The 112,423-nt window shown below is 72.6% G+C and carries 102 protein-coding genes, 1 tRNA gene and 1 pseudogene (1 of these 104 running past the window's edge); 55 read left to right on the top strand and 49 right to left on the bottom strand.

Annotation, left to right across the window (positions count from 1 at the left end; genetic code table 11):
* From ABZ621_RS09130 to ABZ621_RS09120, 3 genes are all read right to left on the bottom strand, one after another.
* Positions 1-401: the 5' end (the start) of an RNA polymerase sigma factor SigF gene (locus ABZ621_RS09130; protein ID WP_360602288.1), read on the bottom strand. 586 nt of this gene lie to the left of the window's left edge; only the first 401 of its 987 coding nucleotides appear in the window; its start codon is at positions 399-401; its stop codon lies off the left edge, out of view.
* Positions 402-424: 23 nt separating this feature from the next.
* Positions 425-838, bottom strand: a complete 414-nt coding sequence (locus tag ABZ621_RS09125) for an anti-sigma regulatory factor (RefSeq protein WP_030492700.1) — start codon at positions 836-838, stop codon at positions 425-427.
* A gap of 330 nt (positions 839-1,168) precedes the next feature.
* Entirely contained in the window at positions 1,169-1,429 is a 261-nt protein-coding gene (locus tag ABZ621_RS09120) for a UBP-type zinc finger domain-containing protein (protein ID WP_360602243.1), read from the bottom strand.
* Between the two features lie 140 nt (positions 1,430-1,569).
* Between ABZ621_RS09120 and ABZ621_RS09115 the strand changes: the two genes are divergently transcribed.
* A complete protein-coding gene (locus tag ABZ621_RS09115) occupies positions 1,570-3,165 on the top strand; it encodes a Na+/H+ antiporter (protein ID WP_360602241.1) in 1,596 nt (531 codons plus the stop codon).
* Here ABZ621_RS09115 and ABZ621_RS09110 read toward each other — a convergent pair.
* On the bottom strand, positions 3,144-4,058 hold the full coding sequence (locus tag ABZ621_RS09110; RefSeq protein ID WP_360602239.1) for a pyridoxal-phosphate dependent enzyme: 915 nt from the start codon (positions 4,056-4,058) through the stop codon (positions 3,144-3,146). The two genes, ABZ621_RS09115 and ABZ621_RS09110, sit on opposite strands and share 22 nt — an antisense overlap.
* A gap of 146 nt (positions 4,059-4,204) precedes the next feature.
* Complete coding sequence (locus tag ABZ621_RS09105; RefSeq protein ID WP_360602237.1) at positions 4,205-4,795, bottom strand: peptidoglycan recognition family protein; 591 nt, start codon at positions 4,793-4,795, stop codon at positions 4,205-4,207.
* A gap of 250 nt (positions 4,796-5,045) precedes the next feature.
* On the opposite strand from ABZ621_RS09105, the gene ABZ621_RS09100 reads away from it, so the two are divergent.
* The 5 genes from ABZ621_RS09100 to ABZ621_RS09080 all read left to right on the top strand — a co-directional run bounded on the left by ABZ621_RS09100 (position 5,046) and on the right by ABZ621_RS09080 (position 9,161).
* Positions 5,046-6,458: a family 2B encapsulin nanocompartment shell protein gene (locus ABZ621_RS09100; RefSeq protein ID WP_360602235.1), complete on the top strand. Its 1,413-nt coding sequence runs from the start codon at positions 5,046-5,048 to the stop codon at positions 6,456-6,458.
* Positions 6,459-6,627: 169 nt separating this feature from the next.
* On the top strand, positions 6,628-7,677 hold the full coding sequence (locus tag ABZ621_RS09095; RefSeq protein ID WP_360602233.1) for a family 2 encapsulin nanocompartment cargo protein polyprenyl transferase: 1,050 nt from the start codon (positions 6,628-6,630) through the stop codon (positions 7,675-7,677).
* A 143-nt stretch (positions 7,678-7,820) separates the two neighbouring features.
* A complete protein-coding gene (locus ABZ621_RS09090) occupies positions 7,821-8,408 on the top strand; it encodes a dihydrofolate reductase family protein (RefSeq protein ID WP_360602231.1) in 588 nt (195 codons plus the stop codon).
* A gap of 36 nt (positions 8,409-8,444) precedes the next feature.
* On the top strand, positions 8,445-8,699 hold the full coding sequence (locus ABZ621_RS09085; RefSeq protein ID WP_360602229.1) for a hypothetical protein: 255 nt from the start codon (positions 8,445-8,447) through the stop codon (positions 8,697-8,699).
* 42 nt (positions 8,700-8,741) lie between these two features.
* The gene (locus ABZ621_RS09080) at positions 8,742-9,161 is read left to right on the top strand and encodes a DUF6304 family protein (RefSeq protein WP_360602227.1); all 420 of its coding nucleotides are present in this window, start codon (positions 8,742-8,744) and stop codon (positions 9,159-9,161) included.
* Between the two features lie 54 nt (positions 9,162-9,215).
* Here ABZ621_RS09080 and snpA read toward each other — a convergent pair whose 3' ends face one another.
* Entirely contained in the window at positions 9,216-9,866 is a 651-nt protein-coding gene (gene snpA, locus ABZ621_RS09075; RefSeq protein WP_360602225.1) for a snapalysin, read from the bottom strand.
* A gap of 190 nt (positions 9,867-10,056) precedes the next feature.
* Between snpA and ABZ621_RS09070 the strand changes: the two genes are divergently transcribed.
* Positions 10,057-11,010, top strand: a complete 954-nt coding sequence (locus tag ABZ621_RS09070; protein WP_360602223.1) for a LysR family transcriptional regulator — start codon at positions 10,057-10,059, stop codon at positions 11,008-11,010.
* Between the two features lie 21 nt (positions 11,011-11,031).
* Here the strand turns inward: ABZ621_RS09070 and fabV are convergent, their stop codons facing one another.
* Both fabV and sodN read right to left on the bottom strand, forming a co-directional pair.
* A complete protein-coding gene (fabV, locus tag ABZ621_RS09065) occupies positions 11,032-12,240 on the bottom strand; it encodes an enoyl-[acyl-carrier-protein] reductase FabV (RefSeq protein WP_360602286.1) in 1,209 nt (402 codons plus the stop codon).
* A 240-nt stretch (positions 12,241-12,480) separates the two neighbouring features.
* Positions 12,481-12,876 (bottom strand): superoxide dismutase, Ni, encoded by a 396-nt coding sequence (gene sodN / locus ABZ621_RS09060; RefSeq protein ID WP_030207400.1) that lies wholly within the window; start codon positions 12,874-12,876, stop codon positions 12,481-12,483.
* A 169-nt stretch (positions 12,877-13,045) separates the two neighbouring features.
* Between sodN and sodX the strand changes: the two genes are divergently transcribed.
* Positions 13,046-13,471: a nickel-type superoxide dismutase maturation protease gene (gene sodX, locus ABZ621_RS09055; RefSeq protein WP_360602221.1), complete on the top strand. Its 426-nt coding sequence runs from the start codon at positions 13,046-13,048 to the stop codon at positions 13,469-13,471.
* Here sodX and ABZ621_RS09050 read toward each other — a convergent pair.
* A complete protein-coding gene (locus ABZ621_RS09050; RefSeq protein ID WP_360602219.1) occupies positions 13,375-14,004 on the bottom strand; it encodes a CGNR zinc finger domain-containing protein in 630 nt (209 codons plus the stop codon). The genes sodX and ABZ621_RS09050 overlap by 97 nt on opposite strands.
* A gap of 115 nt (positions 14,005-14,119) precedes the next feature.
* On the opposite strand from ABZ621_RS09050, the gene ABZ621_RS09045 reads away from it, so the two are divergent.
* On the top strand, positions 14,120-14,869 hold the full coding sequence (locus tag ABZ621_RS09045) for a class I SAM-dependent methyltransferase (protein ID WP_360602217.1): 750 nt from the start codon (positions 14,120-14,122) through the stop codon (positions 14,867-14,869).
* 96 nt (positions 14,870-14,965) lie between these two features.
* Here the strand turns inward: ABZ621_RS09045 and ABZ621_RS09040 are convergent, their stop codons facing one another.
* Genes ABZ621_RS09040 through ABZ621_RS09030 form a run of 3 tightly spaced genes read right to left on the bottom strand, consistent with a single transcriptional unit; the run spans position 14,966 to position 17,679 of the window.
* The gene (locus tag ABZ621_RS09040) at positions 14,966-15,733 is read right to left on the bottom strand and encodes an amino acid ABC transporter ATP-binding protein (RefSeq protein ID WP_360602215.1); all 768 of its coding nucleotides are present in this window, start codon (positions 15,731-15,733) and stop codon (positions 14,966-14,968) included.
* Entirely contained in the window at positions 15,730-16,680 is a 951-nt protein-coding gene (locus ABZ621_RS09035) for an amino acid ABC transporter permease (protein WP_360602213.1), read from the bottom strand. Before ABZ621_RS09035 ends, ABZ621_RS09040 begins: the two co-directional genes overlap by 4 nt.
* A 39-nt stretch (positions 16,681-16,719) precedes the next feature.
* Positions 16,720-17,679: an ABC transporter substrate-binding protein gene (locus ABZ621_RS09030; RefSeq protein WP_360602211.1), complete on the bottom strand. Its 960-nt coding sequence runs from the start codon at positions 17,677-17,679 to the stop codon at positions 16,720-16,722.
* Positions 17,680-18,227: 548 nt separating this feature from the next.
* Between ABZ621_RS09030 and ABZ621_RS09025 the strand changes: the two genes are divergently transcribed.
* The 3 genes from ABZ621_RS09025 (at position 18,228) to ABZ621_RS09015 (ending at position 22,265) form a co-directional block, all read left to right on the top strand.
* Positions 18,228-19,439 (top strand): NADP-dependent malic enzyme, encoded by a 1,212-nt coding sequence (locus ABZ621_RS09025; RefSeq protein ID WP_360602209.1) that lies wholly within the window; start codon positions 18,228-18,230, stop codon positions 19,437-19,439.
* Between the two features lie 334 nt (positions 19,440-19,773).
* On the top strand, positions 19,774-20,739 hold the full coding sequence (locus tag ABZ621_RS09020; RefSeq protein ID WP_360602207.1) for a zinc-binding dehydrogenase: 966 nt from the start codon (positions 19,774-19,776) through the stop codon (positions 20,737-20,739).
* Positions 20,740-20,780: 41 nt separating this feature from the next.
* Positions 20,781-22,265 (top strand): cellulase family glycosylhydrolase, encoded by a 1,485-nt coding sequence (locus ABZ621_RS09015; protein WP_360602205.1) that lies wholly within the window; start codon positions 20,781-20,783, stop codon positions 22,263-22,265.
* 12 nt (positions 22,266-22,277) lie between these two features.
* On the opposite strand, the gene ABZ621_RS09010 is transcribed toward ABZ621_RS09015, so the two are convergent.
* Entirely contained in the window at positions 22,278-23,189 is a 912-nt protein-coding gene (locus ABZ621_RS09010; RefSeq protein ID WP_360602203.1) for a PadR family transcriptional regulator, read from the bottom strand.
* A 1-nt stretch (position 23,190) separates the two neighbouring features.
* Positions 23,191-24,105 carry a DUF4097 family beta strand repeat-containing protein gene (locus tag ABZ621_RS09005; protein ID WP_360602201.1) on the bottom strand — a complete coding sequence of 305 codons (915 nt, stop codon included), beginning with the start codon at positions 24,103-24,105 and terminating at the stop codon, positions 23,191-23,193.
* A gap of 188 nt (positions 24,106-24,293) precedes the next feature.
* Here ABZ621_RS09005 and ABZ621_RS09000 point away from each other — a divergent pair, with 188 nt between their 5' ends.
* A complete protein-coding gene (locus ABZ621_RS09000; RefSeq protein WP_360602199.1) occupies positions 24,294-25,109 on the top strand; it encodes a hypothetical protein in 816 nt (271 codons plus the stop codon).
* A gap of 63 nt (positions 25,110-25,172) precedes the next feature.
* Here ABZ621_RS09000 and ABZ621_RS08995 read toward each other — a convergent pair whose 3' ends face one another.
* The 6 genes from ABZ621_RS08995 to ABZ621_RS08970 form a co-directional block, all read right to left on the bottom strand.
* The gene (locus ABZ621_RS08995; RefSeq protein WP_037674049.1) at positions 25,173-25,358 is read right to left on the bottom strand and encodes a DUF6104 family protein; all 186 of its coding nucleotides are present in this window, start codon (positions 25,356-25,358) and stop codon (positions 25,173-25,175) included.
* An 89-nt stretch (positions 25,359-25,447) separates the two neighbouring features.
* Entirely contained in the window at positions 25,448-29,257 is a 3,810-nt protein-coding gene (locus ABZ621_RS08990) for a multifunctional oxoglutarate decarboxylase/oxoglutarate dehydrogenase thiamine pyrophosphate-binding subunit/dihydrolipoyllysine-residue succinyltransferase subunit (RefSeq protein WP_360602197.1), read from the bottom strand.
* 268 nt (positions 29,258-29,525) lie between these two features.
* The gene (locus tag ABZ621_RS08985) at positions 29,526-30,620 is read right to left on the bottom strand and encodes an ATP-binding protein (protein WP_360602195.1); all 1,095 of its coding nucleotides are present in this window, start codon (positions 30,618-30,620) and stop codon (positions 29,526-29,528) included.
* A complete protein-coding gene (locus ABZ621_RS08980) occupies positions 30,617-31,351 on the bottom strand; it encodes a response regulator transcription factor (RefSeq protein WP_360602193.1) in 735 nt (244 codons plus the stop codon). Before ABZ621_RS08980 ends, ABZ621_RS08985 begins: the two co-directional genes overlap by 4 nt.
* 60 nt (positions 31,352-31,411) lie before the next feature.
* Positions 31,412-32,095, bottom strand: coding sequence for a spermidine synthase (locus ABZ621_RS08975; protein WP_360602191.1), 684 nt, complete (start codon positions 32,093-32,095; stop codon positions 31,412-31,414).
* Positions 32,096-32,344: 249 nt separating this feature from the next.
* Positions 32,345-33,415: a 5'/3'-nucleotidase SurE gene (locus ABZ621_RS08970; protein ID WP_360602189.1), complete on the bottom strand. Its 1,071-nt coding sequence runs from the start codon at positions 33,413-33,415 to the stop codon at positions 32,345-32,347.
* 544 nt (positions 33,416-33,959) lie between these two features.
* Between ABZ621_RS08970 and ABZ621_RS08965 the strand changes: the two genes are divergently transcribed.
* Entirely contained in the window at positions 33,960-34,601 is a 642-nt protein-coding gene (locus ABZ621_RS08965; RefSeq protein ID WP_360602187.1) for a TetR family transcriptional regulator, read from the top strand.
* 72 nt (positions 34,602-34,673) lie between these two features.
* Here the strand turns inward: ABZ621_RS08965 and ABZ621_RS08960 are convergent, their stop codons facing one another.
* Entirely contained in the window at positions 34,674-35,186 is a 513-nt protein-coding gene (locus ABZ621_RS08960; protein ID WP_360602185.1) for a hypothetical protein, read from the bottom strand.
* A gap of 258 nt (positions 35,187-35,444) precedes the next feature.
* Between ABZ621_RS08960 and lon the strand changes: the two genes are divergently transcribed.
* The gene (lon, locus tag ABZ621_RS08955; RefSeq protein ID WP_360602183.1) at positions 35,445-37,856 is read left to right on the top strand and encodes an endopeptidase La; all 2,412 of its coding nucleotides are present in this window, start codon (positions 35,445-35,447) and stop codon (positions 37,854-37,856) included.
* Positions 37,857-37,981: 125 nt separating this feature from the next.
* Here lon and ABZ621_RS08950 read toward each other — a convergent pair whose 3' ends face one another.
* The 3 genes from ABZ621_RS08950 to ABZ621_RS08940 form a co-directional block, all read right to left on the bottom strand.
* A complete protein-coding gene (locus tag ABZ621_RS08950) occupies positions 37,982-39,139 on the bottom strand; it encodes a glutamate--cysteine ligase (protein WP_360602181.1) in 1,158 nt (385 codons plus the stop codon).
* A 244-nt stretch (positions 39,140-39,383) separates the two neighbouring features.
* Entirely contained in the window at positions 39,384-40,274 is an 891-nt protein-coding gene (locus tag ABZ621_RS08945) for a lytic polysaccharide monooxygenase (RefSeq protein WP_360602179.1), read from the bottom strand.
* Between the two features lie 206 nt (positions 40,275-40,480).
* Entirely contained in the window at positions 40,481-41,314 is an 834-nt protein-coding gene (locus ABZ621_RS08940) for a lysozyme (protein ID WP_360602177.1), read from the bottom strand.
* Positions 41,315-41,764: 450 nt separating this feature from the next.
* Here ABZ621_RS08940 and ABZ621_RS08935 point away from each other — a divergent pair, with 450 nt between their 5' ends.
* On the top strand, positions 41,765-42,175 hold the full coding sequence (locus ABZ621_RS08935; protein WP_360602284.1) for a MarR family transcriptional regulator: 411 nt from the start codon (positions 41,765-41,767) through the stop codon (positions 42,173-42,175).
* A 62-nt stretch (positions 42,176-42,237) separates the two neighbouring features.
* Here ABZ621_RS08935 and ABZ621_RS08930 read toward each other — a convergent pair whose 3' ends face one another.
* Positions 42,238-43,011, bottom strand: a complete 774-nt coding sequence (locus ABZ621_RS08930; RefSeq protein ID WP_360602175.1) for a hypothetical protein — start codon at positions 43,009-43,011, stop codon at positions 42,238-42,240.
* A 396-nt stretch (positions 43,012-43,407) separates the two neighbouring features.
* Between ABZ621_RS08930 and ABZ621_RS08925 the strand changes: the two genes are divergently transcribed.
* From ABZ621_RS08925 to ABZ621_RS08905, 5 genes are read left to right on the top strand one after another with little or no spacing between them, the layout of a single operon-like run.
* Positions 43,408-46,407 carry a nitrate- and nitrite sensing domain-containing protein gene (locus ABZ621_RS08925; RefSeq protein ID WP_360602173.1) on the top strand — a complete coding sequence of 1,000 codons (3,000 nt, stop codon included), beginning with the start codon at positions 43,408-43,410 and terminating at the stop codon, positions 46,405-46,407.
* Positions 46,404-46,925: a roadblock/LC7 domain-containing protein gene (locus ABZ621_RS08920; RefSeq protein WP_360602171.1), complete on the top strand. Its 522-nt coding sequence runs from the start codon at positions 46,404-46,406 to the stop codon at positions 46,923-46,925. Before ABZ621_RS08925 ends, ABZ621_RS08920 begins: the two co-directional genes overlap by 4 nt.
* Positions 46,922-47,338, top strand: coding sequence for a DUF742 domain-containing protein (locus ABZ621_RS08915; RefSeq protein WP_169086847.1), 417 nt, complete (start codon positions 46,922-46,924; stop codon positions 47,336-47,338). Before ABZ621_RS08920 ends, ABZ621_RS08915 begins: the two co-directional genes overlap by 4 nt.
* Positions 47,319-48,101: an ATP/GTP-binding protein gene (locus ABZ621_RS08910; RefSeq protein ID WP_360602168.1), complete on the top strand. Its 783-nt coding sequence runs from the start codon at positions 47,319-47,321 to the stop codon at positions 48,099-48,101. Before ABZ621_RS08915 ends, ABZ621_RS08910 begins: the two co-directional genes overlap by 20 nt.
* Before the next feature lie 55 nt (positions 48,102-48,156).
* Positions 48,157-49,395 (top strand): styrene monooxygenase/indole monooxygenase family protein, encoded by a 1,239-nt coding sequence (locus ABZ621_RS08905; protein ID WP_360602166.1) that lies wholly within the window; start codon positions 48,157-48,159, stop codon positions 49,393-49,395.
* On the opposite strand, the gene ABZ621_RS08900 is transcribed toward ABZ621_RS08905, so the two are convergent.
* From ABZ621_RS08900 to ABZ621_RS08885, 4 genes are all read right to left on the bottom strand, one after another.
* Positions 49,365-50,711: a C40 family peptidase gene (locus ABZ621_RS08900; RefSeq protein WP_360602164.1), complete on the bottom strand. Its 1,347-nt coding sequence runs from the start codon at positions 50,709-50,711 to the stop codon at positions 49,365-49,367. The genes ABZ621_RS08905 and ABZ621_RS08900 overlap by 31 nt on opposite strands.
* Positions 50,712-50,800: 89 nt before the next feature.
* Positions 50,801-51,070 carry a hypothetical protein gene (locus ABZ621_RS08895; RefSeq protein ID WP_360602162.1) on the bottom strand — a complete coding sequence of 90 codons (270 nt, stop codon included), beginning with the start codon at positions 51,068-51,070 and terminating at the stop codon, positions 50,801-50,803.
* Positions 51,071-51,107: 37 nt separating this feature from the next.
* A complete protein-coding gene (locus tag ABZ621_RS08890; RefSeq protein WP_360602160.1) occupies positions 51,108-51,827 on the bottom strand; it encodes a TetR/AcrR family transcriptional regulator in 720 nt (239 codons plus the stop codon).
* A 187-nt stretch (positions 51,828-52,014) separates the two neighbouring features.
* Entirely contained in the window at positions 52,015-52,950 is a 936-nt protein-coding gene (locus tag ABZ621_RS08885; RefSeq protein ID WP_360602159.1) for a diiron oxygenase, read from the bottom strand.
* Positions 52,951-53,119: 169 nt separating this feature from the next.
* Between ABZ621_RS08885 and ABZ621_RS08880 the strand changes: the two genes are divergently transcribed.
* Positions 53,120-54,235: a ferritin-like domain-containing protein gene (locus ABZ621_RS08880; protein ID WP_360602157.1), complete on the top strand. Its 1,116-nt coding sequence runs from the start codon at positions 53,120-53,122 to the stop codon at positions 54,233-54,235.
* Between the two features lie 34 nt (positions 54,236-54,269).
* Here the strand turns inward: ABZ621_RS08880 and ABZ621_RS08875 are convergent, their stop codons facing one another.
* From ABZ621_RS08875 to ligD, 7 genes are all read right to left on the bottom strand, one after another.
* Positions 54,270-55,928: a penicillin-binding transpeptidase domain-containing protein gene (locus tag ABZ621_RS08875; RefSeq protein WP_360602155.1), complete on the bottom strand. Its 1,659-nt coding sequence runs from the start codon at positions 55,926-55,928 to the stop codon at positions 54,270-54,272.
* On the bottom strand, positions 55,925-57,340 hold the full coding sequence (locus ABZ621_RS08870) for an FtsW/RodA/SpoVE family cell cycle protein (protein WP_360602153.1): 1,416 nt from the start codon (positions 57,338-57,340) through the stop codon (positions 55,925-55,927). Before ABZ621_RS08870 ends, ABZ621_RS08875 begins: the two co-directional genes overlap by 4 nt.
* A 66-nt stretch (positions 57,341-57,406) precedes the next feature.
* Positions 57,407-58,696, bottom strand: a complete 1,290-nt coding sequence (locus ABZ621_RS08865; protein ID WP_360602151.1) for a HAMP domain-containing sensor histidine kinase — start codon at positions 58,694-58,696, stop codon at positions 57,407-57,409.
* On the bottom strand, positions 58,693-59,466 hold the full coding sequence (locus tag ABZ621_RS08860) for a hypothetical protein (protein ID WP_360602149.1): 774 nt from the start codon (positions 59,464-59,466) through the stop codon (positions 58,693-58,695). Before ABZ621_RS08860 ends, ABZ621_RS08865 begins: the two co-directional genes overlap by 4 nt.
* 87 nt (positions 59,467-59,553) lie before the next feature.
* Positions 59,554-61,698 (bottom strand): PBS lyase, encoded by a 2,145-nt coding sequence (locus ABZ621_RS08855; protein ID WP_360602147.1) that lies wholly within the window; start codon positions 61,696-61,698, stop codon positions 59,554-59,556.
* 551 nt (positions 61,699-62,249) lie between these two features.
* A complete protein-coding gene (locus ABZ621_RS08850; protein WP_360602145.1) occupies positions 62,250-63,113 on the bottom strand; it encodes a DNA ligase in 864 nt (287 codons plus the stop codon).
* A gap of 86 nt (positions 63,114-63,199) precedes the next feature.
* Positions 63,200-64,084 (bottom strand): non-homologous end-joining DNA ligase, encoded by an 885-nt coding sequence (gene ligD / locus ABZ621_RS08845; RefSeq protein WP_360602143.1) that lies wholly within the window; start codon positions 64,082-64,084, stop codon positions 63,200-63,202.
* Positions 64,085-64,134: 50 nt separating this feature from the next.
* Between ligD and ABZ621_RS08840 the strand changes: the two genes are divergently transcribed.
* Positions 64,135-65,121: a Ku protein gene (locus tag ABZ621_RS08840; RefSeq protein ID WP_360602141.1), complete on the top strand. Its 987-nt coding sequence runs from the start codon at positions 64,135-64,137 to the stop codon at positions 65,119-65,121.
* A 206-nt stretch (positions 65,122-65,327) separates the two neighbouring features.
* Positions 65,328-66,947 carry a M4 family metallopeptidase gene (locus tag ABZ621_RS08835; RefSeq protein ID WP_360602139.1) on the top strand — a complete coding sequence of 540 codons (1,620 nt, stop codon included), beginning with the start codon at positions 65,328-65,330 and terminating at the stop codon, positions 66,945-66,947.
* A gap of 120 nt (positions 66,948-67,067) precedes the next feature.
* Here ABZ621_RS08835 and ABZ621_RS08830 read toward each other — a convergent pair.
* Positions 67,068-67,139: transfer RNA gene (locus ABZ621_RS08830), tRNA-Arg, on the bottom strand.
* Between the two features lie 160 nt (positions 67,140-67,299).
* Here ABZ621_RS08830 and ABZ621_RS08825 point away from each other — a divergent pair.
* From ABZ621_RS08825 to ABZ621_RS08705, 25 genes are all read left to right on the top strand, one after another.
* A complete protein-coding gene (locus ABZ621_RS08825; protein WP_360602137.1) occupies positions 67,300-67,770 on the top strand; it encodes a response regulator in 471 nt (156 codons plus the stop codon).
* 215 nt (positions 67,771-67,985) lie between these two features.
* On the top strand, positions 67,986-68,948 hold the full coding sequence (gene nrtL / locus ABZ621_RS08820; RefSeq protein ID WP_360602135.1) for an ArgS-related anticodon-binding protein NrtL: 963 nt from the start codon (positions 67,986-67,988) through the stop codon (positions 68,946-68,948).
* 15 nt (positions 68,949-68,963) lie between these two features.
* Positions 68,964-70,355: a diaminopimelate decarboxylase gene (gene lysA, locus ABZ621_RS08815; RefSeq protein ID WP_360602133.1), complete on the top strand. Its 1,392-nt coding sequence runs from the start codon at positions 68,964-68,966 to the stop codon at positions 70,353-70,355.
* Between the two features lie 139 nt (positions 70,356-70,494).
* The gene (locus ABZ621_RS08810; RefSeq protein WP_360602282.1) at positions 70,495-71,784 is read left to right on the top strand and encodes a homoserine dehydrogenase; all 1,290 of its coding nucleotides are present in this window, start codon (positions 70,495-70,497) and stop codon (positions 71,782-71,784) included.
* 6 nt (positions 71,785-71,790) lie between these two features.
* Entirely contained in the window at positions 71,791-72,861 is a 1,071-nt protein-coding gene (thrC, locus tag ABZ621_RS08805) for a threonine synthase (protein ID WP_360602131.1), read from the top strand.
* Between the two features lie 280 nt (positions 72,862-73,141).
* A complete protein-coding gene (gene thrB, locus ABZ621_RS08800) occupies positions 73,142-74,059 on the top strand; it encodes a homoserine kinase (protein WP_360602129.1) in 918 nt (305 codons plus the stop codon).
* A 427-nt stretch (positions 74,060-74,486) separates the two neighbouring features.
* Complete coding sequence (rho, locus tag ABZ621_RS08795; protein WP_360602127.1) at positions 74,487-76,517, top strand: transcription termination factor Rho; 2,031 nt, start codon at positions 74,487-74,489, stop codon at positions 76,515-76,517.
* 219 nt (positions 76,518-76,736) lie between these two features.
* A complete protein-coding gene (locus ABZ621_RS08790; RefSeq protein ID WP_360602125.1) occupies positions 76,737-77,834 on the top strand; it encodes an LCP family protein in 1,098 nt (365 codons plus the stop codon).
* Between the two features lie 148 nt (positions 77,835-77,982).
* Positions 77,983-78,207, top strand: coding sequence for a 50S ribosomal protein L31 (rpmE, locus tag ABZ621_RS08785; RefSeq protein ID WP_030761597.1), 225 nt, complete (start codon positions 77,983-77,985; stop codon positions 78,205-78,207).
* A gap of 97 nt (positions 78,208-78,304) precedes the next feature.
* Entirely contained in the window at positions 78,305-79,381 is a 1,077-nt protein-coding gene (prfA, locus tag ABZ621_RS08780; protein ID WP_360602123.1) for a peptide chain release factor 1, read from the top strand.
* Positions 79,382-79,431: 50 nt separating this feature from the next.
* Positions 79,432-80,277, top strand: coding sequence for a peptide chain release factor N(5)-glutamine methyltransferase (prmC, locus tag ABZ621_RS08775; RefSeq protein WP_359523374.1), 846 nt, complete (start codon positions 79,432-79,434; stop codon positions 80,275-80,277).
* Between the two features lie 40 nt (positions 80,278-80,317).
* Entirely contained in the window at positions 80,318-80,965 is a 648-nt protein-coding gene (locus ABZ621_RS08770; protein ID WP_360602121.1) for an L-threonylcarbamoyladenylate synthase, read from the top strand.
* Positions 80,962-81,606, top strand: coding sequence for a protein-tyrosine-phosphatase (locus tag ABZ621_RS08765; protein WP_360602119.1), 645 nt, complete (start codon positions 80,962-80,964; stop codon positions 81,604-81,606). Before ABZ621_RS08770 ends, ABZ621_RS08765 begins: the two co-directional genes overlap by 4 nt.
* Positions 81,607-81,701: 95 nt before the next feature.
* Positions 81,702-82,949: a serine hydroxymethyltransferase gene (gene glyA / locus ABZ621_RS08760; RefSeq protein WP_360602117.1), complete on the top strand. Its 1,248-nt coding sequence runs from the start codon at positions 81,702-81,704 to the stop codon at positions 82,947-82,949.
* A 119-nt stretch (positions 82,950-83,068) separates the two neighbouring features.
* Entirely contained in the window at positions 83,069-84,376 is a 1,308-nt protein-coding gene (locus tag ABZ621_RS08755; protein ID WP_360602115.1) for an MraY family glycosyltransferase, read from the top strand.
* Between the two features lie 295 nt (positions 84,377-84,671).
* Positions 84,672-85,085 carry a hypothetical protein gene (locus tag ABZ621_RS08750; RefSeq protein WP_360602113.1) on the top strand — a complete coding sequence of 138 codons (414 nt, stop codon included), beginning with the start codon at positions 84,672-84,674 and terminating at the stop codon, positions 85,083-85,085.
* A 225-nt stretch (positions 85,086-85,310) separates the two neighbouring features.
* Positions 85,311-86,120, top strand: a complete 810-nt coding sequence (gene atpB, locus ABZ621_RS08745) for a F0F1 ATP synthase subunit A (protein WP_043219694.1) — start codon at positions 85,311-85,313, stop codon at positions 86,118-86,120.
* A gap of 90 nt (positions 86,121-86,210) precedes the next feature.
* Positions 86,211-86,441 (top strand): ATP synthase F0 subunit C, encoded by a 231-nt coding sequence (gene atpE / locus ABZ621_RS08740; RefSeq protein WP_006346597.1) that lies wholly within the window; start codon positions 86,211-86,213, stop codon positions 86,439-86,441.
* Positions 86,442-86,485: 44 nt separating this feature from the next.
* On the top strand, positions 86,486-87,031 hold the full coding sequence (locus tag ABZ621_RS08735; protein WP_360602111.1) for a F0F1 ATP synthase subunit B: 546 nt from the start codon (positions 86,486-86,488) through the stop codon (positions 87,029-87,031).
* Positions 87,028-87,843 (top strand): F0F1 ATP synthase subunit delta, encoded by an 816-nt coding sequence (locus ABZ621_RS08730; RefSeq protein WP_360602109.1) that lies wholly within the window; start codon positions 87,028-87,030, stop codon positions 87,841-87,843. The genes ABZ621_RS08735 and ABZ621_RS08730 overlap by 4 nt, the downstream gene beginning before the upstream one ends.
* Before the next feature lie 137 nt (positions 87,844-87,980).
* Positions 87,981-89,579, top strand: coding sequence for a F0F1 ATP synthase subunit alpha (atpA, locus tag ABZ621_RS08725; protein WP_030762238.1), 1,599 nt, complete (start codon positions 87,981-87,983; stop codon positions 89,577-89,579).
* A 20-nt stretch (positions 89,580-89,599) separates the two neighbouring features.
* Complete coding sequence (locus ABZ621_RS08720) at positions 89,600-90,517, top strand: F0F1 ATP synthase subunit gamma (RefSeq protein ID WP_360602107.1); 918 nt, start codon at positions 89,600-89,602, stop codon at positions 90,515-90,517.
* Positions 90,517-91,959, top strand: coding sequence for a F0F1 ATP synthase subunit beta (gene atpD, locus ABZ621_RS08715; RefSeq protein WP_200427651.1), 1,443 nt, complete (start codon positions 90,517-90,519; stop codon positions 91,957-91,959). Before ABZ621_RS08720 ends, atpD begins: the two co-directional genes overlap by 1 nt.
* A 114-nt stretch (positions 91,960-92,073) precedes the next feature.
* Positions 92,074-92,448 (top strand): F0F1 ATP synthase subunit epsilon, encoded by a 375-nt coding sequence (locus ABZ621_RS08710; protein WP_360602104.1) that lies wholly within the window; start codon positions 92,074-92,076, stop codon positions 92,446-92,448.
* A 146-nt stretch (positions 92,449-92,594) separates the two neighbouring features.
* Positions 92,595-93,041 carry a DUF2550 domain-containing protein gene (locus ABZ621_RS08705; protein WP_169087561.1) on the top strand — a complete coding sequence of 149 codons (447 nt, stop codon included), beginning with the start codon at positions 92,595-92,597 and terminating at the stop codon, positions 93,039-93,041.
* Between the two features lie 131 nt (positions 93,042-93,172).
* On the opposite strand, the gene ABZ621_RS08700 is transcribed toward ABZ621_RS08705, so the two are convergent.
* The 3 genes from ABZ621_RS08700 to ABZ621_RS08690 all read right to left on the bottom strand — a co-directional run bounded on the left by ABZ621_RS08700 (position 93,173) and on the right by ABZ621_RS08690 (position 97,010).
* On the bottom strand, positions 93,173-94,933 hold the full coding sequence (locus tag ABZ621_RS08700; RefSeq protein WP_360602279.1) for a glycoside hydrolase family 18 chitinase: 1,761 nt from the start codon (positions 94,931-94,933) through the stop codon (positions 93,173-93,175).
* Positions 94,934-95,145: 212 nt separating this feature from the next.
* Positions 95,146-95,787 (bottom strand): response regulator transcription factor, encoded by a 642-nt coding sequence (locus ABZ621_RS08695; RefSeq protein ID WP_360602102.1) that lies wholly within the window; start codon positions 95,785-95,787, stop codon positions 95,146-95,148.
* Positions 95,784-97,010, bottom strand: coding sequence for a histidine kinase (locus ABZ621_RS08690; protein WP_360602100.1), 1,227 nt, complete (start codon positions 97,008-97,010; stop codon positions 95,784-95,786). The genes ABZ621_RS08695 and ABZ621_RS08690 overlap by 4 nt, the downstream gene beginning before the upstream one ends.
* Positions 97,011-97,182: 172 nt before the next feature.
* Here ABZ621_RS08690 and ABZ621_RS08685 point away from each other — a divergent pair, with 172 nt between their 5' ends.
* Entirely contained in the window at positions 97,183-97,899 is a 717-nt protein-coding gene (locus tag ABZ621_RS08685) for a hypothetical protein (RefSeq protein WP_360602098.1), read from the top strand.
* Here the strand turns inward: ABZ621_RS08685 and ABZ621_RS08680 are convergent.
* Positions 97,896-98,468, bottom strand: a complete 573-nt coding sequence (locus tag ABZ621_RS08680) for a cob(I)yrinic acid a,c-diamide adenosyltransferase (protein ID WP_360602096.1) — start codon at positions 98,466-98,468, stop codon at positions 97,896-97,898. The genes ABZ621_RS08685 and ABZ621_RS08680 overlap by 4 nt on opposite strands.
* Positions 98,469-98,630: 162 nt before the next feature.
* Between ABZ621_RS08680 and ABZ621_RS08675 the strand changes: the two genes are divergently transcribed.
* The 3 genes from ABZ621_RS08675 (at position 98,631) to ABZ621_RS08665 (ending at position 102,802) form a co-directional block, all read left to right on the top strand.
* On the top strand, positions 98,631-99,479 hold the full coding sequence (locus tag ABZ621_RS08675) for a 3-hydroxyacyl-CoA dehydrogenase family protein (RefSeq protein ID WP_360602277.1): 849 nt from the start codon (positions 98,631-98,633) through the stop codon (positions 99,477-99,479).
* A 127-nt stretch (positions 99,480-99,606) separates the two neighbouring features.
* Positions 99,607-99,930 carry an STAS domain-containing protein gene (locus tag ABZ621_RS08670; RefSeq protein WP_169086744.1) on the top strand — a complete coding sequence of 108 codons (324 nt, stop codon included), beginning with the start codon at positions 99,607-99,609 and terminating at the stop codon, positions 99,928-99,930.
* A 226-nt stretch (positions 99,931-100,156) separates the two neighbouring features.
* The gene (locus ABZ621_RS08665) at positions 100,157-102,802 is read left to right on the top strand and encodes an ATP-binding protein (RefSeq protein ID WP_360602093.1); all 2,646 of its coding nucleotides are present in this window, start codon (positions 100,157-100,159) and stop codon (positions 102,800-102,802) included.
* A gap of 66 nt (positions 102,803-102,868) precedes the next feature.
* Here the strand turns inward: ABZ621_RS08665 and nucS are convergent, their stop codons facing one another.
* Positions 102,869-103,540, bottom strand: a complete 672-nt coding sequence (nucS, locus tag ABZ621_RS08660) for an endonuclease NucS (protein ID WP_360602092.1) — start codon at positions 103,538-103,540, stop codon at positions 102,869-102,871.
* A 227-nt stretch (positions 103,541-103,767) separates the two neighbouring features.
* Here nucS and ABZ621_RS08655 point away from each other — a divergent pair, with 227 nt between their 5' ends.
* Entirely contained in the window at positions 103,768-104,160 is a 393-nt protein-coding gene (locus ABZ621_RS08655; protein ID WP_360602091.1) for an SCO5389 family protein, read from the top strand.
* A gap of 128 nt (positions 104,161-104,288) precedes the next feature.
* Here the strand turns inward: ABZ621_RS08655 and ABZ621_RS08650 are convergent, their stop codons facing one another.
* On the bottom strand, positions 104,289-105,323 hold the full coding sequence (locus ABZ621_RS08650) for an LLM class flavin-dependent oxidoreductase (RefSeq protein ID WP_360602089.1): 1,035 nt from the start codon (positions 105,321-105,323) through the stop codon (positions 104,289-104,291).
* A gap of 197 nt (positions 105,324-105,520) precedes the next feature.
* On the opposite strand from ABZ621_RS08650, the gene ABZ621_RS08645 reads away from it, so the two are divergent.
* A complete protein-coding gene (locus tag ABZ621_RS08645; protein WP_360602087.1) occupies positions 105,521-105,847 on the top strand; it encodes an ATP/GTP-binding protein in 327 nt (108 codons plus the stop codon).
* A gap of 40 nt (positions 105,848-105,887) precedes the next feature.
* On the opposite strand, the gene ABZ621_RS08640 is transcribed toward ABZ621_RS08645, so the two are convergent.
* The 6 genes and pseudogenes from ABZ621_RS08640 to ABZ621_RS08615 form a co-directional block, all read right to left on the bottom strand.
* The gene (locus ABZ621_RS08640) at positions 105,888-106,724 is read right to left on the bottom strand and encodes an ABC transporter permease (protein ID WP_360602085.1); all 837 of its coding nucleotides are present in this window, start codon (positions 106,722-106,724) and stop codon (positions 105,888-105,890) included.
* Complete coding sequence (locus ABZ621_RS08635) at positions 106,721-107,881, bottom strand: ATP-binding cassette domain-containing protein (protein ID WP_360602083.1); 1,161 nt, start codon at positions 107,879-107,881, stop codon at positions 106,721-106,723. Before ABZ621_RS08635 ends, ABZ621_RS08640 begins: the two co-directional genes overlap by 4 nt.
* Positions 107,882-108,105: 224 nt before the next feature.
* Positions 108,106-108,885 carry an ABC transporter permease gene (locus ABZ621_RS08630; protein ID WP_360602081.1) on the bottom strand — a complete coding sequence of 260 codons (780 nt, stop codon included), beginning with the start codon at positions 108,883-108,885 and terminating at the stop codon, positions 108,106-108,108.
* Positions 108,886-108,887: 2 nt separating this feature from the next.
* Positions 108,888-109,913 (bottom strand): ATP-binding cassette domain-containing protein, encoded by a 1,026-nt coding sequence (locus ABZ621_RS08625; protein ID WP_360602079.1) that lies wholly within the window; start codon positions 109,911-109,913, stop codon positions 108,888-108,890.
* A 93-nt stretch (positions 109,914-110,006) separates the two neighbouring features.
* Positions 110,007-110,942 carry a cellulose-binding protein gene (locus ABZ621_RS08620; protein WP_169086726.1) on the bottom strand — a complete coding sequence of 312 codons (936 nt, stop codon included), beginning with the start codon at positions 110,940-110,942 and terminating at the stop codon, positions 110,007-110,009.
* A 114-nt stretch (positions 110,943-111,056) separates the two neighbouring features.
* Positions 111,057-112,423 (bottom strand): annotated as a pseudogene (locus ABZ621_RS08615) (hypothetical protein); the annotation flags it as partial.

Raw genomic sequence — 112,423 nt, 5'->3', positions numbered from 1 at the left:
GTCAGGTCGTCCAGCGGCTCGCCGCGGTTGCGGAAGCGCCGCGCCAGGTGCTCGACCAGCGGCAGGTGCATCCGCACCAGCCGGTTGCGGAGCTCGGCCTTCTCCGGGGAGCCCTCCGGCAGCGACCGCAGCTCCACGAAGAGCGCGCGGGCACCGCTGCGGTCCTGCGGGTGGTGACCCCGCGCCGCACCGTCACCCTCGGTCACGAGCCCTTCCGGGAGCGCCTCCTCCGGGACCGCCTCCGCGGGGGCCGTTCCGTCCGGGGGCGTCCCGTCCGGGGCCTTCTCGTCCGAGGCCGGCGCCGGGGGAGCCCCGTCGTGCTGCTGCTCGTGCTCGCTCATCTGGCCCGCCTGCTGCTCCGTAGCGACCTCATGCGGCCGTGCTGCCTGCTGACCGGGGATGCCGGCCGTCGCGTCCCCGCTCCTCACGCCGGGCCTGGCCCCGCGCCGCGCTGTTTGTACAGGCTGATCGAGACCGTGTTGTCCTCCGCGACCGAGGACTCGACCTTGCCGGCCAGCGCCGACAGCACCGTCCAGGCGAAGGTGTCCCGCTCGGGGGCCCGGCCGTCCGTCGTCGGCGCGGACACGGTCACGTCGAGGGAGTCGTCCACCAGCCGGAAGACGCAGCTCAGGACCGAGCCGGGCACCGCCTGCTGGAGCAGGATCGCGCAGGCCTCGTCCACCGCGATCCGCAAGTCCTCGATCTCGTCGAGGGTGAAGTCCAAGCGCGCCGCGAGGCCGGCCGTGGCCGTACGCAGCACGGACAGATAGGCACCCGCAGCGGGCAGCCGGACTTCCACGAAGTCCTGGGTCCCGGGCTCGCCTGCGATCTGGGACACCCTCACCTCCAAGGTGGCACAAGCTCAATCGGGGTCCGGGGGGAGAGACCCCCGGACCTGCGGTCACGCAGGGGCTGCGCGGTCCGCGGTGACGCTATCGCGATCCATCCTGCCGTGTCGCCGCAAGCCCCGGGGCCCCCGATCCCGGCCCGTCACTCATGGTAGGCCCATGGGCGCGGACCGTGGCCAGGGGTGTGCGGGACCGAAATACAGCGGTGACCGGCGGAGGGGTGACGTACCCAACGGCCCGCCCGTCGAACCGCCCCGCCCCCAAGAGACCGCCCCGGGAGACCGCGCCGGGACACCGTCCCGGCGCCTCCGGCGGCCGACTCAGACCAGCGCCTCGTCCACGAAGCACCAGCGCCAGGCCTCGCCCGGCTCGAAGGTCCGCATCAGCGGGTGCCCCGTCGCGTCGAAGTGCCCGGTCGCGTGCCGCCCCTGCGAGGAGTCGCAGCAGCCCACGTGCCCGCAGGCCAGGCAGAGCCGCAGCTGCACCGGGCTCGTCCCGTCGGCCAGGCACTCGGGGCAGGTCTCGTGGAGCGGGGCCGGCTCGGGGCGCGGCATGTCTGCTACGTGCGGGCACTCGATCATGATGGCCAGGGTACGTGGCGGACGCCCCGGACCGGAGGGCTCGGACCGGTCGCCCCGACCGGGCGGCCCGGACCGGCCGTCCGCGCCGGGCGTACCGGAGGAAACGGACGAACCGCGAGGCGGGACGGTGGAGGGGCGGCATGGACGCACTGCGGCTGGTGGCACTGGTGGCGGCGAGCGCGGCGGTGGCGGGGCTCGCCCGCCGCACCCCCGTGCCGGCCCCGCTCCTCCTCGTGGCGGTCGGCCTGGTCGCCTCGTACGTCCCCGGCGTCCCCGACTACACCCTCGACCCGCACATCGTGCTGCCGCTGATCCTGCCGCCGCTGCTCTACACCGCCGCCGTCGATTCCTCCTACCTGGACCTGCGGGCCAACATCCGGCCGGTCGCGCTGCTCTCCGTCGGGTACGTCCTCTTCGCCACCGTCGCCGTCGGCTGGCTCGCGTACGTCCTCGTCCCCGACCTGCCGCTCACCGCCGCGCTCGTCCTCGGCGCGGTGATCGCCCCGCCGGACGCGGTGGCCGCCACCGCCATCGCCCGCCGGCTCGGCCTGCCCCACCGGATCACCACGATCCTCCAGGGCGAGTCCCTGGTGAACGACGCCACCGCCATCACCGCCTACAAGGTCGCCCTCGCCGCCGCCGTCGGCGCGGGCATCAGCTGGGCCGGCGGCCTCGGCGAGTTCGCCCTCGCCGCGGTCGGCGGCGTCGGCGTCGGCCTGATCCTCATGGTGCCCATCCACTGGCTGCGGACCCGGCTCACCGAACCGCTGCTCCAGAACACCCTCTCCCTCCTCATCCCCTTCATCGCCTACGCGGCGGCCGAGGAGGTGCACGCCTCCGGGGTGCTCGCCGTCGTCGTGGTCGGCCTTTTCCTCGGGCACAAGGCGTGGAAGGTCGACTTCGCCACCCGCCTCCAGGAGGAGGCCGTGTGGAAGATGGTCGCCTTCGTCCTGGAGTCCGCCGTCTTCGCCCTCATCGGCCTCCAGCTGCCCTACGTCGTCCAGGGCCTCGGCCAGTACGGCGTCGGGGAGGCGCTCTGGTACGCCTTCGGGGTCTTCGTCTTCGTCGTCGTGGTCCGCTTCGTCTGGGTCTTCCCGGCCACCTTCCTGCCCCGCCGGCTCTCCGCCAGGGCCCGGGAGCGCGAGCCCGGCGTCGACTGGAAGGCGCCGGTGGTGGTCGGCTGGGCCGGCATGCGCGGGGTGGTCTCCCTCGCCATCGCCTTCTCCATCCCGGTCGTCACCGACGGCGTCGAGTTCCCCGCCCGCAACCTCGTCCTCTTCCTCACCTTCACCACCGTCATCTCCACCCTCGTCGTCCAGGGCCTCACCCTGCCGCCGCTGATCCGGGCCCTGAAGCTCCCGGGCCGCGACCGCTACCAGGAGACGCTGGCCGAGGCGCAGGCCCAGAGCGAGGCCTCCCGGGCCGCCGAGGCCCGCCTCGGCGAACTCCTCGCCGACGAGCGCAACACCCTGCCGGGACCGCTCGCCGACCGCCTCCGCACGGTCCTGGAGCGCCGCCGCAACAGCGTCTGGGAGCGGCTCGGCGCGGTCAACGAGCTCACCGGAGAGACCGCCGACGACACCTACCGCCGCCTCTCGCGCGAGATGATCGAGGCCGAACGGGAGGTCTTCGTCCGGCTCCGCGACGAGCGCCGGATCGACGACGAGATGATGCGCACCCTGCTGCGCCGCCTCGACCTGGAGGAGGCCGCCGCCTACCGCGAGGAGCTCGGCTGATCCCCGGGCCCGGTCGTCCCCGTGACCACCGCCGCGATCCTGCTCCCGGGCGGAAAGGCGTCCTCCTCGGCGAGGGACACCAGTGCGAGGAGCATTTTGGCGACATACAGCCGCTCGATGGCGAGTCCATGCCGCGCCTCGAAGTCCTGTGCGAACGCGTCGAGTTCCGGGGGCGTCCGGCCGTAGCCGCCGCAGTGGAAGCGCTCGTCCAGCCACCAGTCGCCGCGCGGGCCGCCGAAGGCCGCCTCCTGGAGGCTCCGCACCTCGCCGCCGAGGAATCCGCCCTTCAGCACCGGCACGCCCAGCGTCCGGCCGCCGAACCCGGCCGCCAGGCCCGCCAGGGTGCCGCCCGTGCCGCAGGCCACCGCCGCCACGTCCGCGTGCCCGGCCAGCTCCCGGCCGAGCGCCACGCACCCCTCCACCGCGAGCGCGTTGCTGCCGCCCTCGGGGACCACGTACGCCCCCTCGGGGGCCCGTTCCAGAAGCCCGGCGAGCACCTCCGGCTCGTGCTTCGCCCGGTACGTGGCGCGGTCCACGAACTCCAGGCGCATCCCGTCCGCCGCGCACCGCGCCAGCGAGGGGTTCAGCGGACGCCCGGCCAGCTCGTCGCCGCGGACGACCCCGATCGTGGGGAAGCCGAGGAGGCGGCCGGCGGCCGCGGTGGCCCGCAGGTGGTTGGAGTACGCGCCCCCGAAGGTCAGCACCGGCCGTCCGCCCGCCGCCCGCAGGTTGAGCGCGAGCTTGCGCCACTTGTTGCCGGGCAGGTCGGGGTGGATGAGGTCGTCCCGCTTCAGCAGCAGCGTCAGCCCGCGCCGGGTGAACCGCTCGTCCGCCACCGGCTCCAGGGGCGAGGGGAGCCGGGGCCGCAGGGCGGAGAGGTCGCACGTGTCCACCCGGCCATTCTCCCGGGCCACGCGCGCGTGGGGGAGCCGGGAGGCCCTCTCCGCCCGTACGCGCGCGTGGCCCGGGAGCAGTGTCGGCGCGGCGGCCCGGCGCCGCGGGTCGCCCGGCCGTTCAGCGCCGCGGGTCGCGCGGCGGCTCAGCGCAGCAGGTCGGCGACGCGCTCGCGCATGGACGCCATCGTGAAGCCGCGCGGGTCCACCTTCCCCGGCTGCCACTCGCGGTGGCCGATCACCGAGCGGTGGGTCCAGCCGTGCGCCCGGCAGAGCGCGGCCGACGCCTTGGCGATCGCGTCCAGCTGCACCTTGGGCCAGGGGTCCTCGCCGTCGCCGAGGTTCTCGCACTCGAAGCCGTAGAAGTGGCGGTTGCCGTCGGTGGTGGCCTCGTCGTCCGTCGGCAGGGCGTGCTCGGCGATCACGGCCCGCAGCACCTCGTCGTCGCCGAGCCCGGCGTGGTTGGCGCGCCCGTGGCCGACCAGGTGGACGGTGCCGTCCTTGGCGATGACGCCGTGGCACAGCGGGCCCGGCAGCCCCGCGTACCCGTCCCGGCAGATGCGGACGGTGTTCGCGGTGCCCCGGGTGACGGTGTGGTGGATCATCACCCCGTGCACCGGCCCCCAGGGGCCCTTGTGGTTCCTGTTGTGGGTGGACCAGTCGCCGACCTCGACGACCGAGAGGCCCTCGCCGCGCAGTGCGGAGAGGACCCTGCTCGCGGACAGCGGAACGGCCATGGCGTGCTCCTTCCAGAGGGAGGACCGAACTTCCGGAGTACCGGACTCCGCTCCTCCGCTGCCATGCGTTCGATCCGTGTGCGAGCCGAACCGGACAACCCGGCCGAGTTCCGCGCCCCGCCGGGCGGCGGGAAAACGGGTGACATGCCCCGAAGATCACCGAACAGTCCCACCCGATTGTGTAATGGCGGCGACACGCTCCGTGCTGAAAGGCTTCCTTTCGCAAACCAGACGTACGAGAGGGAGTTCCATGTCCGTTGGTTCGGTTGGCGACGAGGTCCTCGCGGAGCAGACCCCGCAGCAGAGTCTCGGCACCGCCGCCGCGCGGAACCTCGCCTCGACCACCAAGTCGGCCCCGCAGATGCAGGAGATCTCCTCCCGCTGGCTGCTGCGGACGCTGCCCTGGGTCGAGACGAAGGGCGGTGCCTACCGGGTCAACCGGCGGCTCAGCTACTCGGTGGGCGACGGCCGTGTCACCTTCGTCCAGACCGGCGACCGGGTCGCGGTGATCCCCGCCGAGCTCGGCGAGCTGCCGGCCCTCCGCGGGTACGAGGACCAGGCGGCCCTCGCGGAGCTCGCCGCCCGCTGCGTCCAGCGCGACGTCGCCGCCGGCGAGGTCCTCGCCGTCGCCGGCTCCCCGGCCGACCGCGTCTACCTCCTCGCGCACGGCCGCGTCGAGCAGCTCGGCGAAGGCCCGTACGGCGACGAGGCGGTGCTCGGCGTCCTCGCCGACGGCTCCTACTTCGGCGACGCCGCCCTCCTCGACGAGGCGGCCACCTGGGACTGGACCGCGCGCGCCGCCACCGCCTGCACGGTCCTGGAGCTCACCCGCGCCGACCTGACCGCGCTCGCCGCCCGCGCCGGCTCCCTCGCCTCGCACCTCGCGGGCGTCGCGGGCCGCCCGGAGCAGGCCGTCAACGGCTACGGGGAGGCCGCCATCGACCTCTCCGCCGGCCACGTCGGCGAGGCCGTCGTCCCGCACACCTTCGTGGACTACGAGCCCGCCCCGCGCGAGTACGAGCTGAGCCTCGCCCAGACCGTGCTCAAGGTCCACACGCGCGTGGCGGACCTCTACAACCACCCGATGAACCAGACCGAGCACCAGCTGCGGCTCACCGTCGAGGCCCTGCGCGAGCGCCAGGAGCACGAGCTGGTCAACAACCGGGAGTTCGGCCTCCTCGCCAACTGCGACTACGGGCAGCGGATCCAGCCGCACGACGGCGTCCCCGGCCCCGACGACCTCGACGAGCTCCTCTCCCGCCGCCGCGGCTCCAAGCTCTTCCTGGCCCACCCGAAGGCCATCGCCGCGATCGGCCGCGAGCTCAACCGCCGGGGCCTGGTGCCCGAGACGATCGACGTGGCCGGCACCCGGATCCCGACCTGGCGCGGGGTCCCGATCTACCCCTGCGACAAGATCCCGGTGACCGCCGCCGGCACCAGCTCGATCATCTGCATGCGTACCGGCGAGTCCGACCAGGGCGTCATCGGCCTGCACCAGACCGGCCTCCCCGACGAGGTGGAGCCCGGCCTGTCCGTCCGCTTCATGGGCATCGACGAGCAGGCGATCATCTCCTACCTGGTCACGACCTACTACTCCGCCGCCGTCCTCGTGCCCGACGCGCTCGGCGTCCTGGAGAACGTCGAGATCAGCCGCCGCCGCTGAACCCCGGGCGGGCCGGGGCCCCACCCCCGGCCCACCCGGCCCCCGCCGGGCACCCGGCCGTGCCGTGTCCCGCGAGGGTCGCGCGCCCGGAGCGCGGGCGCCGTGGAACCGACCAGCCCGACGCCCGGCCGCCGTGGACGCGGTCGGCTGTGAAGAAGGACGACTAGACGTGACCCTGACGAGCGCGGCCCCCGTCACCGACGGGCCGGGCGCCGTGGCGCTCCTCGACCGGACGAGGACCGCCGTCGACCCGCAGATCCGCTCCACCGTCGAGACCCTGCCGGGCTCGATACGCCGTGTGGCGATGTACCACTTCGGCTGGGAGGACGCCGACGGCACCCCCGCCGCCGGCCAGGCGGGCAAGGCGATCCGCCCCGCCCTGGTCCTCGCCGCCGCCCGTGCGCTGGGCGCCGAGGAGAGCAGGGCGGTGAAGGCCGCCGCCGCCGTCGAGCTGGCGCACAACTTCACCCTGCTCCACGACGACATCGTCGACGAGGACCCGACCCGCCGTCACCGGCCCACCGCCTGGACCGTCTTCGGCATCCCCGACGCCCTGATGGCCGGCGACGCCATGAACGCGCTGGCGCTCCGGCTGCTCGTCGAGGACCCGCACCCCGCCTCCGCCGCGGCCGCCGCCCGCCTCGCCGCCTGCGTCATCGAGCTCTGCGCCGGCCAGCAGGCCGACTGCGCCTTCGAGGCGCGCGGCCCCCGCGAGGTCTCCCTCGACGAGTGCCTCGCCATGGCCACGGCCAAGACCGGCGCCCTGCTCGGCTGCTCCTGCGCCCTCGGCGCGCTCTACGCGGGCGCGGGGGAGGAGGAGGTCGCGGCGCTCGACTCCTTCGGCCGCGAGGCCGGGCTCGCCTTCCAGCTGATCGACGACCTCATCGGCATCTGGGGCGACCCCGAGCGGACCGGCAAACCGGCCGGCGCCGACCTGGTCGCCCGCAAGAAGTCGCTGCCGGTCGTCGCCGCGCTCACCTCCGGCACCGCCGCCGGCGAGGAGCTGGCCGGGCTGTACTCGCGTACGACGCTCGACGAGCGGGCCGTGCGGGCCGCGGCCGCCGCCGTCGAGCGGGCCGGCGGCCGGGACTGGGCGCAGGCCCAGGCGGCCGAGCGGATGGGCCGCGCCGTCGAGCACCTGGCGCGGGCGGTGCCGGACCTCTCGGCCGCCGGGGACCTGCTGTCCCTCGCGGAGTTCGTGACGCGAAGGACCCGCTGAGGAGCCGCCGAGTACCGCCGCGCACCGCCGAGTACCGCCGAGGAATCGGTCCTGCCGAGGGGTTGCGCGACCACTACAGATGAAGCACTATGTCTGTCGTGGTCGCGCTCGCGGTCGCGCCCCCGAAAGAAACAGGACCCGGTTTGCGCAAGCTCACCTACTTCGTCGCCTGCACCATCGACGGCTTCATCGGCGATCCGAAGGGCGACGCCACCTCCACGTACTCCTACGTCACAGGGGAGTTCCTGGAGTACCTCACCACCGAGTACCCCGAGACCGTGGCCGCCCCCGCCTGGCCCCTCGTCGGCATCGATCCCGACACCCGGGGACGCCACTTCGACACCGTGGTGCAGGGCCTCGGCTCGTACCGGATCGGCCTGGACGCCGGCGTCACCAGCCCGTACGCCCACCTCCGCGAGTACGTCGCCACCCGCTCGCTCACCGAGTCGCCCGACCCGAACGTCGAGCTGATCGCCGACGACCTCGTCGGCCGCGTCCGCGAACTCAAGGCCGAGGAGGGCGGGCTCGGCATCTGGCTCTGCGGCGGCTCCACCATCGCCGGCGAACTCGTCGACGAGATCGACGAGCTGATCATCAAGACCTACCCGCAGGTGTACGGCTCCGGCATGCCGATGTTCGGCGCCGGCTTCGAGCCCCGCGACTTCACGCTCGGCGCCGTCCGCGCCTTCGACAACGGCGTGCTGGTCCGCACGTACACCAGGAAGCGGTAGCGGGCGGACCGCGGCGGCGCGGCCTACCCTGGAGGTATGGGTGACGCGACGCCCCGTACGACCCGGGACCCGCTGGCCGCGCCGAAGTGCCCGGCCTGCGGACGCCCGCTGGCGACCCTCGCCACTCGGCACAAGGTCCTCGGGGCCTGGGTGCCCGAGTGGGAGGTGCAGCCCTGCCGGAACCCGGCCTGCCCGCTCTGCGAAGCGGTGGATTCCGACGGCACGGAAGCCACTACCACGCAGGTCACCGGCAAGAACGGCGAGAACGGGAGAAGTCCGGCCACCGGGTGACCGGCCGCGCGCCGGAGCCGGTCATACCGCTACAGTCCGCGCATGTCATCGGAGTCGACAGAAGTCTGGACCGGTTGGTACCGGGACCGCCGTGGTGCGGAAGCGATCGTCATCACGGCCGACGGCGGGCACGTCACCGTCCGCGTCAGGGGAATCGAGTACACGGGCGCGGGATTCGCCGCGCTCACCGCCGCGGGCGAGGGCGGGGAGGTCCTCACCGGCTGCGTCCTGGAGTGGGACCTGCCCCTCCCCGTCGTCGCCGGCGGCACCACCCAGGAGGCCACGCTCGGCTGCCTGCTCACCCTCGGCGAGCGCGCCGACCTGAGCCTGACCCTGCACTACGGCGGCACCGCCTTCGAGGCGGTCGTCGCCGGCGGCGACTTCGAGGGGGCGCTGGCCCGGCTGCGCGGCCAGCTCCCCGAGGGCGCCGAGTTCGGCCGACGCGTCCTGTCGGCCGCGTGACGACGACGGCGCCCTGGGGACCGGCCGGTCCGGCCGGTCCCCGGGGCGGTCCGGTCAGCTCTTGAAGGCGGAAGCGAGCCCGTAGCGCCACAACTGGTCGACGCGGGCCCGCTCCTGGGAGTTCGGCGTGGCGTTCTGGCAGGAGGTGCCGGGGCCGCCGCCCGACATCAGCTCGCTGCACGGCCCGCTGTAGTGGTCCGGCAGGCCGAGCACGTGCCCGGTCTCGTGGGCCGTCACGCGGGTGGAGTTGTACTGCTGGTTCTGCCGGTAGTCGAGGAAGATGTAGCCGCTGCCGTGCCCGTCGGTGCTCGCGTACGAGCCCCGGGAGTCGTTCCCCTCGTAGTAGCGGAAGTCCGGGTTGGAACCCTCGACGAGCCGCACGTTCACCACCGAGCTGTTCCATATCTGGGTGGAACGGGCGATCTGGGTGCGGAAGCTGGGCGCGTTGGCGGCGCTGTAGACGACGGTGACGGCCGCGGCGGCGCTCGGGTTCGCGGCCCGCTTCTTCGCCACCGACGTCATGACGGCGTCGAAGAACGCCTGGTTCGCCTTGGCCTCCTCGGCCGAACCGGCGTAGCCGGCGTACCCGGCACGCGCGGTGGTGTCGGGCGCGGCACCGGCCGGGGCGGCGGCGCCGAGCGAGACGGCGAGACCGAGCCCGAGGGCGGCGGTCAGGGTACGGGTGAGGACCTTGGGGTGACGCATGGGGGGCTCCTCCTGATCGGGGTCGGGAGAGAGTCTCGGTGCGCGCGAGCCCGGCGGGAAGAATGCCACTCCCCGATAACACGACCGCATCACCGACCCCAGCGGCTCACCAATTAGCGTCATTTTCATGGGAGTTGAGCGGATCCGGGCCTCTGGTGCGGGGCCGGAACCCCGCCCTACGCTCGGCTCCATGGAGCTGGAGGTGAGACACCTGCGCGCGCTCTGTGCCATCGCGGACACCGGCAGCCTGCACAAGGCCGCGCGCCAACTCGGCGTGAGCCAGCCCTCCTTGACCACCCAGCTGCGCCGCATCGAGAACGCGCTCGGCGCCGAGCTCTTCGCCCGCGGCCGCACCGGCTGCCGCCCCACCGCGCTCGGCCGCTCCGTCCTCAGCCGCGCCCGCCCCCTGGTCGACGGCATGGCGGCGCTCGTCACCGAGACCCGCGCCGAGGCGGCCCGCGCCGACGGCCCCCGGCTCCGGGTCGGCTCCACCGCGAGCAGGGCCCTCCCGGGCTGGCTGCGGCGGCTGCGCGCCCGCTTCCCCGGCACGGACGTCGCCCTGCGCGTCGACGTCTCCGCGCGGACGCTGCTGCGCGAGGTGGCGGCCGGCCGCCTGGATGTGGCCTTCGTCCACGAGGTGGAGGGCAGCCCGCTCCCCGTGCCCGAGGGCCTGGACCACCGCGTCCTGGTCGCCCGCGAGCCGCAGTTCGTCTCCCTCTCCCCGGCCCACCCGGCCGCCGCCCACCCCGTGGTGGACCTCGCGGACCTGGCCCGCGACCACTGGATGGTGGACCCGGCGGTGGACGGCGAATGGGACGGGCTGCGCCGCGTCCTGACGGCCGCGGGGATCGACCCGCCGCTCCTCCACGGCGACTACCACACCGCCGCGTCGCTCATCGCGCTCGGCGAGGCGGTGGCCCCCTGCCAGCCGACCTCGGTCCCCCGCGAGGACCTGGCGGTCCGCCCCCTCCTCGGCGACCCGCTCGCCGTCCGCCTCCTCCTCTACGCCCACCCCGCCACCCCGCTGGCGCCCCTCCACGCCACCCTCGCCGACGCCTACCGCGAGGCGGCCCACCGGGCGCCCCCGTACCGCGCCTGGCTGGCCGCGGGCGGCACGGCGCCCCCCTGCCTCACGCCGGCCTGACCCCGCCTCCCCGCGAGGGGATCAGACGGCGGGAGCGGGCCAGGGGACGTCGGTCTCGACGGCGGCGTCGTAGTCGACGCCGGGGACGGAGAAGCCGTAGAGGCGCCGGACTTCGTCCCCGAACCAGCCGAGTGCGGCGAGACCGGCGACGGAGTCGCTGGTGGCGGCGGCCCAGCGCGCGGCGACGGCCTCCTGCACGGCGGGGTCGAGCTCCCAGGTGTCGAGGCGGACCCTGCCCTCGTCGTCGAGGTCGAGCGGGCGGGCGCCGGTCAGCCGGTCCCACAGCTCCACCAGCTGGCCGATCGGGGCCACCATGGCATCGCCCAGGACCCCGCGCAGCAGCCCGACGTACAGGGCGATGCCGGGGATGGCGGTGGAGGACTGGGTGACGGCGGCGGCGTTGACCGAGGTCACGGCCCGGCCGCCCACGGTCTTGGCGAGGCGCTCGTCCAGGGTGCGCGCGGTGGCCTCCAGATGGGCCTTCGCGGCGCCGATCGTGCCCTGCCGGTAGATCGCCGCGGTGAGCGGCGAGCCGATGTAGGACAGCGCGGCGGTCGTGAAGCCCTCGGCGAGCAGCGACCGGTCGGCCAGGAAGGCGACCCACCGCTCCCAGTCGGCGCCGCCCATCACCGCCACGGTCTGCTCGACGTCGTCGCCCTCGGCCGGCGCGGTGGTGACCTCCTTCACCTCCGGGGCGCCGTTCTCGTCGAAGACGAGCGTCTTCGTGGTGTGCGGCGCACCGACCGGCCGGAGGACCGAGGCGTACGCCTCGCCGGTGTCCGGGTCGGTGCGGCGGGGCGCGGCCACGGAGTAGACCAGGTAGTCGAGCCGTCCCCCGAACCGCTCGGCGAGGAGACCGGCGACCTGTTCCTTCACCGCGTCGCCGAACGCGTCGCCGTTGACGAAGACCATGTCCCGCCCGTGCCGGCGGGCGAGCCGGGCGGTGGCGTCGGTGCGGTACCAGCCCGCCGTGCCGGTGCGCCGCGCGGGCGCCTTCTCGAAGCAGACGCCGATGCCGCGGATGCCGACGCGGGCCAGCCCCGCGATCGTCGCGGCCAGGCCGTACCCGGCGGACGAACCGATGACCAGCGCCACCGGCCCCTCGCCCCCGGCGCCGACCGGGTCGGGGACGGCCCGCCACATCTCCTCCACCAGCCGGCGGCAGCCGTCGGGATGCGAGTCGAGGAACAGGAAGCCCCGGCTCTTGGGCGCGATGACGCGTTCGCTCACGGTGTGGTTCCCCCAGGTGTCGTCACGGACGAGCACGCGACGGCCCTCGACCGCCCCGCCCCGCCAGTCTCCGCCCGCCCCGCCCCACGTGTTGATCTTGCCCACCACAACGATCCCCGGCCGCGCTTGGAGGTTTCCCACCACCCCGGAAACGGGGACGGCCCGCGCCGGGGTGTCCGGGCGGGCCGTTCCGTACGTCCTCTGACCTGCGGTGGGCAGGGGGGAGAGGGAAAGCCTGGGTCAGGCCTTCTTGGTCTCCCAGAAGATGCGGTCGATCTCGGCGATGAGCTCGAGGGCCTTCTCGCCGGTCTTCGGGTCGGTCGACGCCTTGGCGGCCGAGAGGGCCTTCAGGGTGTCGTTGACCAGCTGGTTGAGCTCGGGGTACTTCTCGAAGTGCGGGGCCTTGAAGTAGTCGCTCCACAGCACCGAGACGTGGTGCTTGGCGAGCTCCGCGCGCTGCTCCTTGATGACCGTGGCGCGGGCCCGGAAGTGCGGGTCCTCGTTCGCCTGGTACTTCTCCTGGACAGCCTTGACGGACTCGGCCTCGATGCGGGCCTGGGCCGGGTCGTACACGCCGCAGGGGAGGTCGCAGTGGGCGCTGACCTTGACCTTGGGGGCAAACAGGCGGGAGAGCATTGAGCCGTCCTTCCTCGTGATCGTCTTCTCAAGTGGGAGATTACTCGGTGAGAAGGGCGATTTCGCGAGCGCCCCTGGGGCTTAGGGCAAAAGTCCGGGGTCAGGATGGGACTCGTGTACGAGTGGACGAGTCGAAAAGGGTCGACGAGTGTCGACGAGGGGAGCGGGAGTGGAGCGGGAAGCCACCGCGGCGGCCGAGGCGCCGTTCGGGATCGCCGAGGTGACGGGGGTGTCGATGGTGCCCACGCTGTTGCACGGCGACCGGCTGCTCGTGCGGTACGGGGGGCGGGTCGGCGCCGGTCACGTCGTGGTGCTGCGCCATCCGCTCCAGCAGGACCTGCTCGTGGTGAAGCGGCTGGTCGAGCGGCGGGACGCCGGGTGGTGGGTGCTCGGGGACAACCCGGACGCCGAGGGGGACAGCCGGGTCTTCGGGGCCGTGCCGCCCGAGCTGGTGCTCGGGCGGGTGCTGGGCCGGTACCGGCCGGTGACGCCGGGGCGTCAGCGCTCGGCCGGGGTGGTGCTCTCCTGGCTCTTCTCGGCGGTGCGTCCGGTGAGGTCGGCCCGCTCGGCCTCCAGGCGCTTGCGGGCCCGGTAGGCGGCCACGTTGGCCCGGGTGGCGCAGCGGTCGGAGCAGTAGCGCCGGGAGCGGTTGGTGGAGGTGTCGAGGTAGGCGTTGCGGCAGGGCGGGGCCTGGCAGAGGCCCAGCCGGTCGGCGCCGAACTCCGTCAGGTGGAAGGCGAGTCCCATCGCGGAGATCGCCGCGTATCCGGCCGTGGCGTTGGACGAGTGGTCGGCGAGGTGCATGTGCCAGCGGGGCCGGCCGTCGTCGTCGAGGTGGTCGTGGCCGGAGATCTGCGGGCTGACCGGGAACTCCAGGAGGAGCGAGTTGAGGAGGTCGACGGCGCCGGTGTGGTCGCCCTCGTCCGCCGCCGCGAAGACGCTCCGCAGCCGGGTCCTGATCGCGCGGAAGCGGGGCAGGTCGGCCTCGTTGACCCGGCGGGCCATCTGGGTGGCGGGGCCGAAGAGTTCCTTGACCGCTTCGACGGTGGTGAGGCTGTCCCTGCCGCGGGCCGGCTCCTCGGTGTTGACGAGGCGCACGGCGTAATCCGAGTAATAGGCCAGTTCCACTTGTAGTCCTTACGGTGGCGGGCTAGGGTCGGCGTCGAGGGGGTAACTGGTGTTTCCCCTCTGAGGGTATTACGTTCTCGGGTTTTCTGTGGCGTCGACGACGGAGGGTACGGGCATGAGCGACACCGACTGGGCGGGCTGGCAGCAGAGCTGGGACCGCCAGCAGGAGTGGTACATGCCGGACCGCGAGGAGCGGTTCCGCGTCATGCTCGACATGGTCGAGGCGCTGGTGGGGCCGGAGCCCCGCGTCCTCGACCTCGCCTGCGGTACGGGAAGTATCACGGACAGGCTCCTCCGGAGGTTCCCGGGCGCCGTCTCCACCGGCGTCGACCTCGACCCCGCGCTGCTCGCCATCGCCCGCGGCACCTTTGAGGGCGACGAGCGGGTCTCCTTCGTGACGGCGGACCTCAAGGACCCCGCGTGGACCCGGGCGCTGCCGTACGACGCGTACGACGCCGTCCTGACCGCCACCGCCCTGCACTGGCTCCACAGCGAGCCCCTGGCCGCCCTCTACGGGCAGGTCGCCGGGCTCGTACGGGAGGGCGGGGTCTTCATGAACGCCGACCACATGATCGACCCGGCCACCCCGCGGATCAACGCCGCCGAGCGCGCCCAGCGGCACGCCCGGATGGACGCGGAGAAGGCCGCCGGGGTCCTCGACTGGGCCGACTGGTGGGCGAGCGCCGCGAAGGACCCGGTCCTCGCCGAGCCCACCGCCCGCCGCTTCGAGATCTACGGCGAGCACGCCGACGGCGACATGCTGCCGGTGGGCTGGCACGCCGACACCCTGCGCGCGGCCGGCTTCGGCGAGGCCCGTCCGGTGTGGTGCTCGCCCTCCGACACGCTGCTCCTCGCCGTGAAGTAGACCGCCGGACGCGGGGCCGTTCGGGCGTACGGCCGCCGGACGGACGAAGGGGCGGTACGGGCTTCGTGCCCGTACCGCCCCTTCGCGTATCGCCTGTTACAGCACCTTCGACAGGAACGCCTTCGTCCGGTCGTGCTGCGGGTTCGTCAGGACGTCCCTCGGGTGGCCGGACTCGACCACCACGCCGCCGTCCATGAAGACCAGCGAGTCGCCGACCTCCCGGGCGAAGCCCATCTCGTGGGTGACGACGATCATCGTCATGCCCGACTCGGCCAGGTCCCGCATGACGTCGAGGACGTCACCGACGAGCTCCGGGTCGAGCGCCGAGGTCGGCTCGTCGAAGAGCATCAGCTTCGGCTCCATCGCCAGCGCGCGGGCGATGGCGACACGCTGCTGCTGCCCGCCGGAGAGCTGCGACGGGTAGTTGCCCATCTTGTCGCCGAGACCCACCCGGTCGAGCAGGCGCTCGGCCCGCTCGCGGGCGACCGCCTTGGACTCGCCCTTCACCTGGACGGGTGCCTCCATCACGTTGGCCAGGGCCGTCATGTGGGGGAACAGGTTGAAGCGCTGGAAGACCATGCCGATGTCACGGCGCTGGGTCGCGACCTCGCTGTCCTTCAGCTCGTAGAGCTTGTCGCCCTTCTGGCGGTAGCCGACCAGCTGGCCGTCGACCGAGAGGCGGCCGCCGTCGATCCGCTCCAGGTGGTTGATGCAGCGCAGGAAGGTCGACTTGCCGGAGCCGGACGGGCCGACCAGGCAGAAGACCTCTCCGCTGCGGACCTCCAGGTCGATGCCGCGGAGGATGTGGGCGGCGCCGTAGGACTTGTGGACGCCCTCCGCCTTGACCATGAGCTCGCCGGTCATGCCGATGCCTCCGGGGAACGCTTGAACGTGGTGAGGTTCGTCTTGACCCGCTGCCACGGGGTGGGCGGCAGGTTACGGGTCGAACCGCGGGCGAAACGGCGCTCCAGGTAGTACTGGCCGACGCTGAAGACGCTGGTCAGTGCCAGGTACCAGATGGAGGCCACGAAGAGCATCTCCATGACGGCACCGGAGACGGAGCCGATGTTCGAGGAGGCGCGGAGTAGCTCCGTGTACTGCACGGCCGAGACCAGCGACGAGGTCTTCAGCATGTTGATGAACTCGTTGCCCGTCGGCGGCACGATCACGCGCATCGCCTGCGGCAGCACGATCCGGCGCATGGTCTTCGTCTGGGACATGCCGAGCGCGTGCGCCGCCTCGGTCTGGCCCTCGTCGACCGACTGGATGCCGGCGCGGACGATCTCCGCCATGTACGCGCCCTCGTTCAGGCCCAGGCCCAGGAGGGCCACCATGAACGGGGTGAGGACCTGCGAGGTCTCGTCCTTGTAGATCGGTCCGAGGTTGATGTACTCGAAGATCAGGGCGAGGTTGAACCAGACGAGCAGCTGGACGTAGACCGGCGTGCCGCGGAAGAACCAGATGTAGAGCCAGGAGACGGCTCCGGTGACCGGGTTCTTCGACAGCCGCATCACGGCGAAGACGATGCCGAGGACGAGTCCGAGCGCCATCGCGGAGACGCTGATCAGGACGGTCTTCCAGAGGCCGACGAGGACGGAGTCGTCGAAGAGCTTGTCCCACACCGTGGCCCAGATGATGTTGCCCTGGGAGAACGCGTAGACGAGCCAGCCGAGGAGCGCGACGACGACGACGGCGCTGATCCAGCGGCCGTAGTGACGGACCGGGATGGCCTTGATCGCCTCGTAGGGGGTGCCCGAGGGGCCGGACCCGGCCGGCGTGGCGGCCGGGTCCTTGCTGATCTTGTCAGTCATGACGACTGCCCTTCAGTGGTGCGAGGGGGAGCGAGCAGGTCACTTGCCGGCGTTGATGGTGGCCTGCTTGACCGCGCTGCCCTCGACGTCCCACTTCTTCAGGGCCTCGGCGTAGGTGCCGTCCTTGATGCTGGCGTCGAGCGCCTCCTTGATGGCGTCGCGCAGCTGGGTCTTGTCCTTGGAGACGGCGATGCCCATGAGGCCGACGTCGGTCTGGTTGCCGACGACCTCGAAGTCGTTGCCGCCGCCGGAGGTCTTCGCGATGTACGCGGCGACCGGGTAGTCGTTCAGGTCGGCGACCGCGCCGCCGGCCTTCACGCGGGTCTGGGCCTCGGCGTCGGTGTCGAAGGCCTGGATCGTGAGCTTGTTCGAGCCGCACTTCTCGGCCTGGGCCTTGAAGGTGTCCTCGTAGATCGTGCCGCGCTGGACGGCGACGGTCTTGCCGCAGAGGTCGTCGAGCGAGTTCACGCCCTGCGGGTTGCCCTTCTTGACCAGCAGGGAGACGCCGGAGGAGAAGTAGTCGACGAAGTCGACGCCCTTGCCGATCTTCTTCCCGTTGTCGTCCAGGCCCTCCTGGCGCTTCTTGTTGTCCGTCATGGAGGACATGACGATGTCCTGGCGGCCGGTCTCCAGGGAGGTGATCAGGCCGTCGAAGGTGCCCGAGGTGAACTCGAACTTCACACCGAGCTGCTTGGAGAGGGCGGCGGCGATGTCGGGGTCGACGCCGACGATCTTGCCGTCCTGGGTGAACTCCATCGGCGCGTACGAGGCGTCCGTGCCGACCTTGATGACGCCGGCCTTCTGGATGTCGGCGGGCAGCTTGGAGAAGAGCGGGGCGGAGTTGGCGGCGGTGCCGCCCTCCTTCGTGGAGCCGCTGTCGGTCTGGTCGCCACAGGCGGTCAGCAGCATCGAGCCGGCGACCGCGATGGCGGCGACCGCGGCAAGACGGGAAGTGCGGGTCTTGGCGGCGGTCGTCCAGCGCGTGGAGCGTGCGGTCATGGTCGGGATCCTCCGGCGTGTGAGGGAGTTGCCATAGGCGTTGCCAATGGGCCGCGTACGCATCTTCGAGTGTCGCGACCTCGTGTGATTACGGCATCTTGCCATTCGGACCGCCTCAAACCGACGGCCACGGATGTCAAAATCGGGTAACGGGTCGAGCCCGAACCCCGACAGGCCGGTACATCAAGGCCGGATCATCTTTCGTAGCCCTACCCGTTCACCGAAGAATCTGCGGTTGATCTCGCCATTCGGACGGCATGAACAGAGCCAAACGGACGCCTGCGGCATCTTTCCTGATATCGAGTGACGAGTCGTTCTCCGTCCGCGTCCGGAAGCACTAGGTATGAGTCGTGTCACCGACCGGATACGGACTCGTCTGCGGTGCCGTCTGTCCGGTAAGAAGGATCCTTACACCCCTCATCCGGGGCTCAGGGCGCGTTGTGCGGCGCGCCCGCGCGGCTGCCCGACACGGCGGCCGCGGGACCCGCCCACCGCTCCACACCAGGAGCGGAAACCCTCGAACAACAGACATAAGGGGTCTCACCCACATGGCAGCGGAGATCGTCAATCCTCTCAGCGAGAGCGCTACGGAAGGAGCTCCCGAGGAGCTCTTCGACCCGGCTTTCGCTCTTCACCGCGGCGGCAAGATGGCCATTCAGGCCACCGTCCCCGTCCGTGACAAGGACGACCTGTCCCTCGCGTACACGCCTGGCGTCGCCAAGGTGTGCACCGCCATCGCCGAGCAGCCCGAGCTGGTCCACGACTACACGTGGAAGTCCCAGGTCGTCGCCGTCGTCACCGACGGCACCGCCGTGCTCGGCCTCGGCGACATCGGCCCGGAGGCCTCCCTCCCGGTCATGGAGGGCAAGGCGATCCTCTTCAAGCAGTTCGGCGGCGTGGACGCCGTCCCGATCGCCCTCGCGACCACCGACACCGACGAGATCGTCGACACCGTCGTCCGGCTCGCCCCCTCCTTCGGTGGGGTGAACCTGGAGGACATCTCGGCGCCGCGGTGCTTCGAGATCGAGCGCAAGCTCCAGGAGCGGCTGGACATCCCGGTCTTCCACGACGACCAGCACGGCACCGCCATCGTCACCCTCGCCGCCCTGCGGAACGCGGCGAAGCTGACCGGCCGGACCCTCGGCGACCTGCGCGCCGTGATCTCCGGCGCCGGCGCGGCCGGCGTGGCCATCGCCAAGTTCCTCCTGTCGGCCGGCATCGGCGACGTCTGCGTCGCCGACCGCAAGGGCATCGTCAGCAGCGACCGCGAGGACCTCACGGACGTCAAGCGCGAGATCGCCGGCCTCACCAACAAGGCGGGCCTCTCCGGCTCCCTGGAGACCGCCCTCGCCGGCGCCGACGTCTTCATCGGCGTCTCCGGCGGTACGGTCCCCGAGGAGGCCGTCGCCGCCATGGCCAAGGACGCCTTCGTCTTCGCCATGGCCAACCCGAACCCCGAGGTCCACCCCGACGTCGCGCACAAGTACGCGGCGGTCGTGGCCACCGGCCGTTCGGACTACCCCAACCAGATCAACAACGTCCTCGCGTTCCCCGGCATCTTCGCCGGCGCGCTCCAGGTCCGGGCCTCCCAGATCACCGAGGGCATGAAGATCGCCGCGGCCGACGCCATCGCCGGTGTCGTCGGTGACGAGCTCAGCGCCGACTGCGTCATCCCGTCGCCGTTCGACGACCGGGTCGCCCCGGCCGTCGCGGCCGCGGTCGCCGCCGCCGCGCGCGCCGAGGGCGTCGCCCGCCGCTGACCCCCGTCCGCGGAAGGTCCCCGAGAGGGCCCCGCCCCGGTCCGCCGCATCGGACCCGGGACGGGGCCCTTTCCCGTGCCCGGGGGAGGGGAGCGGGGCCCTTTCCCTTTCCCGCGCCCGTGCCCGGGGGAGTGGGAGCGGGGGCGGCGGCGTGGACGTGTCGGCTGGGTGGACGGCGCGGTGGCGTGGACGGGCGGGCTTCGGGGGCCCGTGGTTCCGCGTTCCGCGTTCCGGGTTCCGCGTTCCGGGTCCGGGGGTCGGAGCGGGCGCGGGGGACGCGCGTCACACCGGAGTGAGGTTCCGTGTGCTCTCCGTCGCCCCTAGGGTCGGGGCCATGTTCGCTGCCTACGCCGCCCGAATCGACCGCGACCAGCCCCTGAACGGCCTCGAGCTGGGTGAACGCCCCGAGCCCGAGGTGCGCCCCGGCTGGACCACCGTCACCGTCAAGGCCGCCTCCCTCAACCACCACGACCTCTGGTCGCTGCGCGGGGTCGGCCTGCCCGAGGAGAAGCTGCCGATGATCCTCGGCTGCGACGCCGCCGGGATCGACGAGGACGGCAACGAGGTCGTCCTGCACTCCGTGATCGGCCAGACCGGCCACGGCGTCGGACCCGACGAGCCGCGCTCCATCCTCACCGAGCGCTACCAGGGCACCTTCGCCGAGCGCGTCACCGTCCCCCGCTGGAACGTGCTGCCCAAGCCGAAGGAGCTCTCCTTCGCCGAGGCCGCCTGCCTCCCCACCGCCTGGCTGACCGCCTACCGGATGCTCTTCACCAACGCCGGGGTCCGCCCCGGCGACTCGATCCTCGTCCAGGGCGCCGGCGGCGGCGTCGCCACCGCCGCGATCGTCCTCGGCAAGGCCGCCGGCCTGCGGGTCTTCGCCACCAGCCGGGACGAGGCCAAGCGGAAGCGGGCCGTGGAGCTCGGCGCCGTCGAGGCGTACGAGCCCGGAGCCCGGCTGCCGTACCGGGTGGACGCCGTCATCGAGACCGTCGGCGCCGCGACCTGGTCGCACTCGGTGAAGTCGCTGCGCCCCGGCGGCACCCTGGTGATCTCCGGCGCCACCAGCGGCGACCGCCCCTCGCACGCCGAACTGACCCGGATCTTCTTCCTGGAGCTCAAGGTGGTCGGCTCCACCATGGGGTCCAAGGACGAGCTGGAGGACCTCCTCTCCTTCTGCGCGGCCACCGGGGTCCGTCCGGTGATCGACGAGGTGCTGCCGCTCGACCGGGCCCGCGAGGGCTTCGCGAAGATGGCCTCCGGCGAACTCTTCGGAAAGATCGTGCTGACGACCTCTTGATACGGGTCGGTCGACCTGATGGGATCTCCGGCACATGAAAGGTGAACAACGCTCACTTCCTCGTGCCGGAGGTCTCCTTGCTGCGCACCACCCTTCTGACGGGCGCCCTCGCCGCCTCACTGCTCGCCCCGACCGCCGCGCACGCGGAGACGGGGACCACCGGGGGAACGGGGGGAGCCGGGGGTGACGGGATCCCCGCCCTCACCGACTCCCGCGGCCGCGTCCTCACCCTGCGCGGCTGGAACGTGGAGGACAAGGCCAACCGCGGTGACGCCGCCCTCTCCGCCGTGACCGAGCGGCACTTCCGCGACATGCGCGCCAAGGGCTTCAACTTCGCCCGCCTCCTCGTCTTCTGGGACGACCTGGAGCCGCGGCCGGGCCAGTACAGCCAGGCCTATCTGCGGAAGATCGAACGGGTCCTGGACTGGGCCGAGAAGTACGACGTCAAGGTCCTGCTCGACGCCCACCAGGACGTCTTCGGCCCCGCCTTCGGCCACCGGGGCATCCCCGCCTGGGCCACCCGCACCGACGGACTGCCCTTCACCCCCCGCCCCGACGACTGGTTCTCCGAGTACTTCGAGCCCGCCGTCCAGCGCGCCTTCACCCACCTCTACGAGGACGAGGACCTCCGCCGCGCCCAGGCCCGCATGTGGCAGGTGCTCGCCGAGCGCTTCGACGACCACCCGGCCGTCCTCGGCTACGACCCCATCAACGAGCCGATGGGCGAACTCCGCGAGGGCGAGGACCTGCCCACCGCCGCCCGCCGCATCGAGCGGGAACAGCTCACCCCCATGTACGACCGGATCGCCGACGCCATCCGCACGGCCGACCGGGACGCCTGGATCTTCGTCGAGCCCACCCCGATCGTCGGCGAAGGAGTCCCCACCGGCCTCGGCCGGATTGACGATCCGAAGATCGTCTACGCCCCGCACTTCTACAACACCGGCATGGAGGCCGGCGCCGACTACGACCCCGCCGCCGGCTGGATCGAAAGCTACGAGCAGGCCGTCACCGTCTACCCCAAGGAATACAAGGTCCCCGTGGTCGTGGGGGAGTGGGGCCCGCTCAACAACTCCCTGCCGAACATGAACGCCTTCTACCGCGACGCCATGGCCTCCCTCGGCCGCTACACCTCCGGCTGGGCCGGCTACGTCTGGTGCTACGGCGGCGGCTACTGCGCGGTCGACTCCGCCGGCGCCTTCCGCACCAACAAGGAGCTGACCGCCGAGCCGTACGCGGAGGCCGTCGCCGGCCGGGTCCGCGCCTCCGCCTACGACCCGGGGGCCGGCACCTACCGCCTGGAGTACGACGCCGCCGGCCGCCGCGGCTCCCGCGTCACCGAACTGGCCCTGCCGTCCGGCGACTGGAAGGTCACGGCCCGCGGCGCCCTCGTCCTCCGCGACAAGGGCCGTGGCGCGGGGCACGGCGCGGGGCAGGGCCGGGGGTACGAACGGGTCCGCGTCCTCGCCGCCCCCGACGCCCGGGTCACCGTCACCGTGACCCGCACCGGCCCGGCACCCCGCTGACCCCGGCCCCGGTCAGGGCTCCGCGCGGGGACGGAGTATCCCGGTGATCCGGGTCGCCGCCGTGGACAGGTGGTGACGGGCCTCGGCGAGCTGGGCGTCCGTCACCCCGTGGTCCCGGGCCGCGTCCCGCACCTCGTCCCGGAAGCGGTCGAGCAGCCGGTCCAGGTCCCGGGCCGGGTCACCGGAGCCGGCCCCTTCCCGCGCCCACTCCGGGACCACGGCCTCCCCGTCCGCACCCGGCACCGACACGTCCACCGGGGAACCGCCCGCCGAAGGAGCACCGGCCGCGGCACTCCCCGCGCCCTTGCGGCCCTTCGTCTGGCCCGAGACCAGGTCGCTCAGCTGGGCGGTGATCCCGGACAGGCCCTCACGGACGGCCTGCGGCCACTCGCCCTTCGCGAAGCGGTTCTGCACCTCGTCCTGGACCTGCTGGGCGATCCGCTGGAACTCCTTCGTCTGCCGGGCCTGCTCCTTCCACTCCCGCTTGGCCCTGCGCAGCTCCTCCTTGACGTCGGCGAAGGAGCCCTCCTCCGCCGTCCGGGCCCGGCTCGCCGCCGCGCGCATCTCGCTGCGCACCCGGCCGGCCGCGCCGCGCACGTCCTCCCTGATCTCGGAGGCCAGCGCCGCGACGGAGTCCCGGATCTCCCGCTCCAGGGCGTCGAGCTCGCCCTCCCGGCCGGCCAGCTCGGCGCGGCCCGCGTCGGTCAGCGCGTAGACCTTCCGGCCGCCCTCGCTGGTGTGGGTGACGAGCCCCTCGGCCTCCAGCTTGGCCAGCCGCGGGTAGACCGTGCCGGCCGAGGGGGCGTACAGGCCCTGGAAGCGCTCCTCCAGGAGGCGGATGACCTCGTAGCCGTGCCGGGGGGCCTCGTCGAGCAGCTTGAGGAGGTAGAGGCGGAGTCGGCCGTGTGCGAAGACGGGGGCCATGTCAGAGCACCTTTCCGGACGCGGGGGCGGAGGACGTGGAGGACGCGGAGGACGCGGAGGGTGTGGCGGGTGTGACGGGTCCGGGGTCCGGGGTCTCGGCGGACTCCGGGCGGCGGAGCAGGGCGATCGAGCCGGAGACCGTGGTCGCCTTGAGCGTGCCGCTGCCCGCGCCGAGCGTTCCGGTGATGGACTTGGTGCCCCACTCGCCGCCCACCCGCAGGTCCTCGAAGGCGTTCGACACCGCGCCGCTCGTGGTGCTCGCCTCGACCCGGGCGTCCGCCGGGTGCGGCAGCCGGACGGCGACCTCGCCGGAGACGCTGGTGAGCCGGATGTCGGCCGGCGGGGCCCCGGCCGGAGCCGGGTCCAGGTCGAGGACCAGGTCCCCGCTGACGGTCTCCGCCCGTACCGCCGAGCCCGAGCCCTCGATCACCGTCACGTCACCGGTCACCGAGGTGACCCGCAGCGCGCCGGTCACCGACTGGGCCTCCAGGGCGCCCGAGACGGTCTCGGCGCGGACCGGGCCGGAGAGCCCCACCAGCGTCGTCCCCCCGGTCACCCCGCGGATCTCGGTGCGGCCCCGCAGGCCCGAGACCACCGTGTCCGCGGACACCGCGCCCACCTCGACCTCGGCGCCGGCCGGGACGGCGACCGAGACCACCGCGCGCCGCCGGTGGGCCTTGGTGTCGAGCCACTTGAGGATGCCCTTCCAGTGCAGGTCCTCGTAGGTGACGGTCAGCGTGGAGCCCTCCTGGGTGACGATCAGGGGCGGGCCCTCGATCTCCGAGATCTCCAGCCGTGCCGTGCTCTCCTCCGTGCCCACCACGTTCACCGCGCCGCCCACGACACGGACGCGCAGCCGTGTCACGGGGTCGGCGGGCGCGAGTTTCACCGGCTCGGTGACGGACCACTCGGTCATGGTGCTGCCCTCCCGCTTCCTCGATGCGTCGCGACTCGGCATCGCGACGCGACGATCACGCGACTCGACATATCGCGACTTCGAGATTCACGATATATCGCGGTGTGATCGAGTCAACCCTGAAACATCCCTGACAGGGTCGCGGCAAACACCTCCGTACACGGACAAACTGACCTAGGTTAGGGGTCATGAACGCGACTTCCGGACCGAGCCCCGCCGGGGCGCTGCTGCTGTGCCGAGCCGATCCCCCGACGGTCCGGCCGCCCGCCCAGCTCCTGCGCGAGCAGCTGCTCCTCGCCCCCGCCGGAGCCGGCTGGAGCGTCCTCGTACCGGAGGGGAAGCCCTGGCAGGGCGACGGAGAGCCGGTCGAACGGTTCGTCACCGGCTGGGCCACCGCCCTCGCCGTCTCCGCCGCCGGCTGGCCCGTCCTCGCCCTCTGGTGGGACGCGGACCGCGCCGGGATCACCCTCGCCGCCGGCTTCCGCCGCACCGTCGGCTACACCTGGCTCGCCGCCGGCACCCCGGCCGGCGAGGACGAGGCCATGCGGACCCTCGCCGACCGCCTCGCCCTCGACCCCGTCCTCGACGTCCAGGCGCTGGAGCCGCTCACCCTCCCCGACCCCGAGGCCGACTCCCGTACCCGCCTCCTCGGCCTCGTCGCCGTCCTCACCCGCACCAGCCTCGCCCTGCCCGCCGGCGTCGACCCCGGCGAGACCCCCGACCGGCTCCGCGCCGCCGCCCTCGCCGCCGGCGCCGAGCAGCTCGCCTGGCCGGGCTGGCGCGAGGCCGTCCTCGACGAGCTCGACGTCGTGGAGGAGGGCCCCCTCGGCCCGTACGTACGCGGCCCCAGGGCGCGCCTCCTCGGCGGCGTCCAGCTCGCCGCGGGCGTCCCGCTGCTCCTCTGGGGGCTCGGCCGGCGCAGCGGCGGCTGGACCACGGCAGGGGCCCTCCTCGTCGCCCACGGCGCCCTCGGCCTCGCCTACGACCGCCTGCGCGAGCACTGACGGCCCCGGACGCGACGGTGCCCCCTTCCGTATCCGATACGGAAGGGGGCACCGCGGGTCGTGCTACTCCTCGTCGTCGTCCTCGTCGTCCAGACGGGCCAGCCAGGTCGCGAGGCGCTCGACCGGCACCTCGAAGTCGGGGTTGAGATCGACGAAGGTCCGCAGCTGCTCGGCGAGCCACTCGAAGGTGACCTCCTCCTCGCCGCGCCGCTTCTCCAGTTCCTCGATGCCACGGTCGGTGAAGTACATGCGGTCCAGGATAGGCCCGCCCGGACACGCCGGAGGCCCGGCACCCCCCGGGATCGGGGGGTGCCGGGCCTCCGCGCGAGGCGCCGACGTCAGGCGTCGAAGACCTCGTTGACCAGCTGCTGCTGCTCCGCCTGGTGACGCTTGGCCGAGCCGACCGCCGGGGACGAGGAGTGCGGGCGGGAGATCCGGCGCAGGCGCTCGCCCGCCGGGATGTCCGCGCCGACCGCCAGGTCGAGGTGGTCGATCAGGTTGAGCGCGATGAACGGCCACGCACCCTGGTTCGCCGGCTCCTCCTGCGCCCAGATGTACTTCGCCGCGTTCGGGTACTTGGCGATCTCGGCCTGGAGCTCGGCACCCGGCAGCGGGTACAGGCGCTCAAGACGGATGATCGCGGTCTCCGTGTCGCCGCGCTTCTGACGCTCGGCCTCCAGGTCGTAGTAGACCTTGCCGGCGCAGAAGACGACCTTGCGGACGTCGGCCGGGTTGACCGAGTCGTCGCCGATGACCGGGCGGAAGCCGCCGGAGGTGAACTCCTCCACCTTGGACGCCGCGGCCTTCAGACGCAGCATCGACTTCGGGGTGAAGACGATGAGCGGCTTGTGGTGCGGGTTGTGCACCTGCCAGCGCAGGAGGTGGAAGTAGTTCGACGGCAGCGTCGGCATGGCGACCGTCATGTTGTCCTGGGCGCACATCTGGAGGAAGCGCTCCGGGCGGGCGGACGAGTGGTCCGGGCCCTGGCCCTCGTAGCCGTGCGGCAGGAGCAGGGTGACGCCGGAGGTCTGGCCCCACTTCTGCTCGGCCGAGGAGATGAACTCGTCGACGACGGTCTGCGCGCCGTTGACGAAGTCACCGAACTGCGCCTCCCAGACCACCAGGGAGCTGGGGCGGGCGAGCGAGTAGCCGTACTCGAAGCCCATCGCCGCGTACTCGCTGAGCAGCGAGTCGTAGACGTTGAAGTGCGCCTGGTCCTCGGCCAGGTAGAGCAGCGGGGTGTAGTCCTCGCCGGTCTCCTGGTCGACCAGGACCGCGTGGCGCTGGCCGAAGGTGCCGCGGCGGGTGTCCTGGCCCGACAGGCGGACCGGGGTGCCCTCCATCAGCAGGGAGCCGATGGCGAGGGTCTCGCCGAAGCCCCAGTCGATGGTGCCGTCGTCGATCGAGGCCGCGCGACGCTGCATCTGCGGCAGCAGACGCGAGTGGACCGTGATCCGCTCCGGGATGTTGACCTGCGACTCGGCGATCCGCTTCACGACCTCCTGGGAGACCGCGGTGGTGACGGCGACCGGGAACTCGGCCTGCGCGTCCGGCACGTGGGCCGGCGCCGGGGCGGCGGTGGCCTCGCGGACCTCCGCGAAGACCTTCTCCAGCTGGCCCTGGAAGTCCTGGAGCGACTGCTCCGCCTCTTCCAGGGTGATGTCGCCGCGACCGATGAGCGACTCGGTGTACAGCTTGCGCACCGAGCGCTTCTTGTCGATCAGGTTGTACATCTGCGGGTTGGTGAACGAGGGGTTGTCGCCCTCGTTGTGACCGCGGCGGCGGTAGCAGATGAGGTCGATCACGACGTCCTTGTTGAACGTCTGGCGGAACTCGAAGGCGAGCCGCGCGACGCGGACCACGGCCTCCGGGTCGTCGCCGTTCACGTGGAAGATCGGCGCCTCGATCATGCGGGCCACGTCGGTGGCGTACATGGAGGAGCGGGACGACTCGGGAGCCGCCGTGAAGCCGACCTGGTTGTTGATGACGATGTGGACCGTGCCGCCGGTGCGGTAGCCCCGCAGCTGCGACATGTTGAGGGTCTCGGCCACCACGCCCTGGCCCGCGAAGGCCGCGTCGCCGTGCAGGGCGACGGGCAGGACGGTGAAGTCCGTGCCGCCCTTGTTGATGACGTCCTGCTTGGCGCGGACGACACCCTCCAGGACCGGGTCGACCGCCTCCAGGTGGGAGGGGTTGGCGACCAGGGAGACCTTGATCTCCTCGCCGTCGAGACCGGTGAAGGTGCCCTCGGCGCCCAGGTGGTACTTGACGTCGCCGGAGCCGTGCATCGACTTCGGGTCGAGGTTGCCCTCGAACTCGCGGAAGATCTGCGCGTACGACTTGCCCACGATGTTCGCGAGGACGTTCAGGCGGCCGCGGTGGGCCATGCCGATGACGACCTCGTCCAGGCGGGACTCGGCGGCGGAGTCGATGACCGCGTCGAGCAGCGGGATGACGGACTCGCCGCCCTCCAGGGAGAAGCGCTTCTGGCCGACGTACTTCGTCTGCAGGAAGGTCTCGAAGGCCTCGGCCGCGTTCAGGCGGCGGAGGATGCGGAGCTGCTCCTCGCGCTCCACGCGCGCGTGGGGACGCTCGACGCGGTCCTGGATCCACTTGCGCTGCTTCGGGTCCTGGATGTGCATGAACTCGATGCCGGTGGTGCGGCAGTACGAGTCGCGCAGCACGCCGAGGATGTCGCGGAGCTTCATCATCGACTTGCCGGCGAAGCCGCCGACCGCGAACTCCCGCTCCAGGTCCCACAGGGTGAGGCCGTGCTCGGTGATGTCCAGGTCGGGGTGCTTGCGCTGCTTGTACTCCAGCGGGTCGGTGTCGGCCATGACGTGGCCGCGGACCCGGTAGGAGTGGATCAGCTCGAAGACGCGGGCGGCCTTGGTGACGTCGTCGTCGTGCGAGGCGTCGATGTCCTTGAGCCAGCGGACCGGCTCGTAGGGGATCCGCAGCGACTTGAAGATGTCGTCGTAGAAGCCCTGCTCGCCGAGGAGGAAGTTGGCGACGATGCGCAGGAACTCGCCGGAGGCGGCGCCCTGGATGACCCGGTGGTCGTAGGTCGACGTCAGGGTCATGACCTTGGAGATGCCGAGCTTGTTCAGGGTGTCCTGGGAGGTGCCCTGGAACTCCGCCGGGTAGTCCATCGAGCCGACGCCCATGATGACCGACTGTCCGGGCATCAGACGCGGGACGGAGTGGACGGTGCCGAGGCCGCCGGGGTTGGTCAGGGAGACCGTGACGCCGGTGAAGTCCTCCATCGTCAGCTTGCCCACGCGGGCGCGCTTGACGATGTCCTCGTACGCCTGCCAGAACTCGAAGAAGTTGAGCGTCTCGGCCTTCTTGATGCCCGCGACGACGAGCTGGCGGTCGCCGTTCGGCTTCACCAGGTCGATGGCGAGACCGAAGTTCACGTGCTCCGGCTTGACCAGGGTCGGCTTGCCGTCCTTCTCCGCGAAGGAGTAGTTCATCGACGGCATGGCCTTGATGGCCTGCACCATGGCGTAGCCGATGAGGTGGGTGAAGGAGATCTTCCCGCCCCGGGCGCGCTTCAGGTGGTTGTTGATGACGATCCGGTTGTCGAAGAGCAGCTTCACCGGGACGGCGCGGACGGACGTGGCCGTCGGCACCTCCAGCGAGGCGTTCATGTTCTTCGCGACGGCGGCGGCCGGGCCGCGGAGCGTGATCAGCTCGGGGCCGGCGGGCGCCTCGGCGGCCGGAGCGGCCTTGGCGGGCGCCGGGGTGGCGGCCGGGGCCGGCTTCACGGCGGCCGGAGCGGCCGCGGCGGGCTTCGCCGGGGCCGGGGCCGGAGCGGCGGCCGGAGCCGGGGCGGCGGCCGGGGCGGCCGGTGCGGGCACGGCGGCGGCCGGAGCGGCAGGCGCGGCCTGTGCGGGGCCCGCCTGCGGCGCCGAGGGCGCGGCCGTGGTGGTGGCGGCCGGGGCGGACGGGGTCTCCGCCGCACCCGGCTTGTAGTCGGCGAAGAAGTCCCACCAGGCACGATCGACCGAATTCGGGTCCTGGAGGTACTGCTGGTAGATCTCGTCGACGAGCCACTCATTGGCGCCGAAGGCGGCTGCGGGGCTCACGCCACGCCCGTCTTGGTCGGCCGGGGAGCTCGGGGTACTGGGGGACTGAGACGACACGGCGGCAACCGCCCTCTTCCGCTTCGCAAGGTGATGGACAGCGGAAATAAAGGCTACGCCTGTCCGGCCGGGACGTGCAGGCCAGGCACTCCAACGTCGCGCAAGTCACACTTGACGGCGTGTTTCGACGCCGTGAATGGCGGGAAACAAGCGTGGTTCCGCTTCTGTGAGGGTACGGAAAAGCCCGGGCCGCGGCCTCCTTCGGCCGCTCCCTGACCACGTCTGCACATGAACACGCAGAACGTTCGCTTCCGGTTCGAACCCTACGTCAATCGAGAAGGGGAAGGCTGCCTGGAAGAGTGACTCGGATCCGGCATCCACGTGAAGATTCGGCCACACCGATCCCGCCACCGTGAAGATCCACCGCCCAGCGCGCGATCGCCAGGCCGAGCCCGGTGCCGCCGTCGCTCTCCGGCCCCTGCCGGTCCGGAGCCGTACCCCGGTTGAACCGCTCGAAGACCTTGTACCGCTCCGACTCCGGGATGCCGGGACCCTCGTCCTCGACCACCAGCTCCAGCGACTCCGGGTACGGGCCGCGCCGGGCCCGCACCGTCACGCGCCCGTGCGGCGGCGAGTGCTTCACCGCGTTGTCGATCAGGTTCGCCATCACCTGGTGCAGCCGCTCCACGTCCGCGTACGCCGTCAGGTCGGACGGCGACACGTCCAGGTGCAGATGCACGTCCGTACGCCGGTGCAGGCCCGACGTCGACGGCAGCCCGCGCTGCGCGGCGGCCAGATTCGCCTCCCGCAGCACCCCGGACAGATAGGGCCACACCTCGAAACGACGCGCCCGCAGCTGTACGACACCGTTGTCGAGCCGTGACAGGTCGAGCAGCGTCTCCACCAGCCGGCCCAGCCGCTCCGTCTGCTTCAGCGCCGAGCGCATCGTCTCCGGATCGGCCTCCGAGACCCCGTCGACGACGTTCTCCAGGACGGCCCGCAGCGCCGCGATCGGCGTGCGCAGCTCGTGCGAGACGTTGGCGACCAGTTCCTTGCGGTGCCGGTCCACCGCCTCCAGGTCGTCCGCCATGCGATTGATCGTCGAGGCCAGGTCGCCCAGTTCGTCACGTCGGTCCGCGCCGCGCACCCGCCGCGAGAAGTCGCCGCGCGAGATCGACCCCGCCACCGTGTTCATCTCGTCCAGCGGCGCGGTCAGCGACTGCGCCACGAACTGGGTGATGAGCAGCGTCGCGATCATCGCGAAGATCGTGATGTACCGGAACTCGGTGGACGTGCGGATCGCCACCAGAGCCAGTCCCGAGGTCAGCAGCACCGCGCCGACGACCAGCGCCCCCAGTTTCGTCTTGATCGAGATCGCGATCCGGCGCCTGGACCCCCCCGGGCGCCGCGCCGGCCGGTTCACGACGCCGGGGTCTCCAGCGCGTATCCGACGCCGTGCACCGTACGGATCCGCTCGGCGCCGATCTTCCGGCGCAGCGCCTTGATGTGGCTGTCCACGGTCCGGGTGCCGGAGGCGTCCGCCCAGTCCCACACCTCGGCGAGCAGCTGCTCCCGGGAGAGCACCGCGCGCGGGGTGCCGGCCAGACAGACCAGCAGGTCGAACTCGGTCGGCGTCAGGTGCACGTCCTCGGTCCGGACCCGGACCCGGCGCTGCGCGTGGTCGATCTCCAGCTCGCCCAGGCGCAGGATCCCGCTGCGCGGGGTCACGGCGGCGAGCGCGGCCCGCTCCACCCGGCGCAGCAGCACGTGGACCCGGGCGGCCAGCTCGCGCATGGAGAAAGGCTTCGTCATGTAGTCGTCGGCGCCGACGCCGAGCCCGACCAGCATGTCGGTCTCGTCGTCCCGTGCGGTGAGCATCAGCACCGGCACCGGACGCTGGGCCTGCACGCGCCGGCAGACCTCCAGGCCGTCGAAGCCGGGCAGCATCACGTCGAGGACCATCAGGTCGGGCTGCCAGGCCTCGGCGGCCTCCACGGCCGCGGGGCCGTCGGTGGCCGTCTGCACCAGGAAGCCCTCCGCGCGCAGCCGGGCCGAGACCGCCTCCACGATCGTCGCGTCGTCCTCGACGACCAGGACGCGCCGCTGGGCCCCCGGAGTCGCCGCACCCTGGTGACCGGTGTGTGTCTGCTCCATTGCCCCGCCTCGCGTCGCCGATGTCGGTGCAGCAGCCTAGAGGTACCCGCGGCGTCCCGGCTACGCAGGCCTGATGCCGAGGTGGACCACGTCGGGGACGCCCCGGGCAACCGCGACCTCTTCGGTCCGTACCCCGCTGAATCCGGCATTCCGCAATGACTTTTCGAAATCGGCGGACGGCCGCGCCGACCACACGGCGAGCACGCCGCCGGGGTTCAGGCGGGCCGCGCAGGACGCCAAACCCCTTGTGCCGTAAAGGGATTCGTTGTCCTCGGTGACGGTCCAGTCCGGCCCGTTGTCGATGTCCAGGCAGAGCGCGTCGTAGGTGTCGGAGGAAGTATCCAGATAGGTCACGAGGTCCGTGTGCAGGATCACGGTCCGCTCGTCGGCGAGGGCGCGGCCGGACAGTGAGGCGAGCGGACCGCCCCGGTGCCAGTCGATGATCGCCTCCTCCCGCTCGACCACCGCGATCCGCCCCCAGCGCGGGTCGGCGGCGGCGTGCGCCAGCGAGAAGCCGACGCCGAGCCCGCCGATCAGCAGGGACGCGCCCACGCGCGCGTGCTCGGGCAGCGCCTCCCCGGCCGCGTCGACGAGCAGCCGCTCGGAGCGTCCGTCGGAGGTGTCCATCAGGAAGGTGCCGTTGGCGATGATCTCGAAGTCGGTACGGTCCCCGGTGTCGCGGCGCCGCAGGACGACTTCGCCGTACGGGCCTTCGCGGCGGTCGAGGGTGACGGGGCTGTTCATGGGCGCTCACTCCGTGTCTCGTCGTGTCGGTAGGGGGCGTCCCGGCCATCCTCGCGGAGCACGGAGGGCCGGGACAAACACGGAGGGCGGTTGCGCGGTGACGGAGCGGCACTGAACGGAGGCCGCGTGCGCGGCGCTTGAGGGGGCGGCGCGTGCATGCGTGGCGCGTGCGTGCGCGGCGCGTGAGGGGCGGTGCCGGCGGGCGGCCCCCGGGCGCTGCGGGCGCTGCGGGCTCTGCGGGTGCGGGCGCTACGGGCGCGGGGCCTCCCGCTCCACGTACCGCTGGACCGCCTTCAGCTCGCGCCTCGCGTCGACCGGGGTGCCGTAGGTGCGGTCCCAGGTGATCGGGGCGACGGTCACGTGGCCCTTGCCCAGCAGCCAGGTGGAGTCGGCGTCGGGGCGGTGCTCGGCGCACTCGCCCGTGCTCTCGGCCCCCTCGCACAGGCCGAGGGCGATGTCGAAGGTGTCTCCCGAACCGCGCTGTTCGTACGCGTGGTAGGCGACCGCGCCGTCGCCGACCCGGGTCCACACCGGGGCCTTCGTCGGCTGCCCGGCGCTGACGTCGGGGTAGTCGACCTTGAGGGCGAAGGCGGAGGTCAGCAGTCCCCGCTCCTTCAGGCCCGCGACGAACCGCGCGCCGAACTCGGCGTGCGCCCGGTAGTTCTCGCGCGGGAAGTGCATCTGGGTCTCGTCGCCGGACGAGGAGAACGCGATCGCCGGGACCTCCTGGTCGATCGCGGCCACCGCCGCGCCGACGGTGCCCGAGTCGTTGACGCTCGCGGCGACGTTCGGGCCCGAGTTGATGCCGGTGAGCACCAGGTCGGGGGCGCCCTTCCAGCCGGCCTTCGCCGCCAGTCCGCCGCGCAGGGCCAGCTTCACGGTGTCCGCCGGGGTCGCGCTGGGGGAGTCCGGCGCGCAGCCGCCCTCGCCGAGGCAGACGCCGAAGACGGCACCTCCGGACGGCGCCCCCGCGCAGTCGCCTTCGTAACCGGTGGGCAGCGCGGTACGGCGCTGGGCGGTGAGGGTCCCGCCGTTGGTCACCGCCGTGCCCTTGCCGGACTGCACCTGCCAGGGGGCCATCACCACGACGTCGGCCCCCGCCGCGCACATCGCGCGGCGGAGCTCGTACAGGCCGAGGCCGTCCGAGTTGCTCGCCTTCGCGGCCCGCATGGAGTCGTCGTTGGAGATGAGGATCCGCAGCCCGGCGAGCGGCCGGCGCGCGTCCCGCGCCGCCTCCGCAGCGGGCGTGGTCGCGTAGGCGGTGGCGCCCAGGCCGACGAGTACGGCTGCGGCTGTGGTCAGCGCGAGGGTACGGCGCATGGCGGTGCGTCCTTTCATGGGCATGACAGGTCGGAGCCTCTGGAGGGGGAGAGGGGGAGAGGGGGTGAGGGGGGAGGGGGTCCGGGGCCCGGCCCCCCACGGGCGGGCCCCGGATGGCGCGGGGTCGTCAGGGTCCCCGCGGTCTGTGGTCGGATCCGATATTCGGTATCCGATATATGGCATCTGATGCCTGATGCCTGGTGCGCGGAAAGTGGGATATCGGATCCGATCTGCTGGATCCGATCTGCCGCGTCCGATGGTGTGGATCCGATGCGGTGGATCCGATGTCTTGGATCCGATGTCTTGGATCTTGGATCCAGATCTTTTGGATCCGGGATCCCGGATCCAAAGTCCGGCCGCCGCGTCGGGGCGTCGGGGCGCCGGTGTACCACCCCCGGAGCCTGTGCGGAGGCCCGTGCGGGAGCGGCGCCGCCCTCGACGGGCACAGGCTAAGGGTGAAAACCGAGTGGGTACTAGGTTTGTCGTCTGTGAGCTGGATCACAGGGTGTGAGGGGGTGTTCCGGGGCGCGGCTAGGGTGTCGGCATGCCGGAGAAGAAGGTCAGCGCGAGCGGTGGAAGTGCAGGTCGCGGTAGTTACGCCGTCGGTGACGCACGTCGTCGGCTGATTCTGGACACCGCCGTCGACCACTTCGGGAAGTGGGGATTCCACGCCTCCTCCCTCGCCCGCATCGCCCATGACTGCGGCATCACGCAGGGCGGTTTGCTGCACCACTTCCGCAGCAAGGAGGACCTCCTCCTGTCGGTTCTGGCGCAGAGCGAGGAACACGACGTCGAGCGGCTCTTCTCCGCCGAGCTGGAGTCGTACGCGGCCTTCCTCGACGCCCTCGTCCGGCTGATCGAGGACAACGCCCGGCGTCCCGGCATCGTCCGCATGTTCAACGTCCTCGTCGGCGAGTCCGGGAGCGTCGGCCACCCCGCCCACGAGTACTTCAAGGACCGGTACGCGCGCGTGCTCGCGTACAGCGTCGAGCGCCTGGAGGAGGCCGTCCGGCGCGGCGAGCTCCGTCCGGACATCGACTGCACCGGCGTCGCCCGGGAGTACCTGGCCGTCATGGACGGCCTCCAGATCCAGTGGGCCCTCGCCCCCGACTCCTTCGACATGCCCGCCCGGGTGCGGGACTACCTCCGGCGCCAGTACGCGGCGATCCGCGCGACGGCGCGTTAGGGCCTGTCCGGCGGATCATGGCCGGGGCGCGACCGCCACGCCCCCTCCGCCGCGCGGCGGGTGCCGCGTGGTTCAGGGGGTGGTCGGCGGGCCGCCCTCGGGGAGGGCGTCGAAGACGCGCTGGAGGGCGGCGGGGCGCTCGTCGTCGCCCGCGACGACCGTCCGGTCGTGGTGGGTCACGGTGTACTGGAAGCCGTCGGCGACCGGCCGCCCGCTCGGTCGTTCGGGCACGCGCGCGTAGGCGGGGTCTTCGAGCGCGGCCCGCAGTGCGGCGAGCCCGTCGGCGTCCATCCGCCCGGTTCGCGGCTCCTTGTCACGGGACCGCAGGGTCCAGGACCCGTCCTCCCGCACCACGAGGCGGTTGTCCACGCCGGCGAAGCCGCCGCTCACCGCGACCTCGACCAGCACGGCCCCGGAACGCGGCTCCGTCGCCCCGGTCGGGGCGGTCGTGCTCGTGGCGCTGTTCCCGCCGTCCGGCGCCGGCGGTGCGTCCGCGTCCGCGCACCCTCCCACGCCGAGTACCAGTGCCGCCGCCACCGCCGGCACCGCGCCCCACACCCGTCGACGCCTCACCACATGCTCCATGCGCCCGAGCATGCCCGCCTCCGGCCCCCCGCGCAGCCGGAACGCGCCACGCGCCTTCGCCGCGAACTTCCGTGCCGCCCGATCCCGGTCCGACGGCACCGGCCGGGCCGGGAATGCGTCCACGTCCGTGGGCCGCGCCCGCCGCTCCGGGAGCGGGCCGATCCGATGATCGCTCACAGCGAACACACCCCGGGGAACATTCACGGGCTCACATGCATTGAGTCGGCATAACTCAACTTGACTGCCGAAGGGGAGATCATGGCTTCTGAGTCCAAGCCGTCCGTGCCGCTGACACTGCCTGTGCTGCCGCTCGACGACGAGGTCGTGCTGCCCGGGATGGTGGTTCCGCTCGACCTTTCCGACAACGACGTGCGGGCCGCGGTCGAGGCCGCGCAGGCCGCCGTCCGGGGCGGCGGCGGGAAGCCGCGGGTGCTGTTGGTGCCGCGGGTGGACGGGACGTACGCCGGGACCGGTGTGCTCGGGATCGTCGAGCAGGTCGGGCGGCTGTCCGACGGCGACCCGGGGGCGCTCATCCGCGGCATCGGACGGGTGCGGATCGGGGCCGGCACGACCGGGCCCGGCGGGGCGCTGTGGGTCGAGGGGGCCGTCGTCGAGGAGACCGTGCCCGACCCGCTGCCCGGCGCTGTGACCGAGCTGGTCACGGAGTACAAGGCGCTCGCCACCAGCTGGCTCAAGAAGCGCGGCGCCTGGCAGGTCGTGGACCGGGTCCAGCAGATCGATGGCGTCGGCGCCCTCGCCGACAACTCCGGGTACTCGCCCTTCCTCACCGTCGAGCAGAAGGTGGCGCTCCTGGAGACCACCGACCCCGTCGCCCGCCTCAAGCTCGCCACCGCCCAGCTCCGCGAGCACCTCGCCGAGCAGGACGTCGCCGAGACCATCGCCAAGGACGTCCAGGAGGGCGTCGACAAGCAGCAGCGCGAGTTCCTGCTCCGCCGCCAGCTCGAAGCCGTCCGCAAGGAGCTGCGCGAGCTCAACGGCGAGAAGGACGGCGAGGAGTCCGACGACTACCGCGCCCGCGTGGAGGCCGCCGACCTGCCCGAGTCCGTCCGCGAGGCCGCCCTCAAGGAGGTCGACAAGCTGGAGCGGTCCAGCGACCAGTCGCCCGAGGGATCCTGGATCCGGACCTGGCTCGACACCGTCCTCGAACTGCCGTGGAACGAACGGACCGAGGACCGTTACGACGTCCAGGGCGCCAAGGCCGTCCTGGACGCCGAGCACGCCGGCCTGGAGGACGTGAAGGAGCGGATCACCGAGTACCTGGCCGTGCGCAAGCGGCGCGCCGAGCGCGGGCTCGGCGTCGTCGGAGGCCGCCGCGGCGGCGCCGTGCTCGCCCTCGTCGGGCCGCCCGGCGTCGGCAAGACCAGCCTCGGCGAGTCCGTCGCCCACGCCATGGGGCGGAAGTTCGTGCGCGTCGCCCTCGGCGGCGTACGCGACGAGGCCGAGATCCGCGGCCACCGGCGCACCTACGTCGGGGCCCTGCCCGGCCGGATCGTCCGGGCGGTCAAGGAGGCCGGGTCCATGAACCCCGTCGTCCTCCTCGACGAGATCGACAAGGTCGGCTCCGACTTCCGCGGCGACCCCGCCGCGGCCCTCCTCGAAGTCCTCGACCCGGCGCAGAACCACACCTTCCGCGACCACTACCTGGAGGTCGAACTCGACCTCAGCGACGTGGTCTTCCTCGCCACCGCCAATGTGCTCGAAGCCATCCCCGAGGCCCTGCTCGACCGCATGGAGCTGGTCCGCCTCGACGGCTACACCGAGGACGAGAAGGTCGTCATCGCCCGCGACCACCTGCTGCCCCGGCAGCTGGAGCGGGCCGGTCTGGAGACCGGCGAGGTGACCATCGACGAGGCGGCGCTGCGCAAGCTGGCCGGCGAGTACACCCGCGAGGCCGGCGTCCGCACCCTGGAGCGGGCCGTCGCCCGGCTGCTCCGCAAGGTGACGGCGCAGCACGAACTCGGCGACCGCGAGCTGCCGTTCATGGTCACGCCCGAGGACCTGCGGGACCTCATCGGACGCCCGCACCACGTGCCCGAGTCCGCCCAGGACCCGGCCGAGCGGCGGACGGCCGTCCCCGGCGTGGCCACCGGACTCGCGGTGACCGGCGCGGGCGGCGACGTCCTCTTCGTGGAGGCGTCCCTCGCCGACCCGGAGACCGGCGGCGCCGGGCTGACCCTCACCGGCCAGCTGGGCGACGTGATGAAGGAGTCCGCGCAGATCGCGCTCTCCTTCCTCCGCTCGCACGGCGCGGAGCTGGAGCTGCCCGTCACCGGCCTCAAGGACCGGGGCGTGCACATCCACTTCCCGGCGGGCGCGGTCCCGAAGGACGGCCCGAGCGCGGGCATCACGATGACGACCGCGCTGGCCTCGCTGCTCAGCGGCCGGCTCGTCCGCACCGACGTGGCCATGACCGGCGAGGTCTCCCTCACCGGCCGGGTGCTGCCCATCGGCGGCCTGAAGCAGAAGCTGCTCGCCGCGCACCGGGCCGGCATCACCACCGTGGTCATCCCCAAGCGGAACGAGGCCGACCTGGACGACGTCCCGGCCGAGGTCCTGGAGAAGCTGGAGGTCCACCCGGTGACCGACGTCCGCCAGGTCCTGGAGATCGCCCTGGCCCCGGCGGAGGTCCCCGTCACGGTGGCCGCCTGACCCCCAGGCGCCGACGAGGCCCCCGGCACCAGGCGCCGACGAGGCCCCCGGCACCGACGAGGCCCCCGGTACGCGCGCGTACCGGGGGCCTCGGGGCGTTCACATCGGGTCCGTACGAGGCCCGTTCACGCCGGGTTCGTACGCCGTACGGCCTCGACGATCACCGAGGCCAGGGACGGGTCGCCGACGTGGGCCGCGGCGCGCTGGACGTCCGCGCCGGTGCCACGGGAGAGCACCCGGGCCACGCCCTGCTCGGCGCGCTCCAGGTCGCCCGCCTCCTCCAGGGCGGGGCGCACGTGGTCGAGCAGGGCGAAGAGCACCTCGCCGGCCGGGGCGGGCCGCCAGGTCAGCGGATGGAGCAGCTCGCCGCCGAGCCCGTACCGGCTGGCCCGCCAGGCGGCGAGCCGCAGCACGACCGTCGACACGGGGTCGGGGACCCGGCCCCGGTGCCACGCGCGGGCCGCGGTCTCCACCAGCGCGCGGCTCAGGACGGCCAGCAGGACCGTGTCCTCCAGGTCCAGGCAGACGTCGCCGACGCGGATCTCCACGGTCGGGTAGCGGCGGGAGAGCCGGGCGTCGAAGTAGACCATGTGGTCGTCGATCAGCACGTCGCTGGCGAGCATCTCGCGCGTGGTCCGCTCGTACGTCTCCACGTCCCCGTACAGCTCGCTGGGGCCGGACATCGGCCAGCGCTGCCACAGCTGGTGGCGCCAGCTGGCGTAGCCGGTGTCGACGCCCTGGAAGTAGGGGGAGTTGGCGCTGAGCGCGAGGAGCGGGGCGAGCCAGGGGCGGATCCGGTCCAGGACGCCCACGCCCTCCTCGGCCGAGGCGAGGTGGACGTGGACGTGGCAGGCGCAGGCGTACTCCTCGTCGACGAGGTGGGCGTACCGGTCGTGGATCCGCCGGTAGCGGTCGTCCGGGGTGAGCAGGGGGCCGAAGTCCATGGGCGGGGTCGCGAGGGCCGCGACCGCCACCCCGGCCTCCTCGGCGGCGGCGGCCGCCGCGAGCCTGGCCCGGCGCAGCTGGTCGGCGAGCTGGGGCGTGGTGGTGCAGGGGAGGGTGCCGATCTCCAGCTGTTCGGCGTACAACTCGGGCTTCGCCGGTTCCGGCGCTTCGGCGTGACGCGGCCCGGCGTCGGCGTGCCAGGCGGCGATCTCGGTGACGGTGCCGGAGAGGGGCTGGGGGAGTCCGGTGTCGGGATCGACCAGGAGGAGCTCCTCCTCCACCCCGAACGTGCGCAGCCCTTCCCCGCGGTGGTAGACCCACCGCTGCTGGTTCCGCATGGAGCGCTCTCCTTCACGGGCGGACGGTGGTGCGCTGACGGCCGTTCGAACAGAGCTTTCACCAAGGCTGTCCACGAACGTCCCGTCTTCCACCCGTCCCGGCGCAGATGGCGCGAAATCGCCCCCCGGAGCGGACTCCGGGGGGCGAAGGGGCGGGAGGGGAGGGCGGGCTTCCCTCGGGGGCCGCCGGAGGGGCGGAGCGGACCCCCGTCCCTCCCTCGCCTCCCGCCGGGACCTCCGGCTCCTAGGAACCGGAGGGGGCGGAGGAGCCGCGGCGGCGGCCCAGGAGGAGGCTGCCCGCGCCGAAGACGGCGAGCGCGCCCGCGCCGGCGAGGGCCATCGGCAGCGGGGAGGCGGGGGCGGCGGAGGCCTCGGCGGAGAGCGCCGGGGGCAGCTCGTCGCCGCCGTGGCCCGCGTGGCTGACCGTGGACAGCTCCGCGCCGGCGGCCAGTTCGGCCTCGGTGGGCGCCTCGGCCTGGGCGGCGGTGGCCGCGGCGGCGGTGCCGAAGGTGACGTCCGAGCAGCTGTAGAACGCCTCGGGGCTGTCGTTGCGCTGCCACACCATGTAGACGACGTGACGGCCGGTGCGCGCGGGGAGGTTGCCGGTGAAGGCGTAGTAGCCGTCGGTGGCGGTGCGGGTGGTGTTGTACACGGCCGCCGGGGTGGCGTCGAGGTCCGACCACTTCAGCGGCTGCGTCGGGTCGAAGCCGGCCTTGGTGATGTACATCGTCATCGTGCCGGAGTGGGCGGCGGTGGCGCGGATCCGGAAGTCGTAGGGGCCGGACTTCACGGGGGTGGCGGCCCAGTCGGTGCGCGCCCAGTCGAGGGCGCGGTACTTCTCGCGGTTCGCCGAGCAGAGCTTGCCGTCCGGGATGACGGCCTTGTGGTTGCCGTCGGCGTTGGCGATGTTGACCTCGTTCCAGTCGTAGAGCGGCTGGGTGCCGGAGTCGGAGACGAGGTCCTTGCAGACCTGCGAGTCGGGGCTCTCGGGGCCCTCGGCGAAACAGGCGGCGATCCGGCTCACGGGGTTGAAGACGGCTCCGTGGGCCGCCGCGGTGGTGGGGGTGAGGCCGACGAGGGCGGCGGCGGCGGACAGGGCGGCGACGCCGGCGGCGGTACGGCGGGAGGACGGCATGCGGGGGCTCTCTCTCGTGCGTGGGGGAGTACGGAACGAGCAACGCGCGCGGGGCGCAGGGAAGTTGAATCCCGTGCGACCGGGTAGAGACTCGCATTGGTCCATACCAATCGGCAAGAGGGTGTGCCGAAAAAGCGCCCCACTATGGGGAACGGCGGTCCCGGGGCGCCGCCGCACCCCTGGAACCGCCGTTCTCCGCGCGGACGTCAGCCGTTGGCGAGCGCCTGGACGCGGGAGAGGTCGCCGTTGAAGTGGTTGTGGTCGCCGACCGTCGGGCCGGACGAGGTGTACTGCCACATCGTGTAGTACGGCCAGCCGGCCGGGAGTTCGCCGACCTCGGAGGCGTACCGCGCGATCCACAGCGGGTTGGTCGAGGCGAAGCCGGAGTAGTTGCCGGTGCACTGCTTCCACCAGCTGGTCGCCGTGTAGATGACGGCGTCGCGGCCGGTGCGGGCCTTGTACCGGTTGAGGAAGTCGCGGATCCAGGTGACCATCCCGGACTGGGTCTTGCCGTAGCAGGTGGCGCCGTACGGGTTCCACTCGATGTCGAGCACACCGGGCAGGGTCTTGCCGTCCTTGGACCAGCCGCCGCCGTTGTTGACGAAGTAGTCGGCCTGGGCGGTGCCGGTCGTCGTGTCCGGGGTGGCGAAGTGGTACGTGCCGCGGATCATGCCGACGTTGTACGAGCCGTTGTACTGCTGCGTGAAGTAGGTGTTCTTGTAGTAGGTGCCCTCCGTCGCCTTGACGTAGGCCCACTTGACGCCGCTGTTCCAGAGGGTCGACCAGGCGACGTTGCCCTGGTGGCTGGAGACGTCGACGCCCTCCGTCCAGGTGGCGAGGGCGGAGACGCCGCCGGAGGGGGCCGCGCCGCGGCCGTCGTGCTTGAGGACGCCCATGCCCATGTGGGCGGTGCCGCGCGCGGGGGTGGTGGCGCGGGCGCCGGGGTCGGCGGCGCCCGCCGGACCGGCGAGGGGCAGGACGAGGGCGGTGGCCGCGAGGCCGGCGAGCAGGGAGAGGGGGACGGATCTGCGCACACGCATGGCGTGACTCCCGAGGGATCGAGGGATGTGGTGTGGACATGTCAGTCACGTGCTCGACGGCGACTCTACGCACGTAGACAGGGGCGGTGGAAGAGGGCCCGGGTTCCGCCGTTGGTCTACTCCTGCGAAATACTGAAGGAGCTGCGGCGATGCCCGCGGCGGCGGGAAACTTTCAGCCGACGAAACACGCGTGGGAGGTGCGGGGTGCGCGCAGGCGGCACGACCGGCGAGGACGGCACCCCGCCGGGCCCGGACGCCGGCGGGACCCGCCCCGGCCCCGGAGGGACCCCCGGGGCCGGGACGGCTTCCGCCTCGGGGCGCGGCGGGGCGTCCGCGCCCCGCTCCGGTGAGGTCACCGGGCGGATCCCGGCGGGCGGGCCGGCAAGCGGACCGGCGGGCGGACCGGCGGGCGCGGCGCCGAGAGGGCCGGCCGAGCGGGAGTTCCTCGCCCTGGAGCGGGAGCTCGCGGTCTTCCTGCGGCGGGCCCGGGCCCAGTCGGGGGAGATGGCGCGGGAAGTGCACCCGGAGCTGGAGTCCTCCGCGTACGGCCTGTTCGTACGGCTCGACGACGCCGGGCCGCAGCGGGCCACCGAGCTCTCCGCCTACTTCGGCGTCGGCAAGGCCACCATGAGCCGCCAGCTGCGCGCCCTCGAACAGCTCGGCCTGGTCGCCCGCGACCCCGACCCCGCCGACGGGCGCGCCTCCCTGGTGCGGCTCACCGACGAGGGCCGCGACCGCTTCCGGCACGTCCGGGACGCCCGCCGCGAGCGGTACGTCCGCAAGCTCGCCGACTGGGACCGCGCCGAGGTCGCCGAACTGGCCCGGCTACTGAACCACTTCAACCAGCGCTCCGAGGGCTGACCCGCCCGTCCGCCCGCCCGTCCGCCCCTCTGGCCCTCCGCCCGTCCGCCCGTCCGGCGGGGCTAGAGCTCCACGTACACGGCCGTCGCGTCGTCGTGGCGCTTGCCGCGCCGCCCGCCGGTGTCCGCCGCCTCCAGGGCCCGGACCCGCTGGAGCAGCCCCGCCGGGCCCTCCTTCGCGAGGACGCCCGCGCACTCCGCCCAGTCGCCCGCGCCGAACCGCTCCACCCAGCGGCTCGCCCCGTCCGTGAGCGCCGCGAGCGCCCGCACCTCCGTCAGCGGGGTCGTGCCGGTCACCGCCCGCGCCGCCACCGACGGGTCCGCCGCCGCCGTGAAGAAGCCGCCCTCGCGGTTGCGCAGCCGGTCCGCCGCCTCGTGCGAGCGCAGGGCCTCCCGAGGGATCCGGTCCAGCCGGTCGTCCCGCACCGCCCGGACCGCTCCGTCCGGCGCCCGGAGCAGCAGCACGGAGTCGGAGAGGACCAGGTGCTCGACCGCGGCCGTGTCCCACCGCGCGAGCACCACGGTTGCCTGAGGCGTACGTACGTGAGAAAGGTCACAGGTGTCCGCGTGGAGCTCCGCGGTGCGCCGGATTGCCAGCGCCAGGATCTCGGACAGCGTCAGATCGGCGCGGGAAGCGGACAGTTCGGTCAAAGCCCCGCCGAGTCGCGCGGTGAACCACGGCACCGTGTGCACACAGCCGGCCTCGCCCGCGGGGGGTGTGACGCCGTCCAGGAGGACGAGCGTCCCACCACCGCCCGAGGCGGGGAGAGCTGCGGCGGCCCAGTCCTCGTTGGGTCGTTCGGGACTGCCGGGAAGGGTGGCGACCTCGCTGCGCATGATGTCCAGTGTGCCCGGCTCGCGCGATGTCTTCACAACACCTGCAAAGGGCCGAAAATGGCCTGTACCAACCGGCCATGGGTGCCGGAGAGGGCGGAACCGAGAGCTCCGGCGAGCTGCGGGCGGGCATCCTGCCAAAGCCCGCCCCGAAGATCCAGCCGGGGGCCGTCACGGCCCGCCGTCGGCGCCCGCCGGAAGTTGTTCGCCAACTCGGGAGTGTTGTTCACTCGTTCGGGTGGCGGAGCGGCCGATGCCCGTCCCCTGCCGAGAAGCGCTGGAATGGTCGGAAGCCGTACCAGGGGTGGGGGCGGAACCTCGTGACCGGCCGTCACCTCTGCTGTGTGGGCGGACGAGTCAAGAATGCGAGCACCGGTGCAGAAGAAGCGGCCTCGGAGCATGAACGGCGCGCGGAGCCAGACCCCCGGTGAGCCGCCGAACCCCGGCACCCCGCCGACCACTCCCGGCGCCACGCCGAGCACCTCCGGCACCCCGGCGACCGTCCCCGGCACCACGCCGAGCGCGGGAAGCACACCCTCCGCAGGCGCCTCCGCCTCCTCCGGTGCGCCCGTTTCCTCCGGCGCCTCCGCGCAGACCCCCGGGGGCCGTTCCAAGCGCGTCCGCACCCGCCTCGTCGCCGGTGTCGCCCTCGTCGGCGTCATCGTCCTCGGCGCCGGCGCCCCCGCCGTCCTCACCGCCTACGACGAGCTCGACGAGTCCCGGCGCCTGGTCACCCTCGCCGAGCTCGACCGGCAGGCCGTCACCCTCGCCCACTCCCTCGCCGACGAGCGCGACGAGGTCGTCGCCTTCGTCGCCGCCGGGCGCGAGGAGCAGACCGGCCCCAAGAAGAACCGGCGGGTCCTCACCCCCGCCAAGTCGGCCCGCGTCGACCGGCAGATCGACGAGATCCGCCCCGCCGCCTCCGACGCGCTGCGCCGCGAGCTCGCCGGCCTCGCCTCCGTCCGCCGCGCCTCCGTCACCGGCAAGGGCACGGCCCTGGAGGCCCACAAGGCGTACAGCGACGTCATCGCCTCCCTCCAGGCGCTCGCCGACGAGCTCGCCGAGCGCACCCCGCCGCGCGCCACCGACCCCGGCGTCACCGGCACCACCCGGGCCCCCGCCGACCTCGGCCGCGCCGTCGAACAGGCCTCCTCCGCCCGGGGCCTGCTGCTCGCCGCGCTCGTCACCCCGCAGCCCGAGTCCAGCGGCGAGCTCCGCTACGACGCCACCACCGGCACCTACGTCGCCGACGAGCCCGAGGGCAAGGAGGAGGCCGAGCGCGCCCGCGACCTGCTCAGCGCCGCCGCCCAGCAGGCCCGGGTCCGCGAGCTCGCCGCCCTCGGCGACTTCGACCGCTCCGCCGGTCCCGGCGCCCGCGACTCGCTCGCCGCGACCGTCACCGGGCCCGAGGTCAAGACCGCCGAGCTGGCCCTCGGCCGGCTCACCGACCAGCCCGCCCTCACCGAGGCCGAGACCCGCACCTCCCCGTCCGCCCTGGACGCCGCGCTCTCCGCCCGGATCGAGCAGATGCGCGGCGTCGAGTCCTCCCTCGCCGCCAAGCGGGTCGAGCGGCTCACCGCCCTGCGCGACGACGACGTCACCGCCCTCGAACTGCGCCTCGCGCTCCTCGGCGGCTGCCTGCTGCTGGCCGTCGGCGTCTCCACCTACGTCGCCCGCACCCTCACCCGGCCGCTCTCCGTGCTCCGCCGCGGCGCCGCCCGGCTCGCCGCCGCGCCCGAGCCGGCCACCGAGGAAGCCGTCCGCTTCACCGGCCGCAACGACGAGTTCGCGCAGGTCGTCCGCTCCCTCAACACCCTCCACGGGCAGCTCGCCGCCCTCTCCGCGCACACCGGCCGGCTCACCGGAGAGCGTGCCGGACTGGTCGCCGCCCAGGAGGCCGCCGAGGCCGGACTCGCCGCCCAGCGCGCCGAGCTCCAGGGCCGGATCGCCCTCCTCACCGCCGACCTCGAACGGCTCCGGGACACCGTCCACCACACCTTCGTCAACCTCTCGCTGCGCAGCCTCGGCCTCGTCGACCGCCAGCTCGCCGTCATCGAGAAGCTGGAGGAGCGCGAGCAGGACCCGGACCGCCTCGCCACCCTCTTCAAGCTCGACCACATGGCGACCGTCATGCGCCGCCACAGCGAGAACCTGCTGGTCCTCGCCGGTCACGAGCACGTCCACGGCCACGCCGGCCCGGTCCCGCTCGTCGACGTGCTGCGCGCCGCCGTCAGCGAGATCGAGCGGTACGAGCGGGTCACCATCCAGTCGCTGCCGCCGCACGCCCAGCTCGCCGGCTTCGCCGCCGACGACCTCAGCCACCTCGTCGCCGAACTCCTGGAGAACGCCACCTCGTTCTCCCCGCCGGACGCCGAGGTCCAGCTCTCCGGCTGGCTCCTGGAGACCGGCGAGGTCATGCTCTCCGTCCAGGACTCCGGCATAGGGATCCCCGAGCACCGGCGCGCCGACCTCAACGCCCGGCTCGCCGCCGCCGACCCCGAGGCCTTCGAGGGCGAGGGCCTCGGCATGCGGGTCGTCTCCCTGCTCGCCGCCCGCCACGGCGTCGGCGTCGAGCTGCGCGATCAGAAGCCGGGCGGCACGGCCGCCGTCGTGGTGCTGCCGCTGCCGCTGCTGCCGACCGCGCCGCCGGCCGCCGTCGCCGAGCCGGTACGGATCGCCGGCACCGGCCCCGTACCGGTCCTCCACCTCCCCGGCTCCGAGGCCGAGGCCAACTCCAACGCCCTTCCGTCCCGCACCCGCGACCCGCTCGTGGAAGCGGCGGAACGCGCCTTCCGCGAGGCGCACCCCGAAGCAGCGGCGACGGAGCCCGAGCCCGAGCCGGCGTACGAGGCCGAGCCCGAGTCGGCGTACGCGCCCGAGCCCGAGCCGGCGTACGCGCCCGAGCCCGAGCCCGCGGCGTACGCGCCCGAGGCGGTGTACGCGCCCGAGCCGGAGCCGTATCGGCCCGAGGCGGCGCCCGCCCCCGAGCCGTACGAGCCCGTCGAGTCCGTCGCCGAGACCACCCTCCAGGTGCGGCTCCCCGACCCGCCGCCCGAGCCGGACGGCCACGAGCGGGCCGCCGAGCCGCCGGTCGCGGCCGTGCCGGAGCAGGCGGGACCGGCGGACGAGGCACAGGTGCCGGGGCCGCGCCCCGCGCAGTGGGAGCGGGTGACCGAGAAGGGCCTGCCCAAGCGGACCCCCCAGGTCGTCCGGACGCCCTCCGCGCCCTCCGCGCCCCGCCAGGGCTCGGTCGACGCCGAGGCGCTCCGCCGCAGGCTCGGCGGCTTCCACCAGGGCGCCGTGGCCGGACGCCGGGACGTCGAGGCGGAGATAGCCGCCGGGAGCACCACGCGCACAGAGGAGATGACGGGGGACACAGTCGAGGAGGCACGCAGTTGACCGCCACGGGAACGAGCACCACGAGCACGACCGCGCCGACCGGCGCCTACGGACTGAGCACGGAGGCCCGCAACCTGCAATGGCTGCTGGGCAATCTCGTGGAGGAGGTGCCGGGCGTCCGCTCGGTCGCCGTCGTCTCCTCCGACGGGCTCCTGCTGCTCTCCTCCGACCCCGAGGAGCGCCCCGGCGCCGCCGGTGACGGGCACGCCCGCGCCCGGGGCCCGCGCGGCTCCAGCGCCGACCTGGCCACCATCGTCTCCGGCATCGGCAGCCTCACCGTCGGCGCCGCGCGCCTGATGGAGGGCGGCGGGGTGAAGCAGACCATGGTCGCCATGGAGGAGGGCAGCGTCTTCGTCATGTCGATCAGCGACGGCTCGCTGCTCGGCGTGCACGCCGAGCCCGACTGCGACATGAGCGTCGTCGCGTACCACATGGCGCTCTTCGTGGGCCGGGCCGGACACGTCCTCACCCCCGAGGTCCGCAGCGAACTCCGCAAGACGATGGAGAGCCACCGGTGACCTCGCTGACTGCTGCGGGCCACCGGCTGCCGGTACGCGGCGAAGGACGGCGCCCCGCGCGCGTGCGCCCGTACTCGCTGACCGGCGGCCGCACCCGCTTCGGACACGTGCTGCTCGTCGAGACCTTCGTGGCCGCCCTGGAGGCGCCGCTCGCCCGCAAGGTCCTCACCGACGGCGGCCCCGGCGCGCGCGGGCTCATGCCCGAGATGCGCGCCATCGTCGAGATATGCCGCCGGATGCGGACGGTGGCGGAGATCTCGGCCCTCCTCAAGATGCCGTTGGGTGTCGTCCGGGTGCTGCTCAGCGACCTGGCCGACCAGGGAAAGATCCGCGTGTACGGGACCGGTCACGACACCGGCCAGCCCGACCGCGCGCTCCTCGAAAGGGTGCTGAGTGGACTCCGCCGTCTCTGACGCCACCGCCGTCGACACCGCCGTCGACACCCCCGCCGCCGCTCCGGCGGAGACCGTGCCCGCCACGATCCCCGCCCAGCCCGGGCCCGCCGGGGAGTCCGATCCGGCCCGGGAGTCCGATCCGGCCGGCGCCGTCGATCCGGCCGGGAGGCCCGCATCCGTCGGGGAGCCCGATCCCGAGGACGGCGCGCAGGACTGGCAGCTCGACCACTCCCGCGCCCCGATCGCCACGAAGATCGTCGTCGCCGGCGGCTTCGGCGTCGGCAAGACCACCTTCGTCCGCGCGGTCTCGGAGATCACCCCGCTCCAGACCGAGGCGCTGATGACCCGGGCGAGCGAGGAGACCGACGACCTCACCGCCACGCCGGACAAGATCACCACCACCGTGGCGATGGACTTCGGCCGCATCACCCTCGACAACGACCTGGTGCTGTACGTCTTCGGCACGCCGGGACAGCAGCGCTTCTGGTTCATGTGGGACGACCTGGTGCGCGGCGCGATCGGCGCGATCGTGCTCGCCGACACCCGTCGGCTCACCGACTGCTTCCCCGCGCTCGACTACTTCGAGAGCTGCGGCCTGCCGTACGTCGTCGCCGTCAACCACTTCGAGGGCACCGAGCGGTTCGAGCCGGAGGACGTCAGGGAGGCCCTGACGATCACCGCCGACGTCCCCGTGGTGATCATGGACGCGCGCAAGCGCTACAGCGTCGTCGAGACGCTCCTCGCCATGGTCGAGCACGCGCTCTCCGCCACGCCCGAGTAGCCGCCCCCTCCCCCCCCGTACTCGCGTCATCGCGTTCTCGCCAGGAGCACCACCCATGCGGAAGATACTCATAGTCGGCGCCGGACAGTCCGGTCTCCAGCTCGCCCTCGGCCTGCAGTCCCAGGGGTACGAGGTCACCCTGATGTCGAACCGGACGGCGGACGAGATCCGCTCCGGCCGCGTCATGTCCACGCAGTGCATGTTCGACACCGCGCTCCAGCACGAGCGCGACCTCGGCCTGAACTTCTGGGAGTCCCAGGCCCCGCGGATCCAGGGCCTCGGCGTCTCCGTCGCCGGCCCGGAGTCGGCCCGGGTCGTCGACTGGGTCGGGAAGCTCGACGGCTACGCCCAGTCCGTCGACCAGCGCGTGAAGATGGCCGGCTGGATGGAGACCTTCGCCCAGCGCGGCGGACAGCTCGTCATCCACGGCGTGGCCGTCGGCGACCTCGACTTCTTCGCCCGCCGCTACGACCTGGTGCTCGTCGCCGCCGGCAAGGGCGAGCTGGTCTCCATGTTCGGCCGGGACGCCGAGCGCTCCGCGCACACCGAGCCGCAGCGCGCCCTCGCCGTCGCGTACGTCAACGGCCTCGGCCCGCGCCCCGAGCACCCCGACTTCGACGCGGTCCGCTGCAACCTCGTGCCCGGGGTCGGCGAGCTGTTCGTGATGCCGACGCTCACCACCGGCGGCCGCGCCGACATCCTCTTCTGGGAGGGCGTCCCCGGCGGTCCCGTCGACGCCTTCCGGGGCGTCAAGGACCCCTCCGAGCACCTGGCGCTCACGCTGGAGCTGATGGAGAAGTACACCCCCTGGGAGTACGCGCGCGCCACCAAGGTCGAACTCACCGACGCCTGCGGCACCCTGGCGGGCCGTTACGCCCCCACCGTCCGCAACCCCGTCGGCCACCTGCCGGGCGGCGGCCTGGTCCTCGGCGTCGCGGACGTCGTCGTCGCCAACGACCCGATCACCGGGCAGGGCTCCAACTCCGCCGCCAAGTGCGCCGCGGCGTACCTCGACGCCATCGTCGAGCACGGCGACCGGCCCTTCGACGAGGCGTGGATGCGCTCCGCCTTCGACCGCTACTGGCGGACCGCCGAGCCCGTCACCAAGTGGACCAACGCGATGCTGGCGCCGCCGCCGGAGCACGTCCTGAACCTGATCGGCGCGGCCGGCGAGCTCCAGCCGATCGCCGACCGCTTCGCCAACGGCTTCGACGACCCGGCCGACTTCGAGAACTTCTTCTTCGAGCCGGAGAAGGCCTCCGCCTATCTGGCCTCGCTGACCCCCGGCGCCTGATCCGGGGACACCCCCTCGCCGTCGTACCCCTCGTCCGACCCCTCCCGAGCACCGTCCGGGAGGACGGGCGGGGTGTACGACTCCAGGGGCGCCCCGCCCGGGTCCGGCCGTACGGCCCCGAGCAGCGGGTTCGCGGCGACGGGGGAGACCTTCACCCGGGCGCCCGGGCGCGGGGCCTGCACGACCAGGCCCTCGCCCAGGTAGAGGGCCACGTGGGTGGCGCCGGGGAAGTACACCACCAGGTCCCCGGGCCGCAGGTCGTCCAGGCCCACCCGGGGCAGCCGCGCCCACTGCTCCTGGCTGGTGCGCGGGATCTCCCGGCCGGCCGCCGCCCAGGCCCGCTGGGTGAGTCCCGAGCAGTCGTACGTCTCCGGCCCCTCGGCGCCCCATTCGTACGGCTTCCCGAGCTGCCCGACCGCGAAGCGCAGCGCGTCGGCGCCCGCCCGGGTCGGCGTGCGGGCGGGGCCGAGGACCCCGGAGTCGAGGAGTTCGCGCTGGGCGCCGGCCGTCTGCTCGCGCTCCAGCTCGGTGAGGCGCGCGAGCTGCTCGGGGGTGAGCGCGGCGAGCAGCGCCTCGACCTCCGCGAGCTTCTTCCGCACCTCGTCGCGGCGGGTCCGCTGGCGTGCGGCGAGGGTCCGCTGCCGGTCGAGCGCGGTCCTGGAGGCGCCGGCCAGGCCGGCGGCCCGGCGCTCGGCGGCGCGCAGCCGGGGGAGGGCGGCGGCCCGGTCGCGGGCGGTCCGGTCGAGGAGGTGCCGGGCGTCGAGCGCCGACTGGGGGTCGGGGGCGAAGAGCAGCCGCAGTGGGGAGGCGTACGAGGTCCGCCCCTGGTACTGCTCGCGGGCGAGCCGTCCCGCCTCGGCCCGCCCGCGCGCGAGGGCGGTGCGGGCGGACTCCAGGTCCGCGGCGAGCCGGCGGGTGTCGGCCTGCTGCACCTTCAGCGCCTCCTCGGCGGCGTTGAACCGTTCCGTGGCCTCCTCCGCCTCCCGGTAGAGGGTGCGCAGCCGGGTGAGCAGCGTGGCCACGGAGCCCCCGCCGGCGGGCGGCAGGGCCGCGGCGTCGTCGACCGCCGTCCCCTCGGCCTCGGCCGCTTGGGCTTCCGCCACCTGGGCTTCGGCCGCCTGCGCCTCGGCGTCCGCCACGCTGTCCGGGTCGACCGGTCCGACGGGTTCCGCACCGGGGTCCGCGAGGGCGAGGGGCGCGAGGGTCGCGGGGGGTTCGGGCAACGGTGGTGCCGGTGCGGCCACCGCCGGGCCGGTCAGGGCCGTCAGGGCGGCCAGGGCTCCCGTACAGACCGTGCGCAGCAGCCTTCGCGACACGTCACCACCACCTCCAGAGCGGGCTCCGGAGGCATCATGGCGCGTCAATTCATCCGATTACCGTACGGTTCGGGGCGCGGCGCCCGGCATCACCCGTTCGGCTTCGACCACGGCCACTTCAGCTCGCGCCGCTCGCGGCCCTCGGGGGCGTACTCGTAGACCCAGCCGCGCTGGAGCCCGAGCCGCCGGGTGTGGCCGGCGGGCTCGCGGCGGTACGTGTAGAGCATGGGCGGCCGGCCGTCGTGGGCCGGGACCGGCACCTCGTACCACTTCGGCGGGTGTCCGGTCGCGCCGAGCAGGATGGGCAGCACCCGCCCGTCGAGGGGGCCGCCGCGGAAGGGGGTGTTCTCGCTTCTCACCCCACCAGTCTCCCCCGGCCGCGCCCGTCGCGGGAGGTCACAGCAGGTGCGCGGCCTCGCCGGCGAGCGGCGCGAGCCGCCGGGCCAGGTCGGCGACGGGCCCGTCGGCCCGCTCCTGGGCGAGCAGCCGCCGGACGACCCCGGTGGTCTCCGGGTCGCGCGCGGAGCCCGCCGCCAGGACGGCGACCAGGTGGTCGACCAGCCAGTCGCGCAGCTCGGCGGCGGACGGCCGCTTGCCGTCGTCGAGCCAGATGAGCGAGGCCGCCTCGACCGCGGCGATCCAGGTGCGGACCAGCATCGCGAGCCGCGGGCCCGGCCGCTCGGCGCCCAGGTGCAGGAAGATCTGGCCGGCGGCGGCCCGCCGCACCTCGTCCACGATCGAGGTGGTGTTGGAGGTCTCGACGACGCTGCCGCCGCGCAGCAGCGCGCTGAAGCCGGCGTCGTGGCCGTCCACGAAGGCGAGGTAGCGGTCGAGGACCCGGCCGAGCCGTTCGGTGGGCGGCCCGTCCTCGGGCTCGGCGAAACAGCGGTTCAGGGCGTCGGCGGAGGAGCGCAGCGCGGCCTCGTACAGCTGCTGCTTGCCGCCGGGGAAGTAGCGGTAGACCAGGGGCCGCGAGACCCCGGCCGCCTCGGCGACGTCGTCGAGCGACACGTCCTCGGGCGCCCGGTGCGCGAAGAGCCCCAGCGCGGCCTCCAGGAGCTGGCCGCGCCGCTCCTCGACACTGAGCCGGCGGTACGCGGGAGAGGCGCTCGTCATGGCGGCAGCGTAACCCCGCCGCCTCCCCCTCCGGATCCCCATCCGCCCACCCCTCACCGGACCCGGGGCCCGGTCCCTCACCCGACCCGGGGCCCGGTCCCGCACCGGACCTGGGCGTCCGGGCTCGCGCCGGATCGAAGTCCGGGGCGCCGGCCGGCGCCCGCCCCGGAAGGTGGCGGCGGGGGGTTCAGGCCAGGAGGCCGGAGGAGCGCCAGAGGCGGCGGCCGGGGCCGCGGAGGACGCCGATGTCGTCGAGGAAGTCCGTCAGGCGCTTGGCGCCGGACTGCATGACCTCGCGGCGGTGGCCGCTCGCGCGGACCTCGGCGACCGCCTGCCGGCGGTCCAGGCCCACCGCGTCGTACACGGCGGGGTTGACGAAGCAGGTGGAGAAGACGCGGGCGGCCTCGCCGCAGCTCAGCCGGGTGAACTCCCGCTCCCAGCGCGGCGCCGTCACCATCTGGCGGCGCAGCTCCTCGCGGGCGTACCGGACGTGCCGGGCCTCCTCCACCACGTGGATCCGGGTCACCCCGCGTACCAGCGGCTGGACCCGCTCGTCCGGGAAGGTCAGCCGCTGCATCCAGTCCAGGATCTCCTCGCCGAGGAGGGTCGCGGCGAAGGAGCCGGGGGTGGTGGAGACGGTCTTCAGGACGCGGCCGAGGTTGTGGTAGACCCGCGGCACCGGGTACTCGCCGGTCCCGCTCTTCCGGATCAGCCGGGCGAACATCATCGAGTGCCGGCACTCGTCCGCGATCTCGGTGAGTGCGTAGCCCACGTGACTGCCGGTCAGCGGCTTGTCGTAGACGTGCCGGACGAGCAGCTGCATCAGGATGATCTCGAACCAGATGCCGAGCGAGGCGAGCGACGCGGCCTCGTGGCGGGAGAGGTCGATCCGCTGCTCCTCGGACATCCGGCGCCACAGCGGGGTGCCGTAGAGGGAGACCAGCTCCGGCGGCCAGTACCACGTGGCGGCCTCGAAGGGCGCGTCCCAGTCGAGCTCGGTGTCGGGGTCGTACGAGTGCTTGCGGGAGGCCTCCAGGAGCCTTTCGGCGAGCCGCTCGCGGTCGCGCAGCGGCCCGAGCGCGTCCCGCAGCCGGGTGAAGTCGGGCTCGGTGTAGGGGCTCATGGCGGGGGCACCTCGCTGGCATCGAACTCGGGGTTACCGTCGGTCACTTGCTATCAGACTGCCCGTCAGCAAGCCCGTCAATCCCTCGTGCGCGACTTGTTGACGCTTCGTACAGCAACGTGTGAGCCTGCTGGAGGCGGCAGGACGCCGGTGGCCGAAGGAGTGGTCGATGTCGACGCACGAGCTCTACGTGAACCCCCCGTCCGGACCCGGCCGGCAGATCCCGGCGACCGGCGACGCCCGCTTCTCCTGGGAGTACGACATGGCCGGCGCCGGCCGTGAGCGGCTCCTCGCCCTCTACCAGAAGGGCAAGGACAAGCAGTGGGACGGCGCCCGCCGCATCGACTGGGAGCTGGAGGTCGACCCGTACGACCCGCTCGGCACGCCCGACGAGGCGCTCGCCCTGTACGGCACCCGGCACTGGGCGAAGCTCACCGAGAAGGACAAGGCCGACCTGCGCCGCCACTACGCGGCGTGGAACTTCAGCCAGTTCCTCCACGGCGAGCAGGGCGCCATGGTCTGCGCCGCGCGGATCGTCGAGTCCGCGCCCGACCTCGACGCGAAGTTCTACTCCGCGACCCAGACGATGGACGAGGCCCGGCACGCCGAGATCTACGGCCGCTTCCTCCACGACAAGGTCGGGATGTTGTATCCGATCAACGACGACCTCCAGACGCTCCTCGACGACACCCTGCGCGACTCCCGCTGGGACATGCCCTACCTCGGGATGCAGGTGCTCATCGAGGGCCTCGCCCTCGCGGCCTTCGGCATGATCCGCGACACCACCGACAAGCCGCTGCCCAAGCAGATCCTGGCGTACGTCATGCAGGACGAGGCCCGGCACGTGGCCTTCGGGCGGATGGCCCTGCGCGACCACTACAAGCAGCTCACCGACGCGGAGCTGCGCGAGCGCGAGGAGTTCGTCATCGAGGGCTGCTACCTCATGCGCGACCGGCTGCGCGGGGTCGAGGTCCTGGAGAACTTCGGCATCCCGCGCAAGGAGGCGGAGGAGTTCAGCGAGCGGAACGACTTCCTGCACCTCTTCCGGAAGCTCCTCTTCAGCCGGATCGTCCCCTGCGTCAAGGACATCGGCCTCTGGGGCGAACGCCTCCAGAAGGCCTACCTCGACATGGGCGTCTTCGACCTCGGCGACTCCAACCTCGACCTCCTCATGACCCAGGACGAGGAGATCGCCGAACGCCTCGACGCCGAGCGCTTCGCCACGGAGGAGCGCGCCCGGGTCGCCGAGGTCGCGGAGGCGATCGCGGAGGGCGCGAAGGAGTGACCGCCGACGCCCGACGGGGCGCCGAGGTCCCGGGTCAGCCCGTCCCGCGGGTCCGGGTGCCGCCGCCAGGCGCCCCTCGGGGCGTGGGCGGACCGGCGGCCGGGGCCTCGCCCGGGCGGGCGGCCGGCGCGCCCCGGGTCCGCGTCGGCGCCCCGGGCGCGCCGCGCGGGCCGGCCGGCGGCGTCGCCCCGGAGGGACGCGCGCCGGGCGCCCCGGGCGTGCCGCGTGCCTCCGCCTCCAGGCGGATGGCCTCCCGCATGACGTCGCGGGCGATCGGGGCCGCGCTGCCGCCGCCGCTGATGTCGGTGCGGGCGGCCTCCGCGTCCTCGACGACGACCGCCACCGCGACCGCGGGCCGGCCCGAGTCCTCGGCCTGGGCCCAGGCGATGAACCAGGCGTACGGGGTCCCCGTGTTGCCGAAGCCGTGCTGCGCCGTCCCGGTCTTGCCGCCGACCCGCGCCCCGGGGATGGCCGCGTTCGTGCCCGTGCCCTCCTCCACCGCCTTCACCATCAGCCGCTGGAGCTGGAGCGCGGTCGAGGGGCTCATCGCCTGCCGGTAGGGGCGGCGCGGGGTGCGGTCCACGGTCGTCCCGCCGGAGGTGGTCGTCCGGTCGACGAGGTACGGCCGGGCGATCTCCCCGGTGTTGGCGACGGCCGCCGCCACCATCGCCATCTGGAGCGGCGTCGCCGTCGTGTCGAACTGCCCGATCGACGACAGCGCCAGCTGGTCCGGGCTCATCTCCCGGTCGAAGTTGGACTTCGCCACCCACGACGGCACCCGCAGCGTGGTGTCGTCGAAGCCGAACCGTTCCGCCGTGTCGACCATGCCCTCCAGGCCGACGTCCACGCCGAGCCCGGCCATCACCGTGTTGCAGGACCACTGGAGGGCGTACGCGAGCGAGGCGTCCTCGCAGCCCCGGGCCTCGTTCGGCAGCACCTGCCGGGTGCCGGGCAGCACGAAGGGGTCGGGGGTGTCCGTCGGCGCGTCCACGTCCCGGACGACCCCGGCGTCCAGCGCCGCCGCCGCGGTCACGATCTTGAAGGTGGAGCCGGGCGGATAGGTCTGCCGCAGCGCCCGGTTGAGCATCGGCTGGTTGGGCGAGGTGGTCAGCCGGGCCCAGGCGTCCTTGACGTCCGCCCCGGTGCCGGAGAGGACGCCGGGCTCGTACGAGGGGGAGGAGACGAGCGCCAGGATGCGGCCGCTCGACGGTTCGAGCGCGACGACCGCGCCCCGCTTCCCGTCCAGCCCCCGGTAGGCCGCCTCCTGCATCGACGCCCGGATGGTGGTCACCACGTCGCCGCCGGGGGAGCGGCCCCGGGTGAACTCGTTCCACAGCGGCAGCGGCGCCAGCATCGGGTCGGTGCCGGCGAGCAGCGCGTCCTCGGCGTGTTCGAGCATCGTGGTGCCGTACGTCTGGGAGGCGTAGCCGGTCACCGGCGCGTACAAGGGGCCCCGGCGGTAGGTCCGTTCCCAGCGCAGCTGCTGCCCGCTGTCCCGGGAGCCGGTCACCGGTTTCCCGTCGACGACGATCTCGCCGCGCGGCTCGGCCCAGCGGGCGATCGCGTTCCGCCGGTTGGCCGGATTCGCGTCCAGCTCCCCGGCCTCGACGAGCATCACCCGGACCGCGTTGACCAGCAGCGCGACGAGCAGCAGGAGGCAGAGCGCGGCGGCCCGCCGGATGTACCGGATCACCGGCCCGCCTCCCGCACCGGCCCGCGGCCCGCCTCCACCCGCGCCAGTTCCCCGGTGTCCGCGCTCTCCGGCTGCGGCGCCCGCGCCGAGTCGCTGACGCGCACGAGGAGCGCGACGATCACCCAGTTGGTCACCACCGACGAACCGCCCTGCGCGAGGAACGGCATCGCCATGCCCGTCAGCGGGATCAGCCCCATCACGCCGCCCGCGATCACGAAGACCTGGAGCGCCACGATCGAGGCGAGCCCGACCGCGAGCAGCCGCCCGAAGGGGTCCCGCAGCGAGAGCCCGGCACGGTAGCCGCGCGCCACGAAGAGCGCGTACAGCAGGAAGAGCGCGGCGAGTCCGACGAAGCCGAGCTCCTCGCCGGCCGTCGCCAGGATGAAGTCCGACTTGGTGGCGAAGCCGATGAGCACCGAGTGCCCGAGGCCGAGCCCGGTGCCGAGCATCCCGCCGGCGGCGAAGGCGAAGAGCGACTGGGCGAGCTGCCCGGGCCCGTCGCCGGCCCGGATGGAGGCGTACGGATCCAGCCAGTCCTGCACCCGGCTGTGCACATGCGGCTCGACGGAGCCGATGAGGAAGGCCCCGGCGGCGGCGAGCAGCAGCCCGATGGCGATCCAGCCGGTGCGGCCGGTCGCCACGTACAGCATGATCACGAAGAGGCCGAAGAAGAGCAGCGAGGTGCCGAGGTCCCGCTCCAGGACGAGGACGCCGACGCTCAGCAGCCAGATCGCCACGATCGGCCCGAGCACCCGCCAGGTCGGGAACTGGAACCTCCAGATCCGGCGCCCGGCGTAGGCGAGCGCGCTGAGGTTGGCGGAGAGGTACGCGGCGAAGAAGACCGCGAGGAGGATCTTCGCGAACTCGCCCGGCTGGAAGGAGAGCCCGCCGATCCGGATCCAGATCCTGGCCCCGTTCACCGCCGGGAAGAAGATCGGCAGGATCATCAGCGCCAGCGCCGTGGCCACGCAGACGTACGCGTACCCCTGGAGCGCGCGGTGGTCGCGCAGCAGCAGCACGACCACGATGAAGAGCGCGACCCCGAGCGTCGACCACACCAGCTGCGTGGTCGCCGCCTGGTCGCGGGGCGTCTCCAGGTCGAGCCGGTAGATCAGCACCAGGCCGAGCCCGTTGAGCAGCACGGCGATCGGCAGCAGGAGGGGGTCCGCGTACGGCGCCCGGAACCGTACGGCGAGGTGCGCGAGGAGCGCGAGCAGGCCGAGCCCCGCGCCGTACCGGGCGGCGTCCGGCGGCACGGCCCCGTCGTGGGCGAAGCCCACCTCGGCGTAGCCGCAGACGGAGATCAGGACGGCGCCCAGGAGCAGGACCAGCTCCACGCCGCGCCGTTTCGGGTCCCGGACACCGGGCGGCGACACGGCCGGGGAGGCGTCCGGGATCCGAGGTGCGGTCATGCTCGGCAACGTAGCAAGCCATATGCCGTATGTCCCTTTTGTGTGACGGTGTGCCGTGACGGCCGTTCATCCCTCGGGGCCGTCGTCGGTGAACCGCACGTACTCCGGCAGCCGGATCCGCGCCTCCGCCCCGCCGCCCTCCGGCGCGCTGCCGAACTCCAGCTCCGCCCCGATCACCTCGGCCTGCCCGACCGCGATCGTCAGGCCCAGACCGTGCCCCTTGCCGCCGCTCTCGGTGCGGAAGCGCTGCGGGCCGGAGCCGAGGAGGTACTCCGGATAGCCCGGCCCGTGGTCCCGCACCGTCACCGTCGCCCCGTCCACGGTCACCACCACCGGCGGCCGGCCGTGCAGGTGGGCGTTGGCGACCAGATTGCCCAGGACCCGTTCGAGGCGCCGCCGGTCCGTCTCCACCGCCGCGTCCCGCACGATCCGCACCTCGGTCTCCGCGCCCGAGGCGCGCACCACCCGCTCGACCAGCGGCCCGAGCCCGTGCACGGCCAGGTCGACCGTCTCGTTGCGGGCGTCGAGCCGGGAGATCTCCAGGAGGTCCTCGGTCAGCCCGCGCATCGCCCGCACCCGGTCCCGTACGAGCTCCGCGGGCCGCCCCTCCGGCAGCAGCTCGGCGGCGGCCGACAGGCCCGTCAGCGGAGTGCGCAGCTCATGGGCCACGTCCGCGGTGAACCGCTGCTCGCTCTGGAGCTTGCCCTGCAGCGAGGAGGCCATCGTGTCGAGGGCGCCGGAGACCGTCGCCACCTCGTCCTGCGGGCGCCGGGGGTCCTTCGTCCGGGGGTCGTCCACGCGCGCGTCCAGGTCGCCGGCGGTGATCCGGCGGGCCACCTGCGCGGTGGCGTGGAGCCGCCGGGTGACCCGGGTGACGGCGGCGACGCCGACGGCCAGGGTCGCCGCGATGGCCAGCACGGAGGAGCCGACGATCGACCGGTCGAGCGCGTCGATCGTCCCCGCGCCCACGCTGTGGTCGACGCGGACGGCGAGGGCGTGCCCGTCCGCCGGGCCCGCCGCCCACATCGTCGGCCGGCCCTCGTGGTCGGCGATCATCGTGCCGCGCTCGCCCCGCGCGGTCAGCCGCCGCAACGGCTCCGGCAGCCCCGCCGGGTCGAGCCCGGCGAACGGCGGCAGCGGCTCGCCCGCCTCGTACGACCGGGTGACCTCCACCAGCCGCGACAGCGCCTTCTCCCGCGCGTCCCGCACGGTCTGCCCGGTCACGGAGACGTGCACCAGCGTGCCGAGCAGGGCGGCGAGCGCGCAGCACATCACCGCGATGAAGACCGCGGCCTTCCAGGTGAGCGTCGCGGTCCAGGCGGGCGCGCGGGGCCGGCGCGCACGTCGCGGCGTCACGAGGCCGGCTCCGGGGAGGCCGTACGGGGGGAGGCGGGGGCCGTGCGGGGCGAGCCCGGCGAGACGGCGCGGGGCGTGCCCGGGGTGGCGCGGGGCGAGCGGGTGGCGCTCCCCCGTACGGGCACGATCTCGTCCCGGGCCGGCAGCATGCTGTGCTGCCGCTCGTCCCACGACCAGGCGGTGCGGTACTCGTACCCGGGAATCCCCGCGGAGGCGGCCCGCACGATCAGGTCGTGCCCGGCCAGCTCCACGCTGACCACCTGGTCGACGGTGGACATGATCAGGGTGAGGCCGCCGTCCTCGGCGAGGTACACCCGCACGGCGACCTGCTGTTCCGGCATCCGGATCCCGACGATCAGCTCGTCCCGGCCGTTCCCCGTGAGGTCCCGGTAGTACGGCGAGAGCACCGGGCACTTCGCCGGCGCGGTGTCGCAGGCGAGCACCGCCCGCGAGGTCTCCGCGTACAGCCCGTCCGCCCCGGTGTACGTGTCGGGGTGGGCCGCCACCTCGGCGCGCACCACCGCGACCGGATCCACGGTCCGCACGTCGGCGCCCCGCACGGTGATTCCCGGGACCCGCTCGGTGTCGGTCTCGCCGTAGTCGACCGGGGGGTCCGAGGCCGGCGGCAGCTCGGGCCAGAGCCGTACGGGCCCCACCGCCGCCTCCGTCGGCCCGTCGCTCACCAGCCCGCCCTGCCCGCCGCACCCGGCGAGCACCGGGAGGGCGCCCAGCACGAGGACGGCGGCGAGCCGGACGGTACGGGGTCTCACGCTGCTCCTCGAATGACGACCGTTATTGCACAGAACGATAAGGGGTGTCCTTTATCGGTCGATTGTCGTCACCGGTGCGGGAGGGAACTAGTTCCCCCGGAGGCCCCGCAGCTCCATCCGGGCCAGGGCCGCCCGGCAGAGGGTCAGCAGCTTCTCGTCCTGGTGGACGTCATGGCTGCCGGAGGCGCCCTCGCGGGCGTTGTGCCGGCGGCGGCGGGTCAGCTCGGTGAGGATCGGCAGCTGCGCCGCCGACGCGGCCGGGCCCATCTCGGCGAGGCACTCGACGATCTCCACGCGCGCGTGCCGGTTCTCCTCCCAGGCCGCGAGCAGCACCGGAAGCGTCCGCTCCGTCTCCCCGGACACCCGCCACAGCGCCGCCGCGCACCGCACCCGCTCCCACAGGTCACGGGACGTCAGCCCCGGGCGCAGCGCCCGCGCCGCCCCGGCCGCCGCCGGGCCGATCGCGCCCAGCGCCTGCGCCGCCGCGCACCGGTCCGCCCCCGAGGAGCCGGGCCGCAGCCACCGCACCAGGACCGGCACCACCGCGTCCGCGTCGCCCTCGACCGTCCACAGGGCGCGCGCCGCCGCCGTCGAGACCGCCGCCGTGCCGGAGCCGAGCAGCTCCCGCAGCTCCGGCACCGCCTCCCGGGCCGCGGGCCCGAACGCGCCGAGGGTCCGCGCCACCGCCTCCCGCACGCACTCCCGCCGGTACTCCGGCGCCCCGCGCAGCACCCGCAGCACCTCCGGCAGCGCCTGGCCGCCGCGCACCGCCGCCAGCGCGTACAGCAGCGGGCCCGCCCGGTCGTACAGGTCCTCGTCCAGCTCCACCGCCGCAAGGCGCCGCCGCAGCAGCGGCGCGAGGCCCGCCGCGGCCGGTCCGAGCCCGTCCACCGCGTACAGCAGCTCGCGCCGCACCTCGCCGGGCCCTTCGAGCGCCCGCGCGAGCAGCGGCACCGCCCGGCTGTCGCCGGACCGCGCGAGGGCGAGCAGCGCGCCGTCCCGCCCGGTCCGGCCCGTCAGCCGCCCGAGCCCGCCGGCGGTCGTCGCCGACGCCCCGGCGGCCCGTGCCGTGAGGACCGCGGCGAGCGCGTCGGCGGCCGGGGCGCCCAGCTCGAAGAGGCGCTCCAGGAAGGAGGTGGCGGCGTCCCGGAGCCGCGCGTCCGGATCGGCGAGCTGCGCGCCGACGAGCGCCACGACCTCCTCGTACCGCCCCCGCCAGAGCCGTATCAGCCCCCCGCACAGCCAGATCGCGTCCGACCGCTGGCCCGGGTCGGGGCTGCGCAGCTGCGCCAGGATCAGCGCGATCCGGTCGTCCACCCGGTCGTCGAGCGCCCCATGCAGGGTGCGCAGCAGCTCCTCCGTCCACGGCGTCCGCCGGCCCGCCACGTGGTCCTCCAGGAGCTCGCGCACCTGCCCGACCAGCGTCACCGGCACCCGCGCGGGCCCCGAATCACAGCCCCCGTCCTCCGGCTCCGGGCGCGGCGCCGTCCGGATCTCCTCCAGGAGCTCGGTCACCCACCGCACGATGTCCTGCGGGATCCGCCCCGGCGCGCAGCGCGCGAGCTGCGCGAGGGCCGCGAGCCGCAGCCCCGGGTCCTGCGCCGCCCGCGCCAGCCACGCCAGCCAGTCGACGGTCTCCGCGCGCAGCGAGGCGTGCCGCAGCGCGATCCGCCCCACCGCCGCGACCAGCGCGAGCCGTACCTCCGTGTCCGGCTCCACCGTGAGCCGCTCCCGCAGCAGGGTCAGGACGAGCGCCGGGTCCGGGTGCAGCGACGCCAGCGCCACCGGCGCGGCCAGCCGCGCCTCGGGGTCGGGGCCGTCGAGCAGCCCGAGGAAGACGTCGGCGCCGGCGGCGACCGCGGCGGCCGCCATCGCGAAGTTCGCCGCGGGGACGAACTCGGCGTCGTCCGGCCCCGGTCCGGCGGGTTCGTCCAGGTCGTCGTCCTCGTCGTCCAGCTCGATACCGCCGATGCTGGTGAGCAGTTCGACGATGGCGCCGCGGTCCTGCACGGCGGGGTCGGCGACGAGTTCCAGGAGGAAGGGGATGCAGGCGAGGGTGGAGTCGTAGACGTCGCCCTGGTGGTGGACCGCGCCGTACATGCCGTCGAGGGCCGCCTCGCGCTCCGCGGGGTCGGGCGAGGCGAGACCGCGCAACAGCTCCGGCACGTCGTCCGCCGGGCCGTAGGCGTGCCCCAACGACGCCCAGTCGACCTCCTCGATCCCCGTCAGCATGGCCAGGCCGCCTTCCCCGTGAGCGCTTACCAGGCAGCAAGTGTGCACCAACGGACCGACATCGACGCCGAACAGGCGTCACGCACCGTGCCGAGGGCTGACGTTGCGCTCGGTTTGCGCCATGTACGGGCCGTGGTCCGGCCGTTGCGGACGGTACACGCGCGTGCGCGGGGCGACGGGCGGTACACGCGCGTGAGACGAGGAGACGAGGGGTACGCGCGCGCGTGTGGGCGGGGCTGCGAGGGGGTACGCGCGCGTGCGTGTGAGCGCGGTGGCGAGGGGGTGCACGCGCGCGCGTGGGGCGACGGGCGGCACGCGCGCGTGAGGCGGGGCGACGGGAAGTGCGCGCGCGTGAGGCCGAAAGACGAGGGGTACGCGCGCGTGGGCGGCGGGCGTGGGCGGGCGGGCGTGGGCGGGGTGCGTGGGCGGGGCGACACCGCAGAGGGTCCCCGGCCTCGCTCCCGTTCGCCGCGATCCCCCCCGATCCCCCCCGATCCCCCCCGATCCCCCCCGATCCCCCCCCGCCCCCCCCGATCCCCGATCCCCTCGGGTCACACCCCCTCCCCCCGGAGCCGTACGAACGCCGGCGCCCCGTGCCGCCCCGCGACCTGCCGCAGCTCCACCGCCGCGGGCCGCGCGATGCGCAGCACCGGCCCGTGTTCGGGATCGGTCGCCGCGGTCACGCCGCCACCCCGCGCGGCGACCGCGGCGGCGACCTCCCGGGCCTGTGCCGGGGTGAGCCGGGGCGTGGTCGTCAGGGTGCGCCCGTCCGCGAGCCGCACGAGCAGCGCCCGGGGCCGGTCGGCCGGCCCGACGAGCCCGATCAGCTCCGCGTCCACGGTCTCCGCGTGCCGGACCTTCCGCCAGGACCAGGTGGAGCCGGGGCGGTACGCGGAGTCCAGGCGCTTCGCGACGATCCCCTCCACGCCCGCGTGCCGCAGGTCCCGGAACCAGCCGCGCGCGGTCTCCTCGTCCTCGGTGGCCAGCACCCGCTGGAGCGGCGGGCCCGCCTCGCTCAGCGCCGTACCGAGCAGCTCCCAGCGGTCGCGCAGCGGCAGCGCGCGGACGTCCCGGCCGGGCACGGCGAGCAGGTCGAAGGCGATGTACGAGACCGGGATCCCGCCCCGTACCCGGTCGGCGTGCGAGCGCAGCAGGTCGGTGAAGCTGATCCGCCCCTCGCGGTACGCGCAGAGCTCGCCGTCCAGCACGATCCCGGGCGGCAGCCGCCCGGCCAGCGCCGCCGCGATGTCCGGGAAGTCGGCGGAGAGGTCGCGCCGGGACCGCGACTGGAGCACCACCCGCCCGCCCTCCAGGACGAACGCGAGCGCCCGGAACCCGTCGAGCTTGAGGGAGTACTGGAGCTCCCGGGGCGGCGGCGCCTGCGGGGGAAGCGCGTCGGCGGACCGCGGCCGCATGACGTCCACGGGCGGCGGGAGCACGACCCCGCCCCCGGCCGCCGCCCCGCCCCCGCGCCCCGCGTCCCCCTTCCCGCCCGCGCCGTTCACGGCACGCCGCCGGCCCGGCCAGGGTCGAAGAGGGGGTCGAGCAGCTCCCCGTACCGCTCCAGACGTGGCGCGATGTCGCCCATCACAAAGGCGAGGTCGTCGGGGGCGGCGCAGGCCTCGACCTCCTCCCAGGTGACGGGCGCGGAGACGGTGGGCCGCGCGCGGGCGCGGAGGGTGTAGGGGGTGGCGGTGGTCTTGGCGGCGGCGTTCTGGCTGTGGTCGACGAAGACCTTCCCGGCGCGCAGTGCCTTCGCCATCCGGTGCGTCACGAGCCGTGGAAGCTCCGCCTCCGCCTCGACGGCGAGCCGCTTGGCGTAGGCGGAGACCGACTCGGACGGCGTCGGCACCACCGGGACGAGCAGATGGAGCCCCTTCGCCCCGGAGGTCTTGGCGAAGGCCTCCAGGCCGTCCGCGGCGAGCCGCTCCCGCAGGTGGAGCGCGACCCGGCAGCAGTCGACGACCGTCGCGGGCGCCCCCGGGTCGAGGTCGAGCACGAGCCGGTCGGCGACGGCGGGGGAGGAGACCGTCCACTGCGGGGTGTGGAACTCCGGGACCAGGTTGGACGCCCACACCAGCGACGGCAGGTCCTGGATCATCACCTGCCGGGCCCGCGGGTCCTCGGTGCGCGGCACGGGGGTGGTGGCCACCCAGGCGGGCGTACCGGGCGGCGGATTCTTGGTGAAGAAGAGCTGGCCCCCGGGCCCGTCCGGATAGCGCAGGAAGGAGACGGGCCGGTCGCGCAGGTGCGGCAGTATCGCCGCCTCGACGGTGGCGTAGTAGTGCAGCAGCTCGCCCTTGGTGGTGCCGGTGGCCGGGTGGATGACCTTGCCGAGGTTACTGAGCGTGATGCGCCGCCCCGCCACCTCTGTGATGGGCGTCATACGATGAGACTCCCACGTTTCCCGCCATACCGGCACGAAGGGAATGAACCGTGCGATCGATCTGGAACGGCGCCATATCCTTCGGTCTGGTCAGCATCCCGATCAAGCTCGTGAACGCCACCGAGAGCCGTTCCGTCTCCTTCCGCCAGATCCACGCCGAGGACGGCGGCCGGATCCGCTACCGGAAGGTCTGCGAGCTGGACGGCGAGGAGGTCGCGCAGTCCGAGATCGGGAAGGCGTACGAGGACGCCGACGGGACCATGATCCCGATCACCGACGAGGACCTGGCCGCGCTGCCGCTGCCCACGGCCAAGACGATCGAGATCGTCGCCTTCGTCCCGGCGGGCGAGATCGACCCGCTCCAGATGGACGCCGCGTACTACCTCTCCGCCAACGGCGTGCCGGCCGCCAAGCCGTACACCCTCCTGCGCGAGGCGCTGAAGCGCAGCGAGAAGGTGGCGGTGGCGAAGTTCGCCCTCCGGGGCCGCGAACGCCTGGGCATGCTCCGGGTGGTGGACGACGTGATCGCCATGCACGGCCTGCTCTGGCCCGACGAGATCCGCGCCCCCGAAGGCGTCGCCCCCGAGACGCCGGTGACGGTCCGTGAGGCCGAACTCGACCTGGCGGACGCCTTGATGGCCACGCTCGGCGAGGTCGACATCGGCACCCTCCACGACGACTACCGCGAGGCGGTCGAGGAGATGATCGCCGCGAAGGCGGCCGGCGGCGAGGGCGTGGCGCCCCCGGAGCCGGGCGAGGAGGGTGAGGGCGGTCAGGTGATCGACCTGATGGCGGCGCTGGAGAAGAGCGTCCGCGAGGCGAAGGAGGCCCGGGGCGAGCCGGCGGAGGTCACGGACATCAAGAGCCGCCCGGCGAAGAAGACCACGACCAAGACGACGACCAAGGCGACGGCGGCCAAGAAGACGACGGCGAAGAAGGCGACGGCGAAGAAGACGCCGGCCAAGAAGACGACGGCCAAGAAGGCGGCCGGGAAAGCCCCGGCCAAGAAGGCCGCACCGAAGAAGAAGACGGCCTGACGCGGTCTCACCGAACGAGCTTCACCAAGCAAGCTTCACCGAACGAGCCTCACCGAACGGGCCCCCTCCCTCCGAGGGGGCCCGTTCCGCATGCCGCATAGCGGACACCTCTCGCCGTCCTTCGGACAACAGATGGTCAAATTCTTGTTGCATACCTGTCAAAAACCCGTTCCGGCTGGCACGCTCCCCTCCGCGTCACCCCCCACATGACCCCCACGCGTTTCAGCGAAGGAGCCCGCGTGATCCGCCAGCAGTCCTCGCACCGCCGGACCGTCGTCCGCACCGCCGCCCTCGTCGCCACGGCCGCCATGGTCGTCGTCGGAGTCCAGACCGGCACCGCCGGAGCCACGGTCGTCAACGAGACCGGCACCGAGGCCGCGGCCACCGCCGTCGTCCTCAGCGCCCCGCAGCGCGCGGCCGCGATCCGGCAGGCACAGGCCTCGGCCACCGAGACGGCGAAGGCCATCGGCCTCTCCGTCCGGGAGGAACTGGTCGCCCGCGACGTCGTCAAGGACGCGGACGGCACCGTCCACACCCGCTACGAGCGGACCTACGACGGCCTCCCGGTCCTCGGCGGCGACCTCGTCGTCCACCACAAGAAGAACGGCACCCGCACCACCACCAAGGCGACGAACGCCCGCATCGCCGTCGCGACGACGGCCACGGCCGAGGCCACGAGCGCGGCCAAGGCCCGCGAAGGCGCCCGCAAGGTGATCTGGGCGGCCGGCGGCAAGCCGGTCCTCGCCTGGGAGGCCGTGGAGAAGGGCCTCCAGCACGACGGCACGCCGAGCGAGCGCCACGTCGTCACGGACGCCGTCACCGGCAAGGAGCTCCACTCCTACGAGGCGATCGAGACGGGCGTCGGCAACACCCAGTACAGCGGCCAGGTCACCCTCGGCACGGCCCCCGGCTTCACCCTCACGGACACCGCCCGCGGCGGCCACAAGACGTACGACCTCAAGGGCGCCACCAGCGGCACCGGCACCCTCTTCACCAACTCCACCGACACCTGGGGCAACGGCCTCGCGAGCAACCGCGAGACAGCCGCCGCCGACGCCCACTACGGCGCGGCCGTCACCTGGGACTTCTACAAGAACGAGCTCGGCCGCAACGGCATCCGCGGCGACGGCGTCGCCGCCTACTCCCGCGTCCACTACGGCAACGCGTACGTCAACGCCTTCTGGTCCGACTCCTGCTTCTGCATGACGTACGGCGACGGCGCCGGCAACGCCAAGCCGCTGACCTCCCTCGACGTCGCCGGCCACGAGATGACCCACGGCCTCACCGCCTCCACGGCGAACCTCCGCTACAGCAAGGAGTCCGGCGGCCTCAACGAGGCCACCTCCGACATCCTCGGCACCTCGGTCGAGTTCTACGCGAACAACGCGGCCGACGCGGGCGACTACCTCATCGGCGAGAAGATCGACATCCGCGGCAACGGCACCCCGCTCCGCTACATGGACAAGCCCAGCAAGGACGGCAACTCCGCCGACTACTGGTCCAGCAGCCTCGGCCGCCTCGACGTCCACTACTCCTCGGGCCCGGCCAACCACTTCTTCTACCTCCTGGCCGAAGGCAGCGGCACCAAGGCGATCAACGGAGTCACCTACAACTCCCCGACCTACGACAACTCCACCCTCACCGGCATAGGCCGCGAGAAGGCCTACCAGATCTGGTACAAGGCCCTCACCACCTACATGACCTCCTCCACCACCTACGCCGGCGCCCGCACCGCCACCCTCTCGGCGGCATCGGACCTCTACGGCGCAACGTCCCCCGAATACAACGCGGTCAACGCCGCCTGGAAGGCCGTCAACGTCAAGTAACCCTCGGACACCCGCCCGGCGCCTCCGGCGCCGGGCGGGGCACGGGCGCGCATGGACAGACAAAAAGACCCCGCCCGCAGCTTGCGCTGAGGGCGGGGTCTTCTGGCACTTCCTGCGAAGTGCCCCCGGCAGGATTCGAACCTGCGCACACGGCTCCGGAGGCCGTTGCTCTATCCCCTGAGCTACGGGGGCGTTGTCGCTGCTTGGCGGCGACGGGTGAAACCTTACCAGCTGTGGTGGGGTGCCTGTGAACAGGTATTTCCGGGGCGTCACCGCGGGGGTGTTCGCTCGCACGGGTCGGAAGTGGGCAAAACCCGGACGCAGCCCCTCGGGGCGGCCTACTCTCGTTCACGTGTCAGGCGTGTCCGGGCGGGTGCTCGTTGTCGACGACAACAAGGTCATCCGGCAGTTGATCAGGGTCAATCTCGAACTCGAGGGGTTCGAGGTCGTGACCGCGGCCGATGGTGCCGAGTGTCTGGACGTCGTGCATCGCGTGCGGCCCGACGTCGTGACGCTCGACGTCGTCATGCCGCGGCTCGACGGGATCAAGACCGCCCAGCGGCTGCGGGAGGATCCGCGGACCCGGCATCTGCCCGTGGCGATCATCAGTGCCGGCGGGGAGGGCGAGGGGGCTCCGGCGGCGGACGCGTTCCTCGCCAAGCCCTTCGAGCCGGCGGAGCTCGTACGGGTCGTCCGGCAGCTGCTGCACCGGGAGCCCCGGCAGCGGCGGCAGGCCGGCGGGGCCGACGCGGGAGAGGAGCCGTCCGCAGGGGACGGCTGCCCCGAGAGACCCGCCGCCGGGAGTTACTGCCCGCGGGGCTGAGTGGGGATCGGGCGGTTCCCGCCGTACCGGTTGCCCGTCGTACCGGCTGCCCGCCGTACGGATTCCCGTCGTACGGTTCCCTCCGGTTGCTTGTGATCTTGATTGTGTTTTCGGGGCCCCCTCCCACCTGGGGTTTCCCCCTTCCCTTGCTTCCGGGTGCCCGTATGGCGAAACCGGTTCGCGTTCCGACCCCCCTCCTCCCCTAGGCTGGGATCGTGACCCCCGCGGACCTCTCCCTCACCGTGCAGCACGCCGTGCGCCGTGCGGTCGACGACGGTGCGCTGCGGGTCGACGTTCCTTCGCGCGTGAAGGTCGAGAAGGCGCGGCCGGGAGGGGTGGGGGAGTACGCCAGCAGCGTCGCCCTGTCGCTCGCGCGGCCGGCCGGGCGGGCCGCGCTCGACGTCGCCTCCCTGCTCAAGGAGCGGCTGGAGGGTGCCGACGGCATCCTCGCCGTGGACATCACCGGACCCGGATTCCTGAATTTCACCCTGCGTCCCGGTGGCGGGGCCGGGCTCCTGGCCGCCGTGCGCGCCGCCGGGCTCTCGTACGGGCACGGGGACGGGCTCGCCGGGGAGACCGTGCGGTTCGAGGCGGGGCGCGAGGAGCGTGCCTCCGTCGTCGTCGAGTGTCTCGTCGGGCTGGTGCGCGCGCAGGCGGGTGACGCCGGCGTCGCGGACGGGGGCGAGCGGGTGTACGTGCACCCGGGGACCTACGACGGGGAGACGCTCGGCAGCGACGCCGCCCGGTGGCGGCTCCTGCGGGCCGCGCCCCACGACCGGCCCCTCGACGGCGCCCCGCTCCTCGGGCGCCACGAGCGCAACGGGCTCTTCCGCGTCCAGTACGCCCACTCCCGCGCCCGGCGGCTGCTCGTCAACGGCCGGCAGCTCGACGTCCTCCCCTCGTACGAGACGGACGTCGCGGACCCGCTGCTCGGGCTGGTCCGCGACCACCCCTCCGTGCTTCTCGCCGCCGCCCGCCACCGCGCCCCCGACCGGGTCGCCCGGCACCTCGAAGCCGTCGCCGACGCGCTGCTCGGCTTCCAGCACACCGTTCTGCCGCTCGGCGACGAGAAACCCTCGGCCGCCCACCGTTCCCGGCTCGCGCTCGCCGAAGCCGCCGGGACGGTGCTCGCCGGCGGCCTCTCCGTGCTCGGCATCAGCGCACCCGACCGGATCTGAAAGAGCTGACCAGACATGAGCCGTTCCGCCCACCCCGCAGGCCCCCGCCACGCCGACGTCCTCCCCGAGGGCCACTACACCGCGCCGCCCGCCGACCTGAACACGCTCGACCCCAAGGTGTGGGCGCGGACCGTGGCCCGGGACGAGCAGGGCGTCGCGACCGTCGGCGGGCTGCGCGTCACCGACCTCGCCGAGGAGTTCGGAACCCCCGCCTACTTCCTCGACGAGAGCGACTTCCGCGCCCGCTGCCGCGCCTGGGCCGAGGCCTTCGGCACCGACGCCGACGTCTTCTACGCCGGCAAGGCGTTCCTCTCCCGCGCGATCGTCCGCTGGCTGCACGAGGAGGGGCTCAACCTCGACGTCTGCTCCGGCGGCGAGCTCTCCACCGCGCTCTCCGCCGGGATGCCCGCCGAGCGGATCGCCTTCCACGGCAACAACAAGAGCGAGGAAGAGATCCGGCGGGCCGTCGAGGTCGGCGTCGGGCGGATCGTCCTCGACTCCTTCCAGGAGATCGTCCGGGTCGCCCACATCGCCCAGTCCCTCGGCAAGCGGCAGCGCGTGCAGATCCGCGTGACCGTGGGCGTGGAGGCGCACACCCACGAGTTCATCGCCACCGCCCACGAGGACCAGAAGTTCGGCATCGCGCTCGCCGGCGGGCAGGCCGCGGAGGCCGTGCGCCGGGCGCTGAAGCTCGACGGCCTGGAGCTCATCGGCATCCACTCGCACATCGGCTCGCAGATCTTCGACATGGCCGGCTTCGAGGTCTCGGCCCGCCGCGTCGTCCAGCTCCTCGCCGAGGTGCGCGACGAGCACGGCGTCGAGCTGCCCGAGATCGACCTCGGCGGCGGCCTCGGCATCGCGTACACCTCCGAGGACGACCCGCGCGAGCCGCACGAGATCGCCAAGGCGCTCGGCGAGATCGTGACGCGCGAGTGCGAGGCCGCCGGGCTGCGGACCCCCCGGATCTCCGTCGAGCCGGGCCGCGCCATCGTCGGGCCGACGGCCTTCACGCTCTACCGGGTCGGCACCATCAAGCCGCTCGACGGGCTGCGCACGTACGTGAGCGTCGACGGCGGCATGTCGGACAACATCCGCACCGCCCTGTACGACGCCGAGTACAGCGTCAGCCTCGTCTCCCGCGTCAGCGACGCCGAGCCGATGCTCTCCCGGGTCGTCGGCAAGCACTGCGAGAGCGGCGACATCGTCGTCCGCGACGCCTTCCTCCCCGCCGACCTGGCACCGGGCGACCTGATCGCCGTGCCCGCCACCGGCGCCTACTGCCGCTCCATGGCGAGCAACTACAACCACGCCCTCCGGCCGCCCGTGGTGGCGGTCCGGGACGGCGAAGCAAGGGTCATCGTCCGGCGCGAGACGGAGGAAGATCTCCTGCGTCTCGACGTCGGCTGATGAAATAGTCGGGTGGTGGAATCGATGTCTCAGGATCCGGACGAGTGGCTGAATCCGCCGTCCGGTGAGTGAGACTTGTTCCCATCCCCGTCAGAACCGTAGAGATACGAATCAGAAGTACGAGAAACGAGGTCGGATGATGCGTACGCGTCCGCTGAAGGTGGCGCTGCTGGGCTGTGGAGTTGTCGGCTCCGAGGTGGCGCGCATCATGACGACGCACGCCGACGACCTCGCCGCGCGCATCGGCGCGCCGGTCGAGCTCGCCGGCGTCGCCGTCCGCCGGCCCGACAAGGTCCGCGGCGGCATCGACCCCGCGCTGATCACCACCGACGCCACCGCCCTGGTCAAACGCGGGGACATCGACGTCGTCGTCGAGGTCATCGGCGGGATCGAGCCGGCCCGCACCCTCATCACCACCGCCTTCGAGCACGGCGCCTCCGTGGTCTCCGCCAACAAGGCGCTGCTCGCCCAGGACGGCGCGACCCTGTACGCCGCCGCCGAGCAGCACGGGCAGGACCTGTACTACGAGGCCGCCGTCGCCGGCGCCATCCCGCTGATCCGCCCGCTGCGCGAGTCCCTCGCCGGCGACAAGATCAACCGCGTCATGGGCATCGTCAACGGCACCACGAACTTCATCCTCGACAAGATGGACTCGACCGGCGCCGGCTACCAGGAGGCCCTGGACGAGGCGACCGCGCTCGGGTACGCCGAGGCCGACCCGACCGCCGACGTCGAGGGCTTCGACGCCGCCGCCAAGGCCGCCATCCTCGCCGGGATCGCCTTCCACACGCGCGTGCGCCTCGACGACGTCTACCGCGAGGGCATGACCGAGGTCACCGCCGCCGACTTCGCCTCCGCCAAGGAGATGGGCTGCACCATCAAGCTGCTCGCGATCTGCGAGCGGGCCGCCGACGGCGAGTCCGTCACCGCGCGCGTGCACCCCGCGATGATCCCGCTGAGCCACCCGCTGGCCTCCGTCCGCGAGGCGTACAACGCGGTCTTCGTCGAGGCGGAGGCCGCCGGGCAGCTCATGTTCTACGGTCCGGGCGCGGGCGGTTCGCCGACCGCCTCGGCCGTTCTCGGCGACGTCGTCGCCGTCTGCCGCAACCGTCTCAACGAGGCGACGGGCCCCGGCGAGTCCGCGTACACCCAGCTGCCCGTGAGCCCCATGGGCGACGTGGTGACGCGGTACCACATCAGCCTCGACGTGGCCGACAAGCCGGGCGTCCTCGCCCAGGTCGCGACGGTCTTCGCCGAGCACGGCGTATCGATCGATACCGTGCGCCAGCAGGGCAAGGACGGCGAGGCATCGCTCGTCGTCGTCACCCACCGCGCGGCCGACGCCGCCCTCTCCGGGACGGTCGAGGCGCTGCGCAAGCTCGACACCGTGCGCGGTGTCGCCAGCATCATGCGTGTTGAAGGGGAGTAAGGACCCATGACCAACCAGGGCACCCACCAGTGGCGCGGCATCATCGAGGAGTACCGGGACCGCCTTCCGGTCACGGACACGACGCCGGTCGTCACGCTCCGTGAGGGCGGTACGCCGCTCGTCCCCGCCCAGGTCCTCTCCGAGCGCACGGGCTGCGAGGTGCACCTCAAGGTCGAGGGCGCCAACCCCACCGGTTCCTTCAAGGACCGGGGCATGACCATGGCCATCACCCGGGCGAAGGAGGAGGGCGCCAAGGCGGTCATCTGCGCCTCCACCGGCAACACCTCCGCCTCCGCCGCCGCGTACGCGGTGCGGGCCGGGATGGTCTCCGCGGTCCTGGTGCCGCAGGGCAAGATCGCGCTCGGCAAGATGGGCCAGGCCCTCGTGCACGGCGCGAAGATCCTCCAGGTGGACGGCAACTTCGACGACTGCCTGGACCTGGCCCGCGCACTGTCCGACAACTACCCGGTCGCGCTGGTCAATTCGGTCAACCCGGTCCGCATCGAGGGCCAGAAGACCGCCGCGTTCGAGATCGTGGACATGCTGGGCGACGCGCCCGACATCCACGTGCTGCCGGTCGGCAACGCGGGCAACATCACCGCGTACTGGAAGGGGTACCGCGAGTACGCCGAGGACGGACTCGCCACCCACCGCCCGCGCATGTGGGGCTTCCAGGCCTCCGGTTCGGCCCCGCTGGTGCGCGGCGAGGTCGTCAAGGACCCGTCCACCATCGCCACCGCGATCCGCATCGGCAACCCGGCCTCCTGGGACTACGCGATCGCCGCGCGCGACGAGTCGGGCGGCTTCATCGACGAGGTGACGGACCGTGAGATCCTGCGCGCCTACCGCCTGTTGGCCGCGCAGGAGGGCGTCTTCGTGGAGCCCGCCTCCGCTGCCTCGGTCGCCGGTCTGCTGAAGGCCGCCGAGCAGGGCAAGGTCGACCCGGGCCAGCGGATCGTCTGCACCGTGACCGGAAACGGTCTGAAGGACCCCGACTGGGCCGTCGCCGGCGCCCCGCAGCCGGTCACCGTCCCGGTGGACGCCGCCACCGCCGCGCAGCGGCTCGGACTGGCCTGAACCCATCGGGGGAACGTGGGTTCCTGATCGGGCGAAACCCGATCAGGAACCCACACAGATGCACAGGTTGGCGCGCGACACGCATCGTGCGCCTCCCGTGCGCCCTATGTCGCCACAGAACCTTCCTTCGATAGGCTGTACCGAACCCGCCGCGACGCATATGCGTGGTGTCGTTGCCGTTGTCGCCTCCCCGCGACCGAAACGGCCGAAACGGTACTCCGGGTTCCCCAGCACTTCTCTTGAACACCACGTCGCCGCAGTCAAGGAGAGTCATCGAGCGATGGCCGGTCCCGCGTTCCGCGCCGCCGCCGTACGGGTGCGCGTCCCCGCCACCAGCGCCAACCTCGGCCCGGGCTTCGACGCCTTCGGCCTGTCGCTGGGCCTCTACGACGACGTCGTCGTCCGGGTCGCCGACTCCGGGCTGCACATCGACATCGCCGGAGAGGGCGCAGAGACGCTCCCGCGCGACGAGAGGCACCTCCTCGTACGCTCCCTGCGCACCGCCTTCGACCTGCTCGGCGGGCAGCCGCGCGGCCTGGAGGTCGTCTGCGCCAACCGCATCCCGCACGGCCGCGGCCTCGGCTCCTCCTCCGCCGCCATCTGCGCCGGCATCGTCGCCGCCCGCGCCGTGACCATAGGCGGGGACGCCAAGCTCGACGAGGCCGCCCTGCTGGAGCTGGCCACCGAGATCGAGGGCCACCCCGACAACGTCGCCGCCTGTCTGCTCGGCGGCTTCACCCTCGCCTGGACCGAGTCCGGCGCCGCGCGGGCGATCAGGATGGATCCCTCGGATTCCATCGTTCCGGTGGTTTTCGTCCCCGGGAAGCCGGTGCTGACCGAGACCGCCCGCGGTCTGCTGCCGCGCACCGTCCCGCACGTGGACGCCGCCGCCAACGCCGGGCGCGCCGCCCTCCTCGTCGAGGCCCTGACCCGCCGCCCCGAACTGCTGCTCGCGGCCACCGAGGACCGGCTCCACCAGGAGTACCGGGCCCCCGCGATGCCGGAGAGCATCGCCCTGGTCAACAGGCTGCGGGCCGACGGCGTGCCCGCCGTCATCTCCGGCGCGGGCCCCACGGTCCTCGCGCTGGCCGACGAGAAGACCGCCGACAAGGTCGCCCTCCTCGCGGGCGAGGGCTGGGCCGCGAACCGGCTCGACCTCGACGCGCCCGGGGCGAGCGTGCTGCCGCTGGCGCCCTGAGGCGCGGCGGCGGCAGGTGCCAGGGACGCCGGGCAGCGTCCTGAACACGCGATTGCCGGTGAGTGAGAGGGGGAATGTTTGTTGGAGCCGGTAGTGTTAACCTCAAGTCTGCACCCGACCTCTTTGTGGAGCGGTGCGGAGTGTCCCCTCAGGGACCACACATTCTTCCGGGAGCCTCCCCAACTGCCTGAGCAGCCTGCCTGAGCAGTTTCGAGCACGCTCCGGAACCGGCACGACACCCCTCGCTCATTCCATGCGAGGGCCGAGCAGGGGGCGCTCGGGCCGGACCCACAGCACGTTTCTCTCTCTCGCCGCATCCCGGCGGGACCACCGCCCCGGACACGGTCCACCAACCAGGACCGCTGCCGGACAGCACAACCGGTCGCCGAGCCACAGGGCCGACGTCCGCTCCAGGGAAGGACCCTTCGTGAGCGACACCACCGATCTGATGGGCGTGACTGCCGACAGCACTGTCGACGCCGCCGCGCCCGCCGCAGGTGCTGCCAGCAGCGGCACCGCACGGCGCCGCCGCTCCGGCACCGGCCTCGAGGGCATGGTCCTGGCCGAGCTGCAGCAGGTCGCGTCCGGCCTCGGCATCAGGGGCACCGCGCGGATGCGCAAGAGCCAGCTGATCGAGGTCATCAAGGAGGCGCAGGCCGGTTCCGGCTCCGCCGCCCCCGCCAAGACCGAGGCCGCCGCCGAGACCAAGCCGAAGCGCCGCGCCACGTCCAAGGCCCGCACGGGCGAGTCCGCCGAGGCCGCCGAGCCGAAGGCGGAGAAGGCCGAGCAGGCCCCCGCCCAGCAGCAGATCGACATCCCGGGCCAGCCGTCGAAGTCGGCCGGTGCCGACCAGGGCGACGAGCAGCCGGCCGGCGAGCGCCGCCGCCGCCGTGCCACCGCTCCCGCCGGTTCGCCGGAGGGCGCCGAGGGTGCGCAGGCCGTGAAGGCCGAGGTGCGTACCGAGGTCAAGGGCGAGCAGCAGGGCGAGAAGGCCGAGGCCGCCGTGGACGGCGCCGAGGGCCGCACCCGTCGTGACCGCCGGGACCGTCGTGACCGCCAGCGCGAGCGCGGCAAGGGCGACGAGCAGCAGCAGGGCGGCGGCCAGCGCAAGGACCAGCAGCGTCAGGGCCAGGGCCAGGGCCAGGGCCAGGGTCAGGGCCAGCAGCAGGGTCAGGGCCAGCGTCCGCAGGGCGGCGCCCCGCAGGACGACGACGACGACTTCGAGGGCGGCCGCCGTGGCCGTCGCGGCCGCTACCGCGACCGCCGTGGCCGTCGTGGTCGCGACGAGTTCGCCGCCGGCGAGCCGCAGGTCTCCGACGACGACGTCCTGATCCCCGTCGCGGGCATCCTGGACATCCTCGACAACTACGCGTTCATCCGGACCTCCGGCTACCTGCCGGGTCCGAACGACGTGTACGTCTCCCTCGCCCAGGTCCGCAAGAGCGGTCTGCGCAAGGGCGACCACCTCACCGGCGCGGTCCGCCAGCCGAAGGAGGGCGAGCGCCGCGAGAAGTTCAACGCGCTGGTCCGCCTCGACTCGACCAACGGCATGGCGCCGGACTCCGGCCGCGGCCGCCCCGAGTTCAACAAGCTGACGCCGCTGTACCCCCAGGACCGGCTCCGTCTGGAGTCCGACCCGGGCGTGCTGACCACGCGGATCATCGACCTCGTGTCGCCGATCGGCAAGGGCCAGCGCGGTCTGATCGTGGCCCCGCCGAAGACCGGCAAGACCATGATCATGCAGGCGATCGCCAACGCGATCACCCACAACAACCCCGAGTGCCACCTGATGGTCGTCCTGGTCGACGAGCGTCCGGAAGAGGTCACCGACATGCAGCGGTCGGTGAAGGGCGAGGTCATCTCCTCGACCTTCGACCGCCCGGCCGAGGACCACACCACCGTCGCCGAGCTGGCCATCGAGCGCGCCAAGCGTCTCGTCGAGCTGGGTCACGACGTGGTCGTCCTGCTGGACTCCATCACCCGTCTGGGCCGCGCGTACAACCTCGCGGCGCCCGCCTCCGGCCGCATCCTGTCCGGTGGTGTCGACTCGACCGCGCTCTACCCGCCGAAGCGCTTCTTCGGTGCCGCGCGCAACATCGAGGACGGCGGCTCGCTGACCATCCTGGCCACCGCGCTGGTCGACACCGGCTCGCGCATGGACGAGGTGATCTTCGAGGAGTTCAAGGGCACCGGCAACATGGAGCTCAAGCTCGACCGGAAGCTCGCCGACAAGCGGATCTTCCCGGCCGTCGACGTCGACGCCTCGGGCACCCGCAAGGAGGAGATCCTCCTCGGCAGCGACGAGCTCGCCATCACCTGGAAGCTCCGCCGCGTGCTGCACGCGCTCGACCAGCAGCAGGCCATCGAGCTGCTCCTGGACAAGCTCAAGCAGACGAAGTCGAACGCCGAGTTCCTGCTGCAGATCCAGAAGACGACGCCGGGCGCCAACAACGACTGACGCCGTCGGTGACGGGGGGAGACCCTCGTCACACCGCGGGTGACGGCCTCGGAGCCGTAACCCGTTCGTGACCTGCGCGAACACTGTGCCCACCGCTCCCCGAGCGGTGGGCACAGTGCGTTGTGGACAGCTCGCTCATCGAAACCTCACAGATCGCTATGCAACCCTTTCGGATGCTTCGCCGTCACAAAAGGTGAACCATAGGCCCGAGGGAAGACGATGACCGAGCAGAACAAGAGCGGGCGCGCACGCGGCGGCGCCACCGGACGCCGCCGCAAACCGACCGCCGCACGCCGCCGCCGGATCGCCATAGCCGTGTCCGGCGCCACCGCCGTGCTCGTCCTGGCCGGCGCCGGACTCGGCTACGTGTACCTCAAGCTCGACGGCAACATCCAGGGCGTCGACATCAACGCCCAGCTCGGCACCGACCGCCCCAAGAACGTCGACGACGGCTCGATGGACATCCTCGTCCTCGGCTCCGACTCCCGCTCCGGCGACAACGGCGCCTACGGCAAGGACGAGGGCGGCGCCCGCTCCGACACCGCGATGGTCCTCCACGTCTACGAGGGCCACAAGAAGGCCAGCGTCGTCTCCATCCCCCGCGACACCCTCATAGAACGCCCCGCCTGCACCGACGAGCGGGGCGACGAGGTCGCCGGCCAGAGCCGCGCCATGTTCAACACCGCGTACGAGGTCGGCGGACCCGCCTGCGCCGTCAAGACCGTCGAGTCCCTGTCCGGCATCCGCATGGACCACTACATCGAGGTCGACTTCACCGGCTTCAAGAAGCTCATCGACACCCTCGGCGGCGTCGAGATCACCACCACGCGGCCCATCAAGGACTCCAAGAGCCACCTCGACCTGGAGCCCGGCACCCACACCCTCGACGGCGAGCAGTCCCTCGGCCTCGTCCGCACCCGCAAGAGCGTCGGCGACGGCAGCGACCTCGGCCGCATCCAGCTCCAGCAGGCCTTCATGAAGGCCTTCATCGAGCAGGTCAAGGACGTCGGCGCCGGGACCAACCCCAAGAGGCTCCTCGACCTCGCCGACGCCGCCACCAAGGCCATCAGGCCCGACTCCGAGCTCGACTCCGTCCAGGAGCTCATGGGCTTCGCCCAGGGCCTGTCCGGGCTCGGCGCCGACGACGTCCAGATGATCACGCTGCCCGTCACGTACGACCCCGTGGACCCCAACCGCGTCGTGCCCCTCGAAGCCCAGGCCGAACAGGTCTGGAAGGCCCTCCGGGCCGACCGCCCCGTCCCGGCCTCCGCCACGGAGGACGCGGCCACCGGCAAGGCCGAGGGCGTGATCGGCTAGCCCCGGAATCCGGCCCGGGGAATACCGTCGCCGCCACCCCGGTTTGGGGAGATGCGGCCAGTCCTGGCAGACTGGTACGTCGGCCCCGGTTCACGTCCGCCGCAACCCGCGGCGACGACCCGGCGCCCTCCCGGAACTAGGAGACACCTTGAAGCGCGAGATCCACCCCGAGTACGTCGAGACCCAGGTCAGCTGCACCTGTGGCGCGTCGTTCACCACCCGTAGCACCCTGACCGAGGGCACCATCCGTGCCGAGGTCTGCTCCGAGTGCCACCCGTTCTACACGGGCAAGCAGAAGATCCTCGACACCGGCGGCCGCGTGGCCCGCTTCGAGGCCCGCTTCGGCAAGGCCGCCGGCTCCGCCAAGAAGTAGCGAGCCCCCGCGCCGGTCATCGGCCGCCCCTGCGCGGGGCGGCCGGGACCGGCGCTTTGGCGTCCCCGTAGCAACAGACGAAACCAGGAGCCCGAAGATGTTCGAGGCGGTCGAGGAACTGGTCGGCGAGCACGCCGACCTCGAGAAGAAGCTCGCGGACCCGTCGGTCCACGCCGACCAGGCCAACGCGCGCAAGCTGAACAAGCGCTACGCCGAGCTGACCCCGATCGTCGGCGCGTACCGCTCCTGGAAGCAGACCGGGGACGACATCGAGACCGCGCGCGAGTTCGCGCACGACGATCCCGACTTCGCCGCCGAGGTCAAGGAGCTGGAGAAGCAGCGCGAGGAGCTCACCGAGAAGCTCCGCCTCCTGCTGATCCCCCGCGACCCCAGCGACGACAAGGACGTCATCCTGGAGATCAAGGCCGGCGCCGGCGGCGACGAGTCCGCCCTCTTCGCCGGGGACCTGCTCCGGATGTACCTCCGCTACGCCGAGCGCGTCGGCTGGAAGACCGAGCTCATCGACGCCACCGAGTCCGAGCTCGGCGGCTACAAGGACGTCCAGGTCGCCGTGAAGACCAAGGGCGGCAACGGCGCCACCGAGCCCGGCCAGGGCGTCTGGGCCCGCCTCAAGTACGAGGGCGGCGTCCACCGCGTGCAGCGCGTGCCCGCCACGGAGTCGCAGGGCCGCATCCACACCTCCGCCGCCGGCGTGCTCGTCACGCCCGAGGCCGAGGAGGTCGACGTCGAGATCCACGCCAACGACCTGCGCATCGACGTCTACCGCTCCTCCGGCCCCGGCGGCCAGTCGGTCAACACCACCGACTCCGCGGTCCGCATCACCCACCTGCCGACCGGCATCGTCGCCTCGTGCCAGAACGAGAAGAGCCAGCTCCAGAACAAGGAGCAGGCCATGCGCATCCTGCGCTCCCGGCTCCTCGCCGCCGCCCAGGAGAAGGCCGAGGCCGAGGCCGCCGACGCCCGCCGCAGCCAGGTCCGCACCGTCGACCGCTCCGAGAAGATCCGCACGTACAACTTCCCGGAGAACCGCCTCTCCGACCACCGCGTCGGCTTCAAGGCGTACAACCTCGACCAGGTCCTCGACGGCGAGCTCGACGCCGTCATCCAGGCCTGCGTCGACGCCGACTCCGCGGCCAAGCTCGCCGCGACCTGACCGGCCCGAGGCACCTCTCCCCGCCCCACCCCGCACCACGGAGGACCAGCGTGAACCTGCTGCTTGCCGAGGTGGCCCAGGCCACCCAGCGGCTGGCCGACGCCGGCGTTCCCTCACCGCGTTTCGACGCCGAGGAGCTCGCCGCGTTCGTGCACGGCGTCAAGCGGGGGGAGCTGCACAACGTCAAGGACGCCGACTTCGACGCCCGCTACTGGGAGGCCATCGCCCGCCGCGAGGCGCGCGAACCCCTCCAGCACATCACCGGCCGGGCGTTCTTCCGCTACCTGGAGCTCCAGGTCGGCCCCGGGGTCTTCGTGCCCCGCCCGGAGACCGAGTCGGTGGTCGGCTGGGCCATAGACGCCGTCCGCGCGATGGACGTCGTCGAACCGCTCATCGTCGACCTCTGCACCGGCTCCGGCGCCATCGCCCTCGCCATGGCCCAGGAGGTGCCGCGCTCGCGCGTCCACGCCGTCGAGCTCTCCGACGACGCGCTCGTCTGGACCCGCAAGAACGCCGCCGGCTCCCGCGTCACCGTCCACCAGGGCGACGCGCTCACCGCCCTCCCGGAGCTCAACGGCCAGGTCGACCTGGTCATCTCCAACCCGCCGTACATCCCCCTCACCGAGTGGGAGTACGTCGCCCCCGAGGCCCGCGACCACGACCCCGAGATGGCGCTCTTCTCCGGCGAGGACGGCCTCGACACCATCCGCGGCATCGAGCGCACCGCGCACCGGCTGCTCCGCCCCGGCGGCCTCGTCGTCATCGAGCACGCCGACACCCAGGGCGGCCAGGTGCCGTGGATCTTCAACGAGGAGGCCGGCTGGGCGGACGCCGCCGACCACCCCGACCTGAACAACCGGCCGCGTTTCGCGACCGCCCGCAAGGCGATGCCGTGAGCCGGCACCGCACCACCACGACTGAGGAGGAGCGCGACTGATGGCACGCCGATACGACTGCAACGAGGCGACCGACCGCGCGACCGGCCTGCGCGAAGCCGCGTCGGCCGTGCGCCGCGGCGAGCTCGTCGTGCTCCCCACCGACACCGTGTACGGACTCGGCGCGGACGCCTTCGGCAGCGAGGCCGTCGCCGAGCTGCTCGCCGCCAAGGGCCGGGGCCGCGGCATGCCCACCCCCGTCCTCATCGGCTCCCCGAACACGCTGCACGGCCTCGTCACGGACTTCTCCGAGCACGCGTGGGAGCTCGTCGACGCCTTCTGGCCCGGCCCGCTCACCCTGGTCGCCCGCCACCAGCCGTCCCTCCAGTGGGACCTCGGCGACACCCGCGGCACCGTCGCCATCCGCATGCCGCTGCACCCGGTCGCCATCGAGCTGCTCACCGAGGTCGGCCCGATGGCCGTCTCCTCCGCCAACCTCTCCGGGCACCCGGCGCCCGAGGACTGCGACGCCGCCCAGCAGATGCTCGGCGACTCCGTCTCCGTCTACCTCGACGGCGGTCCGACGCCCGGCAACGTCCCCTCCTCCATCGTCGACGTCACGGGCAAGATCCCGGTGCTGCTGCGCGAGGGCGCGCTGTCACCGGAGGAGCTCCGCAAGGTCGTACCCGACCTCGAGGTGGCCAGTTGACCGCCCCTGAGGGGCGTGGCATAGCGGGGTACGAGCTCGACACCACCTTCCGCATCCTCCACGTCAGCACCGGCAACGTCTGCCGCTCGCCCATCACCGAGCGGCTGACCCGCCACGCCCTGCTCCAGCGGCTCGGCGACGGGCTCGGCCGGGGCCTCATCGTGGAGAGCGCCGGCACCTGGGGCCACGAGGGCGCCCCCATGGAGACCAACGCCGAGCTGGTCCTCGCCGACTTCGGCGCCGACCACAGCGGCTTCGTCGGCCGCGAACTCCTCGACGAGCACGTCATCCGCGCCGACCTCGTCCTCACCGCGACCCGCGACCACCGCGCGCAGGTCATCTCGATGGGCCACTCGGCCGGACTGCGCACCTTCACCCTGAAGGAGTTCACCCGCCTGGTCCGCGCCATCGACCCCGCCACCCTCCCGGACCCCCGCGACGGCGTGGTCGAACGCGCCCGCGCCCTGGTCCGCGCGGCCGCCGCTCTACGCGGGTGGCTCCTGGCCCCCTCCGCCGAAGCGGACGAGGTCAACGACCCCTACGGCGCCCCCATCACCGTCTTCCGCTCCATCGGCGACGAAATCCAGGAAGCCCTGGACCCGGTCGTCACCGCCCTGACGGGCGTCCCGACGCGGCGCTGACGCGAGGGGCGCGTCGGGAAGGGGGGACGCTCCGGGGGCGGGCTCGGGGCGCCGCGCCTACATTGGTGCTACGTCCCCCAGGCTCGGAGTCAGCCATGTCGGTCAGCGCGCCCCCGGAAGAGGTCCTCGACGTCCTGCGGCGGCAGGATCCGCAGATCGCCGACGTGCTGGCGGGGGAGGCGCGGCGGCAGGCGGAGACGCTCCAGCTGATCGCGGCGGAGAACTTCACCTCGCCCGCGGTGCTCGCGACGCTGGGGTCGACGCTCGCGAACAAGTACGCCGAGGGGTATCCGGGCGCCCGGTACCACGGCGGCTGCGAGTACGCCGACGCGGCCGAGCGGATCGCCGTGGAGCGGGCCACCGCGCTCTTCGGAGCCGATCATGCCAACCTGCAGCCGCACTCGGGCTCCGCGGCCGTCCTGGCGGCGTACGCGGCCCTTCTGAGGCCCGGTGACACGGTCCTCGCCATGGGCCTGGACCACGGCGGGCACCTCACGCACGGTTCGCCCGCCAACTTCTCAGGACGCTGGTTCGACTTCGTCCCGTACGGCGTCGACGCCGAGACCGGGCTCATCGACTACGAGCAGCTCGCCGCCCTCGCCCGCCACCACCGCCCCACGGCGATCGTCTGCGGCTCGATCTCCTACCCCCGCCACCCCGACTACGCCCTCTTCCGGGCCGTCGCCGACGAGGTCGGGGCGTACCTCATCGCCGACGCCGCCCACCCCATCGGCCTCGTCGCCGGGGGAGCGGCTCCGAACCCCGTCCCGTACGCCGACGTCGTCTGCGCCACCACCCACAAGGTGCTGCGCGGTCCGCGCGGCGGGATGGTGCTGTGCACGGCGGAGCTGGCCGAGCGGATCGACCGGGCGGTTTTCCCGTTCACCCAGGGCGGCGCCCAGATGCACACCATCGCGGCGAAGGCGGTCGCCCTGGGGGAGGCGTCCACTCCGGCCTTCACCGGGTACGCCCATCGGGTGGTCGAGCACGCGCGCGTGCTCGCGGCCGCGCTCTCCGCCGAGGGCTTCGCGCTGACCACCGGCGGCACCGACACCCACCTCATCACCGCCGACCCCTCCCCGCTGGGCGTCGACGGCCGTACGGCCCGCGCCCGGCTCGCCGCCGCCGGCATGGTCCTGGACACCTGCGCCCTGCCGTACGGGGACGGGCGCGGCATCAGGCTCGGCACCGCCGCGGTCACCACACAGGGGATGGGCGCCCCGGAGATGGCCAGGATCGCCGCGCTGTTCACCGCGGCGCTGCGCGGCGAACCGGAGGAAACGGCTCGGGTACGCGCCGACGTACGAGAGCTGACCAGCAGTTTTCCCCCGTATGGACGGTGAGCGGCGGACGACCGAAGGGCGTCCGCAACCGTTCAGGGGCCTGGGGTGTCTCCAACCACATGGACGGCACGGCTAGGGTGTGGGGCTGAGATGGCCAGCGATTCCTGTGGGGACAGCCCGTGCGTGATTACCTGCTGACGCTCTGTGTCACGGCCGCGGTGACCTATCTGCTGACCGGTCCGGTGCGGAAGTTCGCCATCGCGACCGGCGCGATGCCGGAGATCCGTGCGCGCGACGTACACCGAGAACCGACTCCGCGGCTCGGTGGCATCGCCATGTTCTTCGGGCTGTGCGCCGGTCTGCTCGTCGCCGACCACCTGCAGAACCTCAACAGCGTCTTCGAGCAGTCGAACGAGCCCCGCGCGCTGCTCTCCGGCGCGGCCCTGATCTGGCTGATCGGCGTCCTGGACGACAAGTTCGAGCTGGACGCGCTGATCAAGCTGGGCGCCCAGATGATCTCGGCCGGCGTGATGGTGGCGCAGGGTCTGACGATCCTGTGGCTGCCGATCCCGGGTGTCGGCACGGTCGCGCTGACCCAGTGGCAGGGCACCCTCCTGACGGTCGCCCTGGTCGTCCTCACCATCAACGCGGTCAACTTCGTCGACGGCCTCGACGGTCTCGCCGCCGGCATGGTGTGCATCGCCACCGGCGCCTTCTTCCTGTACGCGTACCGCCTCTGGTACGGCTACACGATCGAGGCGGCCGCCCCCGCGACCCTCTTCGCCGCGATCCTGATGGGCATGTGCCTGGGCTTCCTGCCGCACAACATGCACCCGGCGCGGATCTTCATGGGCGACTCGGGCTCGATGCTGATCGGCCTGATCCTCGCCGCCTCCGCCATCTCGATCACGGGCCAGGTGGACCCGGACACCCTGAAGATCTTCGAGGGCTCGACCCGGCAGGCGACCCACGCGGCCCTGCCCGTCTTCATCCCGCTGATCCTGCCGCTCACCATCATCGCGATCCCGATGACCGACCTGGTCCTGGCGATCGTCCGGCGGACCTGGAAGGGCCAGTCGCCCTTCGCCGCCGACCGCGGCCACCTGCACCACCGGCTCCTGGAGATCGGCCACTCGCACAGCCGGGCCGTGCTGATCATGTACTTCTGGTCGGCGCTGATCGCCTTCGGCACGCTCGCGTACTCGGTCCACTCGACGTCGATGTGGATCGTCCTCGCCGTCACCGTGCTGAGCGCCCTCGGTCTGGTGCTGCTCCTGCTGCCGCGCTTCTCGCCGCGGACTCCCCGCTGGGCGGAGGCCCTGGTTCCGCCGCGGTACCGGCGTCGGAAGCGGGCCCTGGAGCCGGAGCCGGAGCACGAGGCGGCGGAGGAGGAGCGGGTTCCGGTCCCGGCCGGGCTGCACGGCTCGACGGCCATCGGTCACCGTTCGCGCTTCTCCGACCGGAGGAAGGCCGGAACGCCGAGTTGACGCCGGAGTGACGCCGCGTCAGCGGCGGTCGGCGAAAGCCTCAGTTGGGCCCAATACCAGACAAGGTGCCCTGCTGTCGCGCACAATCGCGCGTTGTAACCCTCATGTGTGACAGTTGGCACACCTCATGAGTAAAGACCTATTCAAATAGTTTGTGATACGGTTCACGAGACCCGGCGACAGTGCCGAAAGACCGTAGTGCGACGGTCTGTTGGCCCCGAGACCCACCTCGGACCGGGCATACGCTCGTCCCTGACGACACCATCGCCCCCTTCATGACAGCGGAGACACCGCCATGCCTTCCACCGACGCACGCCTCCTTCTCTCGGCCGTCGTACCCACTGCCGCCGTCGGCGCCATCGCCACGGTGATCAGCGGCATCGTCGCCGGCGGGAAGGGCGCGATCGGCGCCGTGCTCGGCAGCCTGGTCGTCCTCCTCTTCATGGGCCTCGGGATGCTGGTGCTCCAGCGGACGGCAAGGAAGCACCCGCAGCTGTTCCAGGCCATGGGGCTCTTGCTCTACACGACGCAGCTGCTGGTTCTCTTCGTCTTCCTGGCCGTGTTGAAGGGCACCACGGTGTTCGACTTCAAGGCCTTCGCCTTCACGGTGCTCGCGACGACCGTGGTGTGGGTCGCGGCCCAGGCTCGTGCCTACATGAAGGCCAAGATCGCGTACGTCGAGCCCGGGAAAACGGGTTCGAAGCCGTGAGGGGTAGGGCCGGTATAAAGACGCGTTCGGCTTCCTGCTATCGTCCGGTGCCAACTGCGGCATTGCGGGCGCGGGCATCCGAAGAGGCGCCTGTCCCAGCGCGAGGCTCGAAGCCGACCCGCCGCCCCCCTATCCGTAAGACCAGTCCAGTGCCGACCCGCGGCTGCGCGCCGCGCCGACACAACGAGGTTGCCGTACCTATGCGCCACGCTGAAGGAGCCCGCGGTGAGTGCTGACCAGACGCTTGCCTTCGACCCGGATTGCCACATCTTCACCGGATGTGGCTTCCCGGCTCCGGGCCTGCACACGTTCATCTACGAGCCGATCGCGACGTGGGGCAGCTTCGAGCTGACCAAGCCCATGCTGCTCGCGGTCCTGAGCTCGGTCGTGGTGGTCGGTTTCTTCTGGGCGGCCTTCCGTAAGCCGAAGCTGGTCCCCGGCAAGATGCAGATGATCGGCGAGGCCGGTTACGACTTCGTGCGCCGCGGCATCGTCTACGAGATCATCGGCAAGAAGGACGGCGAGAAGTACGTCCCCTTCATGGTGTCGATGTTCTTCCTCGTCTGGATGATGAACCTCTGGTCGATCATCCCGCTGGCCCAGTTCCCGGTCACCTCGCTGATCGCCTTCCCGGCGGCCCTCGCGCTGATCGTGTACGTCCTCTGGGTCTCGCTGACCTTCAAGAAGCACGGCTTCGTCGGCGGCTGGAAGAACATCGTCGGCTGGGACAAGTCCCTCGGCCCGATCCTCCCGCTGGTCGTCGTCCTCGAGTTCTTCTCGAACCTGATCATCCGGCCCTTCACGCACGCGGTCCGACTGTTCGCGAACATGTTCGCCGGTCACCTGCTGATCGTGATGTTCTCGCTGGCCTCCTGGTACCTGCTCAACGGCATCGGCGTGATCTACGCCGGCACGTCCTTCGTGATGGTCCTCGTGATGACCGCCTTCGAGCTCTTCATCCAGGCCGTCCAGGCGTACGTCTTCGTCCTCCTGGCCTGCAGCTACGTCCAGGGCGCGCTCTCCGAGCACCACTGAGCCCCCTGCCACGGACCAGCTCCACCACCCACCCCGCAGTCTCCGGTGGCCAACCCCCACCGGGTCCTTGAAAGAGAAGGAAGAACCGGCATGTCCGCTCTCCAGACCCTTGCTGCTGTCGAAGGCAACGTCGCCGCCATCGGTTACGGCCTCGCCGCGATCGGCCCCGGCGTCGGCGTCGGCATCATCTTCGGTAACGGCACCCAGGCCCTCGCCCGCCAGCCCGAGGCGGCCGGCCTGATCCGCACCAACCAGATCATGGGTTTCGCCTTCTGTGAGGCGCTCGCCCTCATCGGCATCGTCATGGGCTTCGTCTACTAAGCCTGCTTCTCGACGACAGCCACATTTTCACGGAAGGCACTGATGTGAACGCTCTGCTTCTTGCGGCCGAGGGGGAGCCCCAGCCCCCCCTCCTCCCGCATCTTGACGAGCTCGTCATCGGCCTGATCGCCTTCGTCATCGTCTTCGGCTTCCTCGCCAAGAAGCTCCTCCCGAACATCAACAAGGTTCTGGTCGAGCGCCGCGAGGCCATCGAGGGTGGCATCGAGAAGGCCGAGTCGGCCCAGATCGAGGCTCAGAGTGTGCTGGAGCAGTACAAGGCACAGCTTGCCGAGGCCCGCCACGAGGCCGCGCGTCTCCGCCAGGAGGCGACGGAGCAGGGCACCGCGATCATCCAGGAGATGAAGGCGGAGGGCCAGCGCCAGCGCGAGGAGATCATCGCCGCCGGTCACACGCAGATCGAGGCCGACCGCAAGGCCGCTTCCTCCTCCCTGCGTCAGGACGTCGGCAAGCTCGCCACGGACCTGGCCGGCAAGCTGGTCGGCGAGTCCCTCCAGGACGTCGCCCGCCAGAGCCGCACGATCGACCGCTTCCTCGATGAGCTCGAGGAGAAGGCAGAGGCCGTCCGATGAACGGAGCGAGCCGTGAGGCACTGGCCGCCGCCCGCGAGTCCCTCGACGCGCTGACCGACAACACCTCGGTCGACGCGGCGAAGCTTGCGGACGAGCTGGCCTCGGTCACCGTCCTGTTCGACCGCGAGGTGTCGCTGCGCCGGGTCCTTACCGACCCCGCGCAGTCGGGTGAGGCCAAGGCCGAGCTCGCGCAGCGACTCCTGACCGGTCAGGTGGGCGGCGAGACCGTCGACCTGGTGTCCGGCATGGTCCGGTCCCGCTGGTCGCGCTCCCGCGACCTCGTCGACGCGGCCGAGGAGCTGGCGAACACCGCCGACCTCACCGCGGCCCAGAAGACGGGCGCCCTCGACGACGTCGAGGACGAGCTGTTCCGCTTCGGCAGGATCGTGACCTCCAGCACCGAGCTCCGCTCGGCGCTGACGGACAAGACCGCGAAGCCCGCCGCCAAGGGCGAGCTGCTGCGCACGCTGCTCGGCGGCAAGGCCAACGCCACCACCGAGCGCCTGGTCGTCCGTCTGGTGACCCAGCCCCGGGGACGTAGCCTGGAGGTGGGACTCGAGTCCCTGTCCAAGCTCGCCGCGGCGCGCCGGAACCGGATGGTCGCAGTCGTCACCTCGGCGGTGCCGCTGTCCGACCAGCAGAAGCAGCGCCTCGGCGCCGTACTGGCGAAGCTGTACGGCCGCGAGATGCACCTGAACCTGGACGTGGACCCCGCGGTCCTCGGCGGGATCTCGGTGCGGGTCGGCGACGAGGTCATCGACGGCACGGTCTCCGAGCGCCTCGGCGAGGCGAAGCGGCGGCTGGCCGGCTGACGGCTTCGGCCGTCGGCAACACAACACGCATCACAGCGGCCCGGTTGGGCCGTGCAGAGATTGCAGAAGATTCCTGGGGGTCGGCCCCCAGACCCCTTAAGAAACTTCGGGCCCAACAAGGAGAGCAGGGAACCCAGATGGCGGAGCTCACGATCCGGCCGGAGGAGATCCGGGACGCGCTGGAGACCTTCGTCCAGTCGTACCAGCCGGACGCGGCCTCGCGCGAGGAGGTCGGCACGGTCAGCCTGGCCGGTGACGGCATCGCGAAGGTCGAGGGTCTTCCCTCGGCCATGGCGAACGAGCTGCTGAAGTTCGAGGACGGCACCCTCGGTCTCGCGCTGAACCTCGAAGAGCGCGAGATCGGTGCGATCGTTCTCGGTGAGTTCAGCGGCATCGAGGAGGGGCAGTCGGTGCAGCGCACCGGCGAGGTCCTCTCCGTCGGCGTCGGTGAGGGATACCTGGGTCGCGTCGTCGACCCGCTCGGCAACCCGATCGACGGTCTCGGCGAGATCGCGACCGAGGGCCGCCGCGCCCTCGAGCTGCAGGCCCCGGGCGTCATGGCCCGTAAGTCGGTCCACGAGCCGATGGAGACCGGCTACAAGGCCGTCGACGCCATGACCCCGGTCGGCCGTGGTCAGCGTCAGCTGATCATCGGCGACCGCCAGACGGGCAAGACCGCCCTGGCCGTCGACACGATCATCAACCAGCGCGACAACTGGCGCTCGGGCGACGTGAACAAGCAGGTCCGCTGCATCTACGTCGCCGTCGGCCAGAAGGGCTCCACCATCGCGTCCGTGCGCGGCGCGCTGGAGGAGGCCGGTGCGCTCGAGTACACGACGATCGTCGCCGCCCCGGCGTCCGACCCGGCCGGCTTCAAGTACCTCGCCCCGTACACCGGCTCGGCCATCGGCCAGCACTGGATGTACGACGGCAAGCACGTCCTGATCATCTTCGACGACCTGTCGAAGCAGGCCGACGCCTACCGCGCCGTGTCGCTGCTGCTGCGCCGCCCGCCGGGCCGTGAGGCCTACCCGGGTGACGTCTTCTACCTGCACTCGCGTCTCCTCGAGCGCTGCGCCAAGCTCTCGGACGAGCTCGGTGCCGGCTCGATGACCGGTCTGCCGATCGTCGAGACCAAGGCGAACGACGTCTCGGCGTTCATCCCGACCAACGTCATCTCCATCACCGACGGCCAGTGCTTCCTGGAGTCCGACCTGTTCAACGCCGGCCAGCGCCCGGCCCTGAACGTCGGTATCTCGGTCTCCCGAGTCGGTGGCTCCGCCCAGCACCCGGCCATGAAGCAGATCGCCGGCCGCCTCCGCGTGGACCTCGCCCAGTTCCGTGAGCTGGAGGCCTTCGCGGCCTTCGGTTCCGACCTGGACGCGGCCTCGAAGGCGCAGCTGGAGCGCGGTCAGCGCATGGTCGAGCTGCTCAAGCAGGCTCAGTACCAGCCGATGCCGACCGAGAACCAGGTCGTCTCCGTGTGGGCCGGTACCACCGGCAAGATGGACGACGTCCCGGTCGCCGACATCCGTCGCTTCGAGGCCGAGCTCCTGGCGTACCTCCGCCAGAACCACTCCGGTCTCATGACCTCCATCCGCGAGGGCAAGAAGATGTCGGACGACACCCTGACGGCCGTCGCCGACGCCATCGCGGAGTTCAAGAAGCAGTTCGAGACCTCTGACGGCAAGCTGCTCGGCGAGGACGCCCCTGCCGCCGTCAACGTCTCGAAGTGACGACGGAAGGGACCTGACTCATGGGAGCGCAGCTCCGGGTCTACAAGCGTCGCATCAAATCCGTCACCGCGACGAAGAAGATCACCAAGGCGATGGAGATGATCGCCGCCTCGCGCGTGGTCAAGGCTCAGCGCAAGGTGCAGTCCTCGACCCCGTACGCCACCGAGCTCACCCGCGCGGTGACCGCGGTGGCCACGGGTGCGAACGACAAGCACCCGCTGACCACCGAGGCCGAGAACCCGACCCGTGCCGCGGTACTGCTCCTCGCGAGCGACCGCGGTCTGGCCGGCGCCTTCAACTCCAACGCCATCAAGGCGGCGGAGCAGCTCATCAAGCGGCTGGAGGGTGCGGGGCGCGAGGTCGACGTCTACGTCGTCGGCCGCCGCGGCATCGCGCACTTCAACTTCCGTGAGCGCAAGCTGGCCGGCTCGTGGGCCGGCTTCACGGACGAGCCGACGTACGCGGACGCCAAGAAGATCGGCGAGCCGCTGATCGAGGCGATCGAGAAGGCCACGGCCGAGGGTGGTGTGGACGAGCTCCACATCGTCTACACCGAGTTCGTCTCGATGATGACGCAGACGGCGGTCGAGGCCCGGCTGCTGCCCCTCAGCCTCGACGAGGTCGCGAAGGAGGCCGGCGAGTCGGACACGCTCCGCCCGCTGTACGACTTCGAGCCGTCGGCGGAGGACGTCCTGGACGCCCTTCTGCCGCGCTACGTCGAGAGCCGCATCTACAACGCGCTGCTCCAGTCGTCGGCGTCCAAGCACGCCGCGACGCGGCGCGCGATGAAGTCGGCGACCGACAACGCGGGAGACTTGATCAACAACCTCTCCCGACTTGCCAACGCGGCCCGACAGGCCGAAATCACCCAGGAAATCAGCGAGATCGTCGGTGGCACCGCAGCCCTGGCCGACGCGACCGCGGGGAGTGACAAGTAATGACGACCACTGTTGAGACGGCCGCCGCCACGGGCCGCGTCGCCCGGGTCATCGGCCCGGTCGTCGACGTGGAGTTCCCCGTCGACGCGATGCCGGAGATCTACAACGCCCTGCACGTCCAGGTCGCCGACCCGGCCGAGGAGGGCGCGCTCAAGACGCTGACCCTCGAGGTCGCGCAGCACCTGGGTGACGGCGTCGTCCGCACCATCTCGATGCAGCCCACCGACGGTCTGGTCCGCCAGGCCCCCGTGGTCGACACCGGCGACGGCATCACCGTGCCCGTCGGCGACGTCACCAAGGGCCGCGTGTTCAACACGCTGGGTCAGATCCTGAACGAGCCCGAGGCGGAGTCGGAGGTCAGCGAGCGCTGGTCCATCCACCGCAAGGCCCCGGCGTTCGCGGACCTCGAGTCGAAGACCGAGATGTTCGAGACCGGCCTCAAGGTCGTCGACCTTCTCACCCCGTACGTCAAGGGTGGAAAGATCGGTCTGTTCGGTGGTGCCGGTGTCGGCAAGACCGTTCTGATCCAGGAAATGATCATGCGTGTGGCCAAGCTGCACGAGGGCGTTTCCGTCTTCGCCGGCGTCGGCGAGCGCACCCGTGAGGGCAACGACCTCATCGCGGAAATGGAAGAGTCCGGCGTTCTGGACAAGACCGCCCTGGTCTTCGGCCAGATGGACGAGCCCCCGGGCACCCGTCTCCGCGTCGCCCTCGCCGGTCTGACCATGGCGGAGTACTTCCGCGATGTGCAGAAGCAGGACGTGCTGTTCTTCATCGACAACATCTTCCGCTTCACCCAGGCCGGTTCCGAGGTGTCGACCCTGCTCGGCCGTATGCCCTCCGCGGTGGGCTACCAGCCGAACCTGGCCGACGAGATGGGTCTCCTCCAGGAGCGCATCACCTCGACCCGTGGTCACTCGATCACCTCGATGCAGGCGATCTACGTCCCCGCCGACGACCTCACCGACCCGGCGCCGGCGACCACCTTCGCCCACCTCGACGCGACGACGGTTCTCTCCCGTCCGATCTCCGAGAAGGGCATCTACCCGGCCGTGGACCCGCTGGACTCCACGTCCCGGATCCTGGACCCGCGCTACATCGCGCAGGACCACTACGACGCCGCCATGCGCGTCAAGGGCATCCTGCAGAAGTACAAGGACCTCCAGGACATCATCGCGATCCTCGGTATCGACGAGCTCAGCGAGGAGGACAAGCTCGTCGTGCACCGTGCGCGTCGTGTCGAGCGCTTCCTGTCGCAGAACACCCACGCCGCCAAGCAGTTCACCGGTGTGGACGGTTCGGACGTTCCGCTGGACGAGTCGATCGCCGCGTTCAACGCGATCTGCGACGGCGAGTTCGACCACTTCCCGGAGCAGGCGTTCTTCATGTGCGGTGGTCTTGAGGACCTCAAGAACAACGCCAAGGAGCTCGGCGTCTCCTGAGCCCCGTGCTCGCCCGAGGGGGGCGGGAGCCGTTTCCGCCCCCCTCTCCACGCCCCTTAGAATTGATCCCAACACCCGGCAGCACCGCCGGGTGGTGAACCGAGGAGCCCACCCTTGGCTGCTGAGCTGCACGTCGAGCTGGTCGCCGCGGACCGGAGTGTCTGGTCCGGCGAGGCCACCCTGGTCATCGCGCGTACCACCTCCGGCGACATCGGCGTCATGCCCGGTCACCAGCCGCTGCTCGGTGTGCTGGAGTCGGGCCCGGTGACCATCCGTACGAGCGAGGGCGCCACCGTCGTGGCCGCCGTCCACGGCGGGTTCATCTCCTTCGCCGACGACAAGCTGTCCCTGCTCGCGGAGATCGCCGAGCTGGCGGACGAGATCGACGCCCAGCGTGCCGAGCGCGCGCTGGAGCGTGCCAAGTCGGAGGAGGACGCCGCCGCCGAGCGGCGCGCCGAGGTCCGGCTGCGCGCGGTATCGGTCCGCTAGCGGACCGGCGACCGAAGAGTAGTGCCCTCAGCCGCGGCACGGCTGGAATGTTCCAGACCGTGCCGCGGCTGAGGCGATGCAGATGCAGGTGGTATTCGTGAGGCCGGCGGCGCCGGTCACGGGACGCGGCGAGGAGGTCGGTGAAGATGTTCCTCGCGCTGCTCGTGTGCGGCCTGGTCGTCGCACTGGTGTTGATCGGGCTCTTCGTCTTCGGCTTGCGCCGCCGGCTGATCCAGCGTGCCGGCGGCACCTTCGACTGTTCGCTGCGCTGGGACGTCCCGGAGGAGCCGGACCTGTCCGGCAAGGGCTGGGTGTACGGCGTGGCCCGGTACAGCGGTGACGAGATCGCCTGGTTCCGGGTCTTCTCGTACGCGCCCCGGCCGCGCCGGTTCCTGGAGCGTTCGGCGATCGTGGCCCTGGAGCGCCGGATGCCGGAGGGCGAGGAGGAGCTGGCGCTCCTGTCGGACTCGGTGATCCAGCCCTGCATGTACAACGGCGTCCGGCTGGAACTCGCGATGAGCGAGGACGCCCGGACCGGGTTCATGGCCTGGCTGGAGGCGGCGCCTCCCGGCCAACGGGTAAATGTGGCCTGATCGGCCCCCGTTGGATGGGGGTGCCCCCGGACGAAGTCTGGGGGAGGGTGAACGTGGCCTGATCGGCCCGTACGTACGGAAGCGGGGGACGGTGTGCTGCACCGTCCCCCGCTTCGTCGTACCGGTGACCCTTAGCTCAGGCCGCCGTTGATGGCGGAGACCAGCTCGCCGTTGGTGGTGTCACCGCTGAACTCCCAGAAGAACGCGCCGCCGAGGCCCTGGTCCTTGGCCCAGCCCATCTTGGAGTTGACGGTGGCGGGGGTGTCGTAGCTCCACCAGTTGGTGCCGCAGTGGGCGTAGGCGGTGCCGGCGACGGTGCCGTTGGACGGGCAGGAGTTCTTGAGGACCTTGTAGTCCTCGATGCCCTGCTCGTAGGTGCCCTGCGCCGGTCCGGTCGCCGTGCCGCCGGGGGCGGACTGGGTGACGCCGGTCCAGCCGCGGCCGTAGAAGCCGATGCCGAGCAGCAGCTTCTTGGCCGGGACGCCCTTGGCCTTGAACTTGGCGATCGCCTCGGCGGAGTTGAAGCCCGCCTGCGGGATGCCGGCGTACGAGGTCAGCGGGGAGTGCGGGGCGGTCGGGCCCTTGGCCGCCCAGGCGCCGAAGAAGTCGTACGTCATCACGTTCAGCCAGTCGTAGTACGGCGCGGCGCCCGCGTAGTCGGCGGCGTCGATCTTGCCGCCGGCGGAGGCGTCGGCCGTGACGGCCGCGGTGACCAGGTTGTTCGTGCCGAACTTGGCGCGCATGGCCTGCATCATGTTCTTGAAGGACGCGGCGCCGCTGGTGTCACAGGTGAGACCGCAGGCGTTCGGGTACTCCCAGTCCAGGTCGATGCCGTCGAAGACGTCGGCCCAGCGCGGGTCCTCGACCAGGTCGTAGCAGGACTGCGCGAAGGCGGTCGGGTTCTGCACGGCCTGGCCGAAGCCGCCGGACCAGGTCCAGCCGCCGAAGGACCAGAGGACCTTGATGTTCGGGTACGCCTTCTTCAGCTTGCGCAGCTGGTTGAAGTTGCCGCGCAGCGGCTGGTCCCAGGTGTCGGCGACGCCGTCGACGGACTGGTCGGCGGTGTAGGCCTTGTCGTAGTCGGCGTAGGCGTCACCGATGGTGCACTTGCCGTTCTGTACGTTGCCGAAGGCGTAGTTGATGTGGGTGATCTTGGGCGCGGAGCCCGAGGTCACGATGTTCTTCACGTGGTAGTTGCGGCCGTAGACGCCCCAGTTGGTGAAGTAGCCCATCTTGACCGCGTTCGGCGGCGGCGGAGTGGTGCCGCCGCCGGTGGTGCGGACCGCGACGGGGCCGGCGGACGGGCCGGTCTGGTCGATGGTGTCGCGGGCGACGACGGTGTAGCTGTAGTCGGTGCCCGCGGTGAGGCCCTGGTCGGTGTAGTTCAGGGCCGTCGTGGTGGTGACCTTGGTGCCGTCGCGCAGGACGTCGTAGTTCTTGACGCCCTTGTCGTCGGTGGCCGCGCCCCAGCTGAGCTTCGCCGAGGTGTCGGTGACGTCCGAGGCGGTCGGGGTGCCGGGGGCCGAGGGCGGGTTGTCGCCGGGCTGCTGGGTGCCGTCGCAGGAGGCGCCGTTGATCTTACAGCCGGAGGGGGCGCCGGAGCCGGCGCCGTTGTAGCCGAAGGAGACGGAGGCGCCGGGGGTCAGGGTGCCGTTCCAGCCGACGTTCTTGGCCGTCCAGTGGTCGCCGCTGTTGGTGACGGTGGCGTCCCACGCGGAGGTGACCCGGGTGCCGGAGGGGTAGTCCCACTCCAGGTTCCAGGAGGAGATGGTGGTGGTGCCGGTGTTCTTGATGGTCCAGTTGGCGCCGAAGCCGGTGCCCCAGTCCTGGGTCTTGGTGTAGGTCGCGGTGACCGAGGTGGCGGCCTCCGCGGGGGAGGCGAGGCCGACCATCGCGGCGAGGGGGAGGGCCAGGGCGGTGAGGCCGGCGGCGGCCTTCGCCTTGATGCCTCTTCGGCGCGTCGGTGCTTGAGTGCTCAACGGTGCTCCTCAAGTAGCGGACGTTCGGGGTGGGGGTGGTCCGTGGAGAGTTGCGCGCGCCCCGCGAGCGTAGGAAGGTCTGGACCAATCGTCAAGAGGTCCAGACCAACGTCGCTTCCGTTCTCTCAGAGTCCCAACTCCCGCGCCAGGACGGCCGCTTGGACCCGGCTGCGCAGCCCCAGCTTCCCCAGCACCTTGCTGACGTGCGTCTTCACCGTCGCCTCCGCCATGTCGAGGCGTACCGCGACCTCCGCGTTCGACAGGCCCGCCCCCAGCGCCGCCAGCACCTCCCGCTCCCGGGGCGTCAGCCCGTCGAGGACGGCGGGGTCCTGCCGTACCGGCGGGGCCGGGGAGGCGAACTCCGCGATCAGCCGCCGGGTCACCGCCGGCGCGATCAGCCCCTCGCCCCGCGCCACCGTCCGCACCGCCTCGATCAGCTCCCGCGCGTCCGCGTTCTTCAGCAGGAAGCCCGACGCCCCCGCGCGCAGCGCCCCGAAGACGTACTCGTCGAGGTCGAAGGTGGTCAGCACCAGGACGTCCGCGAGCCCCTCGGACACCACCTGCCGGGTCGCCGTCACCCCGTCCATCCGGGGCATCTGCACATCCATCAGCACCAGGTCGGGGCGCAGCTCCCGGGCCAGTTCCACCGCCCGCTCGCCGTCCTCCGCCTCCCCGACCACCTCGATGTCCGGCGCGCTGCCCAGGATCAGCACGAGCCCGGCCCGTACCGCGCTCTGGTCCTCGGCCACCACCACCCGCACCGTCATGCCCGCTCCTCCTCGCTCGCTCCCACGGGCAGCTCCGCCCGCACCCGCCACACCTCGGCACCCCCGTGCCCCGCCACCGGACCGGCCTCCAGGGACCCGTCCAGCAGCGCCACCCGCTCCCGCATCCCCACGAGCCCCGCCCCCGAACCCGGCGCGCGCGGCCCGGGCCGCTCCCCGTACGGGCTCGTCACCGTCACCCGCAGCGCCCCGTCCGCGCGGGCGAGCGCCACCCGCACCTCGCCGGGCGCCGCGTGCTTGAGCGCGTTCGTCAGCGCCTCCTGCACGATCCTGTACGCGGCCAGCTCCACCGGCGCCGGCAGGCCGGGACCGTCCCGCCGGGCGTCCTCCAGGACGAAGCGCAGCCCGCTCGCCGCGCCGTTGGTCCCCGCCTGCGTCACCAGGGCGTCGAGCCCGGCCAGCGAGGCCGTCGCGGCCGGCTCGGTCTCCGCGCCGCTGTCCCGGAGCAGCCCGATCAGCCGCCGCATCTCCGCGAGCCCGGCCACGCTGTTCTCCCGGATCACCGTCAGCGCCTGCCGGGTGGTGCCGGGGTCGTCGAGGGAGAGCGCCGCCGTCGAGTGGATCGCGATCGCCGAGAGGTGGTTGGCCACCACGTCGTGCAACTCCCGCGCCATCCGCGCGCGTTCCGCCGCCACCGCCTGCGACCGGTCCATCTCGGCCAGCAGCGCGGTCTGTTCGGCGCGCAGCCGGGCGGCCTCCGCGGCCTCCCGGTGGTTGCGCACGATCGAGCCGGTGACGGCCGGCAGGAAGGAGATCATGCCGGTGATGACGCCGACGAGCAGCGCGATCGCGTTCTGCCACCACACCAGGAACGCGACCGTGGTCGCGACGGTGACCAGCGCCGTCGTGTACGGGATGCGGCGGGCCTGCGCCGGGGTGCCGTAGACGACCGCCGCGTAGACGACGTCCGTGAACATCAGGACGGTGGCCAGGTTCCCGTTGGTGAACTGGTCGGCCACGATGGCCAGGGTGCCCACGAGCAGCGCGGTCTGCGGGGCCGCCCGGCGCAGCGCCTCCGCCACGGCCATCGCGGTCAGCGGGACGAGCGCCGCCCAGCGCTGGTCGAAGACGCGGTCGCCGGTGGTGTACAGCCCGTACGACCACAGCAGCACGCCGACGGAGAGGCCGGCGGCGGCGATGAGTACGTCGTGGCGGTGCGGGCGGGGGAAGGCCGGGCGGGGCGGGACCGGGCGGGGGAGGGTCACGTACCCATCCAACACGCCCTCCGGCCCCCTGACGTCGACGTCCGGGCCGATCCGCGCGCGCCCGCGCCTCCGTCGAAGGATGTAGGCGGGTTTCGTCACCCGCGACGACGAAGCGGGCCCTCCCGGACGGGACGCTGGGAAGGACCCGACGGGGGAACGAAAGGGGAAGCTCGTGATCGTCACGATGATCGTCGTCTGCGAGGTGGGGTTCTGGGTCCTGCTGGCCGCCGGGCTCGGCGCCCGCTACGTGCTGCGCATGCCGAGGCTGGGCGCGGGACTGCTGCTGTGCGAGCCGCTCCTGGAGATCCTGCTCCTCGTCGTCTCCGCGATCGACCTCAAGAACGGCGCCGAGCCCAGCTGGCGGCACGGGCTCGCCGCGATCTACATCGGCTACACCGTCGGGCACGGGCACCGCACCGTGAAGTGGCTCGACGGCCACGCCGCCCACCGCTTCGGCGGCGCCCCGCCGCCCGCGAAGCCGCCCCGCTACGGCATGGCCCGCGCCCGCCACGAGGGCGCGATCTGGCTCGGCTCGCTGGTCGCCGGCTCCGTCGCCTCCGCGCTGCTCCTCGCCGCGGTCTGGTACGTCGGCGACGCCGGCGACACGTCGAAGCTGGAGGCCTCGATCGCCGGCGTCTGGCGCGCCGTCGGCATCCACGGTCTGATCGCCCTCAGCTACTCGGTCTGGCCGAAGAAGGCCCCGGAGGGCGAGTCGGAGAAGGCCTCGGCGCTCCCCGCCCGGGACCCGGAGCACGTCCCCGACCTCCTGGCCGGCCACGCGCGCGAGGACGCCGCGGCTCCCGGGGGAGAACGCCCGGACCCCCGGCAGGGGTCCGCGGGCCGGCCCTCCCAGGGCCTGTCCGGCGGATCAGGGTCGGGTAGGCCCTAGCGCTCCCCGCCCGGGACCCAGAGCACGTCCCCGACCTCCTTGTTGGCCACCCGGGCCAGGATGAAGAGCAGGTCGGACAGGCGGTTGAGGTACGTCGCCGTCAGCGGGTTCATCGTCTCGCCGTGGACCTCCAGGGCCGCCCAGGTCGAGCGCTCGGCCCGGCGGACCACCGTGCACGCCTGGTGCAGCAGTGCCGCGCCGGGCGTGCCGCCGGGCAGGATGAAGGAGCGCAGCTTCTCCAGCTCCTCCAGGAAGCGGTCACAGTCCGCCTCCAGCTTGTCCACGTAGTACTGCTCCACCCGCAGCGGCGGGTACTCGGGGTTCTCGACGACGGGCGTGGCGAGGTCGGCGCCGACGTCGAAGAGGTCGTTCTGGACGCGGGTGAGGACCGTGACGACCTCCTCCTCCAGATGCCCGAGGGCGAGCGCCGTGCCGATGACGGCGTTGGCCTCGTTGGCGTCCGCGTAGGCCGCGATCCTGAGGTCGGTCTTGGCGGTGCGGCTCATGTCGCCCAGGGCCGTCGTGCCCTGGTCGCCGGTGCGGGTGTAGATGCGCGTCAGATTGACCATGGACCCCAGCCTAGTGACGCCCCGGCCCGCCGCGCCTGTCGCGAGTGTGACGTCCGTCAAAGAGAGCGTGACGCGCATTACTTCGCGGTCACATGGCGCTCCCGGCCCGCTAATCTCCGCCGGAGAGAGCCAGAAGTGAACAGGTGTAGAGGGGTGGAATTCGTGGCTGGGAAGCTCGCCGTCATCGGGGCCGGACTCATGGGATCCGGCATCGCTCAGGTCTCCGCGCAGGCCGGCTGGGACGTGGTCCTGCGGGACGTCACCGACGCCGCGCTGACCCGCGGCACCGACGGCATCAAGGCCTCGTACGAGAAGTTCGTCGCGAAGGGCCGGCTCGACGCCGCCGACGCGGAGGCCGCCCTCGGCCGCATCACCGCCACCACGGAGCTGGACGCGGTCGCCGACGCCGACATCGTCGTCGAGGCCGTCTTCGAGAAGATCGAGGTCAAGCACGAGATCTTCCGCTCCCTCGACAAGATCGCCAAGGACGGCGCGGTCCTCGCCTCCAACACCTCCGCCATCCCGATCACCAAGATCGCCGCGGTGACGGAGCGCCCCGAGGCCGTCGTCGGCGTCCACTTCTTCTCGCCGGTCCCGATGATGCAGCTCGTCGAGCTCGTCCGCGGCTACAAGACCAGCGACGAGACCCTCGCCGCCGCCCGCTCCTTCGCCGAGTCGGTCGGCAAGACCTGCATCGTCGTCAACCGCGACGTCGCCGGCTTCGTCACCACCCGCCTGATCTCCGCCCTCGTCGTCGAGGCCGCCAAGCTGTACGAGTCGGGCGTCGCCACCGCCGAGGACATCGACATCGCCTGCAAGCTGGGCTTCGGCCACGCGATGGGCCCGCTCGCCACCGCCGACCTGACCGGCGTCGACATCCTGGTCAACGCCACCGGCAACATCTACACCGAGTCCCAGGACGAGAAGTTCGCGCCGCCGGAGCTGATGCGCCGGATGGTGGACGCGGGTGACATCGGCCGCAAGAGCGGGCAGGGCTTCTACAGGTACTGAGCCGTACCCGCCACACGGCCTCACTCCATGGAGTGAATTCAGGTATCGGTTCGACGACAAGGCGCAACGTATCTGCCGAGGCGGCAGTCAGTTGTTTGCGAAGACGGAGCATTCCCGGGGAGCGACTATGCACATCAGGGGCGACCATGCCGAGCTGGTCGTCGGGGGCCGCCTCGACGTCCGGAGCGCGGCGGACGCCCGTACGGTCCTGCACACGGCCGTCGACGACGGAGTCGGCGACCTCGTGCTGGACCTGACCGGACTCGACTCCTGGGACGCCACCGGCCTCGGCGTCATCATGGGCGCCCACCGACGGGCCGGCCGCTGCGGCCGCCGGCTCGTCCTGCGCGGGGTGCCGCCGCAGATGCAGCGGCTCCTCGTCGCCACCCGCCTCCACCGCATCCTCGCCATCGAGGGCGGCCTCGTCGTGGAGTCCCTGCCCCGGGTCTGAACGGACGGGGCGCGGACGGCCCGGGGGTGAACGCGGCCCCCGCCGTCTGTGAAGCCCCTGTGCGAACCAGGCGTCACGCTCAATCCTCACAAGACCGTGACGTCTTGGTCTCCACGGCACCCCGGCTGTTCCCGGGTGCCCGGCGACCGTCTAGGGTTCGGTCGCCCGCACCCGACGACGGACCCACCCGGCGGGCTCCGCACCACCGCTCTTGGGGGCTTTGACCATGGACCCGATACACCGGGGGCCGGACGAGTCCGGTCACGACACCGCGGCCGAGGACGCCCGCCCCGCCCAGCCCACCGCCCTGCCCGACCGCACCGCCGCGGCGCCCGCCCGCGCCCGCGTCACCCGGATCGTCTCCGGAGGGCTGCTCCTCACCGTCAACCCCGTCGACGGCAGCGAGATCGAGCCCTGCCCGCCCGGCGAGACGCCCCCGCAGGCCCGCCGCCGCACCCCCGAGGAGCGCGCCGAGGCCGACCGCGCCGCCGCCGCGCCCGTGCCGCCCGGCCCCGCCGCCCCGGAACTGCCCCTCCTCGAACGCGACGAGCAGCGCGCCCGGCTCACCGAGACCCTGACCCGCGGCCGCTCCGCCCGCCTCACCGGCCCCGACGGCGCCGGCCGCACCGCCCTCCTCGACGTCGTCGCCGCCGACTGCGCGGACCTCGCCCCCGACGGCGTCGTCCGCCTCTCCGGCCGCCACCGCACCGGCGGCGAACTCCTCCACGAGCTGCGCACCGCCGTCCTGCACGCCCCCGGCCACCGGCCCGACCGCGACGGCCTGCGCGGCGACCTCGCCACCGTCGGCGCCGTCGTCGTCGTCGACGACCTGGAGTTCGGCGGCGCCGCCCTCGACGAGCTCCTCGCCGCCGCCCCCGAATGCGCCTTCCTCCTCGCCGCCGCCCCCGGCGTCCCCGCCGCCTCGGCCGAGGCGCGGATCGAGGAGGTCGCCCTGCCCGGCCTCGGCCGCGCCGCCTCCCTCGTCCTCCTGGAGGCCGCCGTCGGCCGCCGCCTCACCGAGGAGGAGGCCAACTGGGCCGGCGACCTCTGGTTCGAGTCCGAGGGACTGCCGCTCCGCTTCGTCCAGGCCGGCGCCCTGCTCCGACAGCGCGACCGGCTGCGCGTCACCCCCGCCGAGTTCGACGCCTTCGGCGCCCTGGAGGAGGCCTTCGGCCCGTCCGGTACGGCCCCGGGCGCGGGCCCCGCCGGCACCGCGCCCGACCCGTACGAGAACCCCGACGTCGAGCTCCACGAGGTGCCGCTGCCCAGCCTCGGCGAGGGCGCCGCCCCCGCCGCGCTGCTCGCCTCCCGGCTCAGCCGCTCCGCCCAGACCACCCTCCGCTTCGCCGTCGCCCTCGGCGGCGAGCTCCCGCACCACGCCCACCTCCCGGCGCTCGTCGGCGACACCCACGCCGACGCCGCCCTCGGCGAGCTGCGCGCCTGTGGGCTCCTCAGCCCCGTCGGCACCCGGCACCGGCTCGCCGGCGGCGTCCTCACCCAGCTCCTCGCCCACGGCTACGGCCACGACACCGCCGACCGCCTCCACGCCGCCGCCCAGCACTACGCCTGGTGGGCCGGCCACCCCTCGGTGGGCCCCGAGCGGGCCGCCGCCGAGTCCGACGCCCTGCTCGCCGCGCTCTCCGGCCTCGTCGGGGACGGCGCCGTCGGCACCGAGGAGGCCGCCGAGCGGCGCGCCACCGCCGTCGCCCTCGCCCGCGCCGCCGCCCCCGCCTTCGCCGCGGGCCTCCACTGGGGCGCCTGGGAGCGCGCGCTGCGCTCCGGCCAGGCGGCCGCCCGGCTCGCCGGGGACGTCGCCGAGGAGGCGTACTTCCACCACGAGCTCGGCATCCTCGCGATCTGCGGCGGCAACCTCGCCCGCGCCCGCGCCGAGCTGGAGGCCTCCATCGGGCTGCGCGGCGCCCTCGCCGACAAGCGCGGCACCGTCGCCGGCCGCCGGGCCCTCGCCCTCGTCGCCGACCTCGGCCGCGAGCGGGAGCCCGCGACGACCGCCCTGCCGTCCCGTACCGACTCGCCGGCCCGCGGCCTGCCCGCCGTACGCACCACGGCACCGGTCCCGCGGACGCCCGCCGAGCCGCCGACCGAGGCGATCCCGCCGGTCGCCACGACCGCGGCCGTCACCCCGCCCGCCTTCCCGGCCTTCCCCGACTACGCGGACTTCGCCGACAAGGGCCCCACGGTCGTCGCCCGCCCCGCCGCCCCGGCCGAGCCCGCGCGCAAGGGGCTCAAGGCGATCGTCCTCGACGGCACCCGGCGCAACCTCGCCGCCGTCGGCGCCGGAGCGCTCCTCGTCGCCGTCCTCGGCACGGTCGTCACCCTCGGCGCCACCTCCGGCAACGACGACGCCCCCACCTCCGGCACCGTCAGCACCGACAGCACCGCCGACCCGGGCGGCGCCGAACTGCCGGACATCGGCGACGGCGCCCCCGCCGACGAGGAGCCCGGCGGCGACCCGGCCGCGACCGGGACGCCGACCACCTCCGGCTCACCCGGCCCCACCACCTCCGGCGCGACCCCCTCGTCGACCGGTACCGGCCCCTCGGCGACCGGCTCCCCGTCGACCGCCTCCTCCGGGGCACCGGACCCGTCGACGACGAGCGCCCCGGGGACGACGAGCGCGCCGGCGACGACACCGGGGGGCTCGACGAGCACGCGCCCCGTGCCGACCCGGACCACGACGAGGCCGCCGGTGCCGCCGACGGCCACGTCCACGTCGACGACGACGTCACCGCCGACCGCGACGGAGACGCCGACCGCCTCACCCACCACCTCGGAGCCCACCCCGACGGACTCCGCCACCACCAGCGAGGCCGCCGGCTCCAGCAGCGCCTCCGAGCCGCCCGCCGAGGGCTGAGGCACGCGGAAAGAGGACGGCCCCGGGCGCTCGTCGCGCCCGGGGCCGTCCCCTTCGCCGTACCGGCTAGAACAGCCGCAGCTTGTCGTCCTCGATGCCGCGCAGGGCGTCGTAGTCGAGCACCACGCAGCCGATCCCGCGGTCCGTCGCCAGGACCCGCGCCTGCGGCTTGATCTCCTGCGCCGCGAAGACGCCCTTCACCGGGGCGAGGTGCGGGTCGCGGTTGAGCAGCTCCAGATAGCGGGTCAGCTGCTCGACGCCGTCGATCTCGCCGCGCCGCTTGATCTCGACCGCGACCGTCGCGCCGTCCGCGTCCCGGCAGAGGATGTCGACGGGGCCGATCGCCGTCGGGTACTCGCGGCGGATCAGCGTCCACCCCTCGCCCAGCGTCTCGATGCGGTCGGCGAGCAGCTCCTGGAGGTGCGCCTCGACGCCGTCCTTGATGAGACCCGGGTCCACACCCAGTTCGTGGGACGAGTCGTGGAGGATCTCCTCCATCGTGATGATCAGTTTCTCGCCCGCTTTGTTGATCACCGTCCAGATGCCGGCCTCACCGTCGGCCCCCTCCTTCAGGGTGCACGGCGGGGACATCCAGTTGAGCGGTTTGTACGCCCGGTCGTCGGCGTGGATCGAGACGCTGCCGTCGGCCTTGATCAGGATCAGACGGGGGGCGGAGGGCAGGTGGGCCGTGAGCCGGCCCGCGTAGTCCACGGAGCAACGGGCAATGACGAGACGCATGGTCGGCAACGCTACAAGAGGAGCGCCCTTCTACGCGATTCGGGCATCGGCATGAGCCGAACACCCGTCGGTTATCGGCCTGTTGTGTGCCCATTCTCCTGGTGCGGGCAGCAACACGCGCTTACCGTGGAAGCTGGAGGTCGTCGTCCGTGCACGCTGCGTGGCGTACGTCGGCCTTCGGCCCTGCCCGCACAGACCCCGTCCGCGGGGTCGCGAGAGGAGAACCCATGTCGCTCGACGTCTCACCGGACCTGTTGGAACAGGCCGAGCGAGGCGAGGTCGACGAAGCCGCCTTCGTCGACTGCGTCCGGACCTCCCTGCCCTTCGCGTGGGAGATGATCAGTTCTCTGGTGGCCCAGCTGGAGGTGGAAGGCGGAGAGTTCGCCGACAACCAGACGCCGCCGCCGAACGAGCAGGCACGTGGTCAGCTGCTGCGCGCGCTGGCGAGCGACGCGATCCGCGGTGCGCTCCAGCGCCACTTCGGAGTGCGTCTGGCCTTCCAGAACTGCCACCGCGTGGCGGTCTTCCCGCTGGACCCGGCGGTGGACGACCGGCTCGCCCGCTTCACCTCCGTACGGGCCCAGCTGCTCAACCAGTCGCCCGAGCTCCGCGACTGCTGAGCCCGGCCGTCGTCACCGGGATCCGCCGGGACTCGAACGCCGCCGCTCCGCGTCGCGGAAGCCGCGATCGGTGCGTGCCGACACGCATCGTCCCGCGGGGACGCCGGGGCGGCGGCGGGTCCCGGCCCTCAGGACAGCCGGGGGAGGACCTCGGCGCCGAGCCGCCGCAGGTTCTCCTCGGTCGCCGCGAGGTCGCCGGAGCCCTCGGCGAGCAGCGCGAAGCGGGTGATGCCCGTGCGCTCGGCGGTCGCCGCGAGCCGGTCCGCCGCGAGCGCGGGGGTGCCGACCGGGTGCAGCGAGCAGAGCAGCTCGGTGTACGCCACCGGGTCGCGCATCGCCCGGTGCCGGCCGTCCACCGTCACATGCGCGTCCAGGCCCTGCTTCAGCCAGCCGGGCATCGCCTTCACCAGGGTCTCCACCGCGTCCCCGGTCCGGTCCGCGAGCTGCGCCACGCCCGCGGAGACATGACCGGCGCCGATCCGCGCGACCTCGTCGGGATCCCGCCCGGCCTCCCGCGCCCAGCGGGCCCAGGCCGCGACCGCCTCCGCCTTCTCCTCGTCGCCGCAGTGCATCCCGAGCAGCATCGGCAGCCCGCGCTCGGCGGCCAGCCGCACGCTCTTCGGCGAGGTGCAGGCCACGATCACCTCCGGCGCGGCCTCGCCGCCGATCAGCTCGTCGGCCCGGGGCACCACCGCCACCTCGCGGAAGGAGAACCGCTCGCCCGAGGCGCCCACCCGGGGCTCGGTCAGCCAGCGCAGGAGCAGGTCGAGGGCCTCGGGGAAGCCGTGCTCGTACGCCTCCAGACCCGCGCCGAACACCTCCAGGTCCACCCACGGCCCGCCGCGCCCGACCCCGAGGGTGAACCTGCCGCCGGAGGCGACGTGCAGCAGCGCCGCCTGCTCCCCGAGGGCGACCGGATGGACGGACGGCAGCACGCTCACCGCCGTGCCCACCCGCAGCCGCCGGGTGCGGCCCAGGAGCAGCGCCGCCAGCGTCACCGCCGAGGGGCAGACGCCGTACGGCACGAAGTGGTGCTCGGCGAGCCAGACCGAGTCCAGGCCCGCCTCCTCGGCCACCTCGGCGGTCCGCACCGCCCGGTGCAGCGCCTCTCCCTGGCCCTGGCCCGGAAACTGAGCCGCCAGAACGAACGTTCCCACCCTCATCGTCTTCCGCCTCCTCGCGGCCGGTGCGTCACTGACCCCCGTACCGGCATCAACGTCTGACACGTGCCAAAGGCAACGGCCTGGCGTGAAGTTCTTGCGATTTTCGGTCCGGACGCCGGGACCGGGCCCCCGCGCACCCCGTCGCGGCCCGTACGCTGGAAGGAACGGTCCGTGTTCCCGACTCCGTGAGGTGTGCTGTGTCCCCGCGTCACCACCGCTCCCGCCGCGGCGCGAAGCCCGAGGCGCGGGACGACCGCGAAGACCGGTACGGCGGTTCGCAGCGCACCGAGACCTGGCAGGGCGAGGAGTGGTACGTCCGCCTCGTCGCCGGCGCCAGCTCCCCGGGCAAGCGCTACCGCTGCCCCGGCTGCGACCAGGAGATCCCGGGCGGCGCCCCGCACGTCGTCGCCTGGCCCGAGTACGGCGGCGTCGACGACCGCCGCCACTGGCACAAGGCCTGCTGGAGCGCGAAGGACCGCCGCACCACCCGGGTGCAGCGGTCCCGCAACGCGCCGAAGTACTAGCCGGTGTACCAGCCGGCGTAAGGAGCCGGCCCCGGCCCGCTCAGACGTCCCGCTTGTGCAGCAGGGCGAACGCGCCGCCCAGCCCCACGGCGGTGGCCCCGGCCAGGATCAGGAGCGTCTCCCAGCCCGCCGGGCCGGTGTCCCCGAACGGCGGCCGCGCGCTGTACAGCGAGATCAGCTGCGAGGGCACCGAGTAGGTGAAGAGCGCCTCCTGGAGCCCCTTCAGCGCCGGCGCGAACATGAAGAGCGCCGCCACCAGCGGCAGCAGCAGCACACCGATCATCACCGTGATCGCGCCGGCCGAATGCCGCACCAGCGCCCCGACCGCCATCGACAGCAGGCCGAGCAGCGCCATGAAGCCGGCCGCGCCGACCGTGGCCCGCGCCCACTCGGCGCCGGTCGGCTCCGCCGCGTCCACCATCGCCACCTGCGCGGTCGCCACCCCGAAGGCCACCACCAGGGTCACCGTGAAGACCAGCAGGAAGAAGACGATCGCCTTCGCCGCGAGCACCCGGGACCGGCTCGGGCACGCCGTCAGCGTCGTGCGGATCATGCCCGTGCCGTACTCGGACGAGATCGTCAGCACGCCCAGCGTGATCACGCAGATCGAGGCCGGCAGCATCCCGAAGAAGCCCAGCGGCAGCGCCGACTCCTCGCCCATGTTCCCGCCCTCGGCGGCGGCGATCGCGGCCACGCCCAGACCGATCGCCAGCATCAGCAGGATCATCGTGCCCAGCGTCCACACCGTCGACCGCACCGAGCGGATCTTCGTCCACTCCGAGGCGAGCGCGTCCCCGAGGTGCGCCCGGCGGACCGGGATGGGGGAGACGTAGCCGTACGGCGGGGCGGGCGCCGGCATCGGCGTGGGGGCGGTCATCGGGCGTCCTCGGTGGTGTCGCTCGGCTTCTTCTGGAGGCTCGGCCGCGGGGCGGCCTGCGGCGGCGCGGCAGGCGCCGGGGCCGCCGGGGGCTGCGGGGCGGCGTACGGGTTCTGTCCGGGCGGCGGCGGGGCGTACCAGCCCTGCTGCGGCACGTCCGCGGGGACCGGCGGCCCCGGCGGCGTCCCGTACCCCGGCTGTCCGGGCTGCGGCGGGGCCTGGAGGTGGGCCAGCTTGTCGTCGGTCGAGCGGTAGTCCACCGCGCCCTGCGTGAGGCGCATGTACGCCTCCTCCAGGGAGGCCTGGTGCGGGGACAGCTCCCAGAGCCGTACGTCCGCCCCGTGCGCCAGGTCGCTGATCCTCGGCAGCGGCAGGCCCGTGACCCGCAGCGCCCCGTCCGGCTCGGACAGCACCTGGCCGCCGGCCTCGACCAGCACCCCCGACAGCTTGTCCCGCAGCGCGGGCTCGCCCTCCGGGGTGCGGACCCGGGCGAAGTCCGCCGAGTTCGCCGAGATGAACTGCTTCACCGGCATGTCGGAGAGCAGCTGCCCCCGGCCGATCACGATCAGATGGTCCGCCGTGAGCGCCATCTCGCTCATCAGATGGCTGGAGACGAAGACCGTGCGGCCCTCGGCGGCCAGCTTCTTCATGAGGTTCCGCACCCAGAGGATGCCCTCCGGGTCGAGGCCGTTGACCGGCTCGTCGAAGAGCAGCACCTGCGGGTCGCCGAGGAGCGCCGCCGCGATGCCGAGCCGCTGGCCCATGCCGAGCGAGAAGCCCTTGGAGCGCCGCTTCGCCACCTCCTGGAGGCCCACCACGCCCAGCACCTCGTCCACCCGGCGGGCCGGGATGCCGGCCAGCTGGGCCAGCGACAGGAGGTGGTTGCGGGCGCTGCGGCCGCCGTGCACGGCCTTGGCGTCGAGGAGGGCGCCGACCTGCCGGGGCGCGTTCGGCAGCTGCCGGAAGGGGTGGCCGCCGATCGTCACGTGCCCGGCCGTGGGGGTGTCCAGGCCGAGGATCATGCGCATGGTGGTCGACTTGCCGGAGCCGTTCGGGCCCAGGAAGCCGGTGACGACGCCCGGCCTCACCTGGAAGGAAAGGTTGTACACGGCCGTCTTCGCGCCGTAGCGCTTGGTCAGGCCGACTGCCTCGATCATTCTCCAGCCCCATCGACGGCTCGGTGGTGTGCGATCGGGGGCAGGACGGCGCGCGGCCGCGCGGCCCCCGTACGAGTCAGGAGCTTATCGAGCCGTTGACGGTTCCCGCGCCCGTGATTCGAGACCGAAGCGAAACCTCGGGGAGAAATCCGGGACGCCCCTGAGGGGCCCTGGGGCGGAGCGCCGGGCGCGGAGCTCCGCCCCTCAGGGCCGCGCGTCCGCCGTCAGGCGTCCCGCCGCTTCAGCACCAGGTAGCCGCCGAGCAGCGACGCCGCCACCCAGAGCAGCATGATCCCGAGCCCGCCCCACGGCCCGTACGGCGCCTTCTCCGAGCCCAGGGCGTCCGGCACCACCTGCATGATCTTGGAGCCCGCCTGGTCGGGGAAGTACTTCGCGACCTCCTTCGCCTTCGGCACCGCCGACAGGATCTGGGAGATCAGGAAGAAGAACGGCACCAGGATGCCGAGCGACAGCATCGAGGAGCGGAGCATCGCCGCCACGCCCATCGAGAAGACCGCGATCAGGCCCATGTAGAGCCCGCCGCCGACCACCGCGCGCAGCACGTTGTCCGCGCCGATCGTCGTCCGGTGCTCGCCGAGCAGCGCCTGCCCGAGGAAGAACGACAGGAAGCTCGTCACCAGGCCGACGACCAGGGCGAGCACCCCGGCCACCGCGATCTTGGAGAAGAGGAAGGTGGCCCGCTGCGGGACGGCCGCCAGCGAGGTGCGGATCATGCCCGAGGAGTACTCGGTCCCCACCACCAGCACCCCGAAGACCACCATCGCCAGCTGGCCGAGGACCATCCCGGAGAAGCTGACGAAGGTCGGGTCGAAGGTCGCCCGCTCCAGCTCGGACAGGTCGTCGAAGGTGGAGTTCAGGACCGCGGAGAGCGCCGCGCTCATCGCCACGGTGACGATCAGCGCGGACGCCAGCGTCCAGATCGTCGACGAGACCGTCCGGATCTTGGTCCACTCGGACTGGAGGACCGCAGGTACCGCCGCCATGCTCAGACCCCCTCGCCGCTCTGGCCGCTCCGGCCCGCCTCCGTGCCCCGCGCGGGGCCCCAGCCGGAGTCCGCGCCCCACGCGGGGCCGGGCGCGGCCGGCTCGCCGCCGCCGTGTACGTCGGTGCCGTGCGCGTGGTACTCCACCGCGCCCGCCGTCATCTGCATGAACGCCTCCTCCAGGGAGGCGCGCTGGGCGCTCAGCTCGTGCAGCGTCAGCCGGTGCGCCGCCGCCAGCTCGCCCAGCTTCTCCGTCGAGGCCCCGTCGACCTCCAGGGTGCCGTTTCCGGCCTCGATCACCACGAGACCCGCTTCGTGGAGCACATCCCGCAGCCGTTCCTGCTGCGGCGAGCGCAGCCGGACGAAACTCCGCGAATTCTGCTGGATGAAATCCGCCATCGACGTGTCGGCCAGCAGCTTTCCCTGACCGATCACGATCAGATGATCCGCCGTCAGCGCCATTTCACTCATGAGATGGCTGGAAACGAAGATCGTTCTTCCCTCGGCCGCGAGCGACTTCATCAGATTGCGGATCCAGTGAATTCCCTCGGGGTCCAGACCATTGACGGGTTCGTCGAACATCAGGATCTCGGGATCGCCGAGCAGCGCCGACGCGATCCCGAGTCGCTGGCCCATCCCGAGCGAGAATCCCTTCGACTTCTTCCGGGCCACCGCCGTCAGGCCCACCAGGTCGAGGACCTCGCCCACCCGCTGCTCCGGGATCCGGTTCGACTGCGCCAGACACAGCAGGTTGTTGTAGGCGGAGCGGCCGCCGTGCATCGCCTTGGCGTCGAGCAGCGCCCCGATGTACTTCAGCGGCTCGTCCAGCTCCCGGTAGTGCCGGCCGTCGATCCGCACCGTCCCGCTCGTCGGGTTGTCCAGATCGAGCATCATCCGCATCGTCGTCGACTTCCCCGCCCCGTTGGGCCCCAGGAAGCCGGTGATCATGCCCGGCCGGACCTGGAAGGAGAGATGATCGACCGCCGTCTTCGTCCCGTACCGCTTCGTCAGCCCCTCTAGCTCGATCATGCGTACCAAGCTAAAGGCGCGCGAAACCCCCCGCCACCGGAGTGACGGGGGGTCTTCACGGGGTCTCGCAGCCGGCCCGGAGGGCCGGGGGCCTTACCGGGTCTGCTGGGCCGGGACGCCCGCGGAGCGGTCCTCGTCCAGCGGGGAGCCGGCGGCGGCCACCGCGGCACCGGTCAGCGTCGCCAGCATCTCGCGGACGTTGGTCAGCTGCGCGTTGATGGAGTCGCGGCGGTTGGTGAGCGCCGCCAGCTCGCGCTCCGATTCCGAACGGATCCGGTCGGCCTTGGCGTTCGCGTCGGCCACGATGTCCTCGGCCTGGCGCTGCGCGGTCTCCACCGTCTGACGGGCCCGGCGCTCGGCGTCCGTACGGAGCTTCTCGGCCTCCAGGCGGAGCTGCTCGGCGCGGTGCTCGATCTCGGCCAGGCGCTTCTCGGCCTTGGCCTGACGGGAGGCCAGGTCGCGCTCGGACTGCTCGCGGCGCTTCGCCAGGTTGGTCTCGAAGTCCGCGGCGGCCTGGGCGGCCTTGGCGCGGGTCTCCTCGAAGAGGGCGTCCGCCTCCTCGCGCTTCGACTGCGCGTCCTTCTGCGCCTCGGCCCGCAGCGAGTTCGCCTCGCCCTGCGCCTTCTCGACGATCCGGACGCCCTCGTCCTCGGCCTTCGCCTTGCGCTCGGCGGCGAAGGACTCCGCGTCGTTGCGCACCTGCTGGGCGGCCGACTCGGCCAGCTCGCGGTGCTGCTCGGCGGCGCGACGGGCCTCCTCGCGCAGGTCCTTCGCCTCCTCCTCGGCGAGACGGAGGATCTTCTCGACACGCGCGCCGAGACCGGCGTACGACGGCTCCGCGTCGCTCACCTGCGCCTGGGCGTTCTGCGTTTCGAGGTGGAGCTCCTCGATGCGCTTCTCCAGGGAGGTGATCCGGGCCAGAGCACTGTCACGGTCGGCGACCAGCTTGGTAATGCGGTCGTCCACCTGACCGCGGTCGTAACCACGCCGCACGAGCTCGAAGCCGAAGGGGGAGGATGTGTCGCTCATGGGGTTCCTGTCGAATGAGACCGGTGAGGTGTTAGAGGGAATCCTAGGGGCCGAAGCGGCGTGTCATCGAGCGTATGCCCGTTTGATCTGGAGAATGTCCAGCCTTTTGAGTGGCTAGCCGTCCTGGGACTTGCCACTCGAACGAGTGGAACCCGAGGAAGCGCCCGCCTTGAGTCCGTCCTTCGTCCCCGCGGACGGAGTCTCGAAAGACTCCAACGCCTCGAGAACGTCCTGGACACGGGAGATCTCGGCATTGATGTCGGTACGACGCCGGGTCAGGACCTCCAGCTCGCGCCGGCCCTCCTGGACCAGCCGGTCCGCCTCGGCCTCCGCCTCCGCCTTGATCCGCTCGGCCTCCGCCACCAGCGAACTCTTCTTCTGCTCGGCCTCCTTCAGCAGCGCGTCGGCCTTCCGCACGGCCGCGATCCGGACCTTGCTCGCCTCCGAACTCGCCTCCGAGACCATCTCCTTGGCCTTCTCCTCCGCCTCGGCCCGCTGCTCCTCCGCGGCCTTCACCAGCTTGTCGACCCGCTCGCCGGCCGTCTTCATCTGCTCCGCGGACTCGCGCCGGGCCCGCTCGTGCAGCTCCTCGATCTCGCCCTCGATCCGGCCCCGCAGCTCCTCGGCCCGCTCCCTTATGGCGGTCGCGTCCTGCCGCGCCCCGACCAGGAGTTCGTCCGCGTCGGTCCGCGCCTTCTCCACCAGCGCGTTGCCCTCCACCGTCGCCTCGGCGACGATCCGGTCCGCCTCCTTGCGGGCGGCGCCGACCATGGTGTCGGCCTGGGTCTCGGCCTCGGCGGTGGCGCGCAGCGCCTCCTCCTGGGCCTTGGCGATCAGCTGGTCGGCCTGCTCGGCCGCGTCCGCGCGCTTCTTCGCGCCGGCCTCGCGGGCCTCGTCCAGCGTCCGGTCGGCCTCCGCGCGGGCCTCCGAGCGCATCTGCTCGGCGGCCGCCTCGGCGTCCTCCTTGACCCGTGCCGACTCCGTACGGATCCGCTCGGCGTCCTGACGGGCCGACTCCAGCGCCGTGGCGCCGTCCGTCCGCAGCCGCTCGGCCTCGCCGGCCGCGTCCGCGATCGTCCGCTCGGCCTCGGCCCGGGCGTCGGCGGTCACCGAGTCGGCCAGCTCGCCGGCCTCGTCGGTGATCCGGCCCGCCTCCGCCGTCGCCTCGCCGACCAGCGCGTCGGCCTGCTCGGCCGCGTCCTGACGGCGCTTGTCGGCGGCCTGCCGGGCCTCGTCCAGGATCTGCTCGGCGTCGGCCAGGGCCGCCGTCCGCAGCGCCTGGGCGTGCGCCTCGCCGTCCGTCTTGACCTGCTCGGCCTCGCTCCGCAGCCGCGCCGCGTCCCGCTCGGTGGTCTCCCACAGCTCGGCCGACTCCGCCGCGATCCGCTCGGCCTCGGCCGTCGCCTCGCCGACGAGGCTGTCGGCCTGTTCGGCGGCGTCCTGGCGGCGCTTGTCGGCGGCCTGCCGGGCTTCGTCGAGGA

Origin of the sequence: Streptomyces sp. NPDC007863 (genome assembly GCF_040633895.1) — a bacterium.
Taxonomy (GTDB): Bacteria; Actinomycetota; Actinomycetes; order Streptomycetales; family Streptomycetaceae; genus Streptomyces.
Note: the sequence above shows the minus strand (reverse complement) of the source record. Positions and strands in the feature narration are given on the sequence as shown.

What these genes read in the sequence shown, in the direction of transcription:
- ABZ621_RS09120 (WP_360602243.1), bottom strand. Translation starts at nt 1,429, where the DNA reads ATGATCGAGTGCCCGCACGTAGCAGACATGCCGCGCCCCGAGCCGGCC.
- ABZ621_RS09115 (WP_360602241.1), top strand. Translation starts at nt 1,570, where the DNA reads ATGGACGCACTGCGGCTGGTGGCACTGGTGGCGGCGAGCGCGGCGGTG.
- ABZ621_RS09105 (WP_360602237.1), bottom strand. Translation starts at nt 4,795, where the DNA reads ATGGCCGTTCCGCTGTCCGCGAGCAGGGTCCTCTCCGCACTGCGCGGC.
- ABZ621_RS09100 (WP_360602235.1), top strand. Translation starts at nt 5,046, where the DNA reads ATGTCCGTTGGTTCGGTTGGCGACGAGGTCCTCGCGGAGCAGACCCCG.
- ABZ621_RS09085 (WP_360602229.1), top strand. Translation starts at nt 8,445, where the DNA reads ATGGGTGACGCGACGCCCCGTACGACCCGGGACCCGCTGGCCGCGCCG.
- ABZ621_RS09080 (WP_360602227.1), top strand. Translation starts at nt 8,742, where the DNA reads ATGTCATCGGAGTCGACAGAAGTCTGGACCGGTTGGTACCGGGACCGC.
- snpA (WP_360602225.1), bottom strand. Translation starts at nt 9,866, where the DNA reads ATGCGTCACCCCAAGGTCCTCACCCGTACCCTGACCGCCGCCCTCGGG.
- ABZ621_RS09070 (WP_360602223.1), top strand. Translation starts at nt 10,057, where the DNA reads ATGGAGCTGGAGGTGAGACACCTGCGCGCGCTCTGTGCCATCGCGGAC.
- sodN (WP_030207400.1), bottom strand. Translation starts at nt 12,876, where the DNA reads ATGCTCTCCCGCCTGTTTGCCCCCAAGGTCAAGGTCAGCGCCCACTGC.
- ABZ621_RS09045 (WP_360602217.1), top strand. Translation starts at nt 14,120, where the DNA reads ATGAGCGACACCGACTGGGCGGGCTGGCAGCAGAGCTGGGACCGCCAG.
- ABZ621_RS09040 (WP_360602215.1), bottom strand. Translation starts at nt 15,733, where the DNA reads ATGACCGGCGAGCTCATGGTCAAGGCGGAGGGCGTCCACAAGTCCTAC.
- ABZ621_RS09035 (WP_360602213.1), bottom strand. Translation starts at nt 16,680, where the DNA reads ATGACTGACAAGATCAGCAAGGACCCGGCCGCCACGCCGGCCGGGTCC.
- ABZ621_RS09030 (WP_360602211.1), bottom strand. Translation starts at nt 17,679, where the DNA reads ATGACCGCACGCTCCACGCGCTGGACGACCGCCGCCAAGACCCGCACT.
- ABZ621_RS09025 (WP_360602209.1), top strand. Translation starts at nt 18,228, where the DNA reads ATGGCAGCGGAGATCGTCAATCCTCTCAGCGAGAGCGCTACGGAAGGA.
- ABZ621_RS09020 (WP_360602207.1), top strand. Translation starts at nt 19,774, where the DNA reads ATGTTCGCTGCCTACGCCGCCCGAATCGACCGCGACCAGCCCCTGAAC.
- ABZ621_RS09010 (WP_360602203.1), bottom strand. Translation starts at nt 23,189, where the DNA reads ATGGCCCCCGTCTTCGCACACGGCCGACTCCGCCTCTACCTCCTCAAG.
- ABZ621_RS09005 (WP_360602201.1), bottom strand. Translation starts at nt 24,105, where the DNA reads ATGACCGAGTGGTCCGTCACCGAGCCGGTGAAACTCGCGCCCGCCGAC.
- ABZ621_RS09000 (WP_360602199.1), top strand. Translation starts at nt 24,294, where the DNA reads ATGAACGCGACTTCCGGACCGAGCCCCGCCGGGGCGCTGCTGCTGTGC.
- ABZ621_RS08995 (WP_037674049.1), bottom strand. Translation starts at nt 25,358, where the DNA reads ATGTACTTCACCGACCGTGGCATCGAGGAACTGGAGAAGCGGCGCGGC.
- ABZ621_RS08980 (WP_360602193.1), bottom strand. Translation starts at nt 31,351, where the DNA reads ATGGAGCAGACACACACCGGTCACCAGGGTGCGGCGACTCCGGGGGCC.
- ABZ621_RS08975 (WP_360602191.1), bottom strand. Translation starts at nt 32,095, where the DNA reads ATGAACAGCCCCGTCACCCTCGACCGCCGCGAAGGCCCGTACGGCGAA.
- ABZ621_RS08970 (WP_360602189.1), bottom strand. Translation starts at nt 33,415, where the DNA reads ATGCGCCGTACCCTCGCGCTGACCACAGCCGCAGCCGTACTCGTCGGC.
- ABZ621_RS08965 (WP_360602187.1), top strand. Translation starts at nt 33,960, where the DNA reads ATGCCGGAGAAGAAGGTCAGCGCGAGCGGTGGAAGTGCAGGTCGCGGT.
- ABZ621_RS08960 (WP_360602185.1), bottom strand. Translation starts at nt 35,186, where the DNA reads ATGGAGCATGTGGTGAGGCGTCGACGGGTGTGGGGCGCGGTGCCGGCG.
- lon (WP_360602183.1), top strand. Translation starts at nt 35,445, where the DNA reads ATGGCTTCTGAGTCCAAGCCGTCCGTGCCGCTGACACTGCCTGTGCTG.
- ABZ621_RS08950 (WP_360602181.1), bottom strand. Translation starts at nt 39,139, where the DNA reads ATGCGGAACCAGCAGCGGTGGGTCTACCACCGCGGGGAAGGGCTGCGC.
- ABZ621_RS08945 (WP_360602179.1), bottom strand. Translation starts at nt 40,274, where the DNA reads ATGCCGTCCTCCCGCCGTACCGCCGCCGGCGTCGCCGCCCTGTCCGCC.
- ABZ621_RS08940 (WP_360602177.1), bottom strand. Translation starts at nt 41,314, where the DNA reads ATGCGTGTGCGCAGATCCGTCCCCCTCTCCCTGCTCGCCGGCCTCGCG.
- ABZ621_RS08930 (WP_360602175.1), bottom strand. Translation starts at nt 43,011, where the DNA reads ATGCGCAGCGAGGTCGCCACCCTTCCCGGCAGTCCCGAACGACCCAAC.
- ABZ621_RS08925 (WP_360602173.1), top strand. Translation starts at nt 43,408, where the DNA reads ATGAACGGCGCGCGGAGCCAGACCCCCGGTGAGCCGCCGAACCCCGGC.
- ABZ621_RS08905 (WP_360602166.1), top strand. Translation starts at nt 48,157, where the DNA reads ATGCGGAAGATACTCATAGTCGGCGCCGGACAGTCCGGTCTCCAGCTC.
- ABZ621_RS08890 (WP_360602160.1), bottom strand. Translation starts at nt 51,827, where the DNA reads ATGACGAGCGCCTCTCCCGCGTACCGCCGGCTCAGTGTCGAGGAGCGG.
- ABZ621_RS08885 (WP_360602159.1), bottom strand. Translation starts at nt 52,950, where the DNA reads ATGAGCCCCTACACCGAGCCCGACTTCACCCGGCTGCGGGACGCGCTC.
- ABZ621_RS08880 (WP_360602157.1), top strand. Translation starts at nt 53,120, where the DNA reads ATGTCGACGCACGAGCTCTACGTGAACCCCCCGTCCGGACCCGGCCGG.
- ABZ621_RS08870 (WP_360602153.1), bottom strand. Translation starts at nt 57,340, where the DNA reads ATGACCGCACCTCGGATCCCGGACGCCTCCCCGGCCGTGTCGCCGCCC.
- ABZ621_RS08855 (WP_360602147.1), bottom strand. Translation starts at nt 61,698, where the DNA reads ATGCTGACGGGGATCGAGGAGGTCGACTGGGCGTCGTTGGGGCACGCC.
- ABZ621_RS08850 (WP_360602145.1), bottom strand. Translation starts at nt 63,113, where the DNA reads ATGCGGCCGCGGTCCGCCGACGCGCTTCCCCCGCAGGCGCCGCCGCCC.
- ligD (WP_360602143.1), bottom strand. Translation starts at nt 64,084, where the DNA reads ATGACGCCCATCACAGAGGTGGCGGGGCGGCGCATCACGCTCAGTAAC.
- ABZ621_RS08835 (WP_360602139.1), top strand. Translation starts at nt 65,328, where the DNA reads ATGACCCCCACGCGTTTCAGCGAAGGAGCCCGCGTGATCCGCCAGCAG.
- lysA (WP_360602133.1), top strand. Translation starts at nt 68,964, where the DNA reads ATGAGCCGTTCCGCCCACCCCGCAGGCCCCCGCCACGCCGACGTCCTC.
- ABZ621_RS08810 (WP_360602282.1), top strand. Translation starts at nt 70,495, where the DNA reads ATGCGTACGCGTCCGCTGAAGGTGGCGCTGCTGGGCTGTGGAGTTGTC.
- thrC (WP_360602131.1), top strand. Translation starts at nt 71,791, where the DNA reads ATGACCAACCAGGGCACCCACCAGTGGCGCGGCATCATCGAGGAGTAC.
- thrB (WP_360602129.1), top strand. Translation starts at nt 73,142, where the DNA reads ATGGCCGGTCCCGCGTTCCGCGCCGCCGCCGTACGGGTGCGCGTCCCC.
- ABZ621_RS08790 (WP_360602125.1), top strand. Translation starts at nt 76,737, where the DNA reads ATGACCGAGCAGAACAAGAGCGGGCGCGCACGCGGCGGCGCCACCGGA.
- prfA (WP_360602123.1), top strand. Translation starts at nt 78,305, where the DNA reads ATGTTCGAGGCGGTCGAGGAACTGGTCGGCGAGCACGCCGACCTCGAG.
- ABZ621_RS08770 (WP_360602121.1), top strand. Translation starts at nt 80,318, where the DNA reads ATGGCACGCCGATACGACTGCAACGAGGCGACCGACCGCGCGACCGGC.
- glyA (WP_360602117.1), top strand. Translation starts at nt 81,702, where the DNA reads ATGTCGGTCAGCGCGCCCCCGGAAGAGGTCCTCGACGTCCTGCGGCGG.
- ABZ621_RS08750 (WP_360602113.1), top strand. Translation starts at nt 84,672, where the DNA reads ATGCCTTCCACCGACGCACGCCTCCTTCTCTCGGCCGTCGTACCCACT.
- atpE (WP_006346597.1), top strand. Translation starts at nt 86,211, where the DNA reads ATGTCCGCTCTCCAGACCCTTGCTGCTGTCGAAGGCAACGTCGCCGCC.
- ABZ621_RS08730 (WP_360602109.1), top strand. Translation starts at nt 87,028, where the DNA reads ATGAACGGAGCGAGCCGTGAGGCACTGGCCGCCGCCCGCGAGTCCCTC.
- atpA (WP_030762238.1), top strand. Translation starts at nt 87,981, where the DNA reads ATGGCGGAGCTCACGATCCGGCCGGAGGAGATCCGGGACGCGCTGGAG.
- ABZ621_RS08720 (WP_360602107.1), top strand. Translation starts at nt 89,600, where the DNA reads ATGGGAGCGCAGCTCCGGGTCTACAAGCGTCGCATCAAATCCGTCACC.
- atpD (WP_200427651.1), top strand. Translation starts at nt 90,517, where the DNA reads ATGACGACCACTGTTGAGACGGCCGCCGCCACGGGCCGCGTCGCCCGG.
- ABZ621_RS08705 (WP_169087561.1), top strand. Translation starts at nt 92,595, where the DNA reads ATGTTCCTCGCGCTGCTCGTGTGCGGCCTGGTCGTCGCACTGGTGTTG.
- ABZ621_RS08700 (WP_360602279.1), bottom strand. Translation starts at nt 94,933, where the DNA reads ATGGTCGGCCTCGCCTCCCCCGCGGAGGCCGCCACCTCGGTCACCGCG.
- ABZ621_RS08695 (WP_360602102.1), bottom strand. Translation starts at nt 95,787, where the DNA reads ATGACGGTGCGGGTGGTGGTGGCCGAGGACCAGAGCGCGGTACGGGCC.
- ABZ621_RS08680 (WP_360602096.1), bottom strand. Translation starts at nt 98,468, where the DNA reads ATGGTCAATCTGACGCGCATCTACACCCGCACCGGCGACCAGGGCACG.
- ABZ621_RS08670 (WP_169086744.1), top strand. Translation starts at nt 99,607, where the DNA reads ATGCACATCAGGGGCGACCATGCCGAGCTGGTCGTCGGGGGCCGCCTC.
- ABZ621_RS08665 (WP_360602093.1), top strand. Translation starts at nt 100,157, where the DNA reads ATGGACCCGATACACCGGGGGCCGGACGAGTCCGGTCACGACACCGCG.
- nucS (WP_360602092.1), bottom strand. Translation starts at nt 103,540, where the DNA reads ATGCGTCTCGTCATTGCCCGTTGCTCCGTGGACTACGCGGGCCGGCTC.
- ABZ621_RS08655 (WP_360602091.1), top strand. Translation starts at nt 103,768, where the DNA reads ATGTCGCTCGACGTCTCACCGGACCTGTTGGAACAGGCCGAGCGAGGC.
- ABZ621_RS08650 (WP_360602089.1), bottom strand. Translation starts at nt 105,323, where the DNA reads ATGAGGGTGGGAACGTTCGTTCTGGCGGCTCAGTTTCCGGGCCAGGGC.
- ABZ621_RS08640 (WP_360602085.1), bottom strand. Translation starts at nt 106,724, where the DNA reads ATGACCGCCCCCACGCCGATGCCGGCGCCCGCCCCGCCGTACGGCTAC.
- ABZ621_RS08635 (WP_360602083.1), bottom strand. Translation starts at nt 107,881, where the DNA reads ATGATCGAGGCAGTCGGCCTGACCAAGCGCTACGGCGCGAAGACGGCC.
- ABZ621_RS08630 (WP_360602081.1), bottom strand. Translation starts at nt 108,885, where the DNA reads ATGGCGGCGGTACCTGCGGTCCTCCAGTCCGAGTGGACCAAGATCCGG.
- ABZ621_RS08625 (WP_360602079.1), bottom strand. Translation starts at nt 109,913, where the DNA reads ATGATCGAGCTAGAGGGGCTGACGAAGCGGTACGGGACGAAGACGGCG.
- ABZ621_RS08620 (WP_169086726.1), bottom strand. Translation starts at nt 110,942, where the DNA reads ATGAGCGACACATCCTCCCCCTTCGGCTTCGAGCTCGTGCGGCGTGGT.